Genomic DNA, 115,343 nt, shown 5'->3' on the forward strand with positions numbered 1-115,343 from the left:
AAAGATTATGATACCACGGGAGGTAGCTTATATGAAAAATAACTTACAATTAACTTGGGATTTAGAGTCCATATTCCCTGGAGGATCATCTTCAGAAGCTTTTAAAACGTATTTGCAAGATTTGGAGCAGGATATTACGAAGTTACAGCAATCTATACAAGAATCAAAGTTGCCTACGACACTTGAAGAAACACGTTCATTTGATGGAATTATTGTTCTGTTAGAGAGTTGTATATCTCGTCTTTCGGAGGCGAGTGCTTTTGTAAGTTGTTTACAGGCACAGGATGTGAAGGATAAGAAAGCAGTGCAATGCTCTGGACAAATTAGTACACTTGTAGCTTTGCTAAAAGGAACAATCACAGAATTTGACCATATTTTACGTTCAACAGAGGATGCGGTATGGACTCAATGGGTGGATCGTGAAGAATTAAGACCAATTGCCTTCGTATTAAATGAGAGCAGGGAGCAGGCGCGTGAGAAACTAAGCCCTGAGCTAGAAAGTCTTGCGCTTGATCTAGCAGTAGATGGATACCATGGCTGGAGTGACTTCTACGACACTATTGTCAGCCGTGTAGAGATTCCTTTTGAAGAGGATGGTAATACTGTATTGCTCTCCGCAGGTCAGGCAGCAAACAAGATGCATAGTCCAGACCGTGAACTACGTGAATCGATGTTCAAGAAGTGGGAAGAAGCTTGGAATGATGTAGAAGATTATTGTTCAGACACCTTAAATCATTTGGGTGGATTTCGTTTGAAATTGTATGAACGCCGTCAGTGGGATAGTGTGCTTAAAGAGCCTCTTGAGATTAACCGTATGTCCCAAGAAACGTTGGATGCCATGTGGAATGTCATTAAGGATAACAAGCCTGCATTTGTTAAATATCTAGAACGGAAGGCACAGCTATTAGGTGTTGATAAATTAAGCTGGGTAGATGTCGAAGCTCCAATTGGCAAAAGTACAGGCAAAATTTCTTATCAGGAAGCAGCAGAGACGATTGTCGAGCAATTCCGTAAGTTTAGCCCTAGAATGGCGAATTTTGCTGAAAGAGCTTTTGATGAATCATGGATTGAAGCGGAAGACCGTCCAGGTAAGCGCCCAGGCGGTTTTTGTACATCGCTTCCAGTCAGTAAATCGACACGGATTTTTATGACTTTTGGAGGCACCGCTTCGAATGTCTCGACTTTAGCTCATGAGCTTGGACATGGCTATCATCAGCATGTGATGGATGATTTGCCAGTGCTTAATCAGAACTATGCAATGAACGTGGCTGAAACAGCTTCTACTTTGGCTGAGATGATTGTATCGGATGCACTTGTACAATCTGCTGAGGATGAGCAGGAGAAGCTGGCATTGCTCGAAGATAAGATTCAGAGAAGCGTTGCATTTTATATGAATATTCATGCCCGTTTCTTATTTGAAACTCGTTTCTACGATCGTCGTAAACAAGGACTTGTAAGTGCGCAGGAGCTCAATGAATTAATGGAAGAGGCACAGAAAGAAGCATTCTGTGGCGTATTATCATCATATCATCCACATTTCTGGGCATCGAAGATGCATTTTTATATTACAGGTGTACCATTCTATAACTTCCCGTATACTTTCGGTTATCTATTCAGTGCAGGGATTTATGGACGTGCTATGCAAGAGGGTGCGGCATTTGCAGATAAATACGATGCTCTACTTCAGGATACAGGTTCCATGACCGTTGAAGAGCTCGCTCAGAAGCATCTGGGTGCTGATTTGACCGTAAGAGATTTCTGGCAGAGTGCTGTGGATCTTAGCGTTGCAGATGTAGAACAATTCTTGAGTATGACTGAGCATTTAGTGTAATTTCAGTATTTGGGAAGGGAAATAAAAAAGGGAAGATCTACTGTGTTTAGGGCAGGTCTTCCCTTTTTTAGGGTGCTATCAATATACATAGATGTATACGAATTTTTGAATATTTTGTCATATTATCATGCTTATTAGCGTTTTCTAGTATTAATTATTAAAATATAACGCAAATAATAGTAATAAATACCCAATTATGTTTTAAATTGTTGTATGGTAACAAATAATGTCTTATAATGAGTCATAAGCCCTATAATATTTGATCGAAAAATGACAGAGGAGGCGGAAAATGCTTAAACCGGAGCAATTATCCTTAGGTAGACAGTTGGATTTAGTATTTAGAGAGCTTGAAGATGAGCTATCTTGCTTATCTTCGGGCACAGTGTTTGTGCAAATACGCAATAATACGATTGGTAAGTTTGGGATTCGCCATCTTCCCTTGGAAGGACGTAATGGAGAAATTTGCTCTCAGGACAAAGGACTAACACCTGTGCAATATTCATCCTTCCGCTTGATGGCGCTTGAGAGTCTTAAGTACAAGCGTCGCTGGACACACGGAGAAATTAGTTATGAATTTACAGTAAGACAGAGCATACTCGCAGTGGACGCCATACTAGAATCGAATTATAACATGGCTAATTTAATGATTCGCTACCCACGACATACATACCCTGATTTGGCCTCTGAAGTATATTAAAATAGAGTTATCCAGAACTTATACATGTATTATTAAGTATTCAGTAGTTATTCATTAGTAAGATTATTATCTAATAACAAATTGTCTTATTATAAGATGTTAAAAGGCCGCCTTTGATAACCAAAGGCGGCCTTTCATTGATAAGGGTTTTGCGGCTTTAGTCCGCGTTCCACTTATTTATCACAACAGATATACATGCGAATTATTGGTTTGAACGACCCGATAATTGCTGCTCTGCCAATTGCACCAGACGTTTCGTAATATAACCACCCAAAGAACCAGTTTCACGGGATGTGTAGTTACCGTAATATCCGTCTTGAGGAATCGTTACACCCAGTTCTTGTGCTGCTTCATATTTCAGTTGTTGAAGTGCAGCATTCGCTTGAGGTACTACAAGATTGTTAGAACGACTGCGACCTTGATTTTGTCCTTGTCCTGCTTGACCCATGTTTGTCACCTCCTCCTGAACTTTATGGAGTTATTATGGTGTTCAGGATTTGAAAACATACAAGAAAAGAGGACAAATATATTGGTAATTATTATCAAGGAGTAGGATAGATCATTTCTAGCTGAAGATCCATATCAATAACTTTACCTGGCTCTAAGCGAATCAATCCGGTAACCTCAGGCCCTACTTCAAGATTAGGAGCATTGGCAAGCCAAGTGTAAGGCTCAATACATAAGAATTGATCAGCAGGTCCTTTTGTATATAGAACCCAATGTTTATAATAGGCAGGATCAGCAGAATACTTAAGACCATAGCCATCATTACGCATCAGACGTGCCTCTATGGGTTGTCCTTGACCAATGCTTAATAGCGTATCGAAATCAGTTCCTGCAAGGTTCATACCCTTGTTTAACTCTTCTAGTGGTCCCAATGGAAGTTGGCCACCAGTGGGAATCAGATCGTTGTCCAATTCATAAATCCCGTTAACGGGTAACTGTAAGTTCCATTGGTCTGGCTGACCGTCAATTAGAAACCAAGTGTGAAATCCAATGCCGAATGGAATGGCATGTTCTCCCAAATGAGTAACTTTTAGATGCTGTTTTAACTGAGCACCCTGCAAACGGATTGTCATTTCTAGCTTAAGTGAAACAGGGAACTGTGACATCCAATGAGGATCATCAGCGGTTAGGAATTCGGTAGTAATCGTGCAGCCGTCCTCATCTTCTTCGATATCGCTAACCCGCCAAGGTTGAGTACGATGTAAACCATGAATATGGTTGTCACCAGCTGTGTTACGGTCAAACTGATAAGATATTCCGTCATATTCAAATTGTCCTCCGCGAATACGGCCAGGTGGAATGAGCATTGGCATGCCGAAGTGATAAGGCTTCTGCATATAGAATGCTAAATCTTCCTCAGCGGGTCCACGAAGAACTTGTCTGTTTTGAATGTTATCCCAAATTGAAATTACATTGTTTCCTAGCCACGGCGAAAGCGTAACTTCAAGCTCACGGCTATGAAGGATGTACGTATCGTAACCATTCCATTGTCCTTTGGTCACTTGTTTCATATCGTTGCTCCTTTGCACACATATAATCTGATCTCTGTAATCATATACACGTATCATAACAGATTTTATCCCTTCTCGTAAAAAGGGATTTGACAGTTTCACCATTGAGTTTTATCATTGCAGTAAGGTTTCAATGATTATGAACAACACGATGATAGGGACAAGTAAGCAAAGACGGCCTAACCTTCAGAAAGCCGGTGGGAGATGTGAACCGGTGGAGCCGATTTTGCTGAATGGACTTGAGTGCCGAGTTGAAGGGAAGCACTAGTGATTTCCTGCGTAGCCGGCCGGGTTCATTCCACGTTAACGGAATTAGAAGTTCGCTTAAGAATTTTGTGAATTTTGACGTATTATACAATATCTTAGTTTTTAAGCGATAATTAAGGGTGGCACCACGGTCTCACGTCCCTTGCGGATGTGGGGCCTTTTTGTATATATATGAATGGAGGATTTGTTATGAAAACCGTTCTTTCTGGTATTCAGCCAAGTGGAAAATTAACTTTGGGTAATTACATTGGCGCAATACGAAATTTTGTTAAGCTTCAAAACGATTACAAATGTAATTTTATGGTGGTAGATTTGCACGCTATAACAGTTCCTCAGGATCCAGCTATGCTGCGGGAGCAATCGGAATCTGTTGCCGCTTTCTATATTGCTGCTGGGATTGATCCCAACCTGGCTAACGTCTACATGCAGTCCCATGTACCTCAGCATGCAGAGCTAGGATGGTTGCTCACGACGCTCACAGCAATGGGCGAACTTGAGCGTATGACACAATTTAAAGATAAGTCTGAAGGTAAGGAATCCGTGGGTGCAGGTTTGTTCGTATATCCATCACTCATGGCGGCCGATATTCTAATTTATAATGCAGATCTCGTACCCGTAGGTGAAGATCAGAAGCAACATTTGGAGCTTACACGTGATTTGGCAGGAAGATTTAATCATCGATATGGTAACTATTTTACGATTCCAGATCCTTATATTCCAAAAGTCGGAGCTCGTATTATGTCACTTGATGATGCTTCCAAGAAAATGAGTAAAAGTAATCCGAATCCAGGAAGCAGTATTTCGCTATTGGATACACCTGATGTCATCCGCAAGAAAATCAGCCGTGCCACGACCGATTCAGGTAAGGAGGTTCGTTATGATCCTGCTACTAAACCGGAAGTTAGCAATCTAATGAGTATTTATTCCGAATGTTCAGGACTTTCTTTAACTGAAATTCAGGATCAATACGATGGCCAAATGTATGGCGGATTCAAAAAGGAATTGGCTGAAGTGCTTGTTGGAACGCTCGAACCGATTCAGCAGCGTTATTATGAAATTCGCGAATCTGGCGAAATTCATGATATTCTGGCAAAAGGCGCAGCGGATGCAAGGGAAACAGCTTCAAAAGTACTGGCAGACGTGAAAGAGCGTATGGGTTTCTTGCCAGCCTTTAAATCTTAAAATTTATCCGCGAGTTTCATCAAGAAGGCGGTTTCGCTTGGCTTTTACGATAAATCCCCAGCCGATGTTAAAGATAGACACAACACCAAGCAAAACAGCGATCCACCCATTAAAACTGATGGCGATTGCGGATGCAGCGAGCAGTACCATAGATGAGAATGCAAACCAAAGAGATAGACCTTTACTCATTGTAAAAAACCTCCAATAGGAATATAGAAAACTTTTCGTATAACCTAGAACCTCTGAGCCATAATAAGTTTGCAAGCTTGCATTTTATCAAAGACGCAAATTTGAAGGGAGATTATATTATGGCTTCGAATAACTTAGTGGTACCACAAGCAAATGCTGCTTTGCAGCAATTGAAAATGGAGGCAGCTCAAGAGCTGGGTGTAACCATTCCACAAGACGGGTACTATGGTAACTATACTTCCCGTGAGACTGGGTCCCTCGGAGGCTATATCACCAAACGACTAGTACAACTTGCAGAACAGTCCCTTTCTGGTCGTAACCAATAATACAAACCAAAAAAGTTTCAACCCGAAGCGAATTCATGCTTCGGGTTTTTTACTGATTTACGGTGATTTTCTCCTATACAGGATCATTCGTCAAGTGAAAACTATTCTTGTTGCAATACACACAAAGACGGTCACTTCTATTAGTAATGAAGTGACCGTCTTTGAATAGCTACCCGGAGGATGCTGTTAATTTAGCGTGTTTCCGTATGAATGGACAGGCGCTCTTCCATTTTTTTATGACTGAGCCAACCGACATAATTATTAATCGTTTGAAATTGTTTATCCATTACAATGACTGCAACAAAAGGATATTGTCTGCGATGTCTATACCGGACATCGGCCCAACGAACGATATAACCCCAAGATAGATGCTCAACTTCGGCTACGGCAAATGAAGTGAAGTAGAGAAAGGCTTTGACATCGGGATGAAGCTTGGAGTGTTCTACAGCAGGATGCTGTGTAGAGACTTCGTGCTTTCTCCATTCAAGCACATGATTGTTCATGACGCCAATGTCATAGCTTCCATCGGGAAGCGCTTTGACGATATGCCATTTTCTGAATGAAATCGTCGGAATCACATAGTAGTGATGACCTGGCTGCGCATTTGGATCTTTGTGTTTAACTTCCGCTGTCTTGAGACCATGAGCCGCTGTGCGCCATACATAGTAAAAGGCAGTGAGGACGTAGAGAGTTGCAAATAGGGGTGCTGGTTTAACAAGACCCGTGCTCCACAATAGAACCGCTACCGCATGGGTACTAAATATAAATGGATCGAAAATATGAATGATATTCCACGATATCCATTTCTCCGTAAATGGGCGAAATGCTTGAGTACCATACGTGTTGAACAAATCGCTAAAGACGTGAACACAAACGGCGATTCCCGTCCAGAGTACAAGATGCCCTGGAGGTGCACCCTGAAACAGAAGGGCTAGCAGTGCGCTAATTAGTGCGGTCCATATGATTAAGAAAGGTAGAGAATGAGTAATTCCCCGATGATTCTTAACATATAGAGCATTACTCTTCAGGCGGAGAATTCCGTCGAAATCCGGGGCCTGAGACCCGATGACGGTACCTATCAGTACGGCTACAGCAAGTGTAGGACTTGCCGCTACGACGGGATCGACGTAGGCGAGACCGGCCAGACTGAGGCCCATCACAAAATGTGTGGCTGTATCCATTACCATGTCTCCTTTAAGAATGAAATACTTCCTTCATATATTAACTACCCAATTATGGATCAAACTATAAGGTGATGATCATAATAAATATGTCACTAAATTGTCAAAATGGTGAATGAATTTGAAGAGGATTGTCAAACACTTTTACCGTTGGATATGATAAACTTTATAGCGGAGGTTGTTTTGCCTCCACAAAGACAGAAATAAGGAGGAACTTAAGGCGTGGACAATCATCTGAGTTATCAAGCTCCTTCAGATTCCGCAGCACTTTCCATTAATCAAACGCCTCCGAATCAATCGGCGACGTGGAAAGATTTCATCACATTGACGAAACCCGGAATTATCCGGTCTAATTTAATTGCTGTTTTTGCAGGCTTTTGGGTCGCATCCCAGTGGGATATTCAAATAGGCAAAATGATTTTAACTTTGCTTGGGACCGTATTGGTAATGGCTTCTGCCTGTGTATATAACAATTACTTTGATCGTGAGTTGGATTTAAAAATGGAGCGGACCCGTAATCGTGCGCTTCCAACAGGTTTATTAAAACCTAAGGTCGTATTGTGGTATGCTTTTGTGCTCGGTGTACTTGGACTAGCTGATTTATTTATTTTTTCTGGCGTGCTTGCTGGAATATTTGGTTTAATTGGTATGCTTGTGTATGCCGTTGTATATACGATGTGGCTTAAGCGTTCATCTACTTGGAGTACATCGGTTGGAGCCATTTCCGGGGCTATGCCGCCTGTTATCGGATATGTGGCTGTAACGAACACAGTAGACATGGGTGCTATTCTTTTGTTTGGTTTGTTATTTTTATGGCAGCCGCCGCATTTCTGGGCACTTGGGATTCGCCGTGTAGAGGAATATAGAGCTGCTGGCTATCCGCTACTACCTGTTGTTAAAGGTATTCAGCGGACAAAGATTCAGATTATCCCTTACTTGGTGTTACTAGTTCCAATTCCGATTCTCATGTACACACTTGGCTATACAGGTATTGTATTCATGATCGTCTCGTTACTTCTTTCCTTGGTTTGGCTGTATTTAGGTATTCGAGGATTTAAAGCCAAAAATGATGATGCTTGGGCCAAGAAGTTGTTCTTCTTCTCTATTAACTATTTGACTATAAGCTTAATCGTTATGATTTTAGATACGGTACATTAATCTTATTTAATCATCAATTTATGAATCCCATGATCTCATGGGATTCTTTGCTAAGAAGGGGCGATTTGGACAAATGTGGAAACGTTATAAATGGACATGGATATTACTGGCAGTTGTAGTCGTAGTTGCCGGATTTCTGGTCGTGAATTCGCTAGGTCTTGGCAAGGAGAAACTGCCTGTAATCTCTACGGTAGAGAATTTCTCATTTGAGAATGTGGATGGAAAAACCGTTACTCTAGACGATACGAAGGGTAAGGTTCGACTATTTTATTTCTTCTATACCAGTTGTCCGGACGTTTGTCCGATCACAACCTTTATGCTCTCGCAGACTCAGAAACAACTTATTAAGGATGGTTTATTTAATAAGGATGTACAATTTGTTTCGATTTCCTTTGATCCGAAAGTAGACACAAGAGAGAAGATTAAACAATTCGGTGATAAATTTTACGTCGATTATAATGGTTGGTATTTCTTAAGAGGCGAAGATCAGAAGATTAGGGATATTGCGGAGAAATCATTCAAAATTGGCATTATTGGCGATAATAAAGATAACTATTCCCATTCTAACTTAATTGCTTTGGTCGACCGGGATAATCAAGTTCGTAAGCTTTATAATGCTAATGATACAGAAAATGTAACTGCAGAAGTATTGGCGAAGGATGTTAAGGATTTAGCAAAATAATGAGCATAGTGTACCAAGCGGCTATTGCCTTATCCCCGTGGGGAAAGACAATAGCCGCTTTTTTTGATTGCAGATTTAAGTCTTAGTGACCCATGGGAGATTGGGATCTGGGTAAATAATAAATTCATCTAAGCCAGCTTTCTCAAGCTGAGCAATCAAATATTCATTAGGCGTACCTTCGACACCAGGATAACCGCGGCGTGTATATAGGTGAGCCGCGTCGGGAAAAGCATCGCGCAGTACGCCACGAATCTTCTTGCCCGAGCTGTCATTATCCATAAATAAATATACTTCATCATGTTTAATTCGTTTGATCAACGATTCAAGTTTTAGTGAATTCAATGTTCCAAAAGTACAAACGATGTTAATTTCGGGATCAAGCAAACGTCTGAGCTTGCTACGGTCGTTTTTTCCTTCGACAATAATAAAGATAGACATAGTAACTCACCTCGAGTTATAAGGAATTTAATCCTCGAAATTCCCCGGGAAATGTTGAACAATGTGACCCCGGTGCTTCTAGTGTAGCTTCTTTTTCGGTATACATGCAAAAAAACAGAAAACGATCTGCCAATATGAGGTGGCAGATCGTTTCATAGCATCATTTAGAAACAGAATGCACGGAGAATAATGACAAGTAGGATGAAGAGTACCAGAATGACACCAGTGGAAGTACCTAAACCTCCTACACAAGGAGAAACCACCGGAGCAGTTACCACGGGTGCTACAGAACCACAACCACAGTTATTGTATTGACCCATCTATCTCACCCCTCTTCTAAACTGAGATGGCGTATTACAAAATATCTTATGTAGAGGGGGATGAGAAATTTTGTGCTCTGGCCTAATCATCTTATTTTGGTTATTTAACCAAGGATCTCTTCTAAATTGGATTTTGTTTGATATTGCCATATAGGGATTTAGAGGATTTACGATATGAAGGCAGGATCATAAGACCCGTCATTAAGAGAACGAAAGCAATGTAATATGGTGAAATGACATGACGAAGCTGGCCTGCTGTAATAGGGCCGATAAAGGATCCAATAGACATGGCGATGGATTGGAGAGAGAAGATCCTCCCCATTTTGATACCCCCGCTGAGTTCAATGAAGAGGGTTGCCAATCCAGGGAATATGATCCCTTTAGCCGCTCCTAGAATAAATAAGGTGACAACGAGCGGAATGGATGGTACAGCAGCTAAAATGTAAAAGCAAAGAGCGAGAACCAGCACACCTGCTAAGACTCTTTTAAAGGGGGCAAAGCGATTAATGAATAACATACTTAATGTAAATAATGCACCAAAGCTCATGAGGGAGAAAAGAATTCCCGTGGACATCATCCCAGCTACTCCGGGTGTACGCAGTGGTAACTCAAAGAATAGAATGCCTTGAGAGCAGGCAACGACAAAGGGCAGAATGAAGAAACGCCAGGATACTTTTATCTTTGGGGCGGTAATGTCGCTAGGCTGCATAGCCGCTTGTCTTTTGGCCATTTGAAGAGGGCTTGGCACAATGAAAATGGCTAAGATACCTGTCACAATGAGCAGCCAGCCTAAACTCTGAAATGTAGCTGAGAAGCCTGCATTAGCGACGATGAAGGCTCCAGCAGCAGGAGAAAGAACGGAAGCTAGCGTATGGACCACCCCGTGGCCTGACATGTATTTTCCCTGAGTCATCTGATTGTTAGAGAGTGATGCAAGCAGGGTCAAACAGGCGGGTGAGAGGAAAGCCAGAACAAACCCACTGATTGAACGAAGTACGAGCAGCTGCCATGGGAACTGGACATACGCTTGTAACAACAAGACAATTCCGGCAGAGATAAGGCTGAAAATAATATAACGCCGGCTTCCATGACGATCGATGACCGTACCCGCAATTAAATTACCGGGCAAATGGGTTAGGGCATAAATGCCCATCATCCAACCGATAAAGACGGGTGCCGCTCCTAGTGATATGGCAAACGGGGTAAGTATGGGGTACTGAGCGTGCAGGTCAAAGAATGCCAGAAACAAAAAAAGATACAACCAAATCGCAGTTTTCAAATAAGCAACTCCTTTCGCTGTGAATGACAAATAAGGGCAGACAAGTCCAATCTTTCTATACTTGTACGTTTCTAGTTGGCAGACTATACCTCTTTTCTGTAAATAGGGTTAGGCTGACACATGAAGGGGGAATCATGTATAATCAGAGGCAGAGTGTTATTTCGATTATTACTCGATGCCAAGCCATGTTGATGGGAGTGAATAGGTAATGGATATGCAGGTATGGTTTGATTTTTTGAAACAAAATTGGCTGGTGATTCTGATTGCTCTGGTTGTGCTATTCGTCGTTATTAATGTGGTCAAAACGATGGCGAAATGGGCCTTGGTCATTCTAATTGTCGTTGGACTTATTGTATATAGTGGTAAGTCGCTCGATCAGATTAGTAGCGTGGTGAAAACGGTTAAGGATGAGACCGTCGATACCGTAAAGACCGAAGCAATGAAGGTCATGATCAAAGAAGCTAAGGATGCAAAATATACATCAAGCGGTGACGGGAATTATACGATTACGTCCCCAAACTTAGAAATGAAGGGCCAGGCTGGTAAGGAAAAGGTGGATGTCACTTTTCGCGGAGTCCCACTCGGACAATGGAAAATAAATGACACGGTTCATTCTTTTATTGCCGAATCGAAGAATAATTCCAGTGTCACATCAGGCAAATAATAACCCTGATAAGATGGGAATATTCAAGATCCTGGAGAGGAGGTCATCTCATGTTACTGTTATGGATGAAGAGTCTGCAGGATTTCAACATCGTGTCGATCCTTTTATTATTGATTATCCTAGTATCCTTGTTTCAAGGCTGGCGCAAGGGCGCTTCTCATTCGGCAGGAAGACTGTTATCTTTGCTTCGTGATGGTGTCTTTGTGCTGCTTAGCTACTTATATCGATTCCATTTACGTTATGGCTTTCTCCACGGGTACAGGAGTGGCTAGCGCAATACGGTAGTCAGATGCCGAGCAGGGAATTGAAAATATGGGAGCAAATATACTATACGTTTATAACTTCGCTAGTCGATTTTACATTGATGCGTTTTGCGGTGTTATTTGTGATCAGTTACTGTATTATTCGTTTTCTAATCAGTTGGCTAACCGTGCTGATCTTTGGGGGACGGGCAGCATTATTTGATCCAGGCAAACGTAAATCAGCATCGATGCTCAGCCGCTTATCCGGTGCAGGAATCGGTGCGTTAATTGGCTTGGCTCGGTGTATTGTAGTCGTAGCTCTGCTGTTTATTTATGTATCGCTATATCCAAGTAACTCTATAAGTCGCTATGTCGAAGCTTCACCGATATACAAGGAAGGGGCTCAGACAGTGATGGAACCCTTGTCCGGCCATTTGGTGAAGGACAAGCTACCTGTATTTACAAAAGCGGTCGAAAAAGAGTTGGGCGGCATCATGCAGCGTAAATACGAGGTTATCGATCATGCGATACCCGATGATATCGATCTTGCTGCCGCTGAAGTTGTGAATGGTGCGAATACGGATGAAGAGAAAGCACGCCGTTTGTATACATGGGTCGGCAGTCGAGTAACCTATGACCATAATAAAGTAGATGATTATGAGCAAAAAGGGATTTGGCATGAGCAAAATCCGCAAGACACCTTCGATACAAAGCGTGGCGTTTGCATCGATTATGCCCGCCTTTATGCTGTTATGGCTCGTTCGCAAGGGCTGAAGGTGCATGTCATTACGGGACAGGGATACAATGGGCAGGGAGCATATGGGCCGCATGCGTGGAATGAAGTATTTCTAAGCGAGAAGCAGAAATGGATTCCACTGGATTCGACTTGGGCTCAAAGCGGAGATTGGTTTAATCCCCCTAAATTTGCGGAGACGCATATTAAAGAGAAGGTATTGTAAATCTGCTTCCGAAGAATATACAAAGTTAATAAACAAAAGGGAAGGCCAAGAATTATACTTGACCTTCCCTTTTTGATAGCTTCATGCATGCATCGTACCGAAAACTTTTTCGTGTATATTTAATTACTCTAAATTTAAGCAGGAAGCTTAATTCGTTGGCCTGGGTAAATGCGGTTCGCATTCTTGATATGGTTCAGCTCGCGAAGCACATTCCATGTCGTATGATATTTCTTGGAAATACTTGTCAATGTATCGCCTTTCTTCACGACATACACAGCAGCGTCGGCTGGAGCTACAGGCTTAGGTACAGGTTTTACTTCAGGTTTTGGCTGTGGACTAGGAGTAGTCGGTTTTACAGGCTCTGGTTTCACAGATGGAGTTGCTGGTACTTCTGGTTTAGTAGTCGTGTCAACGACAGGCATAGGACCTTCGGTGATACGACCAGCAGACTCAGCGAGGATTTGGCCACCCTTTTGAATATAAGTGATCAATGCCTCATCCAGTGCACCATACATACCCGCTTGTTTATATTTCGAGAACATGGTGTATTGGTCGCCGCCGATCGCCATAAAGTCATTGGTTGCTAAGGAATAGATGGCTTTAGGATCAAGTGCTTTGTCCCCAACTTTAACGGAGTGAACGCGGCTGCCCTTCGGCTTGGAGGTGTCAATTTTGAAGCTGACGCCTGAGACTTGGGAGAAGCCACCCTTGGACTGAGGGTAATCGGAAACGCCATTCTCAAGAGCAGCCAGAACATCGGCGCCTGTTACTTTGAGCTGCACGATTTGATTGCCAAATGGCAGTACAGTTACGATATCACCCTTAGTAATCGTTCCAGCTTCAATGGAAGCGCGAATACCGCCACCGTTCGTAATGGCTATATCCGATTTACTAACATCACGCATTGCGTCTGCCAAAAGATCACCGAGGTTGGTTTCGCCAGTACGTGCTTTTTCGCGGGAGCCTTCTAGTTTAACAGGTGTTTCACCTAGCTTTTCTTTTAGAATCGGCTCTTGCGCTTTGCGAATGGAATCTACGAGCGCAGCTACCTTTTCATCTGGTTTGATGTTAGCGGCCTTCTTCTCATCAACAAGCTTCGCTTCTTTCTTCACGACTTTACCGCCATCAACCCATACATCAACGACACCAATGTATTTCGTGTATTCACCGGCACTTGCAATCAGCGTGTTATTATCGCCTGCAAGTCCATTCTCAAGCACTGTATGGCTGTGTCCATCAATGAATACATCAATACCTGGTACTTCCTTCACCAGCTTAAGGCTGGTATCAATGCTTGATTTATCCTCGCCTAAATGGCCGATACCAACAATGACATCCACTTTGCTGCGTAGCTCGCTTACAAGTTTCTTAGCTTCAACAGCAGGGTCGGTAATTTGCAGACCTGCTACATTCGTCGGATTGGTTTTATACATCGTTTCAGGTGTGCTGAACGCCATAATTCCGATTTTGACACCATCGACTTCTTTAATTAGATAAGGTTTAAAAAGATTTGTTCCATCCGCTTGCTTCACGTTGGAGCTTAGAAGAGGGAATTTCATCATGCCAGATAACTCAACAAGTCGTTTCCAGCCATAGTTGAACTCATGATTACCTGGAACCATAGCGTCATAGCCCATTTCATTCATCACTTTAACGACACTTTCACCTTGAACTAAAGTAGCAAATGGCGTTCCATGGACAGCATCACCTGCGTCAAGCAGCAGGGTATCCGGATTCTGGCTGCGGTATTGATTAATAATGCCTGTAATCTTAGCAAATCCCATTTCAGGTGAAGATTCTACTGCCCGGGCATGCATGTCGTTCGTGTGCAGTAAGGTAATATGTTTGCCAGTTGTTGAAGCAGGATTAGTACTTGCGTTTGCGTTAGCATCACCTTCTGCAGCAGCAACGGTGCCAACAGAACCTACTAGTAGGCCTACGCTCAGAAGTAGAGATGTAACCCATTTTGTTTTGACCATGAAATCTCGTAACCTCCCTAAATATATACAGATAATTGTCTTCCATATAATTCTAGATGGATACCAAAGCCTAGTGCAATAGGACTTGATAATCCATTTCGATAGGACTATGCCGGGAGTCATAAGCCTAAGGAATCAATTATTGGCCTATGGTTGAATAAACACTTGCATTTCATGCGGAATGCCTGTGCGTTTGCAATAGTTCTCAAGGGTTTCTTCTGGATGCATTACTGTTCCCGCAGTCAGCAGCATAATCGCAAAACCATTGGCTTGACGTTCAAGCTTACCTGGTGCGAAATAAGAATGCTCTTCTAAAAAGAAGCGGTTGATTCCTTTATGTAGCTGATCGTGACCAAGCTCATGCGCACATACGAACCGTTGCCATTCGGCTGGGAGTTCATTATGAATAACGATGAATCTTCTTCTTAATTTACGATAGTAGAGCCCTTTAGTCGTTTTGCCTAAATCAATATAACGGATCTGGATGCCTAGTCCTCTAGCAATTTCAAACGGACAGCTTGTCTTGTATTTGCGGATTAACTTTCGAATGATGTCGTCCATGGCTTCACCTGCATGTTGTTGTTTGTGTAGTACCAAGATCAAGAATGTGGAGGGGAGTCCGGCGGTACATCATTCTTCTTTTTCCGTTTGTTCATTTGCTTGGCCTCCCAGAATAATCCGGTTAGAACATCTTTGATTCGTTGCTTATCATCATCATCCAAAGGAATGCCATCAAACATTAATTCCCCATCTTCTTCGAGCATTTTTTTGAAGTCTCTTTTATCCTTCGAGGTTGCCCATTCAGGTAAGGTTTCATTAGCATGTGTTGCTACACTATTGTCGCTCTCCAAATAACCAGCAGCATTCATAAGTTCAGCGTAAGGGACATCTAGCGCTTCAGCGAGTTTCTTTAAAGTTGGAGGTTTAGGAATACCGCGTACTCCATTCTCCATTCGAGAAATTTGCGAATTGCTGATTCCAGCTCGTTCGGCCAGTTGATTGATGCTGAAGCCTTTCTTCTCACGCAACTGTTTAAGCATATATCCAAATTCTTTTTCCACGGGATGGACACTCCTTTATGCAACGTATATTCTTACCCACTATAATCCTATGTTGCCAAAAGGTAAAGAAACGACGCGATAAAGATACCAAAAGGGATAAAAAGAGAGGAAACGCCGGATTTTTTCTCCTAAAATCATCGAATATGCGTATTTACGACATTACCCATATAGTGGTATGTTAACATCATTATACGAACGAAAATACGAACAGTATAGAGTGAACACCCTAATTATTTATTCAAAGGAGCGCGAAGAACATGGAACACATGTTACCTGAACTTGATCGACGTAAAACGCAAACCGCCGTTGAGGCATTATTAGAAAAATATCGCATATACAAAACGATTACTTTTGAAATGAGAGAATCCGGAATTACGGCCTCATATACCGAACGATTTCATGGTCCAACGAATGTAACTTCTGATCAGACTGCACAAACCGCTACGTATAACGTCGATGTTCCAGCAGCCCGAATAGCGTATTGTGAAGCGATTGATTCGATTGTAGATCGATTGAATGAACGTGAACAGTTGCTTATACGAGAACGCTATCTGAAGCATGATGATGTCTTCGATTATAAGGTATATAATCATCTGTTTGACCCGCCAGTGAGTAAAGATACGTATACGAAAATTCGTACAAAAGCCTTTTATAAAATGGCATTGGTATTTGCTGACAAAGGTATATTGAAATTAACTGGACTTCAGAAAAGTAGTTAACGAAAAACGAGTGAGGTACCATGAGGAATAAAAGGATGTTCTCTAGCAGTTTTACTGCACGATCATTCGCCTTATTATTACAAATATTTTGTAAAGAGGTTCGTTCTATTGAATATGGGTTACATGATAACTATCAGACAATACAACGAAATGAAAAGGATGATTACGATGATAGGAATGGCCGTATTATTTCTAATAATAGCAGTTGTAGCAGGTATTTTTGGTTTCTTCGGGATTGTATCCGCAGCAGTAGGTATTGCAAAAGTACTCTTCTTCATCTTCTTGATCTTGTTCGTTATTTCCCTAGTTTTCGGACGTGTGAGAAGACGTTAAGTAGAGATAGGAAAGAAAGCTACGTGAACAGAGGGGAATTCAGATTCTCCCTACACGTCAAATAAACGGATGATGTTCCCCATCGGGAAGGTCATCCGTTTTTTGTTTTTATAAAATAAGAACATACATTCGTACTATTTTCCGCCAACAATACGTCTAAAGAACTTCTTTAAACGTCCTTTTAAGCGTCAGCGCATCCGATCTAGGGGTGTAAGATTGTATTATCGGAAATGAAGACAAGCGATGACAACGAAGATACACACAATCATTTGTGAGCCGGCCATGAGGGCCGGTTTTTTCATGCGGATGTAGTCGATTGCTTCATTTTCGTTACAGACCAAGACAGAAAGGAGGAGTCGTGTTGCGTAAGCAAAAAGTCTTGAATAGACGACAAGCAGAAGAATGAGAGCTGCGATTAAAGAGCGTATAACTGAAATTATTCCTCTATTAAAAGATAGGCTTTATGATCTAATACCACCGCTAGAAGTAACAGATGATCCGTATGCAGTCATCGCCTTGGGCGAAGAAATATGGAAATCAGCATGGGCAGGGTACAGGCAGGTTGTGAGATTGCAATTGTACGCAGGTCATTCTGGGCTGGATCAAGCTGATGATTGGGCGAGAGCCTTAATTCATCGTTTGCATCAAAAGCGGGTGGTGAGCACGGGAGCTGGAGCGTTTACGCTCTACTATCTTGGAGTTCCCGAGGCAGAGAAGTTTGATGCGGTAGCAGGAAAAGCTTGTAGGACCTTACGTTTTGGCGTATATGTTCCAGAAGCAGGCGCCTCTGATTTGTTCGATCCACCGGACGAATGGTTAACTGCATTGGTAGATTGGACAACTGACCGCCTGGGTGAATCATGGAACGTCTATCAGACGACATGGCCAGCGGACCAGAATACGTATGCTGTTCTGTGGCGAATCGTGGGTTGCGAGACGAAAATGGTTGGAGCATCCATGTATGAAGTCCGCAAACGTTATATCGGGCATATTACTGCACCGATGGGTGCAGCCGAGCATAAGGCAGCTGTGTCTTTGGTCGAAGAGCTTGGGTCTAAGGTTCAAATCCCACTAGATACAGATCAGCGCAGGTACATGGCGGTGGCGGAAGCTTCTGCAGATTTGCAGGCCGATGCCATTCTAGACGGACAGTTGCGACTGACTTTAGTGCAGCGGCGAATGCGACCAGCCGAAGACGCGGCTTTAATTCGTAGAGTAGACATTCATCCTATTTTGAAATGAGGTGGCCCTTGTGGTCTTTAAGAAAGCAATCAAAACGACAACAGAACCACGCTACGAGCTTACAGAACTGAAGGCTCATGCGCAGGAACTGTTTGAAGTGAAGGAAGAAGTATTAGCAGGCGCTTTTTACGGTGAAGCGGAAGAACGGTTCACGGTATCCGAAGCAAGATCAAAAATCGAACAATTTATGAAAGCGAAGGTGGACTAATTATGGCAGGCGGAACATGGGAAAACACGAATAAACCGGTATTACCGGGTCTTTATATGAATTTTCAGGCGGCAGCGGCTTCGGCAATCCAAGGCGGTTCGCGGGGTACCGTCATCGTACCCGTCAAAGCAAACTGGGGACCTGTACGTGAGTTTGTTGAAATTGGTAGCGAGACCGCTATTGCACAATTATTCTCTAATGACAGTGTTGATGGCGCAACAGCTCATTCAGCTCTGTATCTAGCCTTGCTTGGCGGACCAAAGAAGCTGATTGCATATCGTCTGGCGGATGACACAGCGAAGGAAGCAAGTATTTCGCTCAAAAGCGTAGACGCTAGTCCAACCGATGCTCTTCAATTGACGGCAAAATATACAGGTAGTCGTGGTAATGGCTTTACTGTAACGGTACAACCTTCGATTGGTGAAGTGTCTGCGAAAGAAATCCGCCTGTATGAAGGCGCTAAATTACTCGGTACTTACAAAGGTGCAGATGGTACGGCGGCTTCCATTGCTGCTCAAATCAATAATGATAGTGAAAATGGTTGGATTACGGCGAAGGTACAGGGAAAAGGTGGCGTTCTTGCTGATGCAAGTGGCGTAGCATTCACTGGAGGTAAGAGTGGTAATGGCAATCTGTTAAACGCAGATTATATTGCGGCGCAGGAGGAACTTGAAGGGCAGGAATTTGACGTGCTCGCGCTGGACTATGCTGCTGACATGGCGTTGCTGCAAAGCTTTGCAGCTTGGATTAAGCGTATTCGTAGTGAAGGCAAAGGTGCGATTGCCGTCTTTGGTGGAACCGCAGCGGATGATGTATCCAAAAATGCAGTAAGTCTGGCATCAGCCCGTTCACTAGCTCTAAACCATGAAGGTATTATCAATGTCGGTACAGGTGTGCGTCTCGCTGGTGTAGACTACAGCTCTGCGCAAACCGCTGCGTACGTAGCAGGTCTAGTTGCGGGACAACGATTGAATCAATCGACGACATACGCAGTTACACCTTTTGACGATGTAACTCGCCGCTGGACTCGTTTCGAGCAGGAACAAGCTGTTCGTAGTGGTGTATTTGTGCTGTTCTTCGACGGACGTCAGGTCAAAGCGCTGCGTGGCATTAACAGTCTAGTGAACCCAGCAGTGGGTCAGAACAACGCATGGAAGAAGATTCGTTCCATCCGTGTTATGGATGCCATTAATGCAGATCTTCAGCGTGCCGCGGAACAAACGTATATCGGTAAAGTGAACAATACCGAGGAAGGTCGTATTGCACTTATTGGGGCAATCAAAGAATACCTAGCCCAGCTATCGCTGAGCAGTGTCATCGAACCGAATGGTTACGATGTTACTCTAGATCCTGCTTATTATGGCGATGCGCCAATCGTTAAGCCAGAACCAGATCAAGTATTCCTGCAATGGAATGTGAAGCTTACCGACGTAATGGAGCAGCTATTCGGAACCTTTTACGTGCAATAAGACGAATCTTACCTAAGTAACTATTATAGATAATTTGAGGAGGAACAAGAGATGTTGGATGCTTCAAGAGTGATTTTGGGAACGTATGGTCAGGCGTATATTGATGGGGTGTGGCAGACACATATTAACAAGCTGGAAGCTAGTGTGGAAATGGAGAAGCGTGAGCTGAATCTGGTCGGTAATGACTGGAAGGTCCATAAGAATGGCATTAAAAAAGGTACAGGTACCATGAGTGGATATAAAGTAACTTCGGATATGATCAATCGCGGTTTCAATAAATTCGATATCATCTCCAAGCTCGATGATCCTGAATCCTACGGTCATGAGCGTGTTCGTCTAATCCGCTGCATGCCAGACAAAATCCAACTGGCCAACTGGACAGCGGGGGAAGAGGTACAGGAAGAAACGACGTTTACCTTTGAAGGCTATGAATTGATTGATCCGATTGTTGGGAATTAGGATAAGAAACTTTTTATGACGTCGTTGTCGGATGGTTCTTACGATCGCTGTTGCCCCCGTATTTCTTGATTAACCTTTTACAAGGTTGAAATACGGGGGCAAAAGTATTTGCTTTCGAAGTAGTTTTCCTTCGAAAAACTTTAGGCGACCGCTTCGCTTCTTCAGAACCATTCCGCCTACTCCGATTTAAAAATTTATTATTAATGAAGGAGATATACACATGAGCTTACAAGAACACATGAGTGAAGAACAAATTCTAGATCGACTATTTGAGGCGGCTGAGAAGCTGCCGGAGGAGACGGTGCGGATTGCACGGTTAGATATGCAAATGACCCTTCGGGGTCTTACTTCTAGCAAAGTGGACAGTATTCGGGAACGGTGCACCATTCGTAAGACGGTTAAAGGACGTGTCGACGAGAAGGTTGATTCAGAGACGTTTAATGCCCTACTGATCTCCGAGTCAACTTCGCAATTGGAAGTAAAAGGTCTTCAAATTAGTGGGTGGGGTGATCCTCGTATTACCAGCAGATTGAAGTTATCTGGTGGTGAACAAGCAGTTCGGCGCATGCTGCTAGCTGGAGAGCTGGACGCGGTTGGAGATAAAGTATTGGAACTATCTGGATTTGGTATCGAGATTGATGACTTAAAAAACTAGTTCACTCCGGCGGAATGACGACGATGCTGTATCATTTTTGGGTACGGCATCACCTCCGTCCCGGAGAATTTTGGGCTCTTTCTCGTGGGGAAAGAACGTTACTTATGGCATTTGCGGAAGAAGAATTGGACGCGTTACTTAAGCAAAATGGATAAGAACTCCATTAAGGAGGTGAAAACTTGGCAGGATCAAATACGTATAAAGTTAATGTCGTGACAGATGTTCAAGACCTCATAAAGAACAATAATGAGTTAAAAGCAACAACGAGATATATTGATCAAATTCAGCGCCTCTCCGACCGATTGGGACGAGCTAGATACCAGAGTTTGATTAAACTGAATACAGAGCTCAGATATATGCAGAGAAATTTGGGCAATATTTATAGCTTGGCTATTCGGTTGAGTCGCTTGCGTATCATGCCAAAAGTATATCTAATCGATCATGCTACTCCTGTTCTTAATGCACTTATTAGGAAACTGAAAAGACTGAAGGATATTTACATTCAAGTATGGGCAAAAACTAACCATAAAGAAAATGGAAAGCCAAGTGGACGTGGTCAAGATGGTAATACGAATGGTGGAAATAGTCTTGGTATAAGTAGTAATAAATCAAATATTGTGAATAAGTCTGTACAAGTGAGCTCTACTGTCGAGATAAATGACCCTCAATTTAATTTTAATTTTAATCGCAATATAGAAGTTAAGATTAAACCACCAAAGATAACTCTTAAAAAGGGGGCTATTAAATTTGCTCCCAAGCTTACGATAAAAGCTCCCAAAGCAGCTCAAAGCACTCCTAAGATTGTTAATAGAATTAAGGTTACTTGTAAATGCTGTTGCTGTAAAAAAGGTAAGAGTAAGAGAGGTTCTTCAGACAAAGAACGTGAAAGAAAGAAAGGTACAATCAGAGAGACTCCGAATAATGACCCGCGGAATCCAAATTCAGAAGACAAAAGAAAGCCTAAGTCTAAATCAAAGCCTAAGATCGAATCTAAAACTGAATCGAAGCCTAAATCCGTTCCTGAATCTAAGAAACCGAAGCCTAAAATTGGGCGGCCTTCACCTAAGGGGAGTAAAGGTTTAGGTAAACTTATAGATTTAGGAAAAGACTTGTTTGAAGGTAAGGGCGGCAAAGCAATTAAAAGTTTTAGCAAAGGAATGATCAAAAAAAGCCGCAAACTTCTTGGCCCAGTATCTTACTTAGCAGATATAGCAGATATAGCTACAGCTCCTCATGAGCAGAGAAATGCAGCAATTGGAAATGCAGTAGGAGGAGTAGCGGGAGCGGCAATTGGAGGTGCTATCGGTACGGCTATTTTACCGGGCATTGGGACATGGGTGGGATCTACATTAGGCGGTATGGCGGGCAGTGCTGTGGGTGAATGGATTGGAAATAAAGCACCTCAGATTGGAGAATGGGTTGGAGATAAAGCATCAGCTATTGGAGATTGGGTGACTGATAAAGCTGGAATGCTCGGAGATAAAGTCTCTAAAGCATCTGACTGGATATCTGGTAAAACAGAAGGTCTAAAAAGTTTGTTTGGCTTTTCATCGAAGAAGGAGGAACCTGCGAAACCTAAAGTTCCTACACCAGTCACTCCTACTTCTCGTACTAATGAAATTTTAGCTGCTGCTACGCCTTCTTTACAACCCGGAGGCAGACTAGCAGGACCTCCTTATATAGGATCTAACAATGTTTCGAGACCTCTATATGGACCGACATTACCTAGTGGTGATTCTAAGGCTGTAAAAGGCATGCCTCAAATTGTACAGATAACTGAAGAGCAGATGAGTAGTCTCTCGGGCTTTTTGAAAGATTTCAAAACGGAAACAACGAATCAAATTAACGTATCCGTTCCTGCTGGCGCTGTACAATTGACAGTCCGCGAGAATGAGATCGATTATGAAAGCCTTACGCAACAAGTCGGCCAACGCCTCGTAGGTGAAGTTCGCCGAGCGATGGAAAATCGTAAGACGGTAATGGTCTAATAAAAACCTATAGGATTCAGAAGGGAGGAAGCCATGTCCATTAATTTTTATCTAATTGACGGAGCCAATCACTTATTTCAATTTCCGGTTAATCCGGAAGAGATCCATATATCACGTCAAAAAGGGTATGAGACGATAACGATGCTACAGCACGGGGAATTTGATTTTGCACAAGGAGAGAAGGTGAAGGAAATCACCTTCTCTTCTTTTTTTCCAAAAGATTATGATTCCTCTTATTGCCGTTATGAGAACATACCTGAACCTAGCGTGGCAATGAATACGATAAATAGTCTTCTTACGTCAAAGAAACCCGTACAATTTATGATCACAGGGACACCTATTAATGTTCCCGTCTTTGTGATTGCTCACAATACGACACTTCGGGGAGGCGATGAAGGAGATATTTATTTTGAGATTACGCTTCGTACGTGGCGCGAACCCCGTGTGTCAGAAAAAGCAACGAGTAGTAAAGTTAGCGTTAATAAAGGAACCCCGCGTTCTGATTTGAAAGAGAAAAAGAAAACCTACTCTGTTAAATCTGGAGATTCTCTTTCTAAAATAGCAAAATTAGAGCTAGGCGACAGTTCAAAATGGAAAGATATTTACAAGCTAAATACTAATGTAATTGGTAGCAATCCAAATGCGATTAAAGTGGGCCAAAAGCTGGTGATGCCTTGAGTTATCATCTGATTTTGCAGGATCAATATGATTTGACACCGCTTGTAGAAACAATGACTTTAAAGGACTCTCTGGATCAAATTGCGTATCAAGCTAGCGTCCGTGTAGCTGTGAATGGTAATATGCCCGCCATTGCTCCAGGAATGGCTATTCGAATCAGTGGTGTGCCGTTTAACAAAGATAGTACAATTCCGCTACTACATCCTGCCGTTGTATGGGAAGTTGAAAGCTCAAACAGTGGAACCAAACGTCTATCTCTAGTAATCAATGATCGGACCATTTATCTGGATAAATCGGAAGATGAATACCTATTTCCTAAGGACCAGACAGCTACGCAGCGACTGCAAAAATATGCAAAGGACTGGGGCATCCCCTTGTTACCATTGCCAGATACAAGAACAAAATTAGGTAAAGCTGTATACCGGGCACAGACGATTTTCTCTATGATCCTAGCGGATCTTAAAGAGACAGCGAAAAATGGCGGCGATATGTACCATCCACGTATGACTAGCGGTGGACTGCAATTATTTAAATTAGGAAGTAATGATTCTCCGTATGTGCTAGATGGAATGATTGATTTGACTCAATTGCGGACACTTGAAGCACAGTCACCAAAGTTAAAGTGATGACGGCCAACGAAAATGTGGGAAGTGGACAAGAAGTACCCTCAAAGGTACTTGCAGTAGCGGAAGGGGATACTAAATCTTTAGGTACACTGCAAAAACTGGTGGAGGATGATCAGGTTAAGTCAGCCGGAGGAGCCGATAAACTGGCAAAGAGTCATCTGACTGGGATACAGGAGACGTTTACGATTACCGCAATGGATATAAACACCATAAGAGCTGGGGATGCGGTTTTTTTACAGAAAATTAAATTAATCGTTACTTCAGTGAGTCGAGACCTTGGCAACCCAGGTTCGATGACCTTAGAGTTAGCTTCTGCCGAATCGGTGAGAAGGAGGTATTATCTTGAGTAAAGATCCATATGGACATTTTGCTGATGTGATGCGAACCAGTATGTCCAATCAAACCCGACAAGCCCTGAATGGGGTCGGAGCAGTGTTAGGAACAATCACGGGTACGGGACTGAAGCTGGATGATTTTAAGCATGAGCTTCAGGATTACCTTATTGCTGAGCTGCCAGGAACTTTGTCTATATCGAGCAAAACAGTGAAAGAGACAACTCCTATTAGAGATGGAGAAGAAGTTCTTCTTGAGCTGAAAAAGGGACTGAAACCTGGCGACCGAGTACTTGCGATGAGAGTAAATAGTGGAAATGATGTGGTAGTTGTCTGTAAGGTGGTGAGCGGACATGCCTAACTTGTTCCCAATGACAGATGAGATGACTTGGACAGATATTACAGATACAGATGCGCTTGAGAATAGTAGGGCTGTGTTCGGAAGAAGCTGGCGATATGATTTTGGAGCGGGAGAATTTGTGATGAGTCCTACTCGAAAAGTCGCTATTGCTGATGAAAAGTCGGCCTGGGTTGTATGGTGTGAAAAAGCAATTCGCACGCCGCGTTACCGTCATCTTATTTATTCGCGAGGCTATGGCAGTGAGCTTGAGGAGCTAATCGGTAGCAGCTATGGACATGCTGTTCAGGAAAGCGAGATTCAGCGCACTGTGAAAGAAACCCTACTGGCTGATACGAGAACAGCTAGCGTAGATAACTTTACATTTTCGTGGAACGGGGAAGCCTGTCACTTCACTTGCCGGATCAGAAATGTAAGGGATGAAACTGAAATTGTGGAAAGTGTGGTGATCTAATGGCGGACATACCGCAATATTTGCAAGAGCAGACGGAAGAGGAAATTATGAGCCGTATGCTGGAACGAGTGCCTTCGGATATCGACATATCTGAGGGTTCTTTTATTTGGGATGCTCAGGCTCCTGTAGCATTCATGCTATCCGAAGCTGCTCTATGGGCGCAGGAACTCTTACGTAGAGGTTTTGCGAGTACGGCAGCAAGTGACAATCCAGATTTTCGATCAGCGGATCTTGATTTAAGATCTGCTGAGCATGGGATTACACGCCGAGATGCGGTCGCTTCTTCAGGTAATGTTACGTTCACAGGAACCCCTCAAACGATTGTACCAGTGGGTACTCATGTGGCGACGCCTGCTGATGATGTGTCAGGAGAAGCTTCTATAGAGTATGAAACGACCCAATCCGTAGTACTGGATGAAGGCGGTAAAGGAACAGTAGCTGTGCGAGCCGTTAATACAGGTCGTAAGGGAAATGTCCCGGCTGGCGTCATTCATATCATGTCGACATCGGTCAACGGCGTTGCGTCTGTAACTAATCTTGAAGCGACGAAAAGCGGTACGGATATGGAGACGGATCAATCGCTGTTGGAACGTTTTTATGCCAAGGTTCGCAGTCAAGGGACAAGTGGTAACAAAGCGCAGTATATCCAATGGGCAAATGAAATTGCTGGTGTTGGGGGAGTAGAGGTCGTTCCTTTATGGAAAGGGCCTGGTACCGTAGCACTGTATGTACTGGATATGGATAAGCGCGCTGCAAGCAAGGACATCGTGGATGCTGTACAAAAGTATATTGATCCATCTCAAGATGGACAAGGTGAAGGACTTGCACCTGCTGGACCTGTGGTCACCGTTAAACCTGCTGAGGAAGTAAAGATTAACATTGCCGTCAAAGTTCAGCGTACCAAGGAGAAGCCGTCCACACTTGAGGAGATTAAAAAGCTCATTGAAGACGGCGTTGGCGCTTATTTGAAACAGATTGCCTTCTTCCGCAAAGATCCTTTGGTGCGTTATACACGCATTGCAGCCGTTCTGCTCGATATTCCAATCATTGTGGACTATTCGGGGCTAGCGATTAATGGCAGTACAGAGCAGCAAAATATTGAAATTCGTTCTGGTCAGGTGGCGGTATTGGGGACGGTGAGTGTAAGTGAATAATTTAGAAATGAACAGTTCACGAGGTCGTGAGCTGTTTTCTTATCTTCCGGCCTACTATGAAACTTCTCGTGTAATGCGTTCGGACATGGATGCTAAGGGGAGCGAGTTAGATGCATTGTACTTGGCCTTGGACGCAACGGTGTCCCAATTCTTCGTTCGAACGGCGACATGGGGATTAGGACGATGGGAGTTTGAGCTAGGGATTACAACGGATTTGACCAAGCCAATTGAGCAGCGTCGTGCGGTTATTGAATCTAAATTACGCGGAGCGGGAACCTTCTCAGGTCGCCTCGTTAAAAATGTCGCGGAAGCTTATGACGGTGGGAAAGTCGATGTTTCGTTTCAGCCGGACAAGTGGGGATTTACCGTAAAGTTCATGGATACCCTTGGGATTCCTCCGAATTTGGAGGATTTGAAATCGGCTATTGAAGAGATCAAGCCGGCCCATCTATCTGTGGAGTATGAATTCAATTATCTTCTTATCCGGAACATTCATGATGTGATGACCCTTACCCAAATAGAACAAACGCTATTATCTAAATTTGCAGGAGGTGTGTGGCTTGCCAACTAATACAACGAAATTGAATCTTTTAAAGATGAATCCCAGCACAGATGGTGCCAAGACTTTTAATATTGATACCATGCTCAATGAGAACTGGGATAAGGTTGATGCGGCTGTGGGGAAAGTACAGGAAGATGTGAAGAATATTAATCCGGTGCTGCCGGATGGAACTTTGACGCAGAAGGGGATTGTGCAGCTATCTAGTGCAACGGACGGGGCACGCGAGAGTGTGGCGGCTACGGAGAAGGCAGTGAAGGCGGCGTATGATCGAGGAAGTGCGGGGGTTACGGCTGCGTCAGTAGCACAAGCAAAGGCTGATGTATTACAGGCAAATCTTACTGCTCATTTAGCAGAAAATGTGACAGACATCACTGCAATTAATAACACATTAGGACTTAAAGCTCCTTTAGCTAATCCAGTATTTACTGGGACACCTAAAGTTGCGTCTAATAACATTGTGCATTCTGGGAATATATCTAGCTTTATACCGATTGTGGATACAGGTAATCAAGCTGGTGGATTGTTTTATGTTGATGGAATAAACGGTGTTGACAGTGTGGGAAGGGGAGGGACTTTATCTCCATATAAGACAATAACTTATTGTTTAGGGCAATTAAAAAAGCATCTAACAGGGAATGTCACTATACGTATAAGGGCTGGTGTTTATGCAGAGAGCTTTAGTATTGAAAATTTTGATGGCCCATATAATTTGCAATTGGAGATGTGGTATCCGGATGCCAGATTATCAGTAGATCTTACAGGGTACATCACTGTGAATAATTGCACCCTACTATCTGTTAATTTCTATGGTATAAAATTTGCTCAATGTATTGATTCGAGAAGTTATGTTACTAATTTAGATATTAGTAGTTGTGAATTTTATAGCACATTTTTATACGGTATTATTTTTGGAGGTGGAAATTTGGATGTGAGTTTTACAAACTTTGTAAATAAGCCTACTTGTATGAGTATAAGCTCTGCATTTGCAGTGTTATCCGGCAATAATACTGGTTCAGGTAACACTCTAGTTATTGATGCAAGTGGGGGAGCTATTATTACTGTAAGAGATACTCTAAATATAGGAGCAAGTAAATTATTTAAAGTTTCAGGAGGGGCACAGGTATTTAATACACCAGCTGGAGTTATAAGAACAACTTAAAGGAGGATAATATGCTAGCATATATATATACACTGGAAGATGGTCGTATCATAGATTTTGTTCCTGACGTAATTTCTATTGTAAGTGATCAGATAAACGGGGCTACGTTATGTATTGGAGGTATAGATCTAAATAAATTCTCTATATTTGTTACTGATGAAAAGTTTGAATTGAATCAAGTGATTCCTGCAGGTGCAGTAAATCACCGATCCAAATTCACAGGATGTTCTCAAGAAGAAATCCAAGCAGATCTGAAAAATCGCTTGGCTGATATTGAGATTGCAATGTCTAAGATGTTTGGATAATTTAAATTTAATGGAGGTGAAATGATATGGCATTGGAACCATTTGAGATGCGTATTATGGTAAATGCATGTATCACTCGATACGAAATTGATGAAGTACCTATGAATACTATTATTAACAGTTACAACATAACAAAAGATGATGCTAATTTAATTCGTTCTGAGATTCTTGAAAGGAAAGGAGAAATCATTTTTGACGTAGAGTAGAATCAGTTATAGAAATGACTTTCTATTTATCTGTGATTAGATTCTTTAAAAGGGTGGTTAAACGTTATACTTTAAGACTCCAATAAATAGTGACCAACTATACTATGCCAAAAAGACACCTAATATGTATTCCCCCTCGGGCCCTCCCCCCGAGGGCTTTTTTCCATCTCAACAAATCATTCCCCAAGGAGGGAAGGTACATGAACGATGACTCTCTTATCATTAACATCATTACAATCATATCCACAGCGTTTGGGGCGATGATCGGATATCTGTTTGGAGGTTGGGGCGTATTAATCAACTTATTATTAATACTCGTAATTGTGGATTGGCTTACGGGTTGGGCAGTCGCATGGACGAACGGCGAGCTAAAGAGCCATAAAGGTTATTACGGGATCATGCGAAAAATCATTATTTTCCTCATGGTCACGGTGGCACATTTTATAGATCAGGTGCTTGGAAATCAAGGTTATTTCCAAGATGCCGTGATCTTTTTTTATATGGCAAATGAACTGCTGAGCATTATTGAAAATGCGGGTCGCATGGGCTTACCCGTGCCGAAGGCATTTCGGAAGGCTTTAGAAATATTAGAAACGAAATCAGGAGAGGAGGAATCGATTCATCATGAACCCAAATGAATTTATTACAGCGATTGCACCCCATGCCATTCAAGATATGCAGAAATGCGGCATCCCCGCATCGCTTACGATTGCTCAGGCTATTTTGGAATCCAACTGGGGTAAGAGTGGGCTGACCGCTCAGGCCAATAATCTATTCGGTATTAAAGGCACGGGTACGATCGGGTCGGTGGACATGCCAACGACGGAGTATGTGCAAGGGAAAGCTACCAAGGTGACCGCATCCTTTCGGAAATATCGCAATTGGGCGGAGTCGATCACAGACCATTCAAACTTACTGCTAAAAGGAACGAAAGATCAGCCGAATCGTTATCACGGTGTCCTGCATGCAAATTACCGAGCAGCGGCCGAGGCCGTTTGGAAAGGTGGATATGCCACAGATCCTAAGTATCCGGCGAAGCTGATCAGCATCATCGAAGCGAATCGCCTGGATCAATATGACGTACAATCCAATGCGGAGGGAGATCAAGATGATATGAATGCAGTAGGCATGAACACAATTGAAGCAGAGAAACAAATACAGAGTTTAACCCAAACGGTAGTTCAGTTAAAGCAGCGGATAACAGCGCTCGAGGAAAGACATCATATGCCAGCTCCAATATGGGCCGAATCAGCCGTAAAGGCTGCGGTGAAAGCAGGTATTCTAGATACGCCGGAACAAAGCAGCTATGATTTCTATAGACTGCTTACGATTTTACAAAGACTGCATGTCCTTTCATAGTTTTTAGTTTTAAGCAAAGGGTCTTCTTCTCTCAACAGAGGGTGGAAGGCCCTTATTTCTGTGTAATAGATGATAACTAGGTCACGGAACTGAAGTTTAACCATAGCTTGAAATGAACTAGACCCTAGCTAGACTCGTCGCCTAACCAGAGACCTAATCAGTCATAAAGTATAGTATATTATTATTAGTATACGTATCAGATGGAACGCGGCATGACCAACATGTAGATGAAATGGAGAGAGCAGATGGACAAATACATTCTGTCTTTAGACCAAGGAACAACCAGTTCAAGAGCGATTTTGTTTAATAAAAATGGAGATGCAGCTTTCGTTGCTCAAAAGGAAATTACGCAGTTTTTCCCGAGTCCAGGTTGGGTAGAACATAACGCGAATGAAATATGGGGCTCTATTCTTTCAGTCATCGTGTCCGTCCTTACGGAATCAGGAGTGAAGCCAGAACAAATTGCTGGCATTGGGATTACGAATCAGCGAGAAACGACGGTCGTATGGGATAAGAAGACAGGAGATCCACTCTACCATGCAGTGGTATGGCAATCTAGACAAACAAGTGACATTTGTGAGGATCTGAAATCCCGCAATTTAAATGATATGATTCGGCAAAAGACGGGACTACTTATTGATCCTTATTTTTCAGGAACGAAGGTTAAATGGATAATCGACCATGTGAAGGGGGCCCGTGAGAAGGCGGAGCAGGGTGAATTATTATTCGGCACCATTGACACATGGCTCATTTGGAAATTTACAGAAGGTAGACAGCATGTTACGGACTATTCCAATGCCTCGCGGACGTTAATGTATAACATTCACGAGCTTCAATGGGATGATGAGTTATTAGACATTCTCCAAGTACCTAAATCCATGCTGCCTGAGGTGCGACCTTCTTCTGAAATTTATGGCGTAACGGGACGACAGCATTTTTTCGGTTATGAAATTCCGATTGCTGGAGCCGCGGGTGATCAGCAGGCCGCATTGTTTGGTCAAGCTTGCTTCACCCAAGGCATGGCTAAGAACACCTATGGCACGGGCTGTTTCATGTTAATGAATACAGGCGAAAAGGCTGTAAACTCTGAGCATGGCCTTTTAACAACGATTGCTTGTGGAGTGAACGGGAAAGTGGAGTATGCACTTGAAGGTAGTATTTTTGTAGCGGGATCTGCTATTCAATGGCTTCGTGACGGTTTAAGAATGCTCAAGAACTCCAAAGAAAGTGAAAATTATGCTGCTAGGGTAGATTCGACCGACGGTGTATATGTCGTGCCTGCCTTTGTTGGACTGGGTACACCGTATTGGGATAGTGAGGTACGTGGAGCCGTATTTGGTCTTACGCGAGGAACGTCGAAGGAGCATTTTATAAGAGCGACACTCGAAGCACTTGCATATCAAACGCGGGATGTCCTGTCAGCGATGGAAGCCGATTCAGGGATCAAACTGAAGAAGCTGCGCGTGGATGGGGGTGCTGTGCAGAATAATTTCCTGATGCAATTTCAAAGTGATATCCTAAACGTTCCTGTAGAAAGACCGATTGTGAATGAGACAACGGCGCTAGGAGCTGCCTATCTTGCGGGCCTTGCAGTAGGATTCTGGGAGAGCCAAGAGGAGATAGCTCAGCAATGGGCGATGGAGCATGAATTTCAATCCTCTATGAGTGATGAGAAAAGACAACAATTATATGGTGGTTGGCAAAAAGCAGTTCAAGCCGCAATGGTGTTTAAATAGGAGATGAGCCGAAGTGACATGGTCTAATGTTCATAGAGACGAAATCCGTAGAAGCTTAAGCGGGCAGAAGTATGATGTCCTCATTATTGGAGGCGGCATTACCGGAGCTGGAATTGCACTGGATGCAGCAAGCAGGGGAATGTCGGTTGCCCTTGTAGACATGCAAGATTTTGCTGCGGGAACCTCGAGTAGATCTACGAAATTGGTGCATGGCGGTCTACGTTACTTAAAGCAATTGGAGATCAAAATGGTAGCCGAAGTGGGGAAGGAAAGAGCTATCGTCTATGAAAATGGCCCTCATGTCACGTCGCCAGAATGGATGCTTCTGCCTATGCACACGGGTGGAACCTTTGGTAGATTCAGCACGTCCATCGGGCTGAGAGTCTATGACTTTCTGGCTGGCGTTAAAAAGGGAGAACGGCGCGTGATGCTTTCATCCCAAGAAACGCTACATAAAGAACCGCTTCTGAAGAAGCAGGGTCTTAAGGGCGGCGGCTATTACGTTGAATACCGTACAGATGATGCCAGATTAACAATTGAAGTCATGAAAGCGGCTGTTGAGCACGGGGCATTTGCTCTAAATTATGCCAAAGTGGAGAGCTTGATCTATGATGGCAATGGACAGGTAACGGGGGCTTCCATTTCCGATCAACTGCTAGGTGAACCCTTTGAAGTGAAGGCTACCAAAGTTGTAAATGCCACAGGCCCATGGGTAGACGAAATTAGAGCTAGCGACTCTTCTAAACAAGGTAAAACGCTCAAATTAACGAAAGGTGTGCATCTCGTTATTGATCAAGCGAAATTTCCATTGAAGCAGGCGGTTTATTTTGACACGCATGATAAACGGATGGTGTTCGCGATCCCACGGGATGGCAAAACTTATGTAGGCACAACGGATACCTTCTATAATACCGATCCCATCCATCCGCAAATGACCGCGAGTGATCGTTCCTATATTATTAATGCGATTAATGATATGTTTCCTAGCGTTAAAATGTGTGAGAAAGACGTAGAGTCGAGCTGGGCGGGGGTACGTCCACTGATCCTTGAAGAAGGCAAAGATCCGTCTGAGATATCCCGTAAAGATGAAATTTGGGAATCTGCATCAGCTCATAAGCATCGCAGGTGGTAAATTAACAGGTTATCGCAAAATGGGCGAGACCATTGTGGATATGCTCTCTGACAAATTAACTTCGGCAGGACATCATCCATTGCAACCATGCTTGACGAAGCATCTGCCCATTTCAGGAGGAGAGGTAGGCGGTTCACTAGCATTCGAAGCCTTTGTGCAAAAGACCGCTGATGCCGGCATTCACGCAGGTCTCTCTCATATGGACGCACTACGTATAGCTCGAACCTATGGCACAAATGCACCGCAGGTATTTAATCTCATTCATCTTCAAAGCTCCGATGCGGATCGGATGGGGTTACCAAGGATGCTATTCGGTCAGTTAGCTTATGCACTGGAGGCAGAGATGATTGCAACACCGGTGGACTTTTTCACTCGTCGGATAGGAGCTACATTATTCAACATCCAGCTCGTTCATCAATGGAAGGGTCCCGTGATTGAATATATGAGTGACAGGTTTAACTGGAGTCAGCCTGTGAGAGACAAGCATAGCGCTGAGCTGGAACAAGCACTTTTAGATGCAGTTACGCCTGCAGATGAAATTTGCAAACCATAAGAAATATGTCGACTTTCATTGTAAAAAGGGGGATTATATCTAATCTCTCTTTTTTTGAACAAAAAAATCATAAATATAGAAATAAGTGCAAATTAAATATTGAAAAATGTAAAATATTTCTTGAAACTGAGTATTTCTTGTAGTAAAGTGAAAAATTAATTAGGACAATAAATGTATCAACGCATCGCCTCTACACTCAAATGATTTTGTTCATGTTACCTTCTCCCACAGCTTTACTTCCAATTCAGACAGAAGTCACCTGTCGCACGAATTCCAACCCTACATATATGTCGCAACCTCACATTGAGAATTCATTTCGATCATCTTCAGAGATGTACAACATCCATTAGGTTTCCTAGAACGTCTTTAAAGAGTCTCTAACACGAACAGTAGAAAGTTAAAGCGCTATAAAATGTAAGCGGATTCGTAGTGTTTGCTTGCGTACTGATTTGACCTATGTTCAATAGTGGCGTAATAACCAAATTTCATATTTTCTTACCCAAAGGAGTCTTGGTATGAGCAAGCCTATTCTTGAAATTAAAGATTTACGCACTCATTTCTTTACAGATCGAGGTGAAATTCCTGCGGTAGATGGGATCGACCTGTACATTCAGCCAGGAGAAGTACTTGGTGTGGTAGGCGAGTCTGGCTGCGGTAAGAGTGTAACTTCGCTGTCTGTGCTCAAGCTGATTCCACAGCCCCCTGGCAAAATCGTCAGCGGCTCCATTGTGTTCAAGGGGAAAGATATTGTCCCGCTCAAAGAGAGCGAGATGCGTAAAATTCGGGGCAACTCGATATCTATGGTTTTTCAGGAGCCCATGTCTTCGCTTAATCCGCTGTTTACGGTAGGTCACCAAATTGGGGAGACCATTCGGCTTCACCGAGGCAAGAGTCATAAGGAGGCCCGAATTCACACGCTGGATATGCTGAGAAAAGTAGGAATCGCAAGTCCTGATGCCATCCTTAATGAGTATCCTCATCGTCTCTCGGGTGGTATGCGCCAGCGGGTCATGATCGCGATGTCGATCGCTTGCAGCCCGGAGCTGCTGATCGCGGATGAGCCGACGACAGCGCTTGATGTGACGATTCAGGCGCAGATTCTAGATCTGATCCGGCGATTGAATGAGGAGCAGGGCATGGCCGTCATGCTGATTACGCATGATCTAGGTGTGGTTGCGGAGATGTGCCATCGTGTAGCGGTGATGTATGCAGGCAAGGTGGTGGAGGAAGGAAGTGTGCATGACATTTTCAAAAATCCACTTCATCCGTATACGCAGGGCCTGATCCAGTCTGTTCCACGAATGAGTGAGACCCGCGAGCGTCTGTACTCCATTCCGGGCAATGTACCTGTGCTCAGCATGTCGCTCCGAGGCTGCCGCTTTGCTGCACGCTGTGAGCATGTGATGCCAAGATGTCTTGAGGCAATTCCACATTTATCGCAGCAGGAAGAGGGGCATAGCTGCCGCTGCTGGCTCTATGAAAGCACACAGGAGGATGCTGTATGAGCGAGACATTACTTGAGGTTCAGCACTTGAAGAAGTATTTTCCTATTCAAAAAGGACTTTGGAACAAGACACATGGCCATGTCAAAGCAGTAGATGATATTTCGTTCAGCGTACACAAGGGTGAAACCTTTGGGCTCGTAGGGGAGAGTGGTTGCGGTAAATCAACAACAGGCCGCGCACTACTCAGACTCATTGAGCCTAGTGAAGGCAAGGTGTTCTTCGAAGGCAAGGAGATTACAGGCTTATCTGCAGAAGGAATGCGTAAGCAGCGTAGGGATATGCAGATCGTATTTCAAGATCCTTACTCTTCATTGGACCCTCGTCACAGTGTGCAACGAATATTGGAGGAGCCGCTGATCGTCCATGGTGTAACGAGCCGTAAAGAACGGCAGCAGCGGATCGAACGGCTAGTTGAAGTTGTAGGGCTATCGCGGTCTCATCTCCATCGATATCCCCATCAATTTTCAGGTGGACAGAGACAGCGGATTGGCATTGCTAGGGCGCTGGCGCTTCAGCCTAAGCTTATCGTGGCCGATGAGCCTGTATCTGCGCTGGATGTCTCGATTCAATCGCAGGTCATCAATCTGCTTCAAGATTTACAAAGTGAATTCGGACTCACCTATATATTCATCGCCCATGATCTGAGCGTAGTGAAGCATATCTGCGATCGTGTTGCGGTCATGTATCTTGGCCGAATTGTGGAAATTGCCGACAAGGAGAAGCTGTATGCTGATCCTCAGCATCCCTACACACAGGCACTACTCTCGGCAGTTCCAGAGCCTGATCCCGATGTGAAGCCTAAGCGAATTATTCTGCAGGGTGAAGTACCCAGTCCTGCGAATGCGCCGATCGGCTGTGCATTTAATACACGTTGTCCGAAGGTGATGGATGTATGTCGAACCGATCGACCCCCATTACGGGACACAGGTGAAGGACATTCAACGGCCTGTCACTTATATACGGGAGCAGCAGAAGTCGTCTAATCCGTAAATCAAGGCTTCAATGCAGGCAATGAACGGTTGCCGCATGCAAGTATACTATTTTGAATTCAAGAGAGGGGTATGACGAATGAAGCGATGGACAAGTTCTTTTCTAGCGGTTTCCATGACGGTCGTATTCGCATTGACTGGCTGCGGTGACACAACATCTTCAACCGAGCCGAAGAAAACAGATAGCACGGAGACAACCAAAGAAACAGATAAAAAGGATGCTAAGAAGCAGGATACGTTGGTCGTCGGTCGAGGCTCAGATTCCGTTTCCCTCGACCCTGCGATTGTAACTGATGGTGAATCTCTCAAGATCGGCCAACAAGTATTTGACTCCTTGCTAGAATACAAAGAGGGATCAACAGAGGTTGTACCTGCATTAGCCGATAGCTATCAGGTATCACCTGACGGACTTAAATATTCGTTTAAACTTCGCCAAGGTGTTAAATTCCATGATGGGACAGACTTCAACGCAGATGCGGTGGTATTCAACTTTACACGCTGGAGTGATCCTAAGAGTGAATTCAAATTTAAAGAGGATTCCTTTGACTATTATGATTCCATGTTCGGACCTGATGGCAATCGCATTATCAAACATGTGAAAGCTGTAGATGCGAATACGGTGGAGTTCACACTTAGCCAGCCACAAGCACCTTTCCTGCAAAATATCGCTATGACCTGCTTCGGCATTGCTAGTCCTAAAGCGATTCAGGAGAAGAAGGAGAACTTTAAGAATGAGCCTGTAGGCACAGGGCCTTTTGTCTTCAAAGAGTGGAAGCATAATGATTCCATTACGCTGGAGAAGAATCCAAACTATTGGAAAGAAGGGCTTCCTAAAATAAATAAAGTCATTGTACGTTCAATTCCTGATAACTCTGCTCGTTTCAATGCCTTGCAGAACGGCGAAATTGACTTAATGGAAGATTTGAATCCGGATGATTTATCCGTATTAGAGAGCAAAAGTGACTTACAGAAGATTGATCGTCCTTCCTTCAATATTGGATACCTTGGCTTTAACCTCAAGAAGAAGCCTTTTGATGATGTAAAAGTGAGAATCGCGCTTAGCTATGCTGTAAATAAACAAGGAATCGTCGATGCTTTCTTTGCCGGACAGGCAACGCCAGCGATAAACCCGATGCCTCCTACATTATGGGGCTACAATGACAGCATTAAGGATTATCCATATGATTTGGAACAAGCGAAGAAGCTTCTTGCTGAAGCCGGCTATCCGAATGGACTCCCTGATCCAATCACATTCTATGCGATGCCAGTATCTCGTCCTTATATGCCAGATGGTAAGAAGGTGGCTGAAGCCATCCAAGCCGATTTCGAGAAAATCGGTGTCAAAGTCAAGATTGAATCGCCAGACTGGGCTACGTATTTGGATGATACCAAAGTCGGTGCCAAAGACGACGTTTATATCATGGGCTGGACCGGAGACAACGGAGACCCAGATAACTTTATTTACACTTTGCTTGATAAAGATTCTATTCCAGGCAACAACCGCAGCTTTTACGTAAACGAAGAGCTTCATAAAATTCTAGTTGCAGCTCAGCAGCAGGTTGATCAGGATAAGCGGGTTGAACTGTACAAACAAGCTCAAGAGATCATTAAGAAAGATGCACCTTGGATACCTCTCGTGCATTCGACGCCAATACTTGCCGCTAAGGCGAGTGTTAAAGGGTTTGTTCCTTCTCCTACGGGAACAGAAGCTTATGCAAATATCTATTTCGAATAACAATCGGCAGGTGATTCCTTCGTGAGCTCATATGTATTGAAACGTCTGTTGATTCTTATTCCCGTATTGCTAGGGATGACGCTCATCGTATTCTCTATTATTCATGCTATTCCGGGAGATCCGGCCGAAACCATTCTTGGGCAAAAGGCAACCGAGCAATCGAAGGAGGCACTTCGGCTACAGCTAGGGCTTAACAAGCCTTGGTTACAGCAGTATGCGACGTATCTAGGCGATCTGTTTAGAGGAGACTTGGGAAATTCGATCCGTACGAAGGCTTCCATCGCCACCGAAATATTGCCTTATCTTGCGGCTACACTTGAGCTGACGGTTACGAGTATGCTCTTTGCCACTTTTGTTGGCGTAAATGCCGGAATTATAAGTGCTTGGCGGCAAAATTTTTGGTCGGATTACACGCTTATGATTATAGCTCTGATGGGTGTGTCGATGCCCATCTTCTGGCTGGGGCTGATGGAGCAGTGGATATTCTCAATCAAACTCCACTGGCTGCCTTCCATCGGGCGTATGGATCAGCGTGATCCTGTGGAGAGCATTACAAATATGTATATCATTGATGCGATGCTTAGTGGCCGCTGGGATCAAGTATGGACCGTGATGAAGCACTTGATTCTACCGAGTATTGCGCTTGGTACAATCCCAATGGCAGTAATCGCCCGCATGACACGCTCAAGTATGCTTGAAGTGATGAAATTGGATTTTGTACGTACCGCGAAAGCCAAGGGCTTGTCCATGTTCTTCGTTGTGTATAAGCATGCATTGAAGAATGCCTCCATTCCTGTCTTAACGGTGATTGGACTACAGACGGGTGCATTACTTGGAGGTGCGGTGCTGACAGAAACGATCTTTGCTTGGCCGGGGGTAGGACGCTACATTTACGAAGCGATTAGCTCTCGTGATTACCCAGTCATTCAGAGTGGAATCCTCATTATTGCCTTTATCTTCGTCGTCATTAATTTGATTGTGGATCTGCTGTATGCCTTCATTGATCCACGCATCCAGTACAAATAGGGGGTAGGCTATGACACAATTATCGATTAACCAAAGCTCTGACACGATTGCTATTCATGAAGTGTCTGGCCCTTGGCGTGATGCGTGGAAGGCTTTTCGTAAAAATAAAACAGCATTGCTCGGGCTTGGACTCATCCTATTCTTTATCATTATTGCGATCATTGCTCCGTACATTGCTCCATATGGGTACAAAGATCAACAGTTGATGGATCGCCTTAAGCCTCCTTCATCGGCACACTGGTTCGGAACGGATGATTTTGGACGTGATTTATTCACTAGGGTATTGTTCGGAGCACGAATTTCACTCTGGGTGGGGTTCTTCTCGGTCATAGGCTCCATTGTGGTAGGTACAGTGCTGGGAATTCTAGCAGGCTATTATGGGAAATGGGCAGATATGCTGATATCAAGATTATTTGATATTGTGCTCGCATTCCCTAGCATATTGCTCGCAATAGCTATCGTAGCGATCCTAGGTCCATCATTACAAAATGCACTGTATGCCATCGCGATCGTTAACATTCCCACGTATGGTAGGCTTGTACGAGCTAAGGTACTCAGTCTGAAGAATGAGGAGTACATTATGTCGGCTAAGGCCATTGGGATGAAAAATAATCGCATTCTCTTCAGCCACATTTTGCCGAACAGCCTTACACCCATTATTGTACAGGGAACACTGGGCATAGCCACGGCTATCATCGAAGCGGCAGCACTAGGATTCCTTGGGCTGGGAGCTCAGCCGCCCGATCCAGAATGGGGTAAGATGCTATCGGATTCGAGACAGTTTATTCAGAAAGCACCTTGGACGGTTGTGTTTCCCGGTGTATCCATCATGCTGACGGTTCTTGGATTTAATCTGATGGGTGACGGTTTGCGTGATGTGCTTGATCCACGGATGAAGAATTAAAATATTGGTGTGAAACAAGGGAGTCCCTTTCTCGGATCTGTATAGATCCAAGAAGGGGCTCCTTTTCAATGTGAACTCGGTTATATTGGGAATATGTAACTTTTATTCCATTCATACGTGATTAGAGTGAGGGGAGGTGTTGCGGGAAATAAACCCTGCTCCGATTCGATCCTCTTTTGTCTGCCCTCGTTCTACAATATATAGACAAAAATGGAATTCGTCTATATGGTGTTGTCGTGACAGGTCCGTTCAAAGAACTGCTGAAGCTTAAGGATCAATCGGACATCGCGTATATGGGTATCGCTCAAGTTGAATTATGGAAATGGGATCGAACCATTATCTTGTAACGTAGGTCAGCTCGACCATGCCATCCACCGTTCTGGTTTGCTGTAATCTTAGTTTAGTTTCTGCATGCTGTCCGAGGAATAGTGGGATACCGTCACCCAGAATCGTTGGAATCATCGTTATCACATACGTATCAATGAGATGATGTTCCATAAAGATTTCGATGAGTTTGCCACCACCTACGAGCCATATATCCTGCCCTGGTTGAAGTTTAAGCTGCTTCACAAATTCAGGAATATCTTCATTAATAAATGTTACATGCTCATCCGGTTCGTGGGGAGTGGTTGTAGCTACATAACTTTTTTTACCCTGATAGGCCCAAGCATCCGGAGATAGCTCATGAATGATTTGTTCGTATGTAGTCCGTCCCATGATAACAGTATCAATCGTTTGGTAAAATTGTTCGTATCCATTCTCGGAATCTACATCCTCCGTAGGAGGCTGATCTCCATGTCCGCTTAACCAATCTACTGCACCGTTTGCTCTAGCAATATAACCATCCAGACTTGCAGCAATATACAGAACGACTTTTCTACTCATATTCGTTTAGACCTCCCAAATGAATTAGCTTGAACAGATGAAATGTATACAATGGAGTTCACTTTTAAGCTGTAAAGGGTAAGATTAGAATAACATATATGCAATACATTTATGGTTCATAGATAAAATCGCTTATAATAGAAAGAAATGAATCCTGGATTGGGGAGTACTGGAATGAACATCAATGATAAGAGAGAACATCGGCAGTACCCTGAACAAACCAGGGTAGATGCCTCAAGGGCTACATATGAACGGGATTATTCGCGACTGATACACTCACCTACATTTCGTCGGTTGCAGGGAAAGTCGCAAGTGTTCGGTGCCGGTACCGGAGATTATTATCGTACACGGCTTACGCATTCGCTAGAAGTAGCGCAGATTGCACGCGAAGCAGCTAGAAGTTTAATTCGCACGCATCCAGAAATTATTGTTGAACAGGCGAGCAACCCGGGGCTTGTGATTGACCCAGAGGTGGTTGAATGTGCTGCCATCGCCCATGACTTTGGTCATCCTCCGTTTGGACATAAGGGTGAAGAGGTGCTCGACGATATTCTGGATCAGTTAATTGAGACGAAAGCCAGAGAAATCCTTAAGGGTGGAGTGGGTGAAGTCACACCTCAAGTATTAGAAAAGGTATGGGGTGGCTTGAAGCAAAAGTACGAGCATTTTGAAGGCAACGCACATAACTTCCGTTTGATTATGTTTTTAGAGAAGCGGGAGAATATTGACGGTCTGAATCTATCAGATGCCGTATTGCTCGGGGTTAATAAATATCCTTTTCCCGGAACACAGAGCAAGAAGGGGCTATACCAGCATGAATGGAACTATATTTCGCAAATTCGTGATCGCTGGAACATTCCCGCAGGCAAGAAAACGTTAGAAGCTCAGCTTATGGATCTCTGCGATGATATTGCTTATTCTGCCCATGATCTTGAGGATGGGATCAAGGCGGGTAAGATTGAAGTCCATGAGCATTTCATGCATGATCCGCATAATATCAGTCATATTGTAGAGAAGATTACTACACTAGAAGACTCCTTCTGGGTAGGCTGGCAAGAAGAGCAGATTAAGGCTAAAGTCGAAAGCGTATTAGAATCCTTTTTACAGGTATGGAAGGAGAAGCTTCCTTCGTGTGAGCATGATTATTCTAGGACGAGACGAGAAGTTAAGGCGTTCTGGGTCAGCTTATTTGTAAGTCGGCTTGGCGTGATTGAGGATGGCGATTGGAAAAAGGTCACTTTTGTACGGGAAGGCTTGGAAGATCTGGATATGCTGCGCACGGTGAGTGTCCTAAAGAGCTTTGCATGGGTCACGATGATTCGTGACCTCAGAGTACAGCGTCTGCAAAAGCGAAGCGAGTGGATGATTCGTCGGCTCTGGCTTGCTTTTCAGGACCCGACCACTTCGAAATCGATTATTCCTTCGGATTGGCTCCGCCGTTTTGAGCGAGATCAAGCCAGCGCCCATCCGATGTGGACATGGGAGCATATGATTATTGATTATATTGCTGGTATGACCGATGCCTTTGCCGAGAAAATATATAATGAATTATATGGTCTGAAGGTTGGTTCAATCTATGACTTGGATTAATGACATTGGAAGAAATCAAACGAATCACATTTATGTCTATTCATTTCACGAGACAGAGCGAGATTTATGCCGGATGGAAATGAGATCTCTGTTCGGACAAGCTCCCTCTTCTGAGCATCTGATATATAGTGATCGGCAGGTCGATCCGGATCGGAGTCCCTTCCTATCCTTACGTATGGATGTGATTTACTCAGGCAGTACTGTTGATGAAATTGCCAAGCAGGCTGCATCGCAACAGTTACCTGAGGAAGCTACCTTCAAAGTGATGTATGTAAAGGCTGGAGACTCGTACTCTTATGACGAGCAAAGAGGGCTGGAGCGGTTAATTGGCAGCCGAATTCAAGGTAAGGCCGAAATGAAGCAACCGGATGTAACCTTGGGTTTACTGGCAGTGGATGGTCGGTGGATGTTCGGAAGCTGTGAGTTTCCTAAGCGAGATTGGCTGAAGCATAAGCATAAGCCGCAGAACTATTCGACAGGACTAAGTATTACGGTAGCTAGATCACTCCTTAATATAGCGGTACCTGATGCGCGAAACTGCAAGGTGATTGATCCTTGCTGCGGTATGGGCAATGTTCTGATTGAAGGACTGTCGATGGGGATGGATATTGTTGGCGGTGATTTAAACCCGCTTGCTGTTAAAGGAGCTAGAGTGAATCTCAAGCACTTTGGATATCCAGAGGTCGTTAGTCTTAAAGATATGAACGAGATAGAAGGCAGGTATGATGCCGCCATACTTGATATGCCATATAATCTTTGCTCGGTCATTTCGGGCGAGGATCAACATGAAATGCTAAGCAGCCTGAGAAGAATGACGAAGCGAGCAATGGTTGTGTCTACGCAGGATATTCATAATACGCTAGTGGAAGCAGGCTTCACGATTGTGGACGAGGGGAAGCTGGCAAAAGGAAACTTTGTGCGAAATCTATGGCTCTGTATATGAAAATACACTATGAAAATACACTATGAAATGAAACAGAGGATGAATGTTCATACACTGAACACTCATCCTCTGTTTTTATATTTTGTATTTAACGAATAATGATCTAATATTCCCGGCTATAATCAACTAAGTTACGAGGAAGCTGTTGATTGTTCACATAAGCTTGAAGATTCTGCACGAAAATATCGACAACACGCTCCGTATATCGGTCGGTGCTACCGGCAACATGCGGTGTAATTACGACTTGAGGCATCTTCCATAAAGGATGGTCTACGGGTAGCGGCTCCTCTTCAAACACATCTAGCCCGGCACAGCCGAGCTGACCTGTTTGTAGTGCTTCGAGCAATGAAGGTGTATCTACGGTTGGACCTCGTCCAACGTTAATGAAGCAAGCCCCTGGTTTCACTGCCCCGAAGGCTGAAGAATCAAATAGATGATGCGTCTCATCCGTCAGTGGTAAGATGCTTACGATATAGTCGCCATGGCTCAGTGCTTCATGGAGCCCATCCATCGTGTACATTTGATCCACATCGGGTAAGGCTTTACCCGAACGTCGCACGCCGATCACCTTCATGCCGAAGGCCTTAGCGAGCCGGGCCGTCTCACGTCCAATTTCGCCAACGCCTGCAATTACCAGCGTCTTGTCTCGTAGCTCCGTCAAGGTTAAGGCTCCAGCGGATGCAAGCTTTGGTTCCCACTTTCCTTCAGCTTGATTGCGGACGGCAACATGAAGCTGACGTGAGAAAGAGAGTAGCATAGCAAAAATACTTTCGGCTATAGGGATGGCATGTACGCCACTTGAATTCGTGAGTAGTGTTCCGCGTTGCTCTAGTCGCTTGAGGGGCAACGTATCGACTCCTGCGGACCATGTTTGGATCCATTTCAGTTTACTATTGGCCTCAAGTGCACTCTCTACGATATGCTTCGACCAGCCTACGATAATTTCAGCGTCGGATACTGTTTCGGATGATATGTCTGTGCTCTTGGCAACCGTTACGGTATAACCTGGGGCAACTTGTTCAATTTTTGCAATTTGGTCAGGGGTAAGTGTGTGTAAACAAATGATACGTTTCATTATGTTAGCCTCCTAAGCATGATGCTATCTATCATTAAGCATATCAGATTTATATGAGAATTCGAAGCGAGCAAATCCAAACCAATGTATTGTCGGATACACTACTCTTCCTATAAACTGGTATACATCTGATTAAACGAAGACGGAGGATTAGGAATATATGGGACAGGCACAAGGCATAGGTAGTACGAGTGAGCCCAGGCAAGGACCTGGATTGATTCGGAGATTTGTATCTTATTATAGGCCCCACCGCAAGCTGTTTATGGTTGATTTTGGTTGTGCGGTCATAGCTGGATTGTTAGAACTCGGATTTCCAATTTCGGTACAGTGGGTAGTCGATTCATTGCTTCCAGCGGGACATTGGGGAACGATTACGGCAGCAGGCTTTGGTTTGTTAGCACTGTATCTAGTATGTATGGGTTTACAGTTTATTGTCAGCTACTGGGGACATAAATTAGGCATTAACATTGAATCCGATATGAGGCAACAAGCTTTTAATCATGTGCAAAAGCTATCCTTTCGATATTTCGATAATACGAAGACAGGACATTTGATGTCTCGTATGACTAATGATTTGTTTGATATTGGAGAGATGGCGCATCATGGCCCAGAGGACATGTTTATTGCTGTGATGACTTTTGCAGGGGCATTTGGGATCATGTGGTCTGTGAACTGGCAGCTGGCGTTAATTACCTTTACGATTATGCCCTTCATTGTATGGTTGATCGTATTCTTCAATCAGAAGCTCAATCGTGCTGCATCGGAAATGTTCCGTAATATAGCCAATTTGAATTCGCGTGTTGAGGATAGTGTGTCTGGAATTCGTGTCGTTAAATCATTTAGTAATGAAGAGTTTGAAATTGAACGTTTTCGTGAAAATAACGCAGGCTTTCGTCGATCGAAGCTGCGCTCGTACTTAGCGATGTCCTTTAGTGTATCAGGAATGTACATGCTCACTCGGCTAATATCACTAGTCGTGCTTGTCTGCGGCGCATGGTTTGCTTATCAAGGTCAATTATCTTATGGCGAGCTGGTTGCCTTTCTATTGTATGTAAACATTTTTCTGAAGCCGATTGATAAAATTAATGCACTTATGGAAAGTTATCCTAAAGGAATGGCAGGCTTTAAACGCTTCTGTGAGCTGATGGATACGCAGCCTGATGTTAGGGACGAACCGGATGCAGTCGAAGTTGATCATCTTCGTGGTGACATTGAGTTCCGTAAGGTTTCTTTTGGTTATGAGAACCACTCCCGAATATTAAATGATATTAGCTTACAGATTAAAGCCGGAGAGACGATTGCCTTGGTAGGTCCTTCTGGAGCGGGTAAATCAACGCTATGTAGCTTGATTCCACGCTTTTATGATGTAGAAGAGGGAAGTATTACAATCGATGGTCTGGACATCCGTGAAATGAGCCAAGCCTCGCTTCGTTCACAAATTGGGATGGTTCAGCAGGATGTATTTCTTTTTAGTGGCACGATACGTGAAAATATTTCGTATGGTCGACTGGACGCAAGCGAAGCCGAGCTCATGAACGCAGTGCGTCAGGCACATTTAGAGGCTTTGATTGCTTCGCTGCCAGATGGTCTGGACACTGTCATTGGTGAGCGTGGTATGAAGCTGTCCGGAGGACAACGTCAACGGTTAGCAATTGCTCGTATGTTTTTGAAGAATCCGCCCATTCTAATACTAGATGAAGCAACCTCAGCGCTAGATACAGAAACAGAACGTATTATTCAGGAATCATTGGAAGAATTATCGATGAACCGGACGACTTTGATCATCGCGCATCGGCTGGCGACGATCCGAAATGCTGACCGGATTATGGTCGTGACAGAGGACGGTATTGCTGAACATGGAAATCATGATGAACTGCTTAAGCGTGGGGGAATGTATGCAAGACTCCATCAGGCGCAATTTTCCTAATAGGCAGGTAAATTCTGTGTTAGAATTTTTCTGTTATTAATGAAGCAAAAATTTCAAAATGTTTTTTTATTTCAAACCGGTCAATGGAATTGGCCGGTTTTTATTATTCTTATTTAGCGTATAATAACTAGACAAAGTTAGATATACACCTATTTATGTAGATAAAATTGGAGGATTTGTCATGTGTGAGGAAGGAAGAAACGGAAATGATTCTCAGCCACTCCGCGTGTTCGTGGCCATTCGCGTACCAGCATGGATACAACAACAGCTCCATGAGTGGAAGATTCAACATGAAGATCAATTTCCTTTTAAAAAATGGACATTTATAGAAGATTATCATATAACTTTGCAGTTTTTAGGAGATGTAGAGCCTAAACTCATTCCTGATATCATCCAGTCATTGAGCAAAGTTGCTAATGAATTTAAATCTTTTACATTGCAATTGGGGGATTGGGGAACCTTCGGATTACCTGAATCTCCGCGGGTTCTTTGGGCGGGTTTGAAGGGGAGTGACACCAATCATGCACTTTTTATTTTACAGCAAATGGTCACCTCGGCGACACATGCACTTGGATTTGTTACCGAAAATAGACCATATCACCCACATATTACAATTTCCCGTAAATACAAGGGAAATGATCCATTTTCAGACATGGACAGAAAGGCTGTTCTACAAATAGATCATCGTGGTGAAAAAGCGCGACCGGAAGCGCTTTGGACTGTAAACGAATTTGTACTATTTACCACTCGTTTGCACGTTCAGCCAATGTATGAGATACTAAAGGCCTTCCATTTGGGAGGCAAGAAACTAGATTAAATCAGAAGTAATAAGAACTAGGCTCATAGATTCACAGATTATTTTATTGAATTTTTTTACACATATCATATAGCATTCCCTCTTAGCATTATCCTTTGAACAGAAATACTGTACTGTGAATAGAAAATATTTTTATTAGAGATTTACCTGATGTATAGCTGTTTTTTGTTCTTCGGATATTGCAAAATGCCTGAAAATATTTCCATGGTTATTCAAAACCTGTATTTTCGGTTACATAAGAAGGGAATGTGCCGGAATATAGGAGGAGTAATATGTACACTCTAAGACAAAACCGCTGGATGGCGCTGCTTATCGGAGTGCTGCTAGTGTGTTTCTCTGCGGTATGCCTGCTTTTGCAGAACGAGCAGTCACAAAAAGTGCAATATAGCAACGAGATGGACAAGCTAGTGGCCGCAAAGCAGACGACGGATTCTTTCGGTTCCGTAAATACTGCTCATAAGAAGCTTCAGAAACAGAGTCAAATCTCTGCGAAGAATTCATTACAACTTGTAGATGGTAAGAAATTGAATTCGTGGAAGATCGTTCAGTATCCTGTTGTTATTAAACAGTTACCTGCTTCAAATAGTGGACAGGTTCTACATCAGCTGAAGCCTAAAGCTGCTCAAGCTTCTCAAGCTGGTAAGGTGAAACCTGCAATTAATTATAATCCGAAGCTTAATTCCCCCAAAATTTTATATTTCAGCCGGACCCGGCTGCTAAGTCCTTCTGATAAGTCTCAGTCGACGAAGCAATACACGGTATCCGCTGATGATGTGCTTCTACTTCGCAAAATTGTGATGGCGGAAGCCGAAGGTGAACCGTACCAAGGCAAAGTGGCAGTTGCCAATGTAGTCTTGAACCGGCTGCGGTCAGCCAATTTTCCCGATACTATTAAAGGTGTAATTTTTCAAAAGTTCCAGTTCAGTCCTGTGGCTAACGGGCGGTTTAAACGCGTCCATCCAAATCAGGATTCCATTCATGCTGTCAATGAAGCACTGAACGGCATCAAATCGGTATCCGATGATACCTACTATTTCTTGTCTCTTACTCTTGCAGATGATCTGACAGTGCACAATACTCGTACGTATGCCAAGACGATTGGTCATCATACATTCTATAAATAATCGTACGAATAGCATGGCAATAAGAAGCTGGAACCACCGGGCGAGCAAAGGCATATATTATGATGCATAAGCCTATGGGAAAGGCGGAAGGTCTAGTGATATATTCTCATAAGGACAACGGACAGTGGTCGTTATCGTCAGCGGATGTACAGCATGCTATTCAAGAAGAATATCGGTCTATTCTGTGGTGTCAGCGATTAGGTCAATTGGCTCCACCAGATCATAGGCCAGATTATAACCGGATTGTAGAAGAGGATCGAAGGGGAAGACTCGCTGATCTAACGCGTTTGTATTACAATCTTACGGGATGTTATCCTGTATTTAACAAGGTTGAGCTTCCGGGAGATTATCTGTCGGGACTGAGAACAGCATTAGATCATGCACTATGTTCAGCTGGGAACTATAATCGATTATTGTTCGTTTCTGTGGATCAGCTGATGCAGAAAGTGATGTTCTGCGGCATGACAAGTGAAATGCGATGGGCAACTCGTCTTCAGTTTTTGTATACTAATTTTGTATGCGAGAACGGTTCAATGTCAAAGAACAAAAGTATGATCGGCATTATTAAGAAAAAAGCTTCCACCTGATATGAACTGTACCCTATAGAATAGACTTTTTGAGAAAGTCTATTCTATAGGGTACTTTTATTTATATACAAAAAAATGTCGGAGTGAACATAAGATGACCAAACGAAGAAAAATCTGATGTAGACCAAACATTTCGGTAGTTGATTATTTCTGATAAATCATTCCTTAGACAGTCATTTTAATTATGGCATCTTATTATTCAACTCGGTCTGAATGTATTGATAGACTTCTTCACTAATTCTCGCATCAAGATGTTGTTCAAACATTTTGATGTCAAGGAATTCACCGTTTTCATATTCATATCTGAATATAGATATTCCAGACCCAATATCCTTCGTGTTCCCTAATGTATTTATAACTTTTCTGTACGTCATATCCTTTGTTAGTTGAGTCAGTTGAGACGATGTTATTTTTCTTATCTCATTTGTTATTCCTAGAATTTTATTATTATTTTCTTTACCCGCATTTGACTGACTGGAATTGTTAGAGCATCCAATGATCGCCGACATTAAAGTAACAGAAGCTAAAATAAATGCCTTTTTCCGGATATGCATTACACGACCCCTTCCTATTTGTTTCACGACTAGAAGCTCAAAATCGATTATTACAGGCGGAGAATGAACTTTTAAAAAAGCTCGATTTCCTCGTAAGTTAAAACGCACGGTACTTAAAAAAGCTACCCCCTGTAAAATACAGACAGCAGCGTCTTGAAGTTGCCTAGCTTTTTTTTGAAATTTCCTTTTACAAAGGGTACATTTTGATATAGGTGGAAGCTTTTTCGTATGCTATGGGATGCTTGTGAATCTGCTAGATTCAGTGTTTTCTTCATTTAGTAGATCTAATACTTTTTGAGCACACTCACTAGATTGGGTATGGGATGCGGAGCGCGCGAGGAAACGATCCCTTTGAAGTACTAGGCTGTCGTATTCATGAACAAGCTTATGATGCCATTTATCCATGACTCGATAAGAGATATTCTCCGCATATCCTTGTTTCACAAAGTAATGACTGTTTTCTTCTTCTTGGCCTGGTATGGCTTCATAGAACAACATCGGTATCCCTTTTGCTGACGCTTCGGTGCAGGTCATCCCACCAGGTTTCGTAATGAGAAGATCCGCTATATCCATTAGTTTATTGATATGTTTGGTGTAGCCGAGGATATGAATATTCTCATGGTGTAAACTAGCAGTATCCTTCATTTTATCTAATAACTTATGATTGCTCCCCGTGCAAAAGACGAGTTGTATGTGGTCGGCCCATGAGGTCAGTTGTAATAAAATCTCCTTGTTAAAAGAAACTCCCCATCCGCCACTCATAATAAGCACAGTAGGCATTCGATGTAGCCCCATTTCATTGCAGAGCTTATCCCTATTCCCAGTCTCCCAGAAATTCGGGTGAATGGGTATTCCAGTGACGTGAACATCAGCTGTAGGGACACCGCGGCGAACAAGCAGTTCTTTTACTCTAGGGATCGAGACTAGATACTGATTAACCTCTTCATTAACCCACGTACCATGAACATCATAATCGGTAATCAGCGTAATCAAAGGGACGCTTACCCCATGGCGCTTCAGACGAGACACCACAGCATTGGGAAAGGGATGCGTACAGATGATTAGATCAGGCTTTAATTGAGTGACGACTTGAGCAGCTTGTTTATAAAAAATACGATGAAGAGCGAGTCGTGTCAGCGGGTTCAATGATTTATCGTATTTGTTACGGTATAACATACCTAACAGCTTAGGACTGCGTGTTACCGTTCTACGGTATGCAGATAAAATTAAAGGGCCAACCTTTGGATTCAAAAAGTTTCCTAGCTCAATCACACGACACTGCAGATGAAGGTCAATACGCTTCATTCCTGCGGCCAAAGCATAGGCAGCTTGGGTATGACCCGTGCCGAATCCTTCAGACAGCAGCAGCACTCTCTTTTTACGCAAAAGGGTTCACCTACTTTTCCTTCCTCTATCTTACAAAAAAGGAATGATTATTTCCATATGAATTGAATGGATAGCTCAACTTGCCACGAATATATTCACAAATGTTAAACAAAAGCTTGCTTATCAGATACATTCATGTTAAATTTATGTTGACCATATGACTGATTATGAAATTCGGTCATTTACTAGAAGCGTAAGAATACACGTTATCTATTATATATGAAGAAAGGTGGGATAGGTATGCCTGTGGTAGATCGTCGCAAACAGGTGCTAAATGCTGCGGCGCGCTCTTTCGCGTTATTTGGCTATAAGGCAACGACGATGGATCAGGTAGCGAAAATTGCGAATGTAGGCAAAGGTACCATTTATACGTTTTTCTCAAATAAAGAACAATTGTTTGATGAAATCGTACATATTGTCATTCTGGATATGAAGAGGATTGCGGATACAGAAATCAGGCGTGATGAAATATTTTTTGATAATTTATATCGTGTGATGGACTGCTTGCTGGATTTCCGCAAAGAACATGAACTTTTTATAAAGTTATCCCAAGAGGTGCGAGACTTCGGAACACCCCAAGCTCAAGAAGGTCTGAGCAAACTGGAGAATGTGATACTCGATTATGTGGAGAAGGAAGTTACGCATGCTTTAGATAAGGGAGAGATTAAGAGCTGTGAACCTAAAGTTGTATCTGTTGTGATGCTAAGATTGTATATCGCATTGACCTCTGATTTTAATAAAAAGCATGAGCCTTTGAGCAAAGAGGAAATTAAACATTATATTCGTTTGTTCTTAGCAGAAGGTCTTTCGGCAAATGCACAATGACAAGCGCATAAGATTGATATCGGCTTCCGGTACATAGAGCTGGCAGAAATGCTGGCCGATGTGAGAGGGATTTTTTTTAACTCTTAAATTGACCGTTTGATTAATTTAGTCATTAAGTTCTTGAAGCGGTAATATTGGCATTTTAGTTAAGACAGAGAAAAGTAATATATAAGGAGAGAAGTATGATATGAAGTCTTTATCTGTGTTTTTTAAAGATATGGCTGCTACTGCTCGAAACAAGAAGCTGTTGATTTCAATGATAGCTGTCTTATTTATTCCCGTGATGTACAGTGGTCTATTTTTAACGGCATTCTGGGATCCATACGGTAAAATGAGTGAGTTGCCAGTAGCGGTAGTCAATAGTGATGAAGGAGCCCAGTATAGTGGGAAAACCTTAGAAGTAGGTAATGACCTTGTAACAGAACTTAAGAAGAGCGACGATTTCCAGTGGGAATTCGTAAGTCGTGCGGAAGCGGACAAAGGGACAGCAGACAATCATTATTATATGACAATCGTCATTCCAAAAGATTTCTCTTCAAAAGCAACAACCGTTCTGGATGAGAAACCTCAACCGTCTGAAATAATATTCGAGCCAAATGAAGGCTATAATTTCTTGGCATCGCAAATTGGTGGAACCGCAGTTAAACAGATTAAAGCTCAGGTTTCTGCGAAAGTAACGGAAGCTTACGCTAACACTTTATTTGAACAAATCGAAACCGTATCTGGTGGATTGAAGGATGCAGGGGACGGTGCAACTGAAATTAAGGATGGCGTCGTGAAGCTTGATGATGGAGCCATTAAGCTCAAAGACAATCTGGGTAAACTCGTCGAAGGAACCGTTAGGCTGAAGGAAGGTATTCAGCCCCTTTCTAAGGGAGCCGGAGATTTACAGCAGGGTGCGAGCAAGTTAGCAGATGGATCATCGACGCTTGTTGGTGGTCTTACACAGCTAGAGGCTGCGCACAAGCAGCTTGAAGAGGGTGCTTCGAAATCACATGCAGGTTCGACTCAATTGAAAAATGGACTTGTGGCATCTGAAGCGGGAAGTGCGAAACTGAGTGCTGGTTTAAAAACTGCTGTGGATGGTAGTAACAAATTGCAAACAGGTCTGAAGTCGACACTAGAAGGCAGCGATAAGCTGCAAACTGGCTTGAAGTCTTCTGAAGCTGGCAGTGCCAAGCTAGAACAAAGTCTTAAAGTTTCAGAGCAAGGCAGCGCTCAAGTGGCAGCTGGAGCTCAAAGTGTAGCTCAAGGCTTAAAGCAGTTGACGGAAGGAAGCCCTGAGCTTGCGAACAATCCAGCAGTGCAGAAGCTGTTAGCAGCAAGTCAGGCTGTAGCTAAAGGTAGTGAGGAGCTTCATCAAGGACAGCAGCAGCTGTCCACAGGAGCGACTCAGCTTCATCAGGCACAGCAGCAGTTATCAGGTGGTTCAGCACAGCTTCATCAAGGTGTGCAGCAACTATCCAGCGGAGCGATGCAATTGGGCAAAGGCGCTAAGCAGCTTACGCAAGGAGCAGATGAACTTCACAAAGGTCAGCAAAGCCTCGTGAAGGGTGCAACTCAGCTTGATGCAGGCCAAGCGAAGCTTGCTGATGGCTTGAAGTTATTTGGTACGAAGCTGTCGGAAGCAACAGCGGGTACGAAGCAACTTGCAGCAGGAGCAATTCAGCTCGCTTCAGGTTCGGAGAAGCTGAAGGGTGGCATGAGTCAGCTTGGTGGTGGCGTAGATACCATTGCTGATGGTTCCAAACAGCTCAATACGGGTGCAGGTCAGCTTGAAGAGGGGCTAAGTAAGCTTACAAGTGGATCGGGCGAACTGGCCTCGAAGCTAAATGAAGTAGCACAGAAAACTGCTGCGGTAAAGGCTACTGATGCGAATGTAAATATGTTTGCAGAGCCCGTGCAAATTCAGGAACATAAAATTAACAAGGTTCCGAACTATGGTACTGGTTTTTCACCTTACTTCTTATCTCTAGGATTATTCGTAGGGGCATTAATTTCAACTATTGTTATTCCGATTCGTGATACTTCTGTACTTGGAGCTTCTGGATTCAATCGTTTTATCAGCCGTACATTCTCATTTGCACTCATGAGTGTAATCCAAACACTTCTTGCAGGTGTAGTTCTCCTGTACGGGTTAAAGCTAGAAGTGCAGAGCGTATCCTTATTCTATCTATTCTCATTCATCACGAGCTTAACATTCATGTTTATGATTCAGGCTATTGTGACTTGGCTTGACCAGCCAGGACGATTTGTAATCATTATACTGTTGATATTCCAACTGACAACAAGTGCAGGCACGTTCCCACTGGAATTGATTCCAGGATGGATGAAAGTGTTGAATCCTTTACTGCCTATGACGTACTCTGTTGCTGGTTATAAAGCAGTAATCTCGACTGGAGATTTCACATTTATGTGGAAGCAGGCCGGGGTACTGGGTGCCGTGGGCATCGTATTCCTAGCGTCGACACTAGTGTACTTCTTAATGAAATCGCATAAAAGTACTTTGGAACAAAGCAATACGGTAAGTGCATAGGTTGAATGAATAAAAAAGACATTCCGAACATTCGGGATGTCTTTTCTTTTAAACATGAATTGAATGGGAATATAAGGGCGGCAGGTTGGTGTATGATTATTCGTTTTATAGTGTTTTTATTCTAAATACTTTAGTGCTTTGATGCAAAACATTTCTTATCGGTTTCATAAAAAGTTTAAATTGCGCACAAGTTGGAGCGATGTTAAAATAATAACACCAATTCATATTGAATAAATATCGATATTTTAAAGTTAACCCATTCCCCTGATCAACGAGGCATTTCCCTCTGTTGTGACATACCCCATTCCCCTGTGATCGTGAAAATGTTCCATGAACAAATGTCGCTAGATTCTTAGGTTTATTTGCTGACAATTGTTTTAAGTTTATCTATTTTAATCTTATACAAAGAAAGGTTGCTTTCCATGAAACATACGGAATTTCCCGTTAAACAGGGACTTTATGATCCGCAGTTTGAGAAGGATGCCTGCGGCATGGGGTTTGTTGCTCATATTAAAGGTCGTTCTTCCCACCAGATTGTAAGCCAAGCGCTGACAATGCTCGAGAATATGGAGCATCGTGGCGGTCAAGGAAGCGAGCCCAATTCCGGTGACGGAGCCGGTATTATGCTACAAATTCCTCACCGATTCTTCTCTACTGAAGCAGACAGATTAGGCTTTTCATTGCCGGAACAAGGCAAGTATGGTGTCGGTATGCTCTTCCTCTCCCATGATGAATCCGTTCGTAATGCCCATGAGAACCGTCTGAAAGAAATTATTGCGGAAGAAGGACAACAATTCCTCGGTTTCCGTGATGTGCCAACATATGATGAAATGTTGGGTAAGTCAGCCAAAGCTGCTAAGCCATATGTGCGTCAGGTATTTATTGGATGCAGCAGTGATGTACAAGATGATCTTCATTTTGAACGTAAGCTGTATATTATTCGTAGACGTGTCGAAATGGATATCCGTTATGGAGGAACACCAGAAGGGGATTCGTTCTATATATCTAGCCTTTCATGCCGCAAAATCGTTTATAAAGGCATGTTGACTACTGTTCAGGTTGGACAATTCTATCTCGATTTACAAAACGAAGCAATGGAAACTGCGATTGCGCTCGTGCATTCACGGTTTAGTACGAATACATTCCCAAGCTGGGAACGTGCTCACCCCTACCGCTTTATGATTCATAACGGTGAGATTAATACATTACGCGGTAACGTGAACTGGATGCATGCGCGCCAGTCGCTTTTTGAGAGCGAAGTATTTGGAGAAGATCTGGGCAAGGTCAAACCGGTGATTAATCCAGACGGCTCGGATACAGCCATGTTTGATAATACATTTGAGTTTCTGTATTTGAGCGGACGTTCATTGCCTCATGTGGCTATGATGATGGTACCTGAGCCATGGAATAACCATGAAAGCATGGACCCAACTAAAAAGGCTTTCTATGAATATCATAGTACATTGATGGAGCCATGGGACGGACCTGCTGCGATGGCCTTCACGGACGGCATACAAATTGGGGCTATCCTCGATAGAAATGGTCTACGTCCTGCCCGTTATTTCGTAACGAAGGATGATTTAATTGTATTGTCTTCGGAAGCAGGCGTGCTAGATATTGCTCCGGAAGATATTTTGTATAAGGATCGCTTACGTCCAGGACGGATGCTACTTGTGGATACACGTGAAGGACGCATCATTTCGGATGAAGAGGTAAAGGCACAAATTGCCTCAGAACAGCCTTATCAGAACTGGCTTGATGAGCACTTAATCAATCTGGATGAGCTTCCTGATGCCACAGAGCTTCCTGAACCAAAGCATGATAATGTACAACAGCTTCAACTATCATTCGGCTATACATTCGAAGAACTGCGTAAGGTGCTTGAACCGATGGCATCGACGGGTATGGAAGCCCTAGCTTCGATGGGTTATGATGCTCCGCTCGCCGTTTTATCCGATCAGCCACAACGTTTATATAACTATTTCAAACAAATGTTTGCTCAGGTTACAAATCCTCCAATCGATGCGATTCGTGAAGAGATCATTACTTCTACCGGAACAACGATTGGACCAGAGCGTAATCTACTGAATCCAGAACCAGAGAGTTGTCGTCAAATTCGCCTGGATACACCCGTGCTGTCGAATGAGGATTTTGCGAAAATCCGTCATGTGCACCGTCCTGGCTTTAAGTCGATGACGATCCCAATCTTCTTTACAGCTGCAGATGGGGCAGAGGGACTGCGCCAGGCGTTGGACGTTTTATGCGAGGCTGCGGATCGCGTTATTTCCAAAGGTCATAACATTCTAATTTTGTCTGACCGTGGTGTTGATAAAGACAATGCTGCCATTCCAGCACTGCTTGCCGTATCCTGCTTGCACCATCATCTTATTCGTCAAGGAACACGTACGAAAGTAAGTATTTTGCTCGAATCCGGAGAACCGCGTGAGGTGCATCATTATGCGCTATTACTAGGCTACGGCGTTAGTGCCGTGAATCCATATCTGGCATTTGAAACGTTGGATGATATGATTCAGCAAGGTCTGCTCCGTGGGGTTTCCCATGAGAAGGCTGTGAAGAATTACATTAAAGCGGCTACGAAGAGCGTTGTTAAAATATTGTCTAAAATGGGTATATCCACGATTCAATCATACCGTGGCGCGCAAATTTTTGAAGCTGTGGGACTGCGAGAAGATTTCGTCGAGCAGTACTTTACACGTACACCGTCTCGTATTGGTGGCATCGGTTTGGAAGAGATTGCGGCTGAGGCACTTTCTCAGCATCATCGTGCCTTCACGGATAAGGATGGGAACGATAAAGTTCTCGATTCTGGCGGCGATTATCAGTGGCGCAAAGACGGAGAAGAGCATCTGTTCAATCCGCAGACGATCCATTTGTTACAGCAAGCCGTTCGCAGTGGTGATTACAAGGTATATAAGAAGTACTCGAAGCTGGTACAAGGTGAGAATGAACAACGTTTGACGATCCGTTCATTGCTTAAGCTAAAACCTGTAGGTACTTCCATTCCTTTGGATGAAGTTGAATCACTAGAATCCATCATGAAGCGTTTCAAGACGGGTGCGATGTCCTTCGGATCCATCAGTAAAGAAGCACATGAGAGTCTGGCCATTGCAATGAACCGCATTGGTGGGAAGAGCAATACCGGTGAAGGCGGAGAGGACCCAGCACGCTACATTCCAGATGCTAATGGCGATTCACGTCGTAGTGCAATTAAGCAGGTAGCTTCTGGACGGTTTGGCGTTACTTCGAATTATCTGGTGAATGCTGATGAAATTCAGATTAAGATGGCGCAGGGAGCGAAGCCTGGCGAAGGCGGACAGTTGCCTGGTCGTAAAGTTTACCCATGGGTCGCAGAAGTTCGTGGATCTACACCTGGTGTAGGCCTGATCTCACCACCACCGCATCATGATATTTATTCGATTGAGGATCTAGCAGAGCTCATTTATGATCTGAAGAACTCTAATCCACGCGCGAATATTAATGTGAAGCTCGTGTCTGAGGTTGGTGTAGGTACAATTGCAGCAGGTGTTGCCAAAGGACGCGCAGATATTATCCTTGTGAGTGGCTATGACGGCGGAACGGGCGCTTCACCGCAAGGCTCTATCCGTCACGCAGGACTTCCTTGGGAACTGGGTCTGGCTGAAACACATCAGACGCTGATACTTAATAACCTACGAGACCGAGTAGTATTAGAAACAGACGGCAAAATGCTGAATGGCCGCGACTTGGCTGTGGCAGCATTGCTAGGTGCCGAGGAATATGGCTTCTCAACGGCTCCACTTATCGCACTCGGCTGTATCATGATGCGTGTTTGCCAGATGGATACTTGCCCTGTTGGGGTTGCAACTCAGAACCCTGAACTGCGGAAGAACTTCATGGGTGATCCGGTTCATGTTGTAAACTTTATGACATTTGTTGGATCGGAATTACGTGAAATCATGGCTGAGCTTGGTTTCCGTACGATCCAAGAAATGATTGGTCGCACAGACTGCTAGATGCAGGCGAAGCAGATCAGCATTGGAAGAAGAAAGGCATTGATCTGTCAGTGCTTCTTCATTCACCGGAACTGCCAGAAGGTAGCACACGTTACCAAACCAAGACTCAGAATCATGGTCTTGAAGAAACACTAGATATGCGTTACCTGCTTGATTTGGCAGCGCCAGCTCTAGCTACAGGTATTTCTGTTCAAGGCATGTTGCCGATCACCAACGTAGATCGTGCAGTGGGTACGATTCTGGGTAGTGAAGTGACACGTAAATACGGTGCAGTTGGATTGCCTGAAGATACGATCCAGTTCAACTTTACTGGAACGGCGGGTCAGAGCTTCGGAGCGTTCGTACCGAAGGGTATGACATTGTCAGTTGTCGGCGATGCCAATGACTACATTGGTAAAGGCTTATCTGGAGGCAAGCTAATTGTGAAGCCTTCACCGAAGTCTACTTTTAAAGCTGAAGAGAATATTATTGTCGGAAACACTGCTTTTTACGGAGCTACAAGTGGTGAGGCATATGTACGCGGTATAGCAGGCGAACGATTTGCTGTACGTAACTCAGGAGCAAATGTTGTTGTTGAAGGTGTGGGTGACCATGGTTGTGAATATATGACAGGCGGACGCGTTGTTGTATTGGGCGACACAGGACGGAACTTCGCAGCAGGTATGTCTGGTGGTATTTCATACGTATATGATCCGCAAGGGACATTTATCAATCGTTGCAATCTCGAGATGGTTCTTCTGGAACGGGTAGAAGATCTGGAAGAAGCGAATGAACTGAAGGCATTGATTCATCAACATGCATATTACACGGATAGTGCTGTTGCTCTGAAGGTATTGGATCAATGGGATGTAGCACTGGATCAATTTGTTCGTGTCATTCCTAAGGATTACAAACGGATGACGCAGCATATTCGCAAAGTTCATGATCGTGGTTTAACGGGAGAGGCTGCATTACTAGCTGCCTTTGAAGCTAACATGCGTGAACTAGCCAGAACGGGCAGTCATTGATATAATTTGTAATTTTTTCAGAGTTATTTTCACAATAATGCATAATAAATCAGTAGGGCTTACGATTCAGGCTTCCTTTTCGGGACATGAATCGTAAGCCCATTTTTTTCGACAAAAATAGAACTGAATTTCTGGCGAATTTATTCCATCAGACGACAACATCTGGGACAAGTACACTTTATACTATGATAGACGAAGGGAGTCGCTTGCTTCATTCTACTGCAATCGTTGTTATATACCTGTAAGCACAGCAAGACTAGCCGTCCAGAGAAAGATCAATTAATCTCATTGAATATGAGTGGAGCGAGGGTATCATCGATGAATGACAAGAACCAAATCGGTACCGAGGCCCGGTCCAATCGAGAGAAACCGGAGCAGATTAAACTGGATATTGAGAAAGTGCTGGAGCAATGCGGAATAGATCCTAACAGATGGCAGGCATATGTAAACTGTATAAAAAATTAATAATCTAGATAAGGTAAATCTCCTTATTCAGTACGTAAAAAAACCTCAGCAGCCAAAGATATTTCTTTGGTTACTGAGGTTTCTTTCTATTCTTTTTCGCTAAACTATTCCATCGACCTTTCCATTCGCACAAAGGCAATGAAACGACGAGCTTCTTCTTCGGATAAGCTGCGTCCATCCACAGTAAGGTTGAAACGCTCAAGTAAATCTCGATCGGATAGTTCTAGCTTATCTACGAACTCACGAACTTCTGAATCCATTTCAGTCTTGGGATGGTTGGTACGTCCAATAATATAATCTATGGATACACCGAATGTATCGGCTAATTTCGTAAGGATTTCAAAGTCTGGCTTACGGCGATTCTTCTCATAATGAGAGAGGGACGCGCGTGTAGTTCCAATGCTCTGAGCTAACTCCTCTTGTGTCCAGCCGCGCTGATCTCTTAATTCTGCGATACGGTTTCCGTTATTCATGAATGATCCTCCTCCGATGGCCTAGGGAATGCCCGAATAGATACAAAATTGTCGCAAAAAAAAGGCGAAGTGGAAAAATGTATTGACTAGATACAATATGTATCGTACATTGAATAATGTAAATGATACCATTTGTAACAAATATTGAAACTTTAAGTATCATTAGCATTATTTGTTGTTTCATTATTTATATACATAAGGTAGGCAAAAATTATGAATATGTTAATGACGCATGGAATTCAATTGCATACTCAAATGTCGATTGAGCGAATTGGTGATGATCTCATCCACTTGAATCGGACAAGGCCCGTTATTTTATGGGACATTGAACCGAACATGTTAGTATTCTTTAGCGATCTTCATCTTCCTCTTATTCCTGAATTACAGCTGGGATTCGATATTTCCTATCAGAAAATTCAAGTACTTAAGACCTCGGGTAGGTTGATATGGAAAGAGAGCTGCATGTCAGTTAAAGCCTACCAATATGGAGTATTACTCGATACGGAATGTAAGGAGCGTCTAAATAACGCACGATATGTTAACCGTATGGCCTGGGGAGAGCGGGTTCGCATTCAGACATATGATTTCTTGGGGAGCCTGATTTCTGAATATCCGCCAGGTCAACATTATGATGTTAGCACGTAAAAAGGTCAAGTTGTCTTTTATAAATAGATAAGGTCATTTTACTATATTTATCAAAGTGCTGCATAGTGGTTTATCTGAAAATTAAGATTCATAACTTATCGAAAATTTGGATTGGAGTTGGAGTGAACTATGGAAAGAACATCAAATCGAAATCTGCTCGTGACCGCAGCGAATCCCAAATCACCTGCGTCTGAGGGATACCGTGCACTTCGTACCAATATTCAGTTCTCCACACTCGACAAGCATATTCGTACCATAATGATTGCCTCGGCTCAAATGAACGAAGGTAAAACGACAACCGTTAGTAATCTTGCGGTAACCTATGCGCAGGAAGGTAAGAAGGTCGTGGTCATTGATGCTGATTTACATAAACCTTCATTGCATCATGTTTTTATTCAGCCCAATCATGTTGGTTTAACGAGTTTGTTATCGGGACAGCAACAATTGGAGGATGTGCTTTGCAAAACTGCAATTGATAATCTGTCGCTTATCACTTCAGGTCCCATTCCACCTAACCCTTCTGAATTGCTTGGGTCCAAATATATGTCTGAACTTTTGAAACAGCTTAAAGATGAATTTGATGTCATTCTATTCGATAGCTCACCCATTCTAGCTGTTACGGATGCACTGATTGTTAGTGCATATTGCGATGGTGTCGTGCTTGTCGTACATGGTGGCAAGGTTAAAAAAGGGGCAGTTCAAAAAGCTAAAGCTCAGCTTGAACATGCAAGGTGCGGGTGCTTGGTGTCGTTCTAAATAATATTAAAATTCGTGGTAGCGAGGCAGGATACTTGTATTACAGCGGCAACCAATCTTATTAAATGGGGGATCATCCGTGAATTCAACCATTTCATTTATTTCGGCTTTATATCAAGGGACCCATCCAGGCTCTTTGTCTAATGAGATATACGTCCAAATTTATGACGATCTGGTATGGTTTGGTGTTGAGCCACAAATCTATGAAATGCTTGGCAGGCAGCAGCTATTTAATGCGGTACCTGAATGGTTTGCTAGTCGTTTGAGAGGTCATATAGATACGGTTGCTTTTCAAAACATGTTAATTCGCAGTGAACAGAACACCATATTAAGAACGTTAGATGATGAAGGTGTGGGTGTTATTCCGCTTAAGGGAATACGGTTTGCTGAAAAGTATTTCGGGAAAATATCTGCTAGAGCTACTACAGATATAGATCTATTAGTACATAAGAAAGATTTAGATAAAGCAAAGATAGCCCTGCAAAGGCTAGGATTTAAACGCCAAATTGGGGATGACAGTCATTTTCATGCCGAATTCACCAAGCTTTATGAACGTGGTGGAATTCCAGACTTAACGGCTGAGATACACTGGAATATTGTTAGAGAGACTGGATCGGAGACAGACTGTGATCGTTTATGGGAGCAGTCAATCCTGATGGAGTCTTATCATAGTATAAGGGAATTATCTGTACAGCATACGTTTTATCACATCTGTTTACATGGGATAAATCATCATATGATGTCACTGAAATATTTTATAGATATTATGCATCTCATTCACTACTCCGGAGACCTCATTAGTTACGAGGACATGCTCATTCAAGCCAGAGCTGACCAGAATTTTTCTAAAATATTGATAGCGCTTTCACTTGTTTACCACGTGTTCCCTCATCTTCACCATATAAAAACTCTTCCACAGCATAAAAAGTATCCACTTTGGTCACTAAAGAAAGCTCGGATGGCTATGAACGGTAAGAAGGGAATCAGCTATGCTGTATTCCGTTTGGTGTCTACTTTTGCTGTCTATGATACTTGGAAACATCGGGGCTCGCAGTACGCGTTTATGTTCTGGGGATTACCGATCCTATGGCTGCGTAAAAGCAAAGCATCGTAGATGGTTGTATGATATTAAACTCGTTGAATGGATACTAGCGTATCAATTTAAAAGAAAAACTTAATTCGTTGAATTGATACTAGCGTATCAAATCAAAAGAGAAAACACTAATTCGTTGAATTGATACTAGCGTATCAATTTAAAAGAGAAACTCTAATTCGTTGAATTGATACTAGCGTATCTTTTCATATATGTAAATTTATAAGAAGGGGGGGGTATCTATGAAAACTTATGAAGCTCCTAAAGTACTGGTGCATCAAAGTGTTGAATTCGGTACGCAACGTCCTAGTCGTCATCATCATCGTGGTTTGAGTGATGATGAAGAATAAGAAGTAATACAGCATGCTTCTACCGCTAGCTGTAACATCTGATTTTATTATGATGATAAACGAGGTTGAAGAGAATGGACCAATTATTAACGCTAGTAGGCAAGTCCCCTATTTCGTTTCAGATTGAAACGCCACGTCTAAAGGCGTTTATTTGCAGCAGATTTCGAGTAATGGATGATCAGGAAGCTGATGAATCCATATCTGCTGATATCCATGTGCAAATATTCGACCATTATGGTACTGCGTTTGATGATGGACCGGTTACGATCACGGAAACCGAACATGAGGTGACGTTCAGTCGCTGCGATTATAAGCTGGTTACTTCTCTAGATTACAGCTTAGCGGAAATGTATGTGTATGATGAGTTTGCACTCAAGCATGCTTTAATTAATCTGTACAGCTCATGGCTGATTTACCGTAAGCGAGGGCTATTAATCCACTCGTCCTGTGTTGTGCAGGACGAGAAGGCCTTCATGTTCGCGGGCCCATCTGGAGCTGGTAAATCAACTGTGGCTGCTTTGTCCTTACCACGTCCAGTATTATCAGATGAGGCAACTTTTCTGTATGTAGAGGACGATGGAAAAGTCATGGTGTATGATTCTCCATTCCGTAGTGACATGGAGGATCCCTGTGTATTAATGAGATCACCGCTTTCAGGGGTGCATTTTATCATCCAGTCCATGGAAGTGAAACGTACCCCTGTTCGAAGCGGGGATGGATTTATTGAACTTCTGGATAAAGTGTTTTATTGGCGCCATAACGATCTTGAAACGCTAAAGATGATTTCCTTGTGTAAGCAGATTGCTGAGCAGGTGCCTTTATACCACCTTTATTTTCAAAAAAATGATACCTTTTGGGAGCGAATCTCATGAGCAAAATAATATCGAGTGCTGTATTAAGAAGACAGGATAAAGTTGAAACTGAACAGATTGAAGGGGAGTGGATTCTGCTTGATCTGTCTACCCATTCGGTTACGAAGCTGAATGAACTTGGAGGCATGATCTGGTCTCTAATTCCAGAGTGTCAGACGATAGAAGAAATCGTAAACCGAATCCAATCAGAGTATCAGATTGAGCATCATATTGTCGATCAGGATGTCCGTCTATTTATTGGAGACTTAATGTCGGCAGGCTTAGTAAGCTATGCATGATCAAGCAGCTGCGGTGTCCGGATGGATTAGCCGGCGCGGTAGTATTGAGCTTCCCTCTTATGGTACGAGTATGTTTCCACTCATTGTAGAAGGAGATATCAGCGAATTCATGCCTGTGGATAGTCACAACATACGTGTTGGACAGGTGTATTTGTTCGTGAGTAACGAGGGGCTGCTAGTAGGGCATCGGCTGCTGCATGTGATCCAAGAAGAACATGAAAATCAATATATATTTAAAGGTGATACAAATATTTTTCCTGATACTGCTGTTAGTTTAGATCAAATTCTAGGCGAATGGACGAGTGTCCAAAGAAAACAGCGACGCAGACCTCGCGATCATTGGCAACTGCGGCTTTTGTCTTGGCTTGCGCTGCATATTCACGAGTGGCCTAAACTCATGCGTTGGTATATTTCAGTGAAAAAGTTGTAATTGCCGGACGGAAGGTTAGACATGGGAATACATAAAGAAAGAAATTCTAATGTTTCCGGTGTGGCAGGTTCTGAATGGCTCGTGTTAACCGCCGATGTAAATCAGCAGTTAATATTTGAGTTACTTCAGCTGCGTGTGTGTGATTCCAAGATTGGAATTTATGATTCGGCAGGACGGGTGCAGCGTAGTTATGCAAGGCAAGATATCCAGTCTTTGCTTCTTCGTGAAGCCGTAGGCGGCGGATCACTACATGTGACAACGAATTCACAAACAATAGAAATAGCGAGATTCACCACCCCTCATATGGAAGCTTATCGCAAAGCAATGCCGGAACTAGAGCATTGGATTCATTCTACTTGGCTAACGGATTGGGATCAACCGAGCCACGATGCAGATGAAGATAAATGCCCTAAATGCGGTAAAGTTGCACGGCTTGGAGTCTTACCATGTACTCATGGTAAAGGCAAATATACGGTACTACAGCACATGTCCCGTTATTTCAAGCCATATCGTCATCTAATGTTGTATATGGCAGGGCTTCTTATTCTATCTGTCCTTTTTGATATGGTTCCCCCCTATATGACCAAAATGATTATTGATGATATTGCCACACCAGCAGGCAATCATAAGGTACTACTATGGCTCATTTCAGGTCTAGCGGTAGCACAAATTGTAGCAACGGGGCTCCAGATGTCTCGGGGCTATTTAGGCATTCGGATGGGAGGCAAGCTGACAGGGGACATACGCAGAGATATGTTTCATGCCTTAATGGATCAGTCCATCCGCTTCTTCGATAAACGTCAGGTATCCCAGTTTATTGGCAGAATTCATCATGATACGGATGAGGTGAAGCATTTCTTAACAGATGGATTGATTCAGTTATTAACGCAGCTGCTGACGGCTGTTTTTATACTGGCGATGTTATTTCATTTGAACTGGAAGCTAACGGCAATTATTTTGACTCCAGTGCCTGTATTAATGCTAGGCATGCTTTGGCTGTGGCCTAAAGTAAGAACATTGTGGTATGCCCAGTGGCAGTCTTCCATCATCATTCAGAATGTAATCGGCGAAGCGCTGCAAGGAATCCGTGTCATTAAGGCGTTTGCACAGGAGAAAACGGAGAAAACGAGATTTAATATAGCCAATGACAAGATGGTCCAGCGAACGGTATCCATTCAAAGTATGTGGCTGGCTATGACTCCGCTGTTCTCACTGTTCACCTCGCTTTGTGGCATTCTCATCTGGTATTTAGGAGGACGGACTGTATTGTCTGGTGAGATGACTATTGGAACACTTAGCGCTTATACCGCTTATTTAATGATGTTCTTTGGGCCGGTAAAATGGTTCGCGCAGTCGATCAGCTGGGTTAACGATGCGATGGGAGCTTCAGAGCGCATCATGGAGGTGATTCTGGCACCTGTTGAAATTAAAGATCTACCGGATGCACAGCCATTGAAGATGCCAGAAGGTGAAATTCGCTTTGAGGACATCAGCTATGGTTATGAGAAAGATCGTCAGATTCTACATGATATTCAATGTACGATTGCACCTGGGGAAATGGTGGGATTAGTCGGTCATTCGGGTGCAGGTAAATCTACGCTTATCCATTTATTATGTCGTTTCTATGATCCGGATGCGGGCCAGATTCTATTGGATGGTCAAGATATTAGGCAAATTAGGCAGGAGGATCTTCGGAAGCATATAGGTGTTGTGCTACAGGAAACCTTTTTATTTGACGGAAGCATTGCTCAAAATATCGCCTATGGCTGTCCTGATGCATCGGCAGAGCAAATTATTGAGGCCGCTGTTATTGCGAACGCTCATGATTTTATCTGTCGCTTACCCGATAGCTATGATACGAAAGTGGGGGAGCGCGGGCACCGTTTATCTGGTGGCGAGAAGCAGCGAGTTGCCATCGCTAGAGCAGTGCTACTCAATCCGCGTATTCTAATTCTAGATGAAGCTACTGCCTCAGTAGATACACAGACGGAGGCCTTAATTCAGGAGGCATTGAATCGCTTAATTAAAGGTCGAACAACGATCGCAATCGCTCATCGACTATCAACCCTTCGCAGTGCAGACAGGCTTATCGTCATGGAGCGTGGACGTATTGTAGAAACAGGCAGCCATTTCGAGCTGTTACAACGTCGAGGACTATATCATAAATTAGTCGAATCTCAGAAACAGAAGCAGGATCAGGATCAGTCCGTGGAGGTGCACATCGGATGAATTCTTTACCCCCCAATAGACATAAGTCAGGGAAAATACTTCTGTTACGAAATAGAGAGGGAATACTTGAGGCTGAGGCAGCAGATTATAGTCACGGACCCGTACAACTAATTTGTACCTTTCCCTTCTCTTATCCAGAGCAGTTTATTTCTGTACGTACCTCTGATGGAGAGGAGATTGCTCTTCTACCTAATCTATTATCGCTAGATAGTTTTAGCCAAATCGAAGCTAGGCTAGAGTTAGATCGGCGTTATATGATCCCACGCATTTCTAGAATCATATCCATTCGACGTAAGAAGAATCAATGGATCTGGATCGTGAATACCACATATGGTGATGTCACATTTTGGATGGATCATTTGCATGAAAATGTAAGCGAAATTAATGAATGCTGCTTTATTGTGACTGACCGGGAAGGAAGACGCTATGAAATCCCGGATATAGGTACGCTTGACCCCCATAGCCGAAGTGAATGGAATAAGGTGAAATAGTATAAAATTCGCCAATCATTCGCTAAGGAGTGGGGTTTTTCTTTAATTAAGGAAAAACTTCGCAAAAAATATTTCATCAAGCCTAGTCCTAGGTATAGCGCTTTCAATGTAACAAAGTGACGCAAAATTGGGCAAAAAGACTTATTTGTCGCTTGACATGATACAATTCGTATCATATATTAAAACTGAATTTGATACATTTTGTAGCTAAGTCTATCGTTTTATAGTAGCAAAAAAGGAATAGTCAATCAGATGGGGGCGACATTCGGATGGAATCGGAACTAAAAGAATACATGCATATTGTCAAAAAGAGGCTGTGGCTCATTTTGTTGATTGTATTGGTCATTAGTGCGGCCACAGGTGCTTACAGCTATCTGATGGTTAAACCGCAGTACGAAGCGAACAACAAGTTTATTGTTACCAACAACCAGATTGATCCTAAGACGGGTCTAAAAAGTAATGACGTGGATATGGGAATTCGGCTTGTGTATACATACAAAGAAATTATTTCAACAACAGCCATTTTGGAAAAAGTTGTCGCAGGATACCCTCAGCTACATTTAAGCACTAGTAAGCTACTTAACATGATCAAGGTGGATACCGTTAATGATACACCTGTCATGACGATCGCTGTACGTGATTACAGTTATGCCAATGCTGTAAAAGTTGCAAATGCTGTATCAGAAGTATTCAAATCAGAGGTTCCTCGTATTGTACAGGCAGGTAAAATTACGATCCTGTATGAAACGATAGATAATCCCGATCCCGTGAACCCAAGCCCTATGATGTATACGATTATTGCCTTTATTGCATCGTTAATACTCTCCATTGGCCTCGCGTTCTTACTCGAATACTTGGATGACTCTATTAAAACAGACAGAGATGTAGAAGCTGCGCTAGGTCTGACTACACTTGCAATGATTAAGCATATCAAACCTAAGGATCTACGCCAAAAGGGCTCAGCCAAGTCTAACCGCAAACCTGCAAAAGATCTTAGTGCAAGCTTAAATCGGTAGAAGGAAATACGCTTCGCGTCAGCGACGCAAAAGGTGATGTCTACTGAACCTTTACCAACGTAGGCACTCGACTATGCTGTAGGCAACCGTAGAGGTGCCTTAGACGTCAATCGTCGCTAGTGTAGTGTGAGGCAGGGTTGAATGCCCATGAAATATGAAATTAAAGCTGAGTTTGTGACAGGAGGAAAATGTATGGCAAAAGTTAGAAAAGCCATTATTCCCGCAGCAGGTCTTGGCACTAGATTTCTGCCTGCTACGAAGGTTATGCCTAAGGAAATGCTTCCTATCGTGGATAAGCCTACGATCCAGTACATTGTGGAGGAAGCCATTGCATCGGGAATAGAGGACATTATTATTGTAACGGGTAAGGGGAAAAGGGCAATCGAGGATCATTTTGATCATGCCTTTGAACTAGAACAGAAATTATTTGAAGCTCGTAAAATGGATTTGTTAAGAGAGGTTCAGCATCCTTCGCATCTTGCAGATATTCATTATATAAGGCAAAAAGAGCCGAAGGGTCTAGGACATGCAATATGGTGTGCACGTAAATTCATAGGCAATGAACCATTTGCTATTCTACTTGGCGATGACATTGTCAAAGCGGACAAACCTTGCTTGCAACAGTTGATGGAACAGTATGACCAGACGGGCCATTCCGTTATTGGTGTCAAGCCAGTTCCAATCAATGAAGTGAATCGTTACGGTATTATTGCTCCTGGCGAGAACCAGAATGGATTGTACAAGGTGAATTCTTTGGTAGAGAAACCGTTAGCTGAAAATGCACCTTCACAATTAGCTATTATGGGACGGTATATTCTTACTCCTCAAATCTTCGATTTTCTTAATGAGATGGAAGTGGGCGTGGGCGGCGAAATTCAACTGACAGATGCAATACGGAAACTAGCAGCCATTGAAGATGTGTTTGCTTACCATTTCGATGGCGTACGTTATGACGTTGGTGAGAAGTTAGGATTCATCCTGACAACGCTAGATTTTGCAATGATGAAGGATGATCTACGCACGCCACTGCTCATTGCGATGGAGCAAATGCTGAATCACTATAAAGCGCCTGTATTATAGGTGGACTTATCATGAGTATGAAACCTTTGGAAAAGACGATGGAAGTCGGCCAGTTCAGTAGTGAAGTGTTTCCAGTTTATCAGAATAAGGGAAGAACCCGTTTTGAATGGATCAAGCGGATTCAGGATATCGTATTGTCTTTGTTGGGTATTCTTATACTCTCCCCAGTATTTATAATTATTGCACTATTTATTAAAGCTGAGGATCCTAGAGGACCCATTTTTTTTGCTCAGGTCCGCGTTGGTAAGAATGGAATACCGTTTCGAATGTTCAAATTTCGTTCCATGGCCCAGAATGCTGAAGAACGACTTGCTGAGCTAATTCATCAGAATGAAATCCATGGCGCAATGTTCAAAATGAAAAACGATCCTAGGGTTACTCGAATTGGGCGAATCATTCGGAAGACGAGTATGGATGAACTGCCTCAACTGCTTAATGTGTTGAGAGGCGAGATGAGCCTCGTGGGCCCAAGACCTCCCTTACCTCGTGAAGTTAATGATTATACCCCTTATGATATGCAGCGGCTGATGGTTATTCCTGGCTGTACGGGATTGTGGCAGGTAAGCGGAAGAAATCATGTTGGATTTCATGAAATGGTGGAGCTGGATTTGAAGTATATCCGCGAGCAATCTTTTACCAATGACCTGCGGATATTACTGCGAACCGTCAAGGTTGTCCTTGGTTCAAATGATGCTTATTGATACCAATTATAGACGCAGCAATTAAAGGAGACACCAGTTATGAATAAGGAATCGAGAATTTATGTTGCGGGTCACCGTGGTCTAGTGGGTTCCGCGATTGTCCGAGCGCTGAGCAATCAGGGCTATGGGAACCTAATCTGTCGAACTAGTCAGGAGCTTGATTTACGTGATCGGCAACAGGTTGATCGGTTGTTTAGCGAGGAGCACATCGACATCGTGTTTCTAGCCGCCGCGAAAGTGGGCGGTATTGTGGCAAATCATGAGTATCCTGCTGATTTTATTCGTGATAATCTCCTGATTCAAACGAATATCATTGACGCGGCATATCAGAGCGGAGTGGAAAAATTACTATTCCTCGGGTCAACTTGCATTTATCCTAAGCTCGCTCCTCAGCCATTGAAGGAAGAATATTTGATGACAGGTGAGCTAGAAGCTACTAACGAGGCTTATGCGGTTGCTAAAATTGCCGGTATTACGATGTGTCAGTCTTATAATCGCCAATATGGTACGAATTATATCTCTGTTATGCCAACCAATCTCTATGGACCAGGGGACAATTTTGACTTAGAGAAATCCCATGTGTTGCCTGCGCTACTTCGAAAGGTTCATGAAGCGCAGGAGCAACAATTGCCACAAGTTGAAATTTGGGGGACGGGCACGCCCCGTAGAGAATTTCTACATGCGGATGACTTGGCCGATGCTTGTTTATTTCTAATGGAGCATTATGAGGGCAATGAAATTGTAAATATCGGCACAGGGGAAGATATCTCAATTCGAGATTTGGCATCCCTTATTCAGTCCGTTGTTGGCTACCAAGGTGAGTTCAAGTTTAATACAGATAAGCCTGATGGAACCCCGAGAAAGTGGGTGGATGTTTCCAAGCTGAAGTCACTTGGCTGGAGTGCTCGTATACCACTTATTGAAGGGTTGAAATCGACCTATGAAGATTACAAAAGTGAGCTTCAAACTATAAGCAAATAATGGAGGATAACGATGAAGAAAGCCTTGATAACTGGGGTTACAGGTCAGGACGGATCCTATTTAGCGGAATTTTTACTTGAAAAAGGTTACAAAGTATATGGCATGCGTCGTAGAACAAGTACGCCGAATTATGAAAATGTCCATGCGATCAAGGATCAAATTGAATGGCTATCTGGCGATTTGACGGATTTGGCCTCCTTAATGGAAGCTGTACGTATTTCACAACCGGATGAAGTTTACAACTTGGCTGCTCAGTCCTATGTGGCTGCTTCATGGCCGCAACCCCTTGCGACAGGACATATGACCGCGCTTAGCGTAACGAACATGCTAGAAGCAGTACGAATGATGAAGCCAGATGCTAAATATTATCAGGCATCCAGCAGTGAAATGTTCGGAAAAGTGCAGGAAACACCGCAGAAAGAAACGACATCCTTCTATCCACGCAGCCCTTATGGTGTTGCGAAAGTGTATGGCCACTGGATTACGGTCAATTATCGTGAAAGCTTTAATATGTTCGCTTGCTCAGGGATTCTGTTCAATCACGAATCACCGCGTAGAGGTCATGAGTTTGTGACGCGAAAGGTAACCGATGCAGCTGCTCGCATTAAACTCGGTGTACAGAAGGAACTTCGAATCGGTAATCTTGACGCTTTAAGGGACTGGGGATTTGCTGGAGATTACATCAAGGCAATGTGGCTGATGCTACAACAGGATGAGCCTGACGATTATGTCATTTCTACCGGTGAGATGCACTCTGTTCGTGATCTGCTTGAAATTGCATTCTCACATGTGGGACTGGATTATCGTGATTATATTGTAATGGACCCACAGTTTATGAGACCCGCAGAGGTTGATCTGCTACTTGGAGACTGTTCGAAGGCAAAGCAGCAGCTGGGCTGGATACCTGAAGTAAGCTTTGAACAATTGATCCATATGATGGTGGATGAAGATTTGAAGCGGGTAAAGGCGGAGCACCGATATTATGAGGAGTTATCAGGTGTGACGGTGTAGGGAGCGCTGAATGATGAAGAGTTCGATGGTGAATCTGATGAGGAATCGGGTGGTAAGCGGCGGGATTTGGACGTTTATTGGGAGAGCTGTTTTTGCCTTTTCAGCTTTACTAAGCAATATTCTGTTATCCAGGCTACTAAACTCGACCGAGTTTGGAACATATATGCTTGCGTTCAACATAGCTTTCTTCGGCAATATTATCGGTATTCTCGGTTTGAATCAAAGTATTATTCGCTTCACCACAGAAAACCTGAAACTTAAGCGGTATTCACAAGCAAAGCGGGCCGTTTATATTTCACTTCGTCTTGGACTGATTGGTGCTGTGGTGACAATGCTGCTGTATATTGTGCTTCAGCAGTTTGTTTTGAGTCATTTTACGGACTCTTTGCTCCTTGGAAAAGTGGCATTATTTACTGGAATGTGGATTGTTGCCAGCGTTATTCAACAGCTTATTGGCGAAACCTTTAGGGGGCTTCATCATGTTAAGCTGGCAGCTTGTTTCGGCGGGGTACTAAGCAATGTGCTTTATATTGGATGTTTAGGCACTGTCATGCTGCTGGGTATACATCAGCTGCATTTATCTACGGTCGTATTCATGGTCAGTCTAACCTTGTTACTTAATTGTCTACTCGGTGCATTGGTGCTACGGAATAGATTGAAGCTACTACCGCATGATGACAATGCCCGAGTACCGGAGGTTGAGCGGGTCAATAGATCTATGATATTCAGAGTTTCTTTTCCAATTATGCTGTCCAACGTGGCTGTGTTCTTCTTGACCTCAACGGATCTCTGGATACTCGGCATCTTCAAAAATGCAGATCAGGTAGCGATCTATGGATCAGCAGTTAGGCTAATTGCCACGATTAATTTCTTCGGTGTCTTATTGAACCTTGTCATGGCTACGGTTATTTCAGATAAGAATGCATCCGGCCAGTTGAAGGAGCTCGAGAAGACAGGTAAATCAGTGACAACCTTACTTACACTTCCGGCAATTGTGCTGGTTTTGATCTTTATCTTATTTGGTAAAACCATTCTTGGCATTGTATTTGGTCCTTTTTATTCACAAGCAGAGTCCATTCTTATCGTCCTAAGTATAGGACAGGTTATTAATTTGCTCGTAGGTCCGTCAGCACTCATCCTGACATTGACTGGCAATGAGAAATCCATGTTGAAAATTGCTTCGTGTACAAGTGTTGTTACCATAGTTGGAGCGATATTAGCTGCTAAATACTCGAATTCAACAGGAGTCGCGTTAGTTATGCTTATGGGTCTAGCTATCCAGAACGGACTCATGCTGATGACAACGAAGAAAAAACTTGGAATTATGATCTATTTCAGTCCGGTATTGCTCTGGAGAGGAGCGCAGGCCGGATGGCGACGGATCTATTTCAGAATGAAAAAAAAGCCAAGGGAGCCGGTATTAAATGAATAATGCACCGCTAGTTATAGAGGTGCAGCGGGAAAAAGAGTCCTTTTCCATTGTTACCGTATGCATGAACAATCTTGAGGGGCTGCAGCGAACCTGGGAGAGTGTGAACATTCAAGAGTTGCAGGAGTGGGAGTGGATCGTTGTAGACGGTCAGTCAAATGACGGTACACTCTTATTTCTAAAGAGTCTTCAGGATAGCAGAGTTACTTATATTAGTGAGCCAGATGATGGGCTTTATGATGCAATGAATAAGGGGATCGAGCTGTGCAGCGGTCTGTATATCCTCTTCTTGAATTCTGGAGATACCCTCGAAAGTAGAGACGTATTGAGGTTGCTAGAAGAGCAGGCTATCAGGCATCAACTGCCGGATATACTTTACGGCGATTCGCTTGAACTTACAGACGATCAGCAGTTGCTCTATAAGAAGGCGCGTTCTCACCGGACTATATGGTATGGGATGTTTACACATCACCAGTCCATCATGTACCTAAGATCACGTATCCGCAATATAAGGTACCGACTTGAATATCCGATTGGTGCCGATTACGGATTTACAGCGGAGCTGATGATTAGTGGCGCAGTATGTGTATATGTGCCAATCCCAGTTTGTATTTTTGAGCAGGGAGGTATTTCGTCCGTGAATCATATCCGGGGGGAAACCGACCAGTGGTATATCCGTCAACATATTCTTCGTACATCGTGGTTAACTCGGATGATGATTCGAAGCCTGCATTTTGGGGTGCGGGTGATGAAGAACAAGCTTCCCAAATATTATAAAAAGGTGCGATTTTCATATGGTAAACAAAATTCCAGTATCCGTCATCATCATGACCAAAAATGAGGAAAAGAATATACGTAAATGTTTACTATCCGTGGTTGATTTCGCTGAAGTTTTTGTGGTTGATTCGGGTAGTACCGATCAGACGCAGTCGATATCAGAAGCTATGGGTGCAACGGTTGTTGATTTCCAGTGGAATGGTCAATATCCCAAGAAGAAGCAATGGTGTCTTGACTACCTTCCCTTTCAAAATGATTACGTGCTATACGTCGATGCGGATGAAGAAGTGACGGCTGAACTTGCAGCCGAGATCAAAGGCCTATTCGCTAACGGAGCACCACTGAACGGTTATTTTGTCGGATTCGACCTCGTCTTTATGAATAAAGTACTGAAGTTCGGTCACCGGATGTTTAAGCTCGTACTTCTGAATCGTCATGCGGGTCATTTCCTTGATTATAATGATTTGAATGCATCAAATATGTGGGAAGTTGAAGGCCATTACCAACCGCAAATCGACGGGAGTACTGGGGTGTTAAAGTCCAGCATGGTCCACTATGACCATGATTCACTGTTTGATTATTTCGCGAAACATAATCGTTATTCGGATTGGGAGGCAGTTGTTCGCTCTAATGGAGCGATGAGCAATTTGAATGAATCTCAGATCTGGATCCGAACACTGCAAAAGCGTATATTTCATCAGCTGCCTCTGAAATGGGCTGTCTCTTTTCTTCATTCTTATGTGATGAAACTGGGTTTTCTAGATGGAGCGGCTGGGTTCCATTATGCGTTTGCGAGGTGCGTCTATTACTGGCAGATCGGCATTAAAATCAAGGAGCTTCGTTATCGCACAGAACAAGCCCTGGGAGCGGAACTCGAAGGCGACCTGAGAAAGGTACATGAGGGCGCATGAATTCCAAGGCGGCTGTGAATGCCGCGGTCTCCCCCCATCTGGCTACCATTACAGTAGGGAAGAAAACGTTAAGCAGCTATGCGTTTATCGCTGGCTTGCTCATTTACGCCCTCTATAGTGCACCGTTTCCAGCAAATCCGGGACTAACGGAATTTATGATCGCATCCCTGTTTATGTTGTTTGTGAATATACCAACAGGCATTCTGGTCATGAGTGGTGGGTTTACGATTTACCAGAAATATGGGTTGTTCCCCGTATGGATACATGTTGGTTTTTTTCTGTTGTTGTGGTGGGGGCTTTACAATGGCGGAGTCGTCTATCATTGGCAATTAAGTGACATTGTTAGGGATCTAATTCCCTGTGTTTATATTTTTGTTCCACTGCTTTTACTACCCGCGATGCAGCGTTCTAGGCTGAATTGGCAGCTTGTGTTCCCATGGGTGCTGTCGGCCGTGGGCGTTATCCTATCGATCCGTTTCTTCTTCGTTGTTGGCATTTCACCTCTAGATATCGGAAAAATGTCTTATTTCGATAATTTCTTATACCTGCCGTATGATCCTACCGTTTCTTTTGCTGGCATCTTCTTGCCCATCATGGCTGTACATACGTGGAAAAGTACGAGTTTCTTCCGTTGGATGGGTAGTTTGCTAATGATAACAGGAGGATTCCTATGTCTCGGTTCATTGATGGCAGTTGCGCAAAGAGCGCCTCTTGGAATGGCAGTATTTAGTTTCTTTATCTACTTCATGCTCAGTTCACGAAAGTCACTTAAGAAAATGATTCTGTTCTTAATCATACTCATTACAATTAGTGTGCTTGCTAAAGATCAAATCGTTGATTCCTATGACCTATTGGTAGCCAAACAGGAGAATTACGGCGCCAATGGCAAGACCAATGAGATGCGAGCAGTGTTGAATGAGACTTCCGATTCGGTTTACTCCTTGCTGTTTGGAATCGGATGGGGAGGGTTGTTCTTTGACCCGACCTATCAATCTGAAGTTTCGTTCACCCATTCGGCAGTAACATTCTTCCTTCTTAAAGGCGGAGTGCTTGGTGTCTTGATCTTCTTGTATTACTTGTCATGGATAACCTATAAATTGTTGCAAAATATGAAGATGAAGCAGCTCCCTTACCTACTATCGGCGATTGTTCCTTTAACGATCGGACTCGTCTTTCAGCCGAGCTTTAAGACGCTTACGTACGGAATGATGATTACCTTTCTTTGCTTATTATTCTCCAAGTCTCAGGAAGGGATCTGAAGATGATGAATCATAAAATGGCGCTACAGACCGGTGTTAGAGAAATCCGCATGATAGAACAGGATAATAAGTGGTTCGGAAGCATGGCCTTCATCATTGCGCTACTTTGCTATGCCATATTCAGTGCCCCTTTCCCGGCTCAGCCTGGGATAGCGGAAGCAACCATTGGCAGTCTTCTTGTTCTATTCGTAACTATTCCTACAGGTCTAATCGTTATGACAGGCGGATTTACATTGTATCAACGTTATAGGACGGTGCCGATGTGGCTGCATCTAGGTTTTTTCATGCTGCTGTGGTGGGGGCTATTTAATGGAGGTGTGATTCATTCATGGGATGTAACAGATATCGTGAGAGATATTATCCCATGCGTGTATCTCTTTGTTCCATTGATGCTACTTCCAGCTATGAATCGGACGAAGTATAACTGGCTTAAGATTTTCCCATGGGTTATCGCTTTCATGGGTGTGATTCTGTCTATGCGATTTTATAATGTCGCTAACATGTCACCACTGGATGTAGGCAAAATGTATTTCTTCGATAATTACCTGTACCTTCCTTATGATCCCAGCGTAATCTTTGCAGGCATTTTTCTACCGTTGATGGCTATTCATACATGGAAAAGCAGTAAGTTGTACAGCTGGGTATTCAGCTTGTTCATGCTAGTCGGTGGCTTTCTCGCATTAGGCTCGCTAATGGCCGTAGCTCAGCGTGCTCCATTAGCCTTGGCGGCACTTAGCTTCTCAATCTATTTTCTAATCATCTCGCGTCGTTCGCTTAAAAGAATGCTGCTGCTCGTTATCGTTTTGCTCGGAGTAGGTGTACTGGCGCAACAACAAATCGAAAGCTCTTACCAGTTGCTTATAGATAAGCAGGAGAGCTTCGGGGCGAACGGAAAGACGGATGAGCTTGCCGCTGTCATTAAAGAGACATCGCAATCATCTTTCTCGCTCATGTTCGGTATGGGGTGGGGTGGCTTGTTCCATGATCCAGCCGTAGAGTTCGTAGAAGTATCATATACCCATTCTGCGATGACGTTCTTTCTGCTTAAGGGTGGCATCTTTGGTGTCGTTATTTTTCTAGCGTATGTGCTGTGGATTTCACGAAATTTGCTACGTAGCTTGTCGATCAAGACCCTACCGATTGTCTTATCCAGTTTTATGCCCGTCATCATTGGGCTGTTCTTCCAAGTGAGCTACAAGACGCTGTCTTATGGGATGATTCTCACTTTGATGTGTTTGCTCTATAAGCAGCAAGTTGAGAAGAAGGCAGTTGGGACTACTGAAAAATTGATGAAACATGGGTGAGGACTGAATGGAGAAGAAAAAAATAATCTTTGTAGCGAACTACTTTTATCCGGATTATGCATCTACGGGTCAGTTATTAACGGAGCTGTGCTTGTCACTCCAGACTCATTTCGATATCACTGTGATCGCGGTACAACCGGAGATAATCCCGGCTGCATCAGACAATAAGAAGACAAAGCGTAAGCTCTTTGAGGAAGATACGTTAGAAGATATAACCATCGTGAGGCTTAGAACACCTGTGGTAGACAAAGGTAATAAGCTGAGCCGTCTTAAGTTTATTATGGTGTATTTTCTCATGGCTTTGGTTGCGCTTGTCCGAATTCATAAGGTAGATCTTATTTATACGATTTCTTCTCCTCCGATTCTGGGTGGATTAATAGGTGCATTCGGCAAGGTTCTTAAGCGCACCAAGCTAGTATATAACATCCAAGACTTCAACCCGGAACAGGCAGAGGCCATTAGTTACACGCGCCAGAAGTGGATATTCAAACTTGCACGAAGTGTTGATAACCTTAGCTGCCGTTTATCCAATCATGTCATTACGGTTGGATCGGATATGCAAGAGACATTGGTCAATCGTTTTAATGGTAAGAAGGTACCGGATAATAGTGTGATTAACAATTGGACGGATGAACAGGATATTGTACCACTCAGCAGCAATCATCCCATGGTAAAGCAATTTAAGGTGAAACATGGACTCGAGAATAAGTTCATCATTATGTATTCGGGTAATCTAGGTCTCTATTATGACTTGGAAAATATTATACGTGCGACAAGTGAGTTTAAGGAATATTCGGAGGTTCAGTTCGTGTTCATTGGAGAAGGGGGAGTCAAGAAAAGTATGCAGCAATATGTGCTGGATGCTGGTTGTAAGAATGTGACGTTCTTACCTTTTCAGCCCAAGGAGACGATTAAATATTCTCTTAATGCCGCGGATGCACATTTAGTTGTGAACCAAAAAGGAATCAAGGGCGTGTCGGTTCCAAGTAAGATCTATGGGGTCATGGCCGCAGGTAAACCTGTAATTGGTGTGCTTGAGAAGGGGAGCGAAGCGGCCTCTTTAATAGAAGCTAGCGGTTGTGGTGTCGTGACTGAACCTCAACTTTATGCCGATATGGTTCAGAAAATCGAAGATTTGGCACGCATGGACCGTGAAGATTTAGAACAAATGGGACTGGCTGGCCGTGCATATCTAGAAGAACACCTGGCGAAGCAGACATCGATTGATAAATATAAAACGCTCCTTCAATCGATTTCCTAATCATTGAAGGGTAGCGCAAGGGAGAGATTTCAATCATGAAAGTGATTTTATTGTCAGGTGGATCGGGAAAACGGCTGTGGCCTCTGTCTAACGATCTAAGGTCGAAGCAGTTTCTTAAGGTGCTGCCAGGTGTTAGTGGGGACAAGGAATCGATGGTTCAGCGAGTGTGGAGACAAATTACGGAAGCTGGGCTTGCGAAATCTACGTTCATCACAACGGGCAAAGCGCAGGTCGAAATGATTCGAAGTCAATTGCCGTCACACGTTCCTGTCGTAGTCGAACCTGAGCGTAGAGATACGTTTCCTGCGATTGCATTGGCTGCCGTATATTTATATTCAATCGTTGGAGTTAATTTGAATGAGACGGTCGTGGTTTTACCCGTAGATCCGTTTGTAAATGAAAATTTTTTCAGTAAGGTCAAAGACTTAGATGATGTTCTGCATCATTCAGGTGCGGATGTTGCATTGATTGGTGTGAAGCCTACCTATCCGTCTGAGAAATACGGATACATTGTACCGGAAGAGGGAACCTCGCCTCATGACTCCTTTCGACGCGTGGCACAGTTCAAGGAAAAACCATCGGAACAAGAAGCTGAAGCATATATCCGGAAGGGCGCGATATGGAACTGCGGGGTATTCGCATTTAAGCTTAATTATGTAATCCAACTGTTGATCGATCACGGGCTTCCGATTCAATATGATGAAATTAGCAAGCAGTACAAGAAACTTACCCAAATTAGTTTTGACTATGAAGTGATTGAGAAGGCGGAGCATGTCGTTACCGTTTCGTATGAAGGGGAATGGAAGGACTTAGGCACTTGGAACACTCTGACGGAGCAGATGGAGGGTCATATCACAGGAAATGGAATGATCAGTGAGGATTCCTATGGAACTCACTTGATCAATGAATTAGATATTCCGGTTGTCGTATTGGGATTACCTGATATCGTAGTGGCGGCAAGTCCAGATGGTATCCTCGTGTCTGATAAGGCATCTAGTCCAAGGCTTAAAGAACTTATTCAGAATATAGAGCAGCGCCCAATGTATGAGGAACGTAGATGGGGCTGGTATCGCGTGCTGGATTATCAGAAAGTAGATGGAGGACGGGAAATTCTTACGAAGCGTATCCGAATTCATGCCGGACAAAATTCTAGCTATCATTATCATTTTCATCGCGATGAATTCTGGACCATTGTTTCAGGGACGGGTGAAGTCATTATTCAAGACCGTTTACAGAACGTTAAATCCGGAGATGTATTAAAGATTCCAGCTGGAACCCTGCACAGTATACGAGCCTTTGAAACACTGGAGCTCATTGAGGTTCAGTCTGGTTCTGAGGTTGTAGAGGAAGATACTGTTCGATTAACAGTAGAATGGGCAGAGATGGTGCCGTTGGTATAGTTTACGTGGAAGGTGACGACAATTGTTAACGAGGAAGCGGTCTAGCCGAAGAAAATATACATTATATATGATTATTGCTGCCTGTTGGGCTGTATTGATCTTCATCTTATCATCGCAGACGCATAACAGGCAGAATTTGCAGCCATGGTTACAGCAACATTTGCCTATAACAGCCATTGAAAAGCATTTTGCATCCTTTGAATTTTATTATGGTCGTGAAAAAATAAGTATGAAAGACTCGGGAGCAGCTGGGCTCATCGAGTTTCTCATCCGTAAGCTGGCACATGTTGTGGAATACGCAATCCTGGGAGGACTGCTATTTCAACTCTTGCGCAAAGGGCTGCGGTTTAGCGTAAGTATATCCTTTTTTCTGGCGCTACTGTTCTGCGTTCTCTACGCTAGCTCGGACGAGATCCATCAGTTATTCACAGCAGGAAGAAATCCTAAAATGGCAGACGTCTATCTGGATACCGCGGGTGCTTGTCTTGGCATGAGCCTGGTCAGTCTATTCAGCTGGATACGAAGCAGAAAGAGAGGCAAAGCCATCGAATGAAAAAATGGATTGTCATTTCAACAGTTGCTTTTTCGGTTCTCGTTTTAGGCGCTGCAAGCTATGGAGTTTATATTTACGAAACAGTGAAGTCAACAGCGAATCAGATTTATGAGGCTAGGGATCCGGTAGTGGTTCCTGTCTCCTCTCAGAAGGACAACCGAGCAGCCCCTGCGCCCACTGCTGGCAACGGACGGACTTCACCAACAGCAACGCCAGCGGTGAATATGGATCATAAAGAGCCCTTTACTGTGCTTGTCCTAGGTGTCGATCAGCGTGCCCATGATCGTGGACGCTCGGATGCTATGATTCTACTCGCCGTGAATCCTGAGAAACAAAAGATATTAATGTTCAATATTCCACGGGATACACGGACAGAAATTATGGGTCATGGTACAACGGACAAGATCAATCATGCGTATGCATTTGGTGGCGTGAACATGTCTGTTCAGACCGTTGAGCATTTCTTGGATTATCCGATTAATTATTACGTCAAGGTTAATATGGAAGGTTTCGCTAAGATCATAGATTCTCTAGGCGGAGTTAATGTGAACAATCCCTTTGGTTTTCAGTATGAAGGTCATAACTTTGCTAAAGGGGAACTAACGCTAAATGGATCGGAAGCACTTGCTTTCTCGCGTATGCGATATGATGATCCTAGAGGGGATATGGGACGGAATGCACGTCAACGCGAAATTCTAAAACAGGTAATTCAAAGTGCACTGAAAGTATCGAATATTCTCAATATTCAATCGGTCTTAAATGAGGTGGGAGATAGCGTACGCACGGACATTACGTTTGATGATATGAAGTCCTTTATTAAGGATTATCGTTCAGATATTAAATCCATTGATCAAGTAGAAATACAAGGGAAAGGTGAGATGATTAACGGAATTTGGTATTACATGGTCTCGGCAGATGAACAGAAACGAGTACATCAGATGCTTGAGGATCATGTCCAGAAAAAAGCGGTGCCGTGAGAATTTCACACGGACACCGCTTTTTGATATGCTCGTTCAAGAATTGCATTAGCCAATGACCACCCACTGATAGGAGTCCTGTGCATTTTTTTTGCAGAAATATAGCCTATCCTCTTGACCGTTACCGCCCTCAATTCTTACGAATTTACCTCTATAATCGCTGTTTGCAGGTGGCAGAGTAGTGGAGGGTTTAATCGAGAGGACTGTAGTCTCAGATACTTCGCTAAATATTTTGGAGACAGCCTGTGCATCAGAGCCGTAAGGAATCTGACTCACGATATTCGGAATTAAATAAATGGCATAGATGTTGAAATCTACAGGTTCATAGATAACGAGGTCAAGGATGGTGGTACTTTGCTTCTTCAAGGTCCGGTTCATCGTAAAACGTTCGCTTCCACTGGGTAGTATGAGCGTGAGATCGTTGGTATCCCCACCTAAATCGATAAATATAGGAGATGATTTGCCGGAGTTGTTACTTCCGACCAGTACAAAAGTGTAAAAATCGTATTTGTCCGCATTCTCAGTTAACTGGAAGCGAATTTTTTGTTTGGTTCCATTTAAAGATAACTTTATTCGAGAGCCGGAAGTCGGAAGTTGGATGAAGGAGAAACTGCTGTCTGGTGTAGTAGATTGTGGAGAAGCCGTACTCGAGGCAGCGTAAAGGGCAGGATTCTTCAAAATGTTGTTGCCCGCAGTCCCTATGACAGGAACCGAACGGCGCTCCGTTAAATAAAAGCTATCGCGAAATGGCGTATTATCTTCAAATTGATCAAACGTTACACAGCCGACGGGATCCTTAAATACTGGACCGTGTGTAGTATTTGGATGATTAGATTGCACGCGATAGTTACGTGCGCCAACACGAATGTTTGTTGAAAATGTAGAATTTGGATCTACAATGACGACATAACCTTTATTCGTATTGTAGTCCGTGATGGCATAATGATCTAGGCGACAGCGTCGATCAGGACATCGGATGAGTGATTGTATATCCCTACAAAAGTCTCATAAGTCGCTTCAGCATGAGATTCTAGAATAGAAACGGAGTGAGAGTTATCGAGTTTAATGAGTGGCGCTTTCATTACATTGTTAGACGCAATAGCCTCTTTCTTAACCATCTCTTCTGTCCGTCCATTCGCCGGATCTGCTGGAGGAACCTGCTGTTCAGTCCGTTCAAAAGCACATGCAGTAATATGCGCTCCATAACAATTGACGAGTTCAAGATGAGAGAAATTACGTACAGAACGTGAGAAGAAGCAGTTGTCAAAGGTGATGCACAGAGGAATGTCTTCAATTCGGACACCTGTACCGAGGTAGCCCGTTTCCTGCCAGAATCGGCAGTTACGGAATGATACCATATACGAGCCATAGCCGGCGGTACTATTCTCTTGAGACCGCATCCCTTGAATGTACACTCCGTATTTACCAATCCCGCATGCGCTTGAGAAGAAGCGCTCAAACATTTGATGAGCCCCCTGAGGCAGATATATCCCGCCCCCTTTGGCATGGTTAATATAAAAGTCCTGAAAGAGAATGGATTCAGCGATGTCTTTATCGCTATAGATAGCGTAATTAGTTCCTGTATATATTAGTCCGCTATCATACATGCCGTCACCTATCATCTTGATTCCAGTTCCTTGTGTACCGCTTGTATTGGGCCTGACTTGTAGTGGTAACACGAGGGTTTTGGTGATTTTGTAACGTCCCCTTGGCAAGTACACCGTGGTGTAAGGTCCGGTAGCACAAGCATCAATCGCCTTCTGGATAGCATTTGTATCATCCGCAGTACCATTACCCACAGCCCCAAAGTCCATGACATTGGCGCGGTAATCTGTAAATAAATTTGCCATTCGCCCACACACATCCCTTCTTTAAATGATTGATTACCGAAGCCGCATCGTGGTATAAATCTCTCAGATTGCGAGTTCCTCATATACGATATTCATGAACATAGATTTAGGTGTTTGCTAAAACGACAAGTAATCAATGAAATCCTTGACATTGAATGATGAATGATGTAGATTTCTGGTATTGATACAATACGTAACGTATATATTATTTTTGATACATTTTTATACATAACTAATTGATATTGTCCTTGAAAGGAAGATGAACAATTTGAACGATCAGGAGTCTGTGTACTGCCTGTTTTGTGAACAGATTGTGCCTGTATTTGATACACAGTATATATTCCGGACGGGTTTTTACCGCACGTTCATTCCGCTCGGTTATTGTCAAAACTGTTGCAACGATACAAAAAAAGGACTCAAATCCCATAATATGGGCCATCCAGATAACAGTTATGCTACAATTGGACGATAAATGAGAACAAAGGAGTGAAGTGAATGCAGCAGCAGCAACCTGTGGTTCGGCTGGAAGGCGTTACTAAGAAAGTTTCTTCGAAAACGTTGGTTGAGAACGTGACACTTTCCATTCCTCCAGGTCAGGTTTTTGGTTTCCTTGGACCGAATGGTGCAGGTAAAACAACGACCATTCGAATGATGGTGGGTCTCACTTCCATTACTCAAGGCGACGTTATTATTGATGGTATAAGTATTAAGAATCAGTTCGAACAGGCGATTATAAATGTAGGAGCAATTGTTGAAAATCCTGAAATGTATAAGTTTCTGACAGGGTATCAGAATCTTCGACATTTCGCTCGAATGATGTCTGGAATTACAGATGAACGAATTCACGAAGTCGTACAGCTCGTTGGATTGTCTAAACGAATTCATGAAAAAGTACGAACCTACTCACTAGGTATGAGACAGCGACTTGGTGTTGCGCAAGCCATTCTGCATCGGCCGAAGCTACTTATTCTGGACGAACCTACGAATGGTTTGGACCCTCAAGGCATTCGTGATTTACGCGATTATCTGCGTCAGTTATGCCGGGAAGAAGGAACAACCGTTTTCGTGTCCAGCCATTTGCTGTCCGAGATGGAACTGATGTGTGACAGTGTTGCTATCATTCAGAATGGGCGCTTAATTGATGTACGTGTGCTTAAGGATGAGAATTCCAATGAATCAACGACTGCGGATGTGGCTTTTGAGGTCGACCAGCCGCAGCAGATGGTAGACATCCTTGGAATGGGAATCATACGAGACCAAACAGTCATTTTACAACTTGGAAAAGAAGATATTGCTGTAACAAATGCTAGGTTGGTTCAGAGCGGAATCAAGGTATACGGTATTGAAACGGTAACCCGATCACTCGAAGACCAATTCTTGGAAATGACGGGAAGTGATCAAATTGGGTAGCTTTATCAATCTTGTGAGCAATGAAAATATGAAGATTTATCGCAGGGTTCGTACATGGGTCATGCTGGGAATTCTTGTTCTAATCAATTTGGGACTTCCATTCTTGTTTTCATTAACAAGTTCGGAAACACCGCCCAATATGTGGGAAAGCTTCGTGATGACAATGACCTTTAGCTTCTTCTTGAATACGATTTTCTCAGTGATTATAGCTTCAGATTCAGTGGCAGCTGAATTCTCATGGGGAACGATTAAACTGTTGCTCATTCGTCCATGGAGCCGCTCCAAAATTCTATTATCCAAATACATAGCTGTTATTTTGTTTAGCGTATTCGGAACGGTCTTGTTATTTAGTGCAAATTATATTTCATCGGCTATTTGGTTTAATAGTCATTCACAAACAACCTTTATCATTCCACCTGATTATAACGCATCCAAATTTGCTTTGCTTACGTTGCTATGTAATTATGTAAACCTATTTATGACAGTTGCTTTGGCATTTATGATATCCACAGTATTCCGTACGGGTGGTTTAGCCATCGGATTATCACTGTTTATTATGTTTACTAAAGGAATTTTTACAGTACTATTTGATCCTGATAAATATGTATGGGCCAATTTCCTACCATTTAGTCATATGGATCTTAGTGTTTTTATCACGTCAAATACCGGACTAGGGGGCGTGTCGCTGCCGTTCTCAATTAGTGTACTTGCAGTGTACTTCCTAATTTTTGTGGGAATTGCGTGGTTTGTATTCAATAAACGTGATGTAGCAACTTAGATAGAAAGCTTCGCAAATGAAGCCCGCACAGCATGAGGGTGTGTTACTCGACCCTCCATGTTGTGCGGGCTTTTTAACTAAATAGTAGGATAGGGGGCATACTTACATGCTAGGAGAAGAGGACTAACCTGCCTCTGGCCGTAGATAAGAGGGTTCAACTACTACTGACGACTCCTCTGAACTCGTATCCCGAGCTCTAGTATGCATTAGGCTGGCACCGTGCAGGATGGCGCCTTCTGCAATGATTAGAGCGGAAGCAGATAACACATCACCGGTCAGTTGACCCGTAGAGGTGATTGTCAGCTTCTGATCTGCGTGGATATCGCCATAAACTTGGCCAGCAATGATGACTTCCTTGGCATGAATATGGCAACGTGCCAGTGCGCTTTCTCCCACAATCACGCTGCCTTGGCTTTCAATTACACCGATGAAACTACCCTCAATCCGAATATTACTTTCACCACTAAGAGTTCCTTCAATTACTGTACCTTTCCCGATTAGAGTATCCGTCGCTTGGGGCGTATGCCTTGAAGATTTGAATTGCTTCATAGGGATTCCTCCTTAGGTATTTATAGTGTGTAGGTCATTTAACATAAGGTAGCGGGTTAACCGGCTTATCATCTTTAACCACTTGAAAATGAAGATGGGGTCCTGTGCTACGCCCTGTTGATCCAAGCCGTGCAATCTTCGAACCCTTGTCCACGCTATCACCGACACTCACTTCTATTCTACTTAGATGCATATACCATGTTTGCAGTCCGTTTGGATGTTCAATAATAATGTAGCGCCCGCGTGCACCACTTTCTTCGGTTGTAACGACGATACCAGAACCAGCTGCGTAAACGGGGCCACCTTCATCGCCGGCGATATCAATACCCGCATGAAATGCAGCTCTACCTGTAAAAGGGTCAGTACGGTAACCAAAGCTGGATGTCATCACTTTAGAGACGGTAGGCCAGATTGTGGGTGTACCAGATATTTGAATTTGTGTCTCCTGAGCTTGCTCTAAGGTATTGGGAACCTTCAACTGCATTTCGTCCAGCAGCTTCCGCATTTCCTGAAAATCATCTTTCGTTTCTTTAGCGAGATCTAGCATGTCACTGTCATGCACGGCAATATATTCCCCGCCTACATGCTCGGAATCATTAATTGACTGCGATGAAGCTTTGCCTGAAACACGTGTTGTATTGTGCTTGTTAATAAATTCTTTAAGTTGTTGTTCGAGCTCATCAACGGTATCCATTTTGAGTTTCATGGTCTTGGCTTGAGAGGATAGATTTATGATTTCATTCTGTAGGCGCTCCATGGATTGCTCTCTGTTGCTGAGGGTTAGCTGCACTTGTCTATTTTTCAAAGTCTCTACAGAAACTTGCTGTTCCAATTGAGACACAACTTGAGAGGAGTGAGCTTGCATAGCGACAACCAGACCGGAAAGGGAGAGGACGGCGACAGCGGGAATCGCCATCAACAAATGCTTGGACAAATGAATCTGCTTTACGGCATGCTGAGCATCCCTCATTACAAGTAGCGTCAGACGTTGATTCACATTCGCACTCTTCATGGCATCTCCTTTCTTTTCGTATTCTTCTTCAAGGAACAGCTTGTTTCTATTTCATATACTCTATTTATTCTAAAGACTCTCAAAACATGTCAATAATGTTGGAGAATGATACCTGCGTCTATTTTGTACTGTGGAGGGTATGTATTGAATAAAGCAGGTTTGTTCTGGTGAAAGATGGATACATAGTCATAATGAATCGGATTTTGTATTGAAATTGGTTAAGGAGGGTCTTCAGCAATGTTGTGGGTTCTTATCGCGCTACTTATATTTATTTTTCAAATGGCAACGATTTTGCTACTGGAATTCCGCCATCCCTCTAAAGCTGTAGCATGGATGTTCATCCTGTTCTGCTGTCCCTTGATTGGATTCGCAGTCTATTATTTTGTAGCACAGGATTACAAGAAGCGTCGGCAAGTCCGTACTAGAGGTTCAAAGCTATTTCGTGAGATCCGCTCAACGCTGAGAAGCCAAGCCAATCGGGTTAACAATGTGAGGGACATGCATGGAAAGGATTTTCAGCATCAACAGCGCTTATTTAATTTATTGAATAGGCTGTCGGAAAATCCCATTACGGGGTGCAATCGTAGTGAGGTATTAACAGATGGAGAAGCTGCCTTTGGCGCTATGTTAGAGGCAATGGAACAAGCTAAGGATCACATTCATATCGAGTTTTATATTTTTAGAAATGATATCATCGGTACTCAGTTTCAAGAAGTCATGATTCGTAAAGCGAAAGCAGGCCTAAAGATCAGATTCATATGTGATGGCTTGGGCAGTTATGCTTGAAGCGTTCTTTTGTAAAAAAGTTGAAAGATGCTGGAGTCGAGGTCCATTTCTTCTTGCCCCCATTATTAGCGACAATCGATCGACGAATTAATTACCGAAACCACCGTAAAATTGTTGTGGTAGATGGCAATGTAGGCTTTGTGGGAGGTATGAACGTAGGGGATGATTATTTGGGACAGTACCCGAAGGTGGGTTACTGGCGTGATACCCATTTGAAAATCGAAGGCGATGCCGTCTATTATTTACAAAATATATTTCTGAATGATTGGCAGTTGGCTTCGGGTCAGGAGATTATTGATAAGGACTTGTTCCCAGAACATGAATGTTCAGGATTAGAACAAATTCAAATTATCAGCAGTGGTCCTGACCAGGAATGGGATGCGATACAGGAGATGTGTTTCGGAGCTATTTCGGTTGCCGACCGGAGGGTTTGGATTACGACGCCTTATTTTATCCCAGACCCAGCGATATATGAAGCGCTTAAGACCGCGGCTGTAAGTGGGGTTGATGTACGGATCATCATTCCTTGGAAATCAGATTCTAGAATGGTACATCTAGCTTCGCTGTCTTATGTAGATGAGCTGCTCCGTGCTGGGGTTAAATTTTATCAATATCGTCGGGGATTTGTTCACGCGAAAGTGATCATTGTCGATGATCTGATTGCTTCTGTAGGAACGGCAAATATGGATATGCGTAGTTTCTTCTCTAATTTCGAGCTCACGGCAGTATTGTTCGAACAGACCTCGATTAACCGGTTGGTTTCCGATTTTGAAGAGGATCTACGTTATTGTAGTGCTATTCAATTGGAGTCCTTTCTATCTAGACCATTCTTACATAAAAGAGCAGAAATGTTATGCCGCATGCTTTCTCCGTTATTATGAGGCACGCGGTGCAAAAAGAATGATAGAGACACCTGCAAAGCATAGTGCAGCTCCAATCCAGTCATACATATCAGGAGCGTTCTTATCTACCAACCAACCCCACAGTAAGGCAAGAACAATAAATATTCCCCCATATGCAGCGTATACCCTTCCGAAGGAGGGGTAATTCTGCATGGTCGGAATAAATCCGTATATAACAAGAATAAGACTTCCCAAAGCCCCATATCCCCAAGGTTTGGAGTCTTTTATCCACAGCCATACAAGGTATCCACCACCAATTTCTGCCAAACCTGCTATCAGAAATAAAAAAATGGATCTCATGATAGTTAATCTCCCATCTAGGTTCATATCCAAGCCATATTTATGATATAATAAAGTGGGTGAATAAGCACGCAATAGAATGCTATGCCCTTTATTCACACCAAATTGATATGAATCGGGGGAATTCGATGGACGTAACATCTAACACTTTGTCCGCAGACAGGCCGTCAGAAATACCGCAACCACCTCAACCACCGCAACACATCAACGCAAGGCCTAGTAAAGCAAGGCTTTTACTACGTGTTTTGTCTCTCACTATAGGGGCCATACTCGTAGCCGTAGCACTTGAAATCTTCCTGGTAAACAACGATATTATAGATGGTGGAATCACGGGTATTTCGATTATGTTATCTCGTCTACTTCACATGCCACTTGGTATTTTCCTCACGGTATTAAACATTCCTTTTCTTTTCGTAGGATATAAACAAATAGGTAAAACGTTTGCCTTTTCTACTTTGTATGCAGTTCTAGTTATGTCTATAGGTACAGCATTACTAGCATCGGTTAAACCGATTACCTTTGATCCTTTACTTGCAGCCGTATTCGGCGGGGTTATTCTAGGCGCAGGGGTTGGCCTCGTTATACGTGCCGGAGGTTCGACAGATGGTAGCGAAATTGTAGCTATTCTGTTCAACAAAAAATTACCATTCTCCGTTGGGGAAATCGTCATGTTTATCAATGTATTTATTCTTAGTAGTGCAGGTTTTGTTTTCGGATGGAATCACGCTATGTATTCACTTATCGCCTATTTTATTGCATTTAAAGTGATTGATATCACCAACGAAGGGATAGACCAGTCCAAATCCGTATGGATCATTAGTGATCAATACAAAAACATCGGTGATGCACTCACTTCACGCCTTGGACGTGGTGTAACTTATCTGGAAGGGGAAGGCGCATATTCGGGTGACAGTAAGAAGGTCATCTTTGTCGTCATTACTCGTCTAGAGGAAGCCAAGCTCAAGTCCATAGTTCAAGATTGGGACCCTGAAGCATTTCTGGCAGTTGGTAATATCCATGACGTTAAGGGCGGGCGCTTCAAGAAGCGAGATATACACTAGTATTCGGATAGATAACGTGAAGCAAGCCCGGAAGATTTATCTTCCGGGCTTGCTTGCGTTTAAATGCTGGATAACCTGCTCAATCGGCTGTGGAGGTACGCTAGCAATTAAATCTCCAAGCTGGCTCAGGCGTTCTACAATGTTGAGTAAATGATAATCGGTGACAGACACTCCTTGTTCAACCTCAGCCCAGGTCAGTGGAGTCGATACCGTCGCAAGCGGTCTAGCGCGAGGGGTGTAGGGAGCAGATAATGTCTTTCCCTCGCCGTGCTGTAGATAGTCAAAATATATTTTATCACCGCGATTTTTCTTAAGTCGTTCGAGAGTGAATAGGTCTGCGCGTGTTTCGGTTACATATTGACCTACGAACTGACCTACTCTCTGTAAGTCATCAAACGTAATCCCTTTATGAATAGGAACAATAATTTGCACGCCGGTAGCTCCAGATGTTTTAGGTACAGATTCAAGTCCGAGTGATTTAAGCACTTGACCCACAATGAAGGCGGCCTCCATAATGCGCGGTTCAACCTCCATGGACGGATCCAGATCAATCATCCATTCACAAGGAAGGCTGCTTCCCGCATAATGTAGTGAAGGATGAAATTCCAGCGCAGCCAAATTACCAAGCCAAAGAAGCTCTGGTAGACCATTTAGCAATACATAGTGAATTCCCTCATGCTCGCTTGTACTGACATAGGGTGGGAGTGGCTGGGGGGCATTTTTCTGATAAAAGAACGTTCCGCCCTCTCCATGTGGGTATCGAATCGTCGTTAGTAGTCGGTTACGGCAGTATTGTAGTAGATAGGGGGCGAGCGCAGCTAGCTTTTGCAGATACATGGATTTGGTGATTCCAACCTCAGGCCAAAGCGGTTTATCGGGATTTGTAATTGGAATGCTGTGACCTTGTACGGTAATCGTTCCGTGAATCGTGCGAGGCATGTGCACTGCTCCTTCAAATACAAATGATTGAAAACGGATGTTATCTTTAGTTATTAGCCGTTATACCTATTCAAAGCGGCATTCCATAGGTGGTATCTCGACAAACGCCTGAATGCTTGGCTGGCGCAGTGTTCGTGATGCGGTCCATTCCAAGAAATGGACTTTGACGGTAAGCTCAGGCCGAATCCATATGGAGCCTTTACTCCGCTGCGGAATTTGTACAAAGGGCATATGCTCCTGAATCATACTGCGGGTCAGTTCGGTCAGCTTTTGCCAATCAGAGACTTTAAGTTTGCCCGTACCTGCATGTCCGATATACCAGAGTAATCCCTGTTCGTCGTATAATCCCAGCATGAGAGCATTAATAGTCCCATCTCGGTACGTAATGCCACCCACAACAGCAATGACATCTTGAATATTCTTTCGTTTAATCCACCGACCATCCTTACCATTTAGGGCGTACGTACTGTTAATATTTTTACATACAATCCCCTCAAGCTGATGCTTACGCGCCACCTCATATAGGAGCGACAAATCGTTATAATTAGGTACCAACTGAACATGATTATTCGGCGTAATGATAGCTTGAAGGATGGCTTGTCGCTCAAGCAGAGACTTTCCCGTAACCCATTCCCCATTATAGAAAAGCACATCAAATATCATGTACACGATAGGAATTTGCTGAACCCGGGCACGAATTTGCATATCTGATCTCAGACTATCGCGTTTCATCACTTGATGGAACGAAGGGCTGCCCTCTACTAGCGCAATGACCTCTCCATCCAAAATAACTGAATTCGCATTGCAATAAGAGTGGACATCCAGTAGCTCAGGGTACTGCTGAGTACGTTCATTACCCTTGCGGTTGATCAGCCGAGTCTGATTCACGCCATCATAGTATACGAGCATCCGGACGCCGTCCCATTTGATCTGCGCGATCCACTCCTCCCCAGAAGGTAGCTGATCAGCCATGATCGGTTCAAAGGGAACGACAGGCTTAAGAGGGTTCAAGAGACGGTCTCGTTCTTCTTCGCAGTTTTGCGTCGTTTAGGCTTCGGTCCTTCTGCGGCGGGCACTTCCTCATTCGCTGTTTTTGCAGAAGTAGCTTCACTACTTGCTTTTCGCTTTGCAGGTGTCTTTTTGGTCTTACCTGGATCGGTCGCAACGGGCTGAACGGCTTCGATACTAGCTTGGAGCGCAGCCATTAAATCAATTACATTGGTCTCCTGCTTGGCTGGAGCGATCTTAATTTCCTCTCCAGAGACTTTGTGCTGAATCAGATTGAGTAGCTTCTCTCTATAGTCATCCGTATATTTACCCGGTTCAAAAGGGGTAGATAGCTGTTCAATCAGCATCTTGGCCATCACCAATTCTTTATCGTTTACTTGGACATTCTCTGGCAAGTTCGGAACCTGAGAGACAGGACGGATTTCATCTGGATAAAAAATAGTTTCGATCGCAAGGCATTCATCAAGCACACGTATGGCAGCTAAACTGCTCTTGGAGCGAATCGAAATTTTGGCAATGCCAATTTTGCCGCTTTGGTGCATGGCTTCCTTCAGAAGCTGATATGCATTAGAACCGGCTTGATCCGGGGCGAGATAGTATGTTTTTTGAAAATAAATCGGGTCAATTTCCGTCAAATCCACGAAATCGAGGATAGCAATACTCTTATTCCCTTGTTCTGTAAGCTGTTCCAGTTCCTCTTTATCAAACAAAACAAACTTACCTTTCTCGTATTCATATCCTTTGGATATTTCCTCCCAGGCGACCTCTTTGTCACATATGGGACATTTTCTAACATAAGCGAGAGGGCTGCCGCACACATTATGCACATATCTCATGGAGATATCCTTATCTTCTGTAGCTGAGAACATTTTGACAGGGACATGAACCAAGCCGAAGCTTATGGCTCCTTTCCAGACGGTATGCATATGAAACCACTCCTTTTTATTCAAAACGTTTATGTTTACAGTATGGACGTGATGGATATGAACAATACTATAGAAGGGCGATACTTGAAATAACTCATGGAAGTACACTACACGTTAGGGAGGATGATAAGCATGTCCATACACAAACGGGAACCAGATGAGGAACAAGCGAACATTGCCCGATATGAAGAGGTAGAAGAAATTATCGCGGAGTCAGAATGGATTAACGGTCAAAATGTGGATTGGGAACAAGTGACCTCACCCTATGAAGAGATTAATCAAGAATCATACATGATGGATATAGACCGAATGGTCAATGAAGGATTAGGTGGCGGAGAGATCACGGTGGATAATGGATTTATTGGTGGGAGTACGACAGATTCCATGATTCCTGAACCTAAATCCCGTGAAATCAATGATGATTTCGGATGGGAGCAAGAGTTTGAATATGATGAAGATTAGGGGAGATATCCATGGATGTTAAACGTGCAATGGACATATATCAGGATAAAAGTACGATCTCTGTGAAATTAGAAGGGGAACCTGTATGGATTGAGAATGTGGATGAAGTGAATGGCATGGCAACGGTGCAAGTAGGATCGCGCCCGGCGAATACACAGACCGTTAAAGTGGAGCGTCTGCAAGAAGAGCACTAATTGAATGGTGTTCTATTGAAAATTGAAGATCCATAAAGAACAGACTAGATGATGAGCAAAAGTGAAGCTTTTGTTCATCATCTTTTTGCTTTTACAAACATTCTCTTTGCGATGAGGGTGGGGTGAGTTAAAATGAATTCTGTATGAAGAATCAATATATTCTGCATGATACACGTGTAACTATATTTTATCGAACCTTGGAGGCAACATGGAAGCAAGCAAACAGAATCAGGAAGCATGGAACACGGGCGCATATGAAGCATGGTTGAATCGTTTTGGCACCCCACAAATGGCAGCCGCGAAATTACAACTGAATCCAGAAAAGCCTATTCAGCATATCTACAGACATTTAAATAAACAGGTGCAGGGCAAGAAAATCATGAATTTGATGGGCTCTAATGGCATGAAGGCCGTTGCTCTTTCTTTACTAGATGCGGAAGTTACGGTAGCCGATTTCTCAGCAGAAAATGAGAAGTATGCCATGGAGCTAGCGGAAGCAGCGGGCGTAAATATTCGTTATATTGTTGCAGATGTGCTACAGTTACCGGAAGCGGAACTATCCCAGTCGTATGACATCGTATTTATGGAAAATGGGATCCTTCATTATTTTAAAGATTTACAGCCGCTATTTGAGACTGTCTCAAAGCTGCTGCGAAAAGGTGGACAGCTAGTGCTTCAAGATTTTCATCCGGTGTCTACCAAGCTTATTTCTTCAAAAGGATCTACTGCGAAAATTAGAAAACATAAAGTGACAGGCAATTATTTCGATACAGCATTGGTCGAGAAAGAAGTGGCTTTCCATAAGTTTTCAGATGGAGAACAAGGTGATCCAGAGTCGTACCACGTATACTTGCGTAACTGGACATTAGGCGAAATTGTTACTGCCGTGGCTACAGAAGGGTTGTGTATTAAGGTTCTAGAAGAGCTACCTAATCTTTCATCCGAAGTTTTCGATCAGGGAATTCCCAAAACATTTACTGTTGTGTCTGAGAAACTATAGGCCATAGATAAGCAAGCGAGAGGAGCTTGTGAGATGGAAACGATGAAGAAGAGGTTACCTTATGCGTTTGCTCATGCATTATGTATGTTTATTTACATCGGGATGTATGTCGCGGGCTATATTATGATCGATATTCTTCATTTACGGATTTCCTTTGGCACCATGGTGGTCACGTTGATTCCATTGGTGTTTTGGATACTGCTCATGTTGAACTTTTACAAGAATTTAGCTAGCATGTCTAAGGCTTTCTTGATCTCTTCTATTATCATTGGCATATTCATATGTTCCATTAGTTGGGTTAAGCTAGGTTACAATGAATGGAAATCTCACTTTGACTATGATCGTTGGGTCAGTAACCATGAGCAGCGGAGTTATATGGTAGCGAGTCTGCTGGAACAGCATGAACTAAAGGGACGATCTCATGAGGAAGTCCTGGCATTGCTAGGAGCACCGGATACTCTGGCTACCTCTCAAGAACCTCAAAGTACATATGTTTATGGGATGGGAAGAGCGGGTTTAGGGTAGACAGCGAACGGCTAGTCATTGAATTTGATCAGGACAAGGTATCGGAATATAGGATCGATGTGGATTAAGCGAACAAAGACATAAATGGTTGATGATAAAATAGAATGGCTTCACGCTCAGGATGATTATTGAGCGTGAAGCATTTTATGTGCGTAAGATGGTCTAGACAACAGAAGTTAGCTAGACAACACCAGATAATAGTGGTGTTTCCAAAAGATTGAGGCAATATCCTTTGACTAGTACATCTCCGTTATGGACGTCTGTATCAAAGGCTCTTTCAAAACCAAGCCGTTCATATAGCTTTACGGCAGAAGCCATCATATCAGAGGTATGCAGGTTAAGTGTCGTCGCGCCAAGCGTGAGTGAACGTCTTGCAGCATCCTGAATGAGCAAGGTAGCAATCCCTTTGCCTCGTACATCCGATGCAACGGCCAGTAACCTGATGACGGGACTTTGAATACCTGAATGTCCGTAGGCGGTTTCCGATGAGCGGAATAACTGAGCGCTTCCCACAATTTTATCTTGGATTACAGCGACGATTCTTGCCTCAGGCCCATCTCCATATACGGATTTACGTATGGAGTCCTGATAATCAATCCAGCGTTGCTCAGGGAGAATGGTAGCATATTGCCCATATGCATCCAGAATTACGTTTGCAATCGCCTCTTGTTCATGTTCATAAGCTTCGCGGACAATAACCTCTTGAGAATAATCCATATCCATTCACTCCTTCTTGATTTAGGCTCTAAGATGTAGCCTAGTATACCAACTAAACCGACTAATCGCATTGGTAAATAAATATTTTAATCGATCATTCAAAAAACTCTATCCAAAATGAAGTTTTTCCTTTAATCTGGTAAATAACATTAAACAATGTATTTACATTGGAATAGTAAACTTAATAGGAGGTGCATGGATGAATATTGAGAACATTGAGGCTTTTGTGTATATCAATCATTACGGAAGTTTCAACAAAGCAGCAGATACGTTGTTTCTCTCGCAGCCCACCGTGACAGCGCGCATTCAATCATTAGAGCGTGAGCTGGATTGCCGATTATTTGACCGTCAGGGCAAACAAATCCATTTAACGGACAAAGGTAAGCAATTTCTTCCGTATGCGCAGCAAATCCTCCACACGTACCAGAAAGGCAAACATCAGATTCACTCGAAAAGCGCTATGCCTAACGTACTCCGGATCGGAAGTACAGTATCGATCTCAAACTACGTATTACCTCACTTGTTAATGTTCCTCGATGAACGTTTTCCAAACATCCACTTTAAAGTGATAACGGCAACATCGGAGGAGCTTATTAGTAAACTAACTTCTAAAGATATCGACCTTGCCTTTGTCAAAAAACTTTTAAATCCAGCATTTCAGTCCTATCCATTCTATGAAGATCCAATTCGGCTGTATGTGCACGAGGGCCATCCGCTTGCTAGTAAAGGTCGTGCTTCAATTCATGAACTTCGCAATGAAAAGCTAGTGTTCTTCGAATGCGGTTCTTTGGACTGGTTACGTATCCACCGTGTATTTGAGAATCTGGAGCAGTCTCCTGATATTGTGTACCAAGTGGATAACTCCGAAACCGCAAAGAAGCTTGTACTCGGAAAGGCCGGTATTTGTTTTCTTCCCGGTCTCAGCGTGAGACAGGAAGTACAAGAAGGAAGATTATTTCCGGTAGACATTGAAGAAACCGCTGGTATAGCCCTTCAGACCAATTTGATTGCACTGAATAGTGAACATAGTCCATTTATTAAAGCCCTCTTAGAGCGCGGAGAGCTTCCCCTCAAACATCGAGTATTTATATAGATAAATAGAAAAACTCTATTAGACGCTGTATGCAATACCCTGTAGAGTTAGTCACATATAATCCTTACTAAATCTATAGGGATAATAAAGTACTAATGGAGCACTGAGGGGGATGGAGAACATGTTGAAGAAATCACTAGCTTTAGTCATGATCTTGACAGCAGTCATGGTAGCCGCAGGTTGCGGGTCCAGTAAGGATAACGCTCAGACGACAGGAAGTAAAGAGGGGACGAAAGATACGACTCCCACTGTAAATGACGTCAGTACTAAAGATAACACGGGTCAGGTTAAGAAAATCATCGTCGGCACAGGTACTGCTTTTCCAAGGGTATGCTTTATTGATGAGAATAACAAGCTGACTGGTTTCGATGTTGAGTTGGTCAGAGAAATTGATAAACGTTTGCCGGGCTATGAGTTTGAGCTCCAAACGATGGAATTTGCTAATCTCCTGCTGAGTCTGGAGACCAAGAAGATTGACTTTGTTGCGCATGAAATGGAGAAGAATCCAGAGCGGGAAGAAAAATATCTGTTCAATAAGGTGCCATATGCACATTGGAAGAACAAAATTGTCGTAGCCAAGGATAATAAGGATGATATCCAGACGTTGGATGACCTGAAAGGTAAGAAAGTGCTGACAGGTGCCACAAGCGCAGAAGCGCAAATATTACAGAACTACAATAAGACCCATAACAATGCGATTCAAATTGTCTATAAGAGCGGTGCCGCCAATGATACTGTAGCTCAAATTACTTCCGGACGCGTGGATGCAACCCTAGCTGCGGATTTCTCCCTACCTTTAATCGATACACAAGGCAAACTGAAAACAACGGGTGCTGAACTCTCGTCGGCGGATATTTTGTTCGTGTTCCGTAAGAATGATTCAGAAGCTCAAAAGTTATCGGATGCTATTGATGTAGCGATTATAGAGCTCAAAGCAGATGGTACGATCGGAAAATTAAGTAAAGAGTGGCTTGGGGAAGATTTTACAGCGGATTCGAAGTGACGAAATGCATGCGTATTCTCTGAATTTTATAAGAAGGGAGGGGTTTCTCGTGGGAGAGCCGTTTGATTTCACCTACATACTTACGTTTATTCCTAAGCTGTTGTCCACTTTGCAAATTACATTATTCATCGTTGCAGGTTCACTACTAATTGGAATGATCGTCGGGTTCCTCATCGCCCTTCCTCGCTTGTATCAAATACCCATAGTACAGACCATTTCGAAGGTGTATATCTCCTTCTTTAGGGGGACACCCGTCCTGATTCAGTTGTTCCTATTCTATTATGGATTACCAGAACTATTGAAGCTTGCCCATCTAGATGTCTCCAAAACACCTGTGTTGGCTTTTGTCATACTAACGTACGGTCTGCATACAGGAGCCTTCATGTCTGAGCTTATCCGCGCCTCCGTTATGGCTGTAGATCGGGGACAGGTGGAAGCAGCTTATGCGGTGGGGATGACTGGATATCAGGCCTTTGTCCGAATCATCATGCCACAGGCACTGGCCATTGCCATTCCCGTGTTCTCGAACCTAGTCATTGCGCTGCTGAAAGATACCTCTTTAGCATTCACCCTCGGCGTCATGGAGATGACAGGGAAATCGCAGACGCTAGGGACGCTTACTCAGCATTTTATAGAATCCTATATTGCGCTTGCTCTCATTTACTTGGTTGTAAGCTTCGCATTGGAAAAGTTTCTAAAGTGGTTAGAGAATGGTCTGTTGCAGCATGAGCAGCAAGATACATCAGTACGTTCAACAAGATTGACATTACGTAAAAATATCTCATATCGACGGATTGTTACGGAAATGAGCACGGGCAAAGGAGGGGTTGACCTATGAAGCTGGATCCTTCATTTATATGGACCGCCTTTTGGCAATTACTGTCGGCAATTCCGATCACGCTACTCATTACAGTGGTTTCGGTTGTAGTAGGGTTTGTGATTGGTATCGTTGTAGCTTTGATTCGGATATATAAGGTACCTGTTCTGCACCCCATAGCTGTTGCCTATGTCACTTTTATTCGGGGAACTCCTATGCTTACTCATCTGCTTCTGATTTACTTTGGGCTCCCTTTAATTGTCGATGCACTGGCGGTAAAGATGGGCTGGTCATTCCGATCAAGCTCCATCCCGATGATTGGTTTTGCTTATATTTCGTTCTCTATTACATCTGGAGCTTATATGGCTGAGGTCATCCGATCAGGACTGCTTGCCGTTAATCGTGGACAGCTTGAGGCAGCATACTCCATCGGTATGACAACGACGCAGGGATTGCGCCGCATCGTATTTCCACAAGCGCTTGCCGCAAGTCTACCTAATCTCTCGAACTCGGTTATTGGGATGCTGCATGGATCAACGCTTGCTTTTACGGTCTCCGTGGTGGATATCAATGCGAAAGCGCAAATTGTTGCCTCGACGAATTGGAAGTTTTTTGAGGCTTATTTAGCGGCAGCGGCAATTTTCTGGGGACTGACGTTCCTGATTGAACGTTTAACTGCTGTTATCGAGAAACGAATCCATGTATACCATCGAGGTGGTGTAGCATGATCAAGTTAAATAACATCTCGAAATCATTCGGTCGTCAGCAGGTGCTAAAGGATATTGATTTAACGGTTGAAAAGGGTGATGTAGTTGTCATTCTCGGTCCTAGTGGATCTGGTAAAACGACACTGCTGCGCTGTGTGAATTATTTAGAAAAGCCAAGTGATGGTGAAATGATCATCGGAGATTACCATCTGAATTGTAAGTATGCCAGCAAAAAGCAAATTCATTTGCTACGCCAGAAATCAGCCATGGTATTTCAGCAATACAATCTGTTCAAACATAAAACGGCTATTGAAAATGTGATGGAAGGTTTACTCATCGTAAAGAAGCTATCTAAAGAAGAAGCGATAGTACGAAGCGTTGCATTACTGGAAAAAGTCGGACTTGGCAATAAACTTGAAGCTTATCCGAGTCAGCTATCTGGTGGTCAACAGCAGCGCGTGGGTATTGCTCGTGCACTCGCTATGGAACCGGAAGTTATTCTCTTTGATGAACCTACATCAGCGCTTGATCCAGAGCTAGTCGGTGAGGTGCTGTCCGTCATTCGCAAGATTGCGAAGGAAGGCATTACGATGATTGTCGTAACTCACGAAATGAGCTTTGCTCGGGATGTCGCAAATCATATTGTATTTATGGATGGCGGAGTCATCGTGGAAGAAGGAACCCCAGTGGAGCTATTCAATCATCCTAAAGAGGAACGCACGAAGCAGTTCTTGAAACGAATTACGCCAGAACTGAACTATAACATTTAGGAGGTGCTTCTTTATGGCCATTACAATAAGCGTTCTCGATCAAAGCCCGATTTATCCTGGGGAAACATCTGCGCAGGCGCTAGCACATACGGTCCAATTAGCTCAAAAAGCGGAAGAACTAGGTTTTCGTCGTTTCTGGGTATCTGAGCATCATGACTCTGAGCATGTTGCCGGATCATCGCCCGAGGTGCTTATTTCTTACCTACTTGCTCGCACGCATACAATCCGGATCGGTTCAGGCGGTGTAATGCTGCAGCATTATAGCCCTTATAAAGTCGCGGAGAACTTCAATGTTCTGTCTTCGCTGGCCCCTGGACGTGTAGATTTAGGCATCGGACGTGCGCCCGGTGGCTTACCCCGCAGTACGCAGGCGTTACAAAGAGGAGTGACAGAGCCTACCACATTAACGGAGAAAATCATTGAGCTTGAGAAATACGTGCATAATCGGCTAGAAAAGGATCATCCCCTTATAGGTCTTAAAGCGGGACCGATCCCACAGGCACCTCCGGAATTATATGTGCTGGGTGCTAGTGTTGGAAGTGCTGAAATTGCGGCTGAACTCGGACTGCCTTATGTGTTCTCGTTATTTATTAATGGTGATGAAGAGGTTGCGCTCGAAGCGATTCGAGTATATCGCAGTGGATTTAACTCTTCACACGGTACATACCCTCAGGCCATCCTTGGCCTAGCCGTCATTGTAGCGGAGACGGAGGAGGAGGCAGTTGAATTGGTAGGTCCGCAAAGACTGGTCAAAGTTCACCTCGGAGGTGGAAAAACACTCACCCTCGGGACGCTTGAGCAGGCGGAGGAATTCGCTAAACAGACAAATGAGAGCTATACAATCGAAGAGAAAGAGCTTGAGATCACCAAAGGAACAAAGGAAACGGTAAGAAGGAAGTTGATCGCCCTGCAAGAGGCCTCAGGAGTGGATGAATTCATTGTAACCAGCAATATACAGTCGTTTAATAAGCGAATCCGTTCATTTGAACTGCTAAGTGAGGCTTTGGCAGAAGTTACGGCATAAGGTGGCCCTGTTCATCCCAATGACAAACCACTAAACCAATCAGATATGGAGGACTGACAATGAAGAGTGAAACGGCTCAGAACGCTACGGCGCTTACAGAACAATTAATTCAGTTTCGAAGGCATTTACATCAGCATCCAGAGCTGTCGAATCAAGAGTTCGAGACAACGAAATGGGTGAAGGCTCAGCTTGAAACAGCAGGGATTCGAATCGTGGATTATTCGCTCAAGACTGGAGTAGTCGCAGAGATTGGAGCCAGAAGCAAGGGCCAATCATTGCGCTGCGAGCTGATATTGATGCATTACCGATTCAAGAGGAGACGGGGCTTTCGTATGCTTCACTTGTTCCCGGTAAAATGCATGCCTGTGGTCATGACTTCCACACAGCGGCATTACTCGGAACAGCGATATTGCTGAAAGAGCAGGAGCATGAGCTACGTGGAACTGTACGTTTATTATTCCAGCCAGCAGAGGAAAAAGCACAGGGAGCGCAGCAGCTCATCAAGGCTGGAGCATTGAATGGGGTTCAGGCCATATTCGGTATGCATAACAAACCAGATTTGCCTGTAGGTACAATTGGTATAACAGGAGGGCCGCTAATGGCTGCAGCCGATGGTTTTATCATCGAAGTGGAAGGGCTGGAGTCGCATGCAGCCGTGCCGGATGCAGGTCTAGATCCAATCGTGACGGCAGCTCATATCGTTACCGCTCTTCAATCGATCGTAAGCCGAAATGTCAGTCCACTGCAAAGTGCCGTCGTTAGTGTAACACAAATCCATAGTGGAACCACATGGAATATCATCCCGGGTAAGGCTGTACTTGAAGGAACAATTCGTACATTTGATGAGCATGTTCGCTTGCGGGTGCTGGAACGATTTCAACAGGTCGTCGAAGGGGTTGGCGTGGCCTTTGGAGCGCAGGTCTCGCTTCGTTGGATTGAGGGACCGCCACCTGTCGTGAATGATGAAGCATGGGCCAGTGTAGCTAAGCAAACGGCTGATGAATTGGGTTTTCAGTCTTTAGAGCCAGTCCCCTCACCCGCTGGCGAGGATTTTGCCTTTTACCAGCGCGTGATACCAGGTCTATTTGTCTTTATGGGCACCGCGGGAAGTCGGGAGTGGCATCATCCTGCCTTTGATCTGGACGAACAAGCGCTTCCGGTAAGTGTAGCTTTCTTCTCAGCTCTAGCGAAGCAAGCACTAGAAAGGCTTGAGGAGGCAGGAGGTAATTCGATATAACTAACGACGAAAGCTATGATGCGATCATCGTTGGAGCGGGTTCCATGGGAAGGATTGCAGGATAAAGTATAGCGAGATTTCACGCTTTCATAAGCTGGCACATTCGGCTTCAACCTTAACTTAGGAGGATTAGCGATGAGTGAACTTCATATACAGGATTACGTGAACACACATGGTCAATTAGAGCAGATCATTGATGGCTTATCCGAAGATCAGTTGCGCTGGAAGGCGGCCCCGCAGTCTTGGAGTGTACAGGAAGTGGTATCTCACCTAGTGGATCATAGTTTTGTAATTTCGTTTCGGATTCGCGATATTCTAGCGAATACCAGTGTACAGCTTCCCGCATTTGAACAGGATGCATGGGTGATTGGTCAGCATTCAAATGACGGTAATGTGAATGATATTTTAGAGGTGTTTAGATCCCTGCTTCAATATAACAGCCTATTATTCCGGCGTTTGTCTGTTTCGGATTGGAACAAATCAGGAGTTAACTCAAGAGGTGAAACCGTGAGTGTGGCTGATATCGTACGCGGTTTCGTTAAGCATGTAGAGGGCCATTTGGGTCAGATCGAACGAACCAAACTAGCTGCGATTTCGAGTGAAGTACAAATCCAAGGATGAAATGGGGCAGATACAATGGCTAATCCGAAAAAAAGACAATTGAAGCTGGGAGCGTTGCTTCATGGGGTAGGTGGAAGCACTTCGATGTGGAGACATCCCGAAGCACAGCCTGATGCAAGTGTGAATTTCGACCTTTATCGTCGATGGGTGCAAACAGCAGAAGCAGGAAAGCTGGACCTGATCTTCATTGCCGACGGATTATATATTAATGAAAAGTCGATTCCTCATTTCTTAAATCGCTTCGAACCCATCTCGATTCTTAGCGCATTAGCGGCAGTTAGTACACATATTGGACTTGTAGGTACACTCTCAACTTCATATAGTGAGCCGTTTACGGTTGCGCGCCAGTTTGGTTCACTAGATGTAATCAGCGGCGGACGGGCTGGATGGAATGTGGTGACCTCTCCTCTAGAAGGCTCTGCCTTAAACTATGGTAAAAAGGAACATCCCGAGCATGATAAACGCTACCGTATTGCGACTGAATATTTGGAGGTTACACGTGGTCTTTGGGATTCTTGGGAAGACGATGCTTTCGTCCGTAATAAGGAAACAGGTGTCTTTTTCGATCCCGAAAAGGTACATACTTTAGATCATGAGGCGAGTTCTTCTCTGTGAAGGGGCCGCTTAATATCGCAAGATCGAAGCAAGGTGGACCTGTTATTTTTCAGGCAGGGGCATCGGATGTGGGTAAGAATTACGCTTCAAAAGAAGCGGATGCTGTATTCACCGGTCATGAGACGCTCGAGGATGCGGTGCAGTTCTACCAGGATGTAAAGTCACGCGCGGTGTCATTTGGACGTGATCCGGATGAAATACTGATTTTCCCAGGCATTGGGCCGATTATTGGGAACACGGAAGAAGAAGCAGAGCGCAAATATCAGGAGGTTGCTGAGTTAGTGACGACCCAGAACGCGTTGAATTACTTGGGGAGATTCTTCGAGCATCATGATTTCTCTCAGTATCCACTAGATGAGCCATTCCCGGATGTGGGCGATCTTGGACGGAATAGCTTCCAGAGCGGTACAGATAAGATCAAACGTGATGCGAAAGAAAAAGGACTTACGCTCAGACAGGTTGCAGTACAGGCAGCCACACCTCGCAGCAGCTTTATTGGAACTCCAGTACAAATTGCTAACCGCGTGCAAGAGTGGTTTGAGGCTGGGGCGGCGGATGGATTTATGCTTGCCGCTGCTGTGCCAAATGGTCTTGAGGATTTCATCGATCATGTGGTGCCCATTCTTCAAGAACGCGGTATATTCCGTACTGAATATGAGAGTGATACATTACGAGGCAACTTAGGATTGAATGTTCCGGTTAATCGCTATGCCAAAGATACTGCTAATGTAGGAAACAACTAAACAAATGATAATAAGAGGAGGAAACAAGCGTGACACAAATCGCAATTATTATTGGTAGTCCGACGCATCAGTCGCGATTGTATGGTTTAACGGAGTATGTGCAGGAGAAGCTGAAGCGCCACGGGTTTCAAATTAGCATTGTATCCGCTGCGGATCTTCCTGCAGAGGATTTACTTCGGGCAAACTTTGCAAGTCCCGCGATACAGCAAGCGCTGGCCGTGATTAATCAAGCTGACGGTGTAATCATAGCCAGCCCTGTTTACAAAGCCGCCTATTCAGGTGTGCTCAAGACGATGCTTGATCTCATTCCTGAGAAGGGGTTGAAGCGTAAAATCATCTTTCCACTCTTTATAGCAGGTACGATATCACATCTGTTAGCGGTTGATTATGCTTTGAAGCCTGTGATAGCAGCGTTAGGTGGAACTCATATTGCAGCAGGTGTATTTGCAGTTGATCAATGGATTACTCGCACTGAAGAGGGTGGGTACCAATTGAGTGATGAGTTAAAACTCCGACTTGACCTCTCCATTCATGAATGGGCTGCTGAGCTTATTGCTAGGGAAAATAATACATCAGTTACTGCATTGCCCGAAGTTCAAGCTGCCGCTGTAAATTAGGCTTGTGTTAAAGAAAAAAATGTACAAATCAGACTATACTCCGCAGGCGTCGATATCGTTGCGGAGCATAGTCTGATTTTTTTGTAATATGAATACTGATTGTACATATGTAGAGGGTTATCTACTATTTATGCCGAAAGCGTTACAGATCGCTACATGATATAGATCAATTCATTCATATTATTGAGCCTTATAAGTCTAAACTATAGTTATAGATTGAAATTCATAGAAATTAGAAGGGATCATTTTACATTAGGGGAAATTGCACATCGCTGCCGCTCCTTGCGGGGGCAAGCATTGACCGATATAATGAAGGACGAGTTAAGTAGTGAAATGAAGCCGAAGGTGGGTCAACATTGGAAGCAAATCATGACGGGAAACCGTTTATATATCGCTCATGCGGACCTGAGGACACCGCACTTTTAGCCGCATGGCTTGCAAATGCAGCAGTGCCGGGTACGGTCATTGGGCTAGACGGTGATCTGGGGGCGGGGAAAACCGCATTTTCACAAGCCTTTGCGAAGCAATTAGGGGTACGTGGCATTGTGAACAGCCCTACATTTACAATTATTAAAGAGTATGAAGGACGACTGCCCTTTTATCATATGGATGTGTACCGTATATCGCTTGAAGAAGCAGAGGATCTTGGACTGGATGAATATTTCTATGGAGATGGCGTGAGTCTGGTAGAGTGGGCGCAAATTATTACAGAGATGCTGCCTAAGCCACATCTGCATATTTTCATTGAAACGACAGGACCAGACGAACGGAAAATTACAGTTGAGGGTTTTGGAGATCCTTATATAAAATGGTGCAGCAGCCTCAACGAGAATGGAGTCTTACACAATGAATCATGAAAACTCGCAGCCGCTTCGGCGGTTCTTGGTGCTGGATACATCCACAGCCTGCCTGGCTTTGGCGGTTATGGAGAATGACCGAGTGCTCCACGCCCTGAAGGCTTCGGGTGAGCGTAATCATTCGGTGCATTTGTTACCTTTAACGAAAAAAGTATTGCAAGAAGCAGGCATAGCCATGTCAGAACTGGATGGCATTGCCGTTGGCGTTGGACCGGGTTCTTATACCGGCACTCGTATTGCTGTGACTGGGGCGAAGACGCTTGCCTGGGCCTCCAATATTCCTATTTCTGGTATTTCCAGTATACATGCACTTGCGTGGAGCGGGCTAGAAACGGGTCTCGCAAAGCTAACTTCGGTGGATGAAAAATTACGCTGGATCGTTCCGATGATAGATGCTAGACGCGGTCAGGCATATACCGCTCTTTTTACCACACAAGGGCAAAAGCAGCCTCTTCGTATGAAGGATGACGGCATCCGTCTTATGCAGCAGTGGCTGGAAGAACTGGAGCTATTGCTTGAGCAGACACCCCAGGAAGAACAACCTGATGAAATATGGTTTGTTGGTGAACCTAATCAGCATATTGAACTGCTTGAACAGCCACGTTTACTCATGGATGGTAAAATTCATATCATCCCTTGTGATATGGAGGGAGCGCCTGTTGGACGACTTGGAGCAGATACGTTGATGCAAGGAAATTATGATGATTTGCATACATTAGTGCCTAACTATACGCAGCTTGCAGAGGCCGAGAAGCTTCTCCATAAGCCGTGAAGGGAGTCTTTAAATAGTCATGGAAGAGGAGAGAACACAAGAGAATTCGGGCTTAACTTTCCGAGTGATGAAGGTAGAGGATATTCCGAACGTTATGGTGATTGAGCATGAAGCTTTTACCCTCCCTTGGACGGAGGAAGCATTCCATAATGAGCTTATTCATAATCATTTTGCTCGTTATATGATTATGGAGTGGGAGGGTCATACCATTGGTTATGCTGGAATGTGGACTATTATTGACGAGGCTCATGTGACGAATGTTGCCGTACTCGAAGCCTATCGAGGCCGTAAATGGGGAGAGCGACTATTAACAGAATTAATGGATATGGCATCGCGGATGGGTATGATACGAATGACGCTTGAAGTCCGAGTGTCTAATTACGTGGCGCAGCATTTATATCAGAAAAAAGGATTCGAGCCTGCCGGTCTCCGTAAGGGTTATTATTCGGATAACCAAGAGGATGCCATGATTATGTGGGCAGAGCTACCTGCAGCTCCGCATGATGATAGCGAGGAAGGAAGCGTAACTTACGAATGAATGAACAACTTGAACAGGAACAATATCAACCCTGCTATATACTTTCGGTAGAGACAAGCTGTGATGAAACAGCCGTTGCGGTTATTAAGGATGGTAAAGAGGTACTCAGTAATGTAGTAGCTAGTCAGATTGAGTCACATAAGGCGTTTGGAGGCGTCGTTCCGGAGGTCGCCTCGCGCAAGCATGTCGAAACGATTACTTTAATGCTCGAAGAAGCTGTGACAGCCTCAGGAATTAGCATGCAAGATCTATCGGCCATTGCGGTAACGCAAGGACCGGGACTTGTAGGTGCGTTGCTCGTAGGCGTTGTCGCAGCAACAAGCCTTGCACTTGCACTCTCGAAACCGCTTATTGGTACACATCATATTGCTGGGCATATATATGCCAATGCACTTGTAGCGGATATTAAATATCCATGCATGGCGCTTGTCGTTTCAGGTGGACATACAGAGCTTGTCCATATTCCGCGCGAAGGGCATTTCGAAGTCATCGGTCGTACAAGGGATGATGCCGTAGGCGAGGCTTATGACAAGGTCGCTCGTGCGATAGGTTTTCCTTATCCAGGTGGTCCTTATGTGGATCGCCTTGCTATGGCGTCGGAAGAATCAATTGATTTGCCACGTTCATGGCTTGAGCCGAATTCTTACGATTTCAGTTTCAGTGGATTGAAGTCTGCTGTGCTCAATGTAGTGAATCAGCGCAAAATGCGTGGTGAACCGCCGATGGAAGGTGCCATCGCACGTGGATTCCAGGAATCTGTGGTAGAAGTGCTTGTCACTAAAGCAATTCGTGCTGTTAAAGCATATGAAGTGAAGCAGCTCCTATTATGCGGTGGTGTAGCGGCGAATCGTGGAATACGAGCGGAACTCACTCGTGTCTGCGAGCAAGAAGGAATCGAGCTTCTCATTCCGCCGTTTGAATATTGCACCGATAATGGGGCTATGATAGGTGCAGCAGCTTATTTGAAATGGAAGCATCAGCAGTTCAATGATTTAGATATGAAAGCTTCACCCCAATTATCGCTGGAAGAATGGTCAGTGAATTAGCCGTATAGATAAAGGGGATTATTTAGGTATCTACCCTATTGACATCTTTTGGATTATACCGTTATAATCATTAAAAATTACTGATTTGATATGACAGCAAACGCGATGAACAGAAGTAGTAAGGATATTCCGGGATGATAGAGAGCTGCGGGTTGGTGCAACGCAGTCGAAGGAACCTGAAACTCGTCTGGAAGCGGAGCAGTGGAACACGGCGCATGATTTTGTCCGCCGGACCGGTAGTGCACACCGGGAAAGTACATGGCTACGGTTAGCTCCGTGAGAAGGCATGCAGCTTTGCCAAACACTGAAGATTCAGTGAAGAGGTGAGCAGCTATTGAGGGGTTTTCTTATATTCCAGTAGTTCTAGGAATGGGAAAGCAACAAGAGTGGTACCGCGAAGGTTAACAGCCTGTCGTCTCTTGCATTACAGAGATGGCAGGCTTTTTTGTGCGCTTTTGAAGCAGAAATGTTTGATATATAGGTGAAAACGTGATGAACGGGAGCAAGTACAGGGGCAATGTCCACAGAGAGCTGCGGTTGGTGCGACGCAGTGACAGTAACCTTGGAAACTCGCCCGGAAGCGGGACGCTGGAACGTGGGAGATCGTAAGTCATAGATCATTCATGAGTAGAGTGTCAACGGCTAACCCCCGTTATAGCTTTTGCTAACTGTATTCGATCCGAATGGGTTTGTAAAAGATGAGTGGGGTGCCTAGGTTAATAGCCGCTAGGGCACCAACAAGAGTGGTACCGCGGAAGGTGAAGGCCTGTCGTCTCTTTGAATAAGAGATGGCAGGCTTTTTCTGTATGCTCTTAGGAGCATATGGTTATGCAAAGTGTTCCATCAACATGGGTGAGAGACGAAAATCAACATTAAATTGGGATGGTTATATGATGTTTTCGCTGCCGGCAGCAGTGGGTGGGAAAAGGCGGTCACAAGTCGACATGTGGCTGTGAAGTAGACATTTGAAGAGGCAAGAAGCCATAAATATAAATAACATTTCTGAGGAGGAAATAGGATGACTAACAAATCTAGAATTCAAATTTTTGATACAACACTGCGTGATGGAGAGCAGGCACCAGGTGCAAGTATACAGCCCGAACAGAAGCTGGCGCTGGCGATTAAGCTGGCTGAGCTTGGAGTCGATGTTATGGAGCCGGGTTTCCCGGTCTCAAGTCCTGGTGAGTTTGCTGCGGTTCAAGCGATCTCTAGAGAGCTTCAGCAGCTGGAAATCTGCGGATTTGCTAGAGCAGTTCGTGGTGATATTGATGCCGCGGTTAAAGCGACTCAAGATGCTGCGCGTCGTCGTATTCATCTATTCATCTCTTCTTCCGACATTCATCTGAAGCATCAGATGCGAATCAGTCGTAAGGAAGCTGTCGCTCTAGCTCGTGAAATGACAGCTTATGCAAAACAGTTCTCAGACATTGTTGAGTTTACAGCTATGGATGCGGCACGTACGAATATGGATGATCTGATTGAAATGGTTGAAGTCGCCATTGAAGAAGGAGCAACAATCATCAACCTGCCGGATACTGTAGGCTACGCTCTGCCCCAGGAATATGGGGAAATGTTCCGCAGAGTTCGTGAGGGTGCACGTGGTGGAAAGAGCGTGCAATACAGCGCGCACTGTCATAATGATCTGGGTTTGGCCGTAGCTAACAGCTTGGCTGCTATCCAAAATGGTGCTTCACAAGTCGAGGTTACCATCAATGGTATTGGCGAGCGTACAGGTAACTGTGCGCTGGAAGAACTAGTTATGGCGATTGAAACTCGAAGTGATGTTCTAGATTTCTCTACAGGAATAGCAATCAATCAACTGTATGAAACATCTCGTCTGATCAGCAATGCGATGCATTTCCCAATGGCGTATAATAAGCCGATTGTGGGAAGAAATGCATTCCAGCATGAATCAGGTATTCATCAGGATGGACTACTGAAGGATCGGAGTACCTACGAAATTATGAATCCTGAGAAAATGGGCATTCCTCGTAACATGATCGTTCTAGGTAAGCATTCTGGACGACATGCATTGAAAGATCGTCTGGCACGCTACGGGATTGCAATGGAAGGTGCGGAGCTGAACAAACTGTATGATGATTTCAAAGAAACTGCCGATAAACAAAAGGTCGTCAGTGATGATCAGTTGCTGCAACTGGTAAGTCATACGCTAGGTAAACCAACCCAAATGTATGAACTAGGTGAAGTTCAGGTTATTGCAGGTAGTGGGCAGAACAGAGTTGCAGCCGTATCGCTTCGTCATCTGCATAGTCAGCAAGAAACCTCACATTCCTGCACAGGGAAGGGGCCTCTGGAAGCAGTCATCGCGGCCATTAGCCAAGGCATAGATGCTGAGATTATATTTGGGGATCTAGAACTACATTCACTGAGTGGCGGTGAGGATGCCCATGCAGAAGCGGCGATCACAGTTGAACGTAAGGGCAAGGTATACCGCGGAACAGCAAGTCATCAGGATATTGTCATGGCCGCAGGGCTAGCCTATGTGGCTGCATGCAACAGTGCTGTCCTATCTGCAAATGATATTGAAGCTGTAGAGGTGTAGGAAAAAAGCATTAGTCGAGATTACGATCCCGACTAATGCTTTTATTTGTGGATTCATTCGACATAAAAAGGTGTAATAATTAGGTTAGCCTATGCTTGTCAAGATGTGGACAACGTTATCCACATCTTCCAGCAAATTTGTGTGCAAAACGCTGAACTTCAAGTCAGAAGCGGACTTTAGAACTACTTGAAAGCGTGGATATTATTTTCATGTTAAATCTGTGTAAAATGTGGACAATGTGGATAACTTGGTGGATAAAAGTGGATATTCTTAAAAAAGGTTCATTTTATCCTAAAAAAAGGCCCCAAGGGCCATGGTAAAACCAGAGTTATGCACTTTTTATGGGGATAAGGTTGTGTATAAGTGTATTTGTGAAAATAAAAAATATTTTTGGGACATTTGACAAAATTGTTTCTAACGACAATTGTTATCGCATTGTTTACCTATCGCACTATTATTCTGCTGCTAGTGTTTCCCATTCCTCATAGACCTCATCAAGCGTTGATTTCTTCTGCTCCTGTTGTTTCTGATGCTCCTGAAGGGCCATATAATCTTGAAACACTTCCGGTCGTGCCATTTCAGCTTCTAATGCTGCTATTTCATTCTCAAGCGTCTGAATTTGTTCCTCCAGCGAGGTAAGCTTACGCTGACGGGTACGTTCTTCACGTTTGGCTTGTTTATCAGCTTCAAAAGAAGCAACGCCTGGTTTATCAGACGCATCAGCGGATGTATCTGTTTTCGAAGATTTAGAGCTACTACTTTGCTCCATCGCCTCCAGCTTCAATTCGGCAAGTTCCTGCTTTTTAGCCGTATAATCGTCATAATTTCCTAGGAACAGATCCGCTCCCTCAGGATGTAGTTCGATCACACGTTCAGCCATTTTATTCAAAAAATAACGGTCATGCGAAATAAACAGTAACGTTCCTTCATAATCAATCAGTGCAGATTCCAACACTTCTCTACTATAAAGGTCGAGATGGTTCGTAGGCTCATCCAGAATGAGCATGTTTGCTTCTAGAAGCATCAGCTTGGCTAGCGAGACACGGGCTTTTTCTCCACCGCTGAGCGCAGCAATTTTCTTAAGTACATCCTCACCGCTAAATAGGAAGTTACCCAGAACCGTACGAATTCTAGCTTCCTCCATATGAGGATATTCGCTCCATAGTTCTTCCAGCACGGTATTATTCGAATTAAGGTTGGTTTGTTCCTGATCGTAGTAGGCAAGTTTAACCTTGGTACCCCACTGAATCGTACCTTCCGCGGGACGGTTAGTTCCAGTCATACATTTAAGCAGTGTGGACTTACCAATACCGTTAGGGCCGATTAGGGCTACAGTCTCACCGCGCCGCATATCAAAAGAAACATGACGGAAAAGGAACTGTGGAGGCTCGAAAGAAACCGCGAGATCCTTGACTTGTACGACTTCTTTGCCTGACATATATTCGACTTCAAAAGAAAAGTGAGCTCTCTTCAGATCACCTAAGGGTTTATCCAATCGATCCATGCGATCCAAAGCCTTGCGGCGGCTTTGCGCACGTTTGGTTGTGGAAGCTCGAACGATATTTTGCTGGACAAACGTTTCCATTCTGGAGATCTCATCCTGTTGCTTCTCATATTGCTTCATCTGCGACTCATATTCGGCAGCTTTAAGCTCCGTGTAACGACTATAGTTACCTGTATAGCGCTTCGCCTGATGACGTTCAATCTCCACAATGGTGGTCACCAGTCGGTCAAGGAAATACCGGTCATGGGAAACAACAAGTAGGGCACCTGAATAAGCACGCAGATAGTCTTCTAGCCAAGTCAGCGTTTGAATGTCCAAATGGTTGGTAGGCTCATCGAGCATAAGTAGGTCAGGAGCCAGTAGAAGAATACGAGCGAGTGCTAACCGGGTTTTCTGACCTCCACTTAGTGTATTAACAGATGTGTCCGGCGGGAAATCGCCAAAGCCCATGCCGTGTAATACACTGCGGATTCGCGTCTCCATTTCATAGCCGCCTTGATCCTTAAACATGTCCTGACGGACTGCGTAACGATCAAGCAAATCTTGATATTTCTTGGGGTTATCCATGAATGCAGGATCAGCAATTTGCTGCTCCATCGTACGTAATTCTTGTTCTGCTTCTATTAAAGGAGTAAATACGTTCAGCATTTCTTCCCAAATCGTACGATCGGAATGCAGTCCGCTATTTTGCGCTAAATAACCAATCGTTGTTTCTTTTGCTTTATAAATTTGTCCGCTGTCATAGGACATTTCACCCGCAAGAATTTTAAGTAACGTAGACTTACCAGCACCGTTAACGCCAACGAGTCCTACGCGCTCCTTTTCCAAAACTTGCAGATTAATTCCTTCTAGGACGGGAATAATTCCATATAATTTTTGAATACCAGCAGCTTGAAGAAGCATGTTCCGTGCGACCTCCATCTATCATGTTATGCTCATTAGTTTACATGAAAAAAAACGATTGCGCGACTAATGGGGCAGGACTTCGGGTCATCCTTGGCGAAAAGGACGCAACAGTGGTAAACTAAGAGCAAATCAACATATTCAGGATGATTGAGGAAGGCTGCTTGACATGAACCCTACAGATTCATTACAACAAAAGAAAGCCGAGTTGCGTAAAGTGATGGCTTCTGCGAGAAATACAGCTTCCGCTGAAGAACGATTTACCTGGTCGAAAGAGGCATGTGATCATGCCGCAGACTGGCTACAGTCTCGGTCGATCGAGAGCCTATTAGTGTATGTGCCTTTTCGTAGTGAGCTGGACACGCGTCCACTGATTGAGTGGGCTTGGCGGCAGGGAATCGATGTGTACGTTCCAAGGTGTATCCGCGAGACGTGCACAATGAATATGGTTCAGCTACGCGAATGGGATGAATTGATACATGGTGCATATGGCATAGCGGAACCGGATCCGCTTCGTTGCCAAGTAGCTGATCCAGACTTCGTCCCGGAAGCTGTAATCGTTCCCGGTCTAGCATTCGATCTCCTTGGAGGTCGTCTTGGATATGGGAGCGGCTATTACGACAGGTTACATGAAGAGCTCATGCGACTGGAGAAACTAGGTTCTAAGAAGTCTGTATGGATTGGGATAGGGTTCGATCTACAGGTTTTGCCCGAGATTCCAATGGCAGAGCTGGATGTACGTCTTCATAGCCTGATAACGGAGAATGGATTGCGAAGTGGCAATAAGGAGGAAGAAGATGGATCTGACACATTTTAACGAACAGGGTAGAGCAAAGATGGTAGATGTATCCGATAAAGAGGTCACCGTTCGAACAGCGGTTGCGAGCACGAAGGTGACGATGAACCCCGATACATTATCAAGAATTAAGGCTGGAAAAATCGGTAAGGGTGATGTGCTTGCTGTAGCTCAGGTAGCCGGTATTATGGCAGCTAAGAAGACATCGGACTGGATTCCAATGTGTCATCCACTTCCACTGTCCGGTATTAATATTCATTTTACAGATAACGATGATAATGAACTTTATATAGAAGGAACTGTGAAGACCACAGGTAAAACAGGTGTTGAGATGGAGGCACTGACTGCGGTCTCGGCTGCTGCACTTACCGTGTATGATATGTGTAAGGCACTGCAGAAGGATATGGTCATTGGTCCGACCTTACTCAATTCTAAGACCGGTGGCAAGAGCGGGGATTACCAACTAGAATCTTAAATAAGATTCGATTACATAGGAACGAAATCGTAGGGCGATACGTTCACAGATTAGAGGAGGAGGGATGATCATATGCTGTGGAAAACTGCGATCTTGACGGCAAGCGACAAAGGAGCCAGAGGTGAACGGGAAGATACGAGCGCCCAGGTCATCCGGGAGTTGGTAGAGGAGGAATTGGGCGGAGAAATTGTAGAGTACCGCATCGTTCCAGACGAGCTAGATGAAATCATTGCATCACTCATCGAACTAACGGATTATTTTCAAGCGAATTTGGTGCTAACGACGGGCGGGACAGAGCTTGCGATCCGCGATGTGACGCCTGAAGCGACAAGGCGAGTGATCGAGCGGGAAGTACCGGGGATGGCTGAAGCCATGCGGGCAGCCGTTATGCCTA

111 protein-coding genes, 8 pseudogenes and 1 other annotated feature (1 of these 120 cut by a window edge) are annotated in these 115,343 nt (G+C 43.7%); of the genes and pseudogenes, 94 read left to right on the top strand and 25 right to left on the bottom strand.

Annotated elements, in window-relative coordinates:
- Nucleotides 1-31: 31 nt before the first annotated feature.
- Together JCM16418_RS09295 and JCM16418_RS09300 are read left to right on the top strand one after the other, a co-directional pair.
- Entirely contained in the window at nucleotides 32-1,831 is a 1,800-nt protein-coding gene (locus tag JCM16418_RS09295) for a M3 family oligoendopeptidase (protein ID WP_036648018.1), read from the top strand.
- A 289-nt stretch (nucleotides 1,832-2,120) separates the two neighbouring features.
- Complete coding sequence (locus tag JCM16418_RS09300) at nucleotides 2,121-2,528, top strand: hypothetical protein (RefSeq protein WP_036648020.1); 408 nt, start codon at nucleotides 2,121-2,123, stop codon at nucleotides 2,526-2,528.
- Between the two features lie 202 nt (nucleotides 2,529-2,730).
- On the opposite strand, the gene JCM16418_RS09305 is transcribed toward JCM16418_RS09300, so the two are convergent.
- Both JCM16418_RS09305 and JCM16418_RS09310 read right to left on the bottom strand, forming a co-directional pair.
- Nucleotides 2,731-2,976 carry an alpha/beta-type small acid-soluble spore protein gene (locus tag JCM16418_RS09305; protein WP_036648022.1) on the bottom strand — a complete coding sequence of 82 codons (246 nt, stop codon included), beginning with the start codon at nucleotides 2,974-2,976 and terminating at the stop codon, nucleotides 2,731-2,733.
- Between the two features lie 94 nt (nucleotides 2,977-3,070).
- The gene (locus tag JCM16418_RS09310; RefSeq protein WP_036648025.1) at nucleotides 3,071-4,045 is read right to left on the bottom strand and encodes an aldose 1-epimerase; all 975 of its coding nucleotides are present in this window, start codon (nucleotides 4,043-4,045) and stop codon (nucleotides 3,071-3,073) included.
- A 456-nt stretch (nucleotides 4,046-4,501) separates the two neighbouring features.
- Here JCM16418_RS09310 and trpS point away from each other — a divergent pair, with 456 nt between their 5' ends.
- Complete coding sequence (gene trpS, locus JCM16418_RS09315; RefSeq protein ID WP_036648027.1) at nucleotides 4,502-5,494, top strand: tryptophan--tRNA ligase; 993 nt, start codon at nucleotides 4,502-4,504, stop codon at nucleotides 5,492-5,494.
- Between the two features lie 3 nt (nucleotides 5,495-5,497).
- Here the strand turns inward: trpS and JCM16418_RS09320 are convergent, their stop codons facing one another.
- Nucleotides 5,498-5,683, bottom strand: coding sequence for a hypothetical protein (locus JCM16418_RS09320; RefSeq protein ID WP_036648028.1), 186 nt, complete (start codon nucleotides 5,681-5,683; stop codon nucleotides 5,498-5,500).
- Nucleotides 5,684-5,802: 119 nt separating this feature from the next.
- Here JCM16418_RS09320 and JCM16418_RS09325 point away from each other — a divergent pair, with 119 nt between their 5' ends.
- Nucleotides 5,803-6,009, top strand: a complete 207-nt coding sequence (locus JCM16418_RS09325) for an alpha/beta-type small acid-soluble spore protein (RefSeq protein WP_036648030.1) — start codon at nucleotides 5,803-5,805, stop codon at nucleotides 6,007-6,009.
- Nucleotides 6,010-6,200: 191 nt separating this feature from the next.
- Here the strand turns inward: JCM16418_RS09325 and JCM16418_RS09330 are convergent, their stop codons facing one another.
- Complete coding sequence (locus tag JCM16418_RS09330) at nucleotides 6,201-7,190, bottom strand: metal-dependent hydrolase (RefSeq protein WP_036648032.1); 990 nt, start codon at nucleotides 7,188-7,190, stop codon at nucleotides 6,201-6,203.
- A 222-nt stretch (nucleotides 7,191-7,412) separates the two neighbouring features.
- Between JCM16418_RS09330 and cyoE the strand changes: the two genes are divergently transcribed.
- Together cyoE and JCM16418_RS09340 are read left to right on the top strand one after the other, a co-directional pair.
- The gene (gene cyoE, locus JCM16418_RS09335; RefSeq protein WP_036648035.1) at nucleotides 7,413-8,348 is read left to right on the top strand and encodes a heme o synthase; all 936 of its coding nucleotides are present in this window, start codon (nucleotides 7,413-7,415) and stop codon (nucleotides 8,346-8,348) included.
- Nucleotides 8,349-8,421: 73 nt separating this feature from the next.
- Entirely contained in the window at nucleotides 8,422-9,030 is a 609-nt protein-coding gene (locus JCM16418_RS09340; protein WP_036648038.1) for an SCO family protein, read from the top strand.
- 75 nt (nucleotides 9,031-9,105) lie between these two features.
- Here the strand turns inward: JCM16418_RS09340 and JCM16418_RS09345 are convergent, their stop codons facing one another.
- From JCM16418_RS09345 to JCM16418_RS09350, 3 genes are all read right to left on the bottom strand, one after another.
- Nucleotides 9,106-9,468, bottom strand: coding sequence for a toprim domain-containing protein (locus JCM16418_RS09345; protein ID WP_036648040.1), 363 nt, complete (start codon nucleotides 9,466-9,468; stop codon nucleotides 9,106-9,108).
- Nucleotides 9,469-9,632: 164 nt separating this feature from the next.
- Entirely contained in the window at nucleotides 9,633-9,788 is a 156-nt protein-coding gene (locus JCM16418_RS26625; RefSeq protein WP_156327213.1) for a hypothetical protein, read from the bottom strand.
- A gap of 121 nt (nucleotides 9,789-9,909) precedes the next feature.
- Nucleotides 9,910-11,067: an MFS transporter gene (locus JCM16418_RS09350; RefSeq protein WP_036648042.1), complete on the bottom strand. Its 1,158-nt coding sequence runs from the start codon at nucleotides 11,065-11,067 to the stop codon at nucleotides 9,910-9,912.
- 208 nt (nucleotides 11,068-11,275) lie between these two features.
- On the opposite strand from JCM16418_RS09350, the gene JCM16418_RS09355 reads away from it, so the two are divergent.
- Nucleotides 11,276-11,731: a hypothetical protein gene (locus JCM16418_RS09355; RefSeq protein WP_036648043.1), complete on the top strand. Its 456-nt coding sequence runs from the start codon at nucleotides 11,276-11,278 to the stop codon at nucleotides 11,729-11,731.
- Nucleotides 11,732-11,781: 50 nt separating this feature from the next.
- Nucleotides 11,782-12,932 (top strand): annotated as a pseudogene (locus JCM16418_RS09365) (transglutaminase domain-containing protein).
- A 134-nt stretch (nucleotides 12,933-13,066) separates the two neighbouring features.
- Here JCM16418_RS09365 and JCM16418_RS09370 read toward each other — a convergent pair.
- The 3 genes from JCM16418_RS09370 to JCM16418_RS09380 form a co-directional block, all read right to left on the bottom strand.
- Nucleotides 13,067-14,911, bottom strand: a complete 1,845-nt coding sequence (locus JCM16418_RS09370) for a 5'-nucleotidase C-terminal domain-containing protein (protein ID WP_036648047.1) — start codon at nucleotides 14,909-14,911, stop codon at nucleotides 13,067-13,069.
- Between the two features lie 147 nt (nucleotides 14,912-15,058).
- Nucleotides 15,059-15,472, bottom strand: a complete 414-nt coding sequence (locus tag JCM16418_RS09375) for an ImmA/IrrE family metallo-endopeptidase (RefSeq protein WP_036648049.1) — start codon at nucleotides 15,470-15,472, stop codon at nucleotides 15,059-15,061.
- A 38-nt stretch (nucleotides 15,473-15,510) separates the two neighbouring features.
- Nucleotides 15,511-15,951 (bottom strand): transcriptional regulator, encoded by a 441-nt coding sequence (locus tag JCM16418_RS09380; protein ID WP_172679223.1) that lies wholly within the window; start codon nucleotides 15,949-15,951, stop codon nucleotides 15,511-15,513.
- A gap of 278 nt (nucleotides 15,952-16,229) precedes the next feature.
- Between JCM16418_RS09380 and JCM16418_RS09385 the strand changes: the two genes are divergently transcribed.
- From JCM16418_RS09385 to JCM16418_RS24255, 28 genes and pseudogenes are all read left to right on the top strand, one after another.
- Nucleotides 16,230-16,691, top strand: a complete 462-nt coding sequence (locus JCM16418_RS09385; RefSeq protein WP_036648053.1) for an ArpU family phage packaging/lysis transcriptional regulator — start codon at nucleotides 16,230-16,232, stop codon at nucleotides 16,689-16,691.
- A 168-nt stretch (nucleotides 16,692-16,859) separates the two neighbouring features.
- Nucleotides 16,860-17,024: a DUF1328 domain-containing protein gene (locus JCM16418_RS09390; RefSeq protein WP_036648378.1), complete on the top strand. Its 165-nt coding sequence runs from the start codon at nucleotides 16,860-16,862 to the stop codon at nucleotides 17,022-17,024.
- Between the two features lie 402 nt (nucleotides 17,025-17,426).
- Nucleotides 17,427-18,266 (top strand): hypothetical protein, encoded by an 840-nt coding sequence (locus JCM16418_RS09395; RefSeq protein WP_036648055.1) that lies wholly within the window; start codon nucleotides 17,427-17,429, stop codon nucleotides 18,264-18,266.
- A 10-nt stretch (nucleotides 18,267-18,276) separates the two neighbouring features.
- Nucleotides 18,277-18,474 (top strand): YqzN/YkzM domain-containing protein, encoded by a 198-nt coding sequence (locus tag JCM16418_RS09400; protein ID WP_036648057.1) that lies wholly within the window; start codon nucleotides 18,277-18,279, stop codon nucleotides 18,472-18,474.
- Nucleotides 18,475-18,476: 2 nt separating this feature from the next.
- A complete protein-coding gene (locus JCM16418_RS09405) occupies nucleotides 18,477-19,943 on the top strand; it encodes a phage tail sheath subtilisin-like domain-containing protein (RefSeq protein WP_036648059.1) in 1,467 nt (488 codons plus the stop codon).
- A 51-nt stretch (nucleotides 19,944-19,994) separates the two neighbouring features.
- The gene (locus tag JCM16418_RS09410; RefSeq protein ID WP_036648062.1) at nucleotides 19,995-20,402 is read left to right on the top strand and encodes a phage tail tube protein; all 408 of its coding nucleotides are present in this window, start codon (nucleotides 19,995-19,997) and stop codon (nucleotides 20,400-20,402) included.
- Between the two features lie 220 nt (nucleotides 20,403-20,622).
- Nucleotides 20,623-21,057, top strand: coding sequence for a phage tail assembly chaperone (locus JCM16418_RS09415; RefSeq protein ID WP_036648065.1), 435 nt, complete (start codon nucleotides 20,623-20,625; stop codon nucleotides 21,055-21,057).
- A 14-nt stretch (nucleotides 21,058-21,071) separates the two neighbouring features.
- Entirely contained in the window at nucleotides 21,072-21,212 is a 141-nt protein-coding gene (locus JCM16418_RS24915) for a hypothetical protein (RefSeq protein ID WP_156327214.1), read from the top strand.
- Nucleotides 21,213-21,236: 24 nt separating this feature from the next.
- The gene (locus JCM16418_RS23680) at nucleotides 21,237-23,045 is read left to right on the top strand and encodes a hypothetical protein (RefSeq protein WP_052020168.1); all 1,809 of its coding nucleotides are present in this window, start codon (nucleotides 21,237-21,239) and stop codon (nucleotides 23,043-23,045) included.
- A gap of 39 nt (nucleotides 23,046-23,084) precedes the next feature.
- A complete protein-coding gene (locus JCM16418_RS09425) occupies nucleotides 23,085-23,723 on the top strand; it encodes a LysM peptidoglycan-binding domain-containing protein (RefSeq protein WP_036648381.1) in 639 nt (212 codons plus the stop codon).
- Nucleotides 23,720-24,699: pseudogene (locus JCM16418_RS09430) on the top strand (XkdQ/YqbQ family protein). The gene JCM16418_RS09425 and the pseudogene JCM16418_RS09430 overlap by 4 nt, the downstream one beginning before the upstream one ends.
- Entirely contained in the window at nucleotides 24,692-25,042 is a 351-nt protein-coding gene (locus JCM16418_RS09435; RefSeq protein WP_036648067.1) for a hypothetical protein, read from the top strand. The pseudogene JCM16418_RS09430 and the gene JCM16418_RS09435 overlap by 8 nt, the downstream one beginning before the upstream one ends.
- Nucleotides 25,035-25,493, top strand: coding sequence for a DUF2634 domain-containing protein (locus JCM16418_RS09440; protein WP_036648069.1), 459 nt, complete (start codon nucleotides 25,035-25,037; stop codon nucleotides 25,491-25,493). Before JCM16418_RS09435 ends, JCM16418_RS09440 begins: the two co-directional genes overlap by 8 nt.
- A complete protein-coding gene (locus JCM16418_RS09445) occupies nucleotides 25,493-26,647 on the top strand; it encodes a baseplate J/gp47 family protein (RefSeq protein WP_036648070.1) in 1,155 nt (384 codons plus the stop codon). The genes JCM16418_RS09440 and JCM16418_RS09445 overlap by 1 nt, the downstream gene beginning before the upstream one ends.
- A 7-nt stretch (nucleotides 26,648-26,654) precedes the next feature.
- Nucleotides 26,655-27,218 (top strand): YmfQ family protein, encoded by a 564-nt coding sequence (locus JCM16418_RS09450; protein ID WP_036648383.1) that lies wholly within the window; start codon nucleotides 26,655-26,657, stop codon nucleotides 27,216-27,218.
- Nucleotides 27,208-28,368, top strand: a complete 1,161-nt coding sequence (locus tag JCM16418_RS25430; protein ID WP_036648071.1) for a tail fiber protein — start codon at nucleotides 27,208-27,210, stop codon at nucleotides 28,366-28,368. Before JCM16418_RS09450 ends, JCM16418_RS25430 begins: the two co-directional genes overlap by 11 nt.
- Before the next feature lie 11 nt (nucleotides 28,369-28,379).
- Complete coding sequence (locus JCM16418_RS09460) at nucleotides 28,380-28,673, top strand: hypothetical protein (RefSeq protein ID WP_036648072.1); 294 nt, start codon at nucleotides 28,380-28,382, stop codon at nucleotides 28,671-28,673.
- 26 nt (nucleotides 28,674-28,699) lie between these two features.
- On the top strand, nucleotides 28,700-28,879 hold the full coding sequence (locus tag JCM16418_RS09465; protein WP_036648077.1) for a hypothetical protein: 180 nt from the start codon (nucleotides 28,700-28,702) through the stop codon (nucleotides 28,877-28,879).
- A 200-nt stretch (nucleotides 28,880-29,079) separates the two neighbouring features.
- Nucleotides 29,080-29,517, top strand: a complete 438-nt coding sequence (locus tag JCM16418_RS09470; RefSeq protein WP_052020169.1) for a phage holin family protein — start codon at nucleotides 29,080-29,082, stop codon at nucleotides 29,515-29,517.
- Complete coding sequence (locus JCM16418_RS09475) at nucleotides 29,504-30,238, top strand: glycoside hydrolase family 73 protein (protein ID WP_036648080.1); 735 nt, start codon at nucleotides 29,504-29,506, stop codon at nucleotides 30,236-30,238. Before JCM16418_RS09470 ends, JCM16418_RS09475 begins: the two co-directional genes overlap by 14 nt.
- Nucleotides 30,239-30,483: 245 nt before the next feature.
- Nucleotides 30,484-31,974 (top strand): glycerol kinase GlpK, encoded by a 1,491-nt coding sequence (gene glpK / locus JCM16418_RS09480; RefSeq protein ID WP_036648083.1) that lies wholly within the window; start codon nucleotides 30,484-30,486, stop codon nucleotides 31,972-31,974.
- Nucleotides 31,975-31,987: 13 nt separating this feature from the next.
- A pseudogene (locus JCM16418_RS09485) lies at nucleotides 31,988-33,659 on the top strand (glycerol-3-phosphate dehydrogenase/oxidase).
- 515 nt (nucleotides 33,660-34,174) lie between these two features.
- Nucleotides 34,175-35,164 (top strand): ABC transporter ATP-binding protein, encoded by a 990-nt coding sequence (locus JCM16418_RS09490; RefSeq protein ID WP_036648086.1) that lies wholly within the window; start codon nucleotides 34,175-34,177, stop codon nucleotides 35,162-35,164.
- Complete coding sequence (locus JCM16418_RS09495) at nucleotides 35,161-36,147, top strand: ABC transporter ATP-binding protein (protein ID WP_036648088.1); 987 nt, start codon at nucleotides 35,161-35,163, stop codon at nucleotides 36,145-36,147. The genes JCM16418_RS09490 and JCM16418_RS09495 overlap by 4 nt, the downstream gene beginning before the upstream one ends.
- An 85-nt stretch (nucleotides 36,148-36,232) precedes the next feature.
- Nucleotides 36,233-37,888, top strand: coding sequence for an ABC transporter substrate-binding protein (locus tag JCM16418_RS09500; protein ID WP_036648090.1), 1,656 nt, complete (start codon nucleotides 36,233-36,235; stop codon nucleotides 37,886-37,888).
- Between the two features lie 21 nt (nucleotides 37,889-37,909).
- Entirely contained in the window at nucleotides 37,910-38,914 is a 1,005-nt protein-coding gene (locus JCM16418_RS09505; RefSeq protein ID WP_036648092.1) for an ABC transporter permease, read from the top strand.
- A 10-nt stretch (nucleotides 38,915-38,924) separates the two neighbouring features.
- A complete protein-coding gene (gene nikC, locus JCM16418_RS09510; protein WP_036648094.1) occupies nucleotides 38,925-39,818 on the top strand; it encodes a nickel transporter permease in 894 nt (297 codons plus the stop codon).
- Between the two features lie 176 nt (nucleotides 39,819-39,994).
- Nucleotides 39,995-40,165, top strand: coding sequence for an anti sigma factor C-terminal domain-containing protein (locus tag JCM16418_RS24255; RefSeq protein ID WP_158442422.1), 171 nt, complete (start codon nucleotides 39,995-39,997; stop codon nucleotides 40,163-40,165).
- Here JCM16418_RS24255 and JCM16418_RS09515 read toward each other — a convergent pair.
- Nucleotides 40,155-40,703, bottom strand: coding sequence for a dihydrofolate reductase family protein (locus JCM16418_RS09515; protein WP_036648096.1), 549 nt, complete (start codon nucleotides 40,701-40,703; stop codon nucleotides 40,155-40,157). The two genes, JCM16418_RS24255 and JCM16418_RS09515, sit on opposite strands and share 11 nt — an antisense overlap.
- Before the next feature lie 174 nt (nucleotides 40,704-40,877).
- Between JCM16418_RS09515 and JCM16418_RS09520 the strand changes: the two genes are divergently transcribed.
- Both JCM16418_RS09520 and JCM16418_RS09525 read left to right on the top strand, forming a co-directional pair.
- Complete coding sequence (locus tag JCM16418_RS09520; protein ID WP_036648098.1) at nucleotides 40,878-42,293, top strand: deoxyguanosinetriphosphate triphosphohydrolase family protein; 1,416 nt, start codon at nucleotides 40,878-40,880, stop codon at nucleotides 42,291-42,293.
- Nucleotides 42,280-43,236 carry a TRM11 family SAM-dependent methyltransferase gene (locus JCM16418_RS09525; RefSeq protein WP_052020170.1) on the top strand — a complete coding sequence of 319 codons (957 nt, stop codon included), beginning with the start codon at nucleotides 42,280-42,282 and terminating at the stop codon, nucleotides 43,234-43,236. Before JCM16418_RS09520 ends, JCM16418_RS09525 begins: the two co-directional genes overlap by 14 nt.
- A gap of 103 nt (nucleotides 43,237-43,339) precedes the next feature.
- Here the strand turns inward: JCM16418_RS09525 and JCM16418_RS09530 are convergent, their stop codons facing one another.
- Entirely contained in the window at nucleotides 43,340-44,311 is a 972-nt protein-coding gene (locus JCM16418_RS09530) for a D-2-hydroxyacid dehydrogenase (protein WP_036648101.1), read from the bottom strand.
- Nucleotides 44,312-44,525: 214 nt separating this feature from the next.
- Here JCM16418_RS09530 and JCM16418_RS09535 point away from each other — a divergent pair, with 214 nt between their 5' ends.
- From JCM16418_RS09535 to JCM16418_RS09550, 4 genes are all read left to right on the top strand, one after another.
- Nucleotides 44,526-46,238, top strand: coding sequence for an ABC transporter ATP-binding protein (locus tag JCM16418_RS09535; protein WP_036648390.1), 1,713 nt, complete (start codon nucleotides 44,526-44,528; stop codon nucleotides 46,236-46,238).
- Nucleotides 46,239-46,419: 181 nt separating this feature from the next.
- Nucleotides 46,420-47,055 (top strand): RNA 2',3'-cyclic phosphodiesterase, encoded by a 636-nt coding sequence (gene thpR / locus JCM16418_RS09540; protein WP_036648104.1) that lies wholly within the window; start codon nucleotides 46,420-46,422, stop codon nucleotides 47,053-47,055.
- Between the two features lie 272 nt (nucleotides 47,056-47,327).
- Nucleotides 47,328-48,179 carry a cell wall hydrolase gene (locus JCM16418_RS09545; protein WP_036648107.1) on the top strand — a complete coding sequence of 284 codons (852 nt, stop codon included), beginning with the start codon at nucleotides 47,328-47,330 and terminating at the stop codon, nucleotides 48,177-48,179.
- Between the two features lie 59 nt (nucleotides 48,180-48,238).
- A complete protein-coding gene (locus tag JCM16418_RS09550; RefSeq protein WP_036648110.1) occupies nucleotides 48,239-48,766 on the top strand; it encodes a hypothetical protein in 528 nt (175 codons plus the stop codon).
- A 182-nt stretch (nucleotides 48,767-48,948) separates the two neighbouring features.
- Here the strand turns inward: JCM16418_RS09550 and JCM16418_RS09555 are convergent, their stop codons facing one another.
- Nucleotides 48,949-49,320 (bottom strand): hypothetical protein, encoded by a 372-nt coding sequence (locus JCM16418_RS09555; protein ID WP_036648111.1) that lies wholly within the window; start codon nucleotides 49,318-49,320, stop codon nucleotides 48,949-48,951.
- A 231-nt stretch (nucleotides 49,321-49,551) separates the two neighbouring features.
- The gene (locus JCM16418_RS09560; protein ID WP_052020171.1) at nucleotides 49,552-50,706 is read right to left on the bottom strand and encodes an MGDG synthase family glycosyltransferase; all 1,155 of its coding nucleotides are present in this window, start codon (nucleotides 50,704-50,706) and stop codon (nucleotides 49,552-49,554) included.
- 240 nt (nucleotides 50,707-50,946) lie between these two features.
- Between JCM16418_RS09560 and JCM16418_RS09565 the strand changes: the two genes are divergently transcribed.
- The 4 genes and pseudogenes from JCM16418_RS09565 to JCM16418_RS24920 all read left to right on the top strand — a co-directional run bounded on the left by JCM16418_RS09565 (nucleotide 50,947) and on the right by JCM16418_RS24920 (nucleotide 59,552).
- Entirely contained in the window at nucleotides 50,947-51,531 is a 585-nt protein-coding gene (locus tag JCM16418_RS09565; protein WP_036648112.1) for a TetR/AcrR family transcriptional regulator, read from the top strand.
- A 187-nt stretch (nucleotides 51,532-51,718) separates the two neighbouring features.
- Nucleotides 51,719-54,067: a YhgE/Pip domain-containing protein gene (locus JCM16418_RS09570; RefSeq protein ID WP_036648113.1), complete on the top strand. Its 2,349-nt coding sequence runs from the start codon at nucleotides 51,719-51,721 to the stop codon at nucleotides 54,065-54,067.
- A 422-nt stretch (nucleotides 54,068-54,489) separates the two neighbouring features.
- Nucleotides 54,490-59,087, top strand: a pseudogene (gene gltB, locus JCM16418_RS09575) (glutamate synthase large subunit).
- 228 nt (nucleotides 59,088-59,315) lie between these two features.
- A complete protein-coding gene (locus JCM16418_RS24920) occupies nucleotides 59,316-59,552 on the top strand; it encodes a hypothetical protein (protein WP_158442423.1) in 237 nt (78 codons plus the stop codon).
- 104 nt (nucleotides 59,553-59,656) lie between these two features.
- Here the strand turns inward: JCM16418_RS24920 and JCM16418_RS09580 are convergent, their stop codons facing one another.
- A complete protein-coding gene (locus JCM16418_RS09580) occupies nucleotides 59,657-60,025 on the bottom strand; it encodes a helix-turn-helix domain-containing protein (RefSeq protein ID WP_036648114.1) in 369 nt (122 codons plus the stop codon).
- 213 nt (nucleotides 60,026-60,238) lie between these two features.
- Here JCM16418_RS09580 and JCM16418_RS09585 point away from each other — a divergent pair, with 213 nt between their 5' ends.
- The 22 genes and pseudogenes from JCM16418_RS09585 to JCM16418_RS09690 all read left to right on the top strand — a co-directional run bounded on the left by JCM16418_RS09585 (nucleotide 60,239) and on the right by JCM16418_RS09690 (nucleotide 81,829).
- On the top strand, nucleotides 60,239-60,670 hold the full coding sequence (locus JCM16418_RS09585) for a hypothetical protein (protein WP_036648116.1): 432 nt from the start codon (nucleotides 60,239-60,241) through the stop codon (nucleotides 60,668-60,670).
- A gap of 129 nt (nucleotides 60,671-60,799) precedes the next feature.
- Nucleotides 60,800-61,491 (top strand): annotated as a pseudogene (locus JCM16418_RS09590) (CpsD/CapB family tyrosine-protein kinase).
- A 14-nt stretch (nucleotides 61,492-61,505) separates the two neighbouring features.
- Nucleotides 61,506-62,540, top strand: coding sequence for a nucleotidyltransferase family protein (locus tag JCM16418_RS09595; protein ID WP_052020172.1), 1,035 nt, complete (start codon nucleotides 61,506-61,508; stop codon nucleotides 62,538-62,540).
- A 403-nt stretch (nucleotides 62,541-62,943) separates the two neighbouring features.
- Nucleotides 62,944-63,741 (top strand): hypothetical protein, encoded by a 798-nt coding sequence (locus JCM16418_RS09600; protein WP_036648121.1) that lies wholly within the window; start codon nucleotides 62,944-62,946, stop codon nucleotides 63,739-63,741.
- Complete coding sequence (locus JCM16418_RS09605) at nucleotides 63,738-64,019, top strand: PqqD family protein (protein ID WP_036648124.1); 282 nt, start codon at nucleotides 63,738-63,740, stop codon at nucleotides 64,017-64,019. Before JCM16418_RS09600 ends, JCM16418_RS09605 begins: the two co-directional genes overlap by 4 nt.
- On the top strand, nucleotides 64,012-64,449 hold the full coding sequence (locus JCM16418_RS09610; protein ID WP_036648127.1) for a S24/S26 family peptidase: 438 nt from the start codon (nucleotides 64,012-64,014) through the stop codon (nucleotides 64,447-64,449). Before JCM16418_RS09605 ends, JCM16418_RS09610 begins: the two co-directional genes overlap by 8 nt.
- Before the next feature lie 21 nt (nucleotides 64,450-64,470).
- A complete protein-coding gene (locus JCM16418_RS09615) occupies nucleotides 64,471-66,678 on the top strand; it encodes an ABC transporter ATP-binding protein (RefSeq protein WP_052020173.1) in 2,208 nt (735 codons plus the stop codon).
- On the top strand, nucleotides 66,675-67,169 hold the full coding sequence (locus JCM16418_RS09620) for a DUF1854 domain-containing protein (protein WP_052020174.1): 495 nt from the start codon (nucleotides 66,675-66,677) through the stop codon (nucleotides 67,167-67,169). The genes JCM16418_RS09615 and JCM16418_RS09620 overlap by 4 nt, the downstream gene beginning before the upstream one ends.
- 269 nt (nucleotides 67,170-67,438) lie before the next feature.
- Nucleotides 67,439-68,185: a YveK family protein gene (locus tag JCM16418_RS09625; RefSeq protein ID WP_036648130.1), complete on the top strand. Its 747-nt coding sequence runs from the start codon at nucleotides 67,439-67,441 to the stop codon at nucleotides 68,183-68,185.
- Between the two features lie 192 nt (nucleotides 68,186-68,377).
- A complete protein-coding gene (gene galU, locus JCM16418_RS09630) occupies nucleotides 68,378-69,265 on the top strand; it encodes a UTP--glucose-1-phosphate uridylyltransferase GalU (RefSeq protein ID WP_036648398.1) in 888 nt (295 codons plus the stop codon).
- An 11-nt stretch (nucleotides 69,266-69,276) separates the two neighbouring features.
- Nucleotides 69,277-69,966, top strand: coding sequence for a sugar transferase (locus tag JCM16418_RS09635; protein WP_036648132.1), 690 nt, complete (start codon nucleotides 69,277-69,279; stop codon nucleotides 69,964-69,966).
- Nucleotides 69,967-70,005: 39 nt separating this feature from the next.
- Nucleotides 70,006-70,947: a GDP-L-fucose synthase family protein gene (locus JCM16418_RS09640; RefSeq protein WP_036648134.1), complete on the top strand. Its 942-nt coding sequence runs from the start codon at nucleotides 70,006-70,008 to the stop codon at nucleotides 70,945-70,947.
- A 12-nt stretch (nucleotides 70,948-70,959) separates the two neighbouring features.
- The gene (gmd, locus tag JCM16418_RS09645) at nucleotides 70,960-71,958 is read left to right on the top strand and encodes a GDP-mannose 4,6-dehydratase (protein ID WP_036648137.1); all 999 of its coding nucleotides are present in this window, start codon (nucleotides 70,960-70,962) and stop codon (nucleotides 71,956-71,958) included.
- Nucleotides 71,959-71,968: 10 nt separating this feature from the next.
- A complete protein-coding gene (locus tag JCM16418_RS09650; protein ID WP_081765385.1) occupies nucleotides 71,969-73,390 on the top strand; it encodes a lipopolysaccharide biosynthesis protein in 1,422 nt (473 codons plus the stop codon).
- Nucleotides 73,383-74,228: a glycosyltransferase family 2 protein gene (locus JCM16418_RS09655; protein WP_052020176.1), complete on the top strand. Its 846-nt coding sequence runs from the start codon at nucleotides 73,383-73,385 to the stop codon at nucleotides 74,226-74,228. The genes JCM16418_RS09650 and JCM16418_RS09655 overlap by 8 nt, the downstream gene beginning before the upstream one ends.
- Nucleotides 74,182-75,075 (top strand): glycosyltransferase family 2 protein, encoded by an 894-nt coding sequence (locus tag JCM16418_RS09660; protein ID WP_036648139.1) that lies wholly within the window; start codon nucleotides 74,182-74,184, stop codon nucleotides 75,073-75,075. The genes JCM16418_RS09655 and JCM16418_RS09660 overlap by 47 nt, the downstream gene beginning before the upstream one ends.
- Nucleotides 75,072-76,334 (top strand): hypothetical protein, encoded by a 1,263-nt coding sequence (locus JCM16418_RS09665; RefSeq protein WP_242403766.1) that lies wholly within the window; start codon nucleotides 75,072-75,074, stop codon nucleotides 76,332-76,334. The genes JCM16418_RS09660 and JCM16418_RS09665 overlap by 4 nt, the downstream gene beginning before the upstream one ends.
- Nucleotides 76,335-76,336: 2 nt before the next feature.
- Nucleotides 76,337-77,638: a hypothetical protein gene (locus tag JCM16418_RS09670; RefSeq protein ID WP_242403767.1), complete on the top strand. Its 1,302-nt coding sequence runs from the start codon at nucleotides 76,337-76,339 to the stop codon at nucleotides 77,636-77,638.
- A 7-nt stretch (nucleotides 77,639-77,645) separates the two neighbouring features.
- Nucleotides 77,646-78,899 (top strand): glycosyltransferase family 4 protein, encoded by a 1,254-nt coding sequence (locus tag JCM16418_RS09675; protein WP_036648141.1) that lies wholly within the window; start codon nucleotides 77,646-77,648, stop codon nucleotides 78,897-78,899.
- A gap of 35 nt (nucleotides 78,900-78,934) precedes the next feature.
- Entirely contained in the window at nucleotides 78,935-80,299 is a 1,365-nt protein-coding gene (locus JCM16418_RS09680; protein ID WP_036648144.1) for a sugar phosphate nucleotidyltransferase, read from the top strand.
- Between the two features lie 67 nt (nucleotides 80,300-80,366).
- Nucleotides 80,367-80,852 (top strand): VanZ family protein, encoded by a 486-nt coding sequence (locus JCM16418_RS09685; RefSeq protein ID WP_052020177.1) that lies wholly within the window; start codon nucleotides 80,367-80,369, stop codon nucleotides 80,850-80,852.
- Nucleotides 80,849-81,829: an LCP family glycopolymer transferase gene (locus JCM16418_RS09690; protein WP_036648148.1), complete on the top strand. Its 981-nt coding sequence runs from the start codon at nucleotides 80,849-80,851 to the stop codon at nucleotides 81,827-81,829. Before JCM16418_RS09685 ends, JCM16418_RS09690 begins: the two co-directional genes overlap by 4 nt.
- A gap of 48 nt (nucleotides 81,830-81,877) precedes the next feature.
- Here the strand turns inward: JCM16418_RS09690 and JCM16418_RS25765 are convergent, their stop codons facing one another.
- Together JCM16418_RS25765 and JCM16418_RS25770 are read right to left on the bottom strand one after the other, a co-directional pair.
- On the bottom strand, nucleotides 81,878-82,669 hold the full coding sequence (locus tag JCM16418_RS25765; RefSeq protein ID WP_242403768.1) for a hypothetical protein: 792 nt from the start codon (nucleotides 82,667-82,669) through the stop codon (nucleotides 81,878-81,880).
- Nucleotides 82,670-82,776: 107 nt separating this feature from the next.
- The gene (locus JCM16418_RS25770) at nucleotides 82,777-83,679 is read right to left on the bottom strand and encodes a glycosyl hydrolase family 28-related protein (protein WP_242403769.1); all 903 of its coding nucleotides are present in this window, start codon (nucleotides 83,677-83,679) and stop codon (nucleotides 82,777-82,779) included.
- 495 nt (nucleotides 83,680-84,174) lie between these two features.
- Between JCM16418_RS25770 and JCM16418_RS09700 the strand changes: the two genes are divergently transcribed.
- Nucleotides 84,175-85,089, top strand: a complete 915-nt coding sequence (locus JCM16418_RS09700; protein WP_036648150.1) for an ABC transporter ATP-binding protein — start codon at nucleotides 84,175-84,177, stop codon at nucleotides 85,087-85,089.
- Nucleotides 85,090-85,102: 13 nt separating this feature from the next.
- Entirely contained in the window at nucleotides 85,103-85,867 is a 765-nt protein-coding gene (locus JCM16418_RS09705) for an ABC transporter permease (protein ID WP_256203048.1), read from the top strand.
- Between the two features lie 123 nt (nucleotides 85,868-85,990).
- On the opposite strand, the gene JCM16418_RS09710 is transcribed toward JCM16418_RS09705, so the two are convergent.
- Together JCM16418_RS09710 and JCM16418_RS09715 are read right to left on the bottom strand one after the other, a co-directional pair.
- On the bottom strand, nucleotides 85,991-86,416 hold the full coding sequence (locus JCM16418_RS09710; RefSeq protein WP_036648155.1) for a bactofilin family protein: 426 nt from the start codon (nucleotides 86,414-86,416) through the stop codon (nucleotides 85,991-85,993).
- A gap of 34 nt (nucleotides 86,417-86,450) precedes the next feature.
- A complete protein-coding gene (locus JCM16418_RS09715) occupies nucleotides 86,451-87,428 on the bottom strand; it encodes a M23 family metallopeptidase (RefSeq protein ID WP_036648158.1) in 978 nt (325 codons plus the stop codon).
- Between the two features lie 237 nt (nucleotides 87,429-87,665).
- Here JCM16418_RS09715 and cls point away from each other — a divergent pair.
- Nucleotides 87,666-89,095, top strand: a pseudogene (cls, locus tag JCM16418_RS09720) (cardiolipin synthase).
- On the opposite strand, the gene JCM16418_RS09725 reads toward cls, so the two are convergent.
- Entirely contained in the window at nucleotides 89,090-89,416 is a 327-nt protein-coding gene (locus JCM16418_RS09725) for a YnfA family protein (RefSeq protein ID WP_373280704.1), read from the bottom strand. The pseudogene cls and the gene JCM16418_RS09725 overlap by 6 nt on opposite strands.
- Nucleotides 89,417-89,565: 149 nt before the next feature.
- Between JCM16418_RS09725 and JCM16418_RS09730 the strand changes: the two genes are divergently transcribed.
- Nucleotides 89,566-90,477, top strand: coding sequence for a YitT family protein (locus tag JCM16418_RS09730; RefSeq protein WP_036648409.1), 912 nt, complete (start codon nucleotides 89,566-89,568; stop codon nucleotides 90,475-90,477).
- Between the two features lie 36 nt (nucleotides 90,478-90,513).
- Here the strand turns inward: JCM16418_RS09730 and ligD are convergent, their stop codons facing one another.
- The 3 genes from ligD to ku all read right to left on the bottom strand — a co-directional run bounded on the left by ligD (nucleotide 90,514) and on the right by ku (nucleotide 93,350).
- The gene (gene ligD / locus JCM16418_RS09735) at nucleotides 90,514-91,416 is read right to left on the bottom strand and encodes a non-homologous end-joining DNA ligase (RefSeq protein ID WP_036648161.1); all 903 of its coding nucleotides are present in this window, start codon (nucleotides 91,414-91,416) and stop codon (nucleotides 90,514-90,516) included.
- A gap of 66 nt (nucleotides 91,417-91,482) precedes the next feature.
- Complete coding sequence (locus tag JCM16418_RS09740) at nucleotides 91,483-92,388, bottom strand: ATP-dependent DNA ligase (protein ID WP_172679224.1); 906 nt, start codon at nucleotides 92,386-92,388, stop codon at nucleotides 91,483-91,485.
- Nucleotides 92,389-92,423: 35 nt separating this feature from the next.
- On the bottom strand, nucleotides 92,424-93,350 hold the full coding sequence (gene ku / locus JCM16418_RS09745; RefSeq protein WP_036648167.1) for a non-homologous end joining protein Ku: 927 nt from the start codon (nucleotides 93,348-93,350) through the stop codon (nucleotides 92,424-92,426).
- A gap of 132 nt (nucleotides 93,351-93,482) precedes the next feature.
- On the opposite strand from ku, the gene JCM16418_RS09750 reads away from it, so the two are divergent.
- From JCM16418_RS09750 to JCM16418_RS24925, 4 genes are all read left to right on the top strand, one after another.
- The gene (locus JCM16418_RS09750; RefSeq protein WP_036648170.1) at nucleotides 93,483-93,812 is read left to right on the top strand and encodes a hypothetical protein; all 330 of its coding nucleotides are present in this window, start codon (nucleotides 93,483-93,485) and stop codon (nucleotides 93,810-93,812) included.
- An 11-nt stretch (nucleotides 93,813-93,823) separates the two neighbouring features.
- The gene (locus tag JCM16418_RS09755) at nucleotides 93,824-94,006 is read left to right on the top strand and encodes an H-type small acid-soluble spore protein (protein ID WP_036648173.1); all 183 of its coding nucleotides are present in this window, start codon (nucleotides 93,824-93,826) and stop codon (nucleotides 94,004-94,006) included.
- Nucleotides 94,007-94,214: 208 nt separating this feature from the next.
- Entirely contained in the window at nucleotides 94,215-95,006 is a 792-nt protein-coding gene (locus JCM16418_RS09760; RefSeq protein WP_036648175.1) for a class I SAM-dependent methyltransferase, read from the top strand.
- 33 nt (nucleotides 95,007-95,039) lie between these two features.
- Nucleotides 95,040-95,531 (top strand): hypothetical protein, encoded by a 492-nt coding sequence (locus tag JCM16418_RS24925; protein ID WP_036648177.1) that lies wholly within the window; start codon nucleotides 95,040-95,042, stop codon nucleotides 95,529-95,531.
- 180 nt (nucleotides 95,532-95,711) lie between these two features.
- On the opposite strand, the gene JCM16418_RS09770 is transcribed toward JCM16418_RS24925, so the two are convergent.
- Nucleotides 95,712-96,248: a GNAT family N-acetyltransferase gene (locus JCM16418_RS09770; RefSeq protein WP_036648179.1), complete on the bottom strand. Its 537-nt coding sequence runs from the start codon at nucleotides 96,246-96,248 to the stop codon at nucleotides 95,712-95,714.
- A gap of 199 nt (nucleotides 96,249-96,447) precedes the next feature.
- On the opposite strand from JCM16418_RS09770, the gene JCM16418_RS09775 reads away from it, so the two are divergent.
- The 15 genes and pseudogenes from JCM16418_RS09775 (at nucleotide 96,448) to JCM16418_RS09845 (ending at nucleotide 111,271) form a co-directional block, all read left to right on the top strand.
- Nucleotides 96,448-97,341, top strand: coding sequence for a LysR substrate-binding domain-containing protein (locus JCM16418_RS09775; protein ID WP_036648181.1), 894 nt, complete (start codon nucleotides 96,448-96,450; stop codon nucleotides 97,339-97,341).
- A 124-nt stretch (nucleotides 97,342-97,465) separates the two neighbouring features.
- Complete coding sequence (locus tag JCM16418_RS09780; RefSeq protein ID WP_036648411.1) at nucleotides 97,466-98,344, top strand: transporter substrate-binding domain-containing protein; 879 nt, start codon at nucleotides 97,466-97,468, stop codon at nucleotides 98,342-98,344.
- A gap of 49 nt (nucleotides 98,345-98,393) precedes the next feature.
- Entirely contained in the window at nucleotides 98,394-99,182 is a 789-nt protein-coding gene (locus JCM16418_RS09785) for an amino acid ABC transporter permease (protein WP_036648183.1), read from the top strand.
- Nucleotides 99,179-99,889: an amino acid ABC transporter permease gene (locus JCM16418_RS09790; protein ID WP_036648186.1), complete on the top strand. Its 711-nt coding sequence runs from the start codon at nucleotides 99,179-99,181 to the stop codon at nucleotides 99,887-99,889. The genes JCM16418_RS09785 and JCM16418_RS09790 overlap by 4 nt, the downstream gene beginning before the upstream one ends.
- A complete protein-coding gene (locus tag JCM16418_RS09795) occupies nucleotides 99,886-100,638 on the top strand; it encodes an amino acid ABC transporter ATP-binding protein (protein WP_036648187.1) in 753 nt (250 codons plus the stop codon). The genes JCM16418_RS09790 and JCM16418_RS09795 overlap by 4 nt, the downstream gene beginning before the upstream one ends.
- Nucleotides 100,639-100,651: 13 nt before the next feature.
- Nucleotides 100,652-101,662 carry an LLM class flavin-dependent oxidoreductase gene (locus JCM16418_RS09800; RefSeq protein WP_036648190.1) on the top strand — a complete coding sequence of 337 codons (1,011 nt, stop codon included), beginning with the start codon at nucleotides 100,652-100,654 and terminating at the stop codon, nucleotides 101,660-101,662.
- A 59-nt stretch (nucleotides 101,663-101,721) separates the two neighbouring features.
- A pseudogene (locus JCM16418_RS09805) lies at nucleotides 101,722-102,899 on the top strand (M20 peptidase aminoacylase family protein).
- A gap of 135 nt (nucleotides 102,900-103,034) precedes the next feature.
- Nucleotides 103,035-103,520, top strand: a complete 486-nt coding sequence (locus JCM16418_RS09810; protein ID WP_036648192.1) for a DinB family protein — start codon at nucleotides 103,035-103,037, stop codon at nucleotides 103,518-103,520.
- Nucleotides 103,521-103,535: 15 nt separating this feature from the next.
- Nucleotides 103,536-104,878 (top strand): annotated as a pseudogene (locus tag JCM16418_RS09815) (LLM class flavin-dependent oxidoreductase).
- 29 nt (nucleotides 104,879-104,907) lie between these two features.
- Nucleotides 104,908-105,495, top strand: a complete 588-nt coding sequence (gene ssuE, locus JCM16418_RS09820) for an NADPH-dependent FMN reductase (RefSeq protein ID WP_052020178.1) — start codon at nucleotides 104,908-104,910, stop codon at nucleotides 105,493-105,495.
- Between the two features lie 356 nt (nucleotides 105,496-105,851).
- Entirely contained in the window at nucleotides 105,852-106,352 is a 501-nt protein-coding gene (tsaE, locus tag JCM16418_RS09825; RefSeq protein WP_052020179.1) for a tRNA (adenosine(37)-N6)-threonylcarbamoyltransferase complex ATPase subunit type 1 TsaE, read from the top strand.
- Entirely contained in the window at nucleotides 106,342-107,124 is a 783-nt protein-coding gene (tsaB, locus tag JCM16418_RS09830) for a tRNA (adenosine(37)-N6)-threonylcarbamoyltransferase complex dimerization subunit type 1 TsaB (protein WP_036648194.1), read from the top strand. Before tsaE ends, tsaB begins: the two co-directional genes overlap by 11 nt.
- 19 nt (nucleotides 107,125-107,143) lie before the next feature.
- Nucleotides 107,144-107,662: a ribosomal protein S18-alanine N-acetyltransferase gene (gene rimI / locus JCM16418_RS09835; RefSeq protein ID WP_036648196.1), complete on the top strand. Its 519-nt coding sequence runs from the start codon at nucleotides 107,144-107,146 to the stop codon at nucleotides 107,660-107,662.
- A complete protein-coding gene (gene tsaD / locus JCM16418_RS09840; RefSeq protein WP_036648198.1) occupies nucleotides 107,659-108,708 on the top strand; it encodes a tRNA (adenosine(37)-N6)-threonylcarbamoyltransferase complex transferase subunit TsaD in 1,050 nt (349 codons plus the stop codon). The genes rimI and tsaD overlap by 4 nt, the downstream gene beginning before the upstream one ends.
- 483 nt (nucleotides 108,709-109,191) lie before the next feature.
- Nucleotides 109,192-109,488: a binding site (T-box leader), on the top strand.
- Between the two features lie 238 nt (nucleotides 109,489-109,726).
- Nucleotides 109,727-111,271, top strand: a complete 1,545-nt coding sequence (locus JCM16418_RS09845) for a 2-isopropylmalate synthase (RefSeq protein WP_036648201.1) — start codon at nucleotides 109,727-109,729, stop codon at nucleotides 111,269-111,271.
- Between the two features lie 454 nt (nucleotides 111,272-111,725).
- Here the strand turns inward: JCM16418_RS09845 and JCM16418_RS09850 are convergent, their stop codons facing one another.
- Nucleotides 111,726-113,678 carry an ABC-F family ATP-binding cassette domain-containing protein gene (locus JCM16418_RS09850; RefSeq protein WP_036648203.1) on the bottom strand — a complete coding sequence of 651 codons (1,953 nt, stop codon included), beginning with the start codon at nucleotides 113,676-113,678 and terminating at the stop codon, nucleotides 111,726-111,728.
- A gap of 169 nt (nucleotides 113,679-113,847) precedes the next feature.
- Between JCM16418_RS09850 and JCM16418_RS09855 the strand changes: the two genes are divergently transcribed.
- The 3 genes from JCM16418_RS09855 to JCM16418_RS09865 form a co-directional block, all read left to right on the top strand.
- Nucleotides 113,848-114,495, top strand: a complete 648-nt coding sequence (locus JCM16418_RS09855) for a 5-formyltetrahydrofolate cyclo-ligase (protein ID WP_036648206.1) — start codon at nucleotides 113,848-113,850, stop codon at nucleotides 114,493-114,495.
- The gene (moaC, locus tag JCM16418_RS09860) at nucleotides 114,476-114,949 is read left to right on the top strand and encodes a cyclic pyranopterin monophosphate synthase MoaC (RefSeq protein WP_036648208.1); all 474 of its coding nucleotides are present in this window, start codon (nucleotides 114,476-114,478) and stop codon (nucleotides 114,947-114,949) included. Before JCM16418_RS09855 ends, moaC begins: the two co-directional genes overlap by 20 nt.
- A 72-nt stretch (nucleotides 114,950-115,021) precedes the next feature.
- Nucleotides 115,022-115,343, top strand: the 5' portion of a protein-coding gene (locus JCM16418_RS09865; protein ID WP_036648210.1) for a MogA/MoaB family molybdenum cofactor biosynthesis protein. Its footprint extends 164 nt past the window's final position; 322 of the gene's 486 nt are visible here — the first part of the coding sequence; it begins with the start codon at nucleotides 115,022-115,024; its stop codon lies beyond the right edge, outside the window.

This window comes from Paenibacillus pini JCM 16418 (assembly GCF_000576305.1).
GTDB classification, from domain to species: Bacteria; Bacillota; Bacilli; order Paenibacillales; family Paenibacillaceae; genus Paenibacillus_AQ; species Paenibacillus_AQ pini.

Excerpts from the sequence above, each read along its gene's own strand:
- nikC (WP_036648094.1), top strand. The coding sequence starts at position 38,925 with ATGACACAATTATCGATTAACCAAAGCTCTGACACGATTGCTATTCAT.
- JCM16418_RS09795 (WP_036648187.1), top strand. The coding sequence starts at position 99,886 with ATGATCAAGTTAAATAACATCTCGAAATCATTCGGTCGTCAGCAGGTG.
- JCM16418_RS26625 (WP_156327213.1), bottom strand. The coding sequence starts at position 9,788 with ATGGGTCAATACAATAACTGTGGTTGTGGTTCTGTAGCACCCGTGGTA.
- JCM16418_RS09410 (WP_036648062.1), top strand. The coding sequence starts at position 19,995 with ATGTTGGATGCTTCAAGAGTGATTTTGGGAACGTATGGTCAGGCGTAT.
- JCM16418_RS09715 (WP_036648158.1), bottom strand. The coding sequence starts at position 87,428 with ATGAAGAGTGCGAATGTGAATCAACGTCTGACGCTACTTGTAATGAGG.
- JCM16418_RS09750 (WP_036648170.1), top strand. The coding sequence starts at position 93,483 with ATGTCCATACACAAACGGGAACCAGATGAGGAACAAGCGAACATTGCC.
- JCM16418_RS25770 (WP_242403769.1), bottom strand. The coding sequence starts at position 83,679 with ATGGCAAATTTATTTACAGATTACCGCGCCAATGTCATGGACTTTGGG.
- JCM16418_RS09755 (WP_036648173.1), top strand. The coding sequence starts at position 93,824 with ATGGATGTTAAACGTGCAATGGACATATATCAGGATAAAAGTACGATC.
- JCM16418_RS09500 (WP_036648090.1), top strand. The coding sequence starts at position 36,233 with ATGAAGCGATGGACAAGTTCTTTTCTAGCGGTTTCCATGACGGTCGTA.
- JCM16418_RS09565 (WP_036648112.1), top strand. The coding sequence starts at position 50,947 with ATGCCTGTGGTAGATCGTCGCAAACAGGTGCTAAATGCTGCGGCGCGC.
- JCM16418_RS09670 (WP_242403767.1), top strand. The coding sequence starts at position 76,337 with ATGATGAATCATAAAATGGCGCTACAGACCGGTGTTAGAGAAATCCGC.
- JCM16418_RS09490 (WP_036648086.1), top strand. The coding sequence starts at position 34,175 with ATGAGCAAGCCTATTCTTGAAATTAAAGATTTACGCACTCATTTCTTT.
- JCM16418_RS09855 (WP_036648206.1), top strand. The coding sequence starts at position 113,848 with ATGAACCCTACAGATTCATTACAACAAAAGAAAGCCGAGTTGCGTAAA.
- JCM16418_RS09300 (WP_036648020.1), top strand. The coding sequence starts at position 2,121 with ATGCTTAAACCGGAGCAATTATCCTTAGGTAGACAGTTGGATTTAGTA.
- JCM16418_RS09555 (WP_036648111.1), bottom strand. The coding sequence starts at position 49,320 with ATGCATATCCGGAAAAAGGCATTTATTTTAGCTTCTGTTACTTTAATG.
- JCM16418_RS09580 (WP_036648114.1), bottom strand. The coding sequence starts at position 60,025 with ATGAATAACGGAAACCGTATCGCAGAATTAAGAGATCAGCGCGGCTGG.
- JCM16418_RS09675 (WP_036648141.1), top strand. The coding sequence starts at position 77,646 with ATGGAGAAGAAAAAAATAATCTTTGTAGCGAACTACTTTTATCCGGAT.
- moaC (WP_036648208.1), top strand. The coding sequence starts at position 114,476 with ATGGATCTGACACATTTTAACGAACAGGGTAGAGCAAAGATGGTAGAT.
- JCM16418_RS09475 (WP_036648080.1), top strand. The coding sequence starts at position 29,504 with ATGAACCCAAATGAATTTATTACAGCGATTGCACCCCATGCCATTCAA.
- rimI (WP_036648196.1), top strand. The coding sequence starts at position 107,144 with ATGGAAGAGGAGAGAACACAAGAGAATTCGGGCTTAACTTTCCGAGTG.
- JCM16418_RS09370 (WP_036648047.1), bottom strand. The coding sequence starts at position 14,911 with ATGGTCAAAACAAAATGGGTTACATCTCTACTTCTGAGCGTAGGCCTA.
- JCM16418_RS09810 (WP_036648192.1), top strand. The coding sequence starts at position 103,035 with ATGAGTGAACTTCATATACAGGATTACGTGAACACACATGGTCAATTA.
- JCM16418_RS09520 (WP_036648098.1), top strand. The coding sequence starts at position 40,878 with ATGAACATCAATGATAAGAGAGAACATCGGCAGTACCCTGAACAAACC.
- JCM16418_RS09305 (WP_036648022.1), bottom strand. The coding sequence starts at position 2,976 with ATGGGTCAAGCAGGACAAGGACAAAATCAAGGTCGCAGTCGTTCTAAC.
- JCM16418_RS09375 (WP_036648049.1), bottom strand. The coding sequence starts at position 15,472 with ATGGACGACATCATTCGAAAGTTAATCCGCAAATACAAGACAAGCTGT.
- JCM16418_RS09550 (WP_036648110.1), top strand. The coding sequence starts at position 48,239 with ATGATGCATAAGCCTATGGGAAAGGCGGAAGGTCTAGTGATATATTCT.
- JCM16418_RS09570 (WP_036648113.1), top strand. The coding sequence starts at position 51,719 with ATGAAGTCTTTATCTGTGTTTTTTAAAGATATGGCTGCTACTGCTCGA.
- JCM16418_RS09620 (WP_052020174.1), top strand. The coding sequence starts at position 66,675 with ATGAATTCTTTACCCCCCAATAGACATAAGTCAGGGAAAATACTTCTG.
- JCM16418_RS09740 (WP_172679224.1), bottom strand. The coding sequence starts at position 92,388 with ATGGCTGATCAGCTACCTTCTGGGGAGGAGTGGATCGCGCAGATCAAA.
- JCM16418_RS09465 (WP_036648077.1), top strand. The coding sequence starts at position 28,700 with ATGGCATTGGAACCATTTGAGATGCGTATTATGGTAAATGCATGTATC.
- JCM16418_RS09845 (WP_036648201.1), top strand. The coding sequence starts at position 109,727 with ATGACTAACAAATCTAGAATTCAAATTTTTGATACAACACTGCGTGAT.
- JCM16418_RS09345 (WP_036648040.1), bottom strand. The coding sequence starts at position 9,468 with ATGTCTATCTTTATTATTGTCGAAGGAAAAAACGACCGTAGCAAGCTC.
- JCM16418_RS09440 (WP_036648069.1), top strand. The coding sequence starts at position 25,035 with ATGCCTAACTTGTTCCCAATGACAGATGAGATGACTTGGACAGATATT.
- JCM16418_RS09460 (WP_036648072.1), top strand. The coding sequence starts at position 28,380 with ATGCTAGCATATATATATACACTGGAAGATGGTCGTATCATAGATTTT.
- JCM16418_RS09850 (WP_036648203.1), bottom strand. The coding sequence starts at position 113,678 with ATGCTTCTTCAAGCTGCTGGTATTCAAAAATTATATGGAATTATTCCC.
- JCM16418_RS09325 (WP_036648030.1), top strand. The coding sequence starts at position 5,803 with ATGGCTTCGAATAACTTAGTGGTACCACAAGCAAATGCTGCTTTGCAG.
- JCM16418_RS09650 (WP_081765385.1), top strand. The coding sequence starts at position 71,969 with ATGATGAAGAGTTCGATGGTGAATCTGATGAGGAATCGGGTGGTAAGC.
- JCM16418_RS09405 (WP_036648059.1), top strand. The coding sequence starts at position 18,477 with ATGGCAGGCGGAACATGGGAAAACACGAATAAACCGGTATTACCGGGT.
- JCM16418_RS09380 (WP_172679223.1), bottom strand. The coding sequence starts at position 15,951 with ATGCTTAAACAGTTGCGTGAGAAGAAAGGCTTCAGCATCAATCAACTG.
- JCM16418_RS09625 (WP_036648130.1), top strand. The coding sequence starts at position 67,439 with ATGGAATCGGAACTAAAAGAATACATGCATATTGTCAAAAAGAGGCTG.
- JCM16418_RS09680 (WP_036648144.1), top strand. The coding sequence starts at position 78,935 with ATGAAAGTGATTTTATTGTCAGGTGGATCGGGAAAACGGCTGTGGCCT.
- JCM16418_RS09340 (WP_036648038.1), top strand. The coding sequence starts at position 8,422 with ATGTGGAAACGTTATAAATGGACATGGATATTACTGGCAGTTGTAGTC.
- ku (WP_036648167.1), bottom strand. The coding sequence starts at position 93,350 with ATGCATACCGTCTGGAAAGGAGCCATAAGCTTCGGCTTGGTTCATGTC.
- JCM16418_RS09615 (WP_052020173.1), top strand. The coding sequence starts at position 64,471 with ATGGGAATACATAAAGAAAGAAATTCTAATGTTTCCGGTGTGGCAGGT.
- tsaD (WP_036648198.1), top strand. The coding sequence starts at position 107,659 with ATGAATGAACAACTTGAACAGGAACAATATCAACCCTGCTATATACTT.
- JCM16418_RS09610 (WP_036648127.1), top strand. The coding sequence starts at position 64,012 with ATGCATGATCAAGCAGCTGCGGTGTCCGGATGGATTAGCCGGCGCGGT.
- JCM16418_RS09445 (WP_036648070.1), top strand. The coding sequence starts at position 25,493 with ATGGCGGACATACCGCAATATTTGCAAGAGCAGACGGAAGAGGAAATT.
- JCM16418_RS09635 (WP_036648132.1), top strand. The coding sequence starts at position 69,277 with ATGAGTATGAAACCTTTGGAAAAGACGATGGAAGTCGGCCAGTTCAGT.
- JCM16418_RS09295 (WP_036648018.1), top strand. The coding sequence starts at position 32 with ATGAAAAATAACTTACAATTAACTTGGGATTTAGAGTCCATATTCCCT.
- thpR (WP_036648104.1), top strand. The coding sequence starts at position 46,420 with ATGTGTGAGGAAGGAAGAAACGGAAATGATTCTCAGCCACTCCGCGTG.
- JCM16418_RS09600 (WP_036648121.1), top strand. The coding sequence starts at position 62,944 with ATGGACCAATTATTAACGCTAGTAGGCAAGTCCCCTATTTCGTTTCAG.
- JCM16418_RS09725 (WP_373280704.1), bottom strand. The coding sequence starts at position 89,416 with ATGAGATCCATTTTTTTATTTCTGATAGCAGGTTTGGCAGAAATTGGT.
- tsaB (WP_036648194.1), top strand. The coding sequence starts at position 106,342 with ATGAATCATGAAAACTCGCAGCCGCTTCGGCGGTTCTTGGTGCTGGAT.
- JCM16418_RS09395 (WP_036648055.1), top strand. The coding sequence starts at position 17,427 with ATGAGAGCTGCGATTAAAGAGCGTATAACTGAAATTATTCCTCTATTA.
- JCM16418_RS24925 (WP_036648177.1), top strand. The coding sequence starts at position 95,040 with ATGGAAACGATGAAGAAGAGGTTACCTTATGCGTTTGCTCATGCATTA.
- JCM16418_RS09760 (WP_036648175.1), top strand. The coding sequence starts at position 94,215 with ATGGAAGCAAGCAAACAGAATCAGGAAGCATGGAACACGGGCGCATAT.
- JCM16418_RS09660 (WP_036648139.1), top strand. The coding sequence starts at position 74,182 with ATGGTAAACAAAATTCCAGTATCCGTCATCATCATGACCAAAAATGAG.
- JCM16418_RS09605 (WP_036648124.1), top strand. The coding sequence starts at position 63,738 with ATGAGCAAAATAATATCGAGTGCTGTATTAAGAAGACAGGATAAAGTT.
- JCM16418_RS09470 (WP_052020169.1), top strand. The coding sequence starts at position 29,080 with ATGAACGATGACTCTCTTATCATTAACATCATTACAATCATATCCACA.
- JCM16418_RS09655 (WP_052020176.1), top strand. The coding sequence starts at position 73,383 with ATGAATAATGCACCGCTAGTTATAGAGGTGCAGCGGGAAAAAGAGTCC.
- JCM16418_RS09495 (WP_036648088.1), top strand. The coding sequence starts at position 35,161 with ATGAGCGAGACATTACTTGAGGTTCAGCACTTGAAGAAGTATTTTCCT.
- JCM16418_RS09545 (WP_036648107.1), top strand. The coding sequence starts at position 47,328 with ATGTACACTCTAAGACAAAACCGCTGGATGGCGCTGCTTATCGGAGTG.
- JCM16418_RS09790 (WP_036648186.1), top strand. The coding sequence starts at position 99,179 with ATGAAGCTGGATCCTTCATTTATATGGACCGCCTTTTGGCAATTACTG.
- JCM16418_RS09385 (WP_036648053.1), top strand. The coding sequence starts at position 16,230 with ATGGAACACATGTTACCTGAACTTGATCGACGTAAAACGCAAACCGCC.
- JCM16418_RS09525 (WP_052020170.1), top strand. The coding sequence starts at position 42,280 with ATGACTTGGATTAATGACATTGGAAGAAATCAAACGAATCACATTTAT.
- JCM16418_RS09530 (WP_036648101.1), bottom strand. The coding sequence starts at position 44,311 with ATGAAACGTATCATTTGTTTACACACACTTACCCCTGACCAAATTGCA.
- JCM16418_RS09775 (WP_036648181.1), top strand. The coding sequence starts at position 96,448 with ATGAATATTGAGAACATTGAGGCTTTTGTGTATATCAATCATTACGGA.
- glpK (WP_036648083.1), top strand. The coding sequence starts at position 30,484 with ATGGACAAATACATTCTGTCTTTAGACCAAGGAACAACCAGTTCAAGA.
- JCM16418_RS09700 (WP_036648150.1), top strand. The coding sequence starts at position 84,175 with ATGCAGCAGCAGCAACCTGTGGTTCGGCTGGAAGGCGTTACTAAGAAA.
- gmd (WP_036648137.1), top strand. The coding sequence starts at position 70,960 with ATGAAGAAAGCCTTGATAACTGGGGTTACAGGTCAGGACGGATCCTAT.
- JCM16418_RS09770 (WP_036648179.1), bottom strand. The coding sequence starts at position 96,248 with ATGGATTATTCTCAAGAGGTTATTGTCCGCGAAGCTTATGAACATGAA.
- galU (WP_036648398.1), top strand. The coding sequence starts at position 68,378 with ATGGCAAAAGTTAGAAAAGCCATTATTCCCGCAGCAGGTCTTGGCACT.
- JCM16418_RS09310 (WP_036648025.1), bottom strand. The coding sequence starts at position 4,045 with ATGAAACAAGTGACCAAAGGACAATGGAATGGTTACGATACGTACATC.
- JCM16418_RS09585 (WP_036648116.1), top strand. The coding sequence starts at position 60,239 with ATGAATATGTTAATGACGCATGGAATTCAATTGCATACTCAAATGTCG.
- JCM16418_RS09800 (WP_036648190.1), top strand. The coding sequence starts at position 100,652 with ATGGCCATTACAATAAGCGTTCTCGATCAAAGCCCGATTTATCCTGGG.
- JCM16418_RS09710 (WP_036648155.1), bottom strand. The coding sequence starts at position 86,416 with ATGAAGCAATTCAAATCTTCAAGGCATACGCCCCAAGCGACGGATACT.
- JCM16418_RS09330 (WP_036648032.1), bottom strand. The coding sequence starts at position 7,190 with ATGGATACAGCCACACATTTTGTGATGGGCCTCAGTCTGGCCGGTCTC.
- JCM16418_RS09515 (WP_036648096.1), bottom strand. The coding sequence starts at position 40,703 with ATGAGTAGAAAAGTCGTTCTGTATATTGCTGCAAGTCTGGATGGTTAT.
- JCM16418_RS09415 (WP_036648065.1), top strand. The coding sequence starts at position 20,623 with ATGAGCTTACAAGAACACATGAGTGAAGAACAAATTCTAGATCGACTA.
- ligD (WP_036648161.1), bottom strand. The coding sequence starts at position 91,416 with ATGCCTCGCACGATTCACGGAACGATTACCGTACAAGGTCACAGCATT.
- JCM16418_RS09690 (WP_036648148.1), top strand. The coding sequence starts at position 80,849 with ATGAAAAAATGGATTGTCATTTCAACAGTTGCTTTTTCGGTTCTCGTT.
- JCM16418_RS09355 (WP_036648043.1), top strand. The coding sequence starts at position 11,276 with ATGGATATGCAGGTATGGTTTGATTTTTTGAAACAAAATTGGCTGGTG.
- JCM16418_RS09450 (WP_036648383.1), top strand. The coding sequence starts at position 26,655 with ATGAACAGTTCACGAGGTCGTGAGCTGTTTTCTTATCTTCCGGCCTAC.
- JCM16418_RS09665 (WP_242403766.1), top strand. The coding sequence starts at position 75,072 with ATGAATTCCAAGGCGGCTGTGAATGCCGCGGTCTCCCCCCATCTGGCT.
- JCM16418_RS09390 (WP_036648378.1), top strand. The coding sequence starts at position 16,860 with ATGATAGGAATGGCCGTATTATTTCTAATAATAGCAGTTGTAGCAGGT.
- JCM16418_RS09640 (WP_036648134.1), top strand. The coding sequence starts at position 70,006 with ATGAATAAGGAATCGAGAATTTATGTTGCGGGTCACCGTGGTCTAGTG.
- trpS (WP_036648027.1), top strand. The coding sequence starts at position 4,502 with ATGAAAACCGTTCTTTCTGGTATTCAGCCAAGTGGAAAATTAACTTTG.
- JCM16418_RS09685 (WP_052020177.1), top strand. The coding sequence starts at position 80,367 with ATGATTATTGCTGCCTGTTGGGCTGTATTGATCTTCATCTTATCATCG.
- JCM16418_RS09320 (WP_036648028.1), bottom strand. The coding sequence starts at position 5,683 with ATGAGTAAAGGTCTATCTCTTTGGTTTGCATTCTCATCTATGGTACTG.
- JCM16418_RS24915 (WP_156327214.1), top strand. The coding sequence starts at position 21,072 with ATGACGACGATGCTGTATCATTTTTGGGTACGGCATCACCTCCGTCCC.